Annotated in this window: 85 protein-coding genes and 1 pseudogene; 58 read left to right on the top strand and 28 right to left on the bottom strand. The window is 59.9% G+C overall.

The window, feature by feature from the left end; translation table 11 throughout:
* From OP500_RS09625 to OP500_RS09490, 28 genes and pseudogenes are all read left to right on the top strand, one after another.
* Positions 1 to 135, top strand: a pseudogene (locus OP500_RS09625) (IS1595 family transposase); the annotation flags it as partial.
* A 91-nt stretch (positions 136 to 226) separates the two neighbouring features.
* Complete coding sequence (gene dapD / locus OP500_RS09620) at positions 227 to 1,048, top strand: 2,3,4,5-tetrahydropyridine-2,6-dicarboxylate N-succinyltransferase (protein ID WP_274070807.1); 822 nt, start codon at positions 227 to 229, stop codon at positions 1,046 to 1,048.
* Positions 1,049 to 1,367: 319 nt separating this feature from the next.
* Entirely contained in the window at positions 1,368 to 1,724 is a 357-nt protein-coding gene (locus OP500_RS09615; protein WP_238747560.1) for an NADH-quinone oxidoreductase subunit A, read from the top strand.
* On the top strand, positions 1,715 to 2,194 hold the full coding sequence (locus tag OP500_RS09610; RefSeq protein WP_009427104.1) for a NuoB/complex I 20 kDa subunit family protein: 480 nt from the start codon (positions 1,715 to 1,717) through the stop codon (positions 2,192 to 2,194). The genes OP500_RS09615 and OP500_RS09610 overlap by 10 nt, the downstream gene beginning before the upstream one ends.
* A 9-nt stretch (positions 2,195 to 2,203) precedes the next feature.
* The gene (locus tag OP500_RS09605) at positions 2,204 to 2,794 is read left to right on the top strand and encodes an NADH-quinone oxidoreductase subunit C (protein WP_274070806.1); all 591 of its coding nucleotides are present in this window, start codon (positions 2,204 to 2,206) and stop codon (positions 2,792 to 2,794) included.
* Positions 2,784 to 4,040 carry an NADH dehydrogenase (quinone) subunit D gene (gene nuoD, locus OP500_RS09600; RefSeq protein ID WP_274070805.1) on the top strand — a complete coding sequence of 419 codons (1,257 nt, stop codon included), beginning with the start codon at positions 2,784 to 2,786 and terminating at the stop codon, positions 4,038 to 4,040. Before OP500_RS09605 ends, nuoD begins: the two co-directional genes overlap by 11 nt.
* The gene (gene nuoE, locus OP500_RS09595) at positions 4,040 to 4,513 is read left to right on the top strand and encodes an NADH-quinone oxidoreductase subunit NuoE (RefSeq protein WP_274070804.1); all 474 of its coding nucleotides are present in this window, start codon (positions 4,040 to 4,042) and stop codon (positions 4,511 to 4,513) included. Before nuoD ends, nuoE begins: the two co-directional genes overlap by 1 nt.
* 402 nt (positions 4,514 to 4,915) lie before the next feature.
* Complete coding sequence (nuoF, locus tag OP500_RS09590) at positions 4,916 to 6,211, top strand: NADH-quinone oxidoreductase subunit NuoF (RefSeq protein WP_274070803.1); 1,296 nt, start codon at positions 4,916 to 4,918, stop codon at positions 6,209 to 6,211.
* Between the two features lie 67 nt (positions 6,212 to 6,278).
* Positions 6,279 to 6,749 (top strand): hypothetical protein, encoded by a 471-nt coding sequence (locus tag OP500_RS09585; RefSeq protein ID WP_238747567.1) that lies wholly within the window; start codon positions 6,279 to 6,281, stop codon positions 6,747 to 6,749.
* Between the two features lie 289 nt (positions 6,750 to 7,038).
* The gene (nuoG, locus tag OP500_RS09580) at positions 7,039 to 9,297 is read left to right on the top strand and encodes an NADH-quinone oxidoreductase subunit NuoG (RefSeq protein ID WP_274070802.1); all 2,259 of its coding nucleotides are present in this window, start codon (positions 7,039 to 7,041) and stop codon (positions 9,295 to 9,297) included.
* Between the two features lie 3 nt (positions 9,298 to 9,300).
* On the top strand, positions 9,301 to 10,371 hold the full coding sequence (gene nuoH / locus OP500_RS09575; protein WP_274070801.1) for an NADH-quinone oxidoreductase subunit NuoH: 1,071 nt from the start codon (positions 9,301 to 9,303) through the stop codon (positions 10,369 to 10,371).
* 58 nt (positions 10,372 to 10,429) lie between these two features.
* Positions 10,430 to 10,825: a GNAT family N-acetyltransferase gene (locus OP500_RS09570; protein WP_036496584.1), complete on the top strand. Its 396-nt coding sequence runs from the start codon at positions 10,430 to 10,432 to the stop codon at positions 10,823 to 10,825.
* A 98-nt stretch (positions 10,826 to 10,923) separates the two neighbouring features.
* Positions 10,924 to 11,403, top strand: a complete 480-nt coding sequence (nuoI, locus tag OP500_RS09565; RefSeq protein ID WP_009427116.1) for an NADH-quinone oxidoreductase subunit NuoI — start codon at positions 10,924 to 10,926, stop codon at positions 11,401 to 11,403.
* Between the two features lie 16 nt (positions 11,404 to 11,419).
* Complete coding sequence (locus OP500_RS09560) at positions 11,420 to 12,055, top strand: SMI1/KNR4 family protein (protein WP_274070800.1); 636 nt, start codon at positions 11,420 to 11,422, stop codon at positions 12,053 to 12,055.
* 103 nt (positions 12,056 to 12,158) lie between these two features.
* A complete protein-coding gene (locus OP500_RS09555) occupies positions 12,159 to 12,824 on the top strand; it encodes an NADH-quinone oxidoreductase subunit J (RefSeq protein ID WP_238747575.1) in 666 nt (221 codons plus the stop codon).
* The gene (gene nuoK / locus OP500_RS09550) at positions 12,821 to 13,126 is read left to right on the top strand and encodes an NADH-quinone oxidoreductase subunit NuoK (protein ID WP_009427122.1); all 306 of its coding nucleotides are present in this window, start codon (positions 12,821 to 12,823) and stop codon (positions 13,124 to 13,126) included. Before OP500_RS09555 ends, nuoK begins: the two co-directional genes overlap by 4 nt.
* Before the next feature lie 360 nt (positions 13,127 to 13,486).
* Positions 13,487 to 13,903, top strand: coding sequence for a GFA family protein (locus OP500_RS09545; protein WP_238747577.1), 417 nt, complete (start codon positions 13,487 to 13,489; stop codon positions 13,901 to 13,903).
* A gap of 32 nt (positions 13,904 to 13,935) precedes the next feature.
* The gene (locus OP500_RS09540; protein WP_274070799.1) at positions 13,936 to 14,463 is read left to right on the top strand and encodes a DUF1697 domain-containing protein; all 528 of its coding nucleotides are present in this window, start codon (positions 13,936 to 13,938) and stop codon (positions 14,461 to 14,463) included.
* 285 nt (positions 14,464 to 14,748) lie between these two features.
* Complete coding sequence (gene nuoL / locus OP500_RS09535) at positions 14,749 to 16,779, top strand: NADH-quinone oxidoreductase subunit L (protein WP_274070798.1); 2,031 nt, start codon at positions 14,749 to 14,751, stop codon at positions 16,777 to 16,779.
* A gap of 323 nt (positions 16,780 to 17,102) precedes the next feature.
* Positions 17,103 to 17,414: a GIY-YIG nuclease family protein gene (locus OP500_RS09530; protein ID WP_238747583.1), complete on the top strand. Its 312-nt coding sequence runs from the start codon at positions 17,103 to 17,105 to the stop codon at positions 17,412 to 17,414.
* Between the two features lie 354 nt (positions 17,415 to 17,768).
* Entirely contained in the window at positions 17,769 to 19,268 is a 1,500-nt protein-coding gene (locus OP500_RS09525; protein WP_238747585.1) for an NADH-quinone oxidoreductase subunit M, read from the top strand.
* 10 nt (positions 19,269 to 19,278) lie between these two features.
* Positions 19,279 to 20,730 carry an NADH-quinone oxidoreductase subunit NuoN gene (nuoN, locus tag OP500_RS09520; protein WP_274070797.1) on the top strand — a complete coding sequence of 484 codons (1,452 nt, stop codon included), beginning with the start codon at positions 19,279 to 19,281 and terminating at the stop codon, positions 20,728 to 20,730.
* Positions 20,731 to 20,984: 254 nt separating this feature from the next.
* Complete coding sequence (locus OP500_RS09515; RefSeq protein WP_274070796.1) at positions 20,985 to 21,284, top strand: DUF2818 family protein; 300 nt, start codon at positions 20,985 to 20,987, stop codon at positions 21,282 to 21,284.
* 34 nt (positions 21,285 to 21,318) lie between these two features.
* Positions 21,319 to 21,987: a 7-cyano-7-deazaguanine synthase QueC gene (gene queC, locus OP500_RS09510; protein WP_274070795.1), complete on the top strand. Its 669-nt coding sequence runs from the start codon at positions 21,319 to 21,321 to the stop codon at positions 21,985 to 21,987.
* 81 nt (positions 21,988 to 22,068) lie between these two features.
* A complete protein-coding gene (nth, locus tag OP500_RS09505) occupies positions 22,069 to 22,713 on the top strand; it encodes an endonuclease III (RefSeq protein WP_238747593.1) in 645 nt (214 codons plus the stop codon).
* A gap of 172 nt (positions 22,714 to 22,885) precedes the next feature.
* Complete coding sequence (gene glmM / locus OP500_RS09500) at positions 22,886 to 24,226, top strand: phosphoglucosamine mutase (RefSeq protein WP_274070794.1); 1,341 nt, start codon at positions 22,886 to 22,888, stop codon at positions 24,224 to 24,226.
* 123 nt (positions 24,227 to 24,349) lie between these two features.
* The gene (locus tag OP500_RS09495) at positions 24,350 to 25,021 is read left to right on the top strand and encodes a DedA family protein (RefSeq protein WP_238747597.1); all 672 of its coding nucleotides are present in this window, start codon (positions 24,350 to 24,352) and stop codon (positions 25,019 to 25,021) included.
* Between the two features lie 101 nt (positions 25,022 to 25,122).
* Positions 25,123 to 26,253 carry an anhydro-N-acetylmuramic acid kinase gene (locus OP500_RS09490; RefSeq protein WP_238747599.1) on the top strand — a complete coding sequence of 377 codons (1,131 nt, stop codon included), beginning with the start codon at positions 25,123 to 25,125 and terminating at the stop codon, positions 26,251 to 26,253.
* Between the two features lie 438 nt (positions 26,254 to 26,691).
* On the opposite strand, the gene rpmG is transcribed toward OP500_RS09490, so the two are convergent.
* On the bottom strand, positions 26,692 to 26,847 hold the full coding sequence (gene rpmG, locus OP500_RS09485; protein WP_009117634.1) for a 50S ribosomal protein L33: 156 nt from the start codon (positions 26,845 to 26,847) through the stop codon (positions 26,692 to 26,694).
* Positions 26,848 to 26,870: 23 nt separating this feature from the next.
* On the bottom strand, positions 26,871 to 27,107 hold the full coding sequence (gene rpmB, locus OP500_RS09480; protein ID WP_238747601.1) for a 50S ribosomal protein L28: 237 nt from the start codon (positions 27,105 to 27,107) through the stop codon (positions 26,871 to 26,873).
* Positions 27,108 to 27,370: 263 nt separating this feature from the next.
* On the opposite strand from rpmB, the gene OP500_RS09475 reads away from it, so the two are divergent.
* From OP500_RS09475 to OP500_RS09460, 4 genes are all read left to right on the top strand, one after another.
* Entirely contained in the window at positions 27,371 to 28,150 is a 780-nt protein-coding gene (locus OP500_RS09475; RefSeq protein WP_238747603.1) for a hypothetical protein, read from the top strand.
* A 23-nt stretch (positions 28,151 to 28,173) separates the two neighbouring features.
* Entirely contained in the window at positions 28,174 to 28,827 is a 654-nt protein-coding gene (locus tag OP500_RS09470) for a vWA domain-containing protein (protein WP_238747605.1), read from the top strand.
* A 66-nt stretch (positions 28,828 to 28,893) separates the two neighbouring features.
* A complete protein-coding gene (locus OP500_RS09465; RefSeq protein ID WP_274070793.1) occupies positions 28,894 to 30,069 on the top strand; it encodes a TerD family protein in 1,176 nt (391 codons plus the stop codon).
* A 156-nt stretch (positions 30,070 to 30,225) separates the two neighbouring features.
* Complete coding sequence (locus OP500_RS09460) at positions 30,226 to 30,879, top strand: TetR/AcrR family transcriptional regulator (protein ID WP_238747609.1); 654 nt, start codon at positions 30,226 to 30,228, stop codon at positions 30,877 to 30,879.
* A gap of 290 nt (positions 30,880 to 31,169) precedes the next feature.
* Here the strand turns inward: OP500_RS09460 and OP500_RS09455 are convergent, their stop codons facing one another.
* The 7 genes from OP500_RS09455 to OP500_RS09425 form a co-directional block, all read right to left on the bottom strand.
* A complete protein-coding gene (locus tag OP500_RS09455) occupies positions 31,170 to 31,922 on the bottom strand; it encodes a Nif3-like dinuclear metal center hexameric protein (RefSeq protein ID WP_238747611.1) in 753 nt (250 codons plus the stop codon).
* Positions 31,923 to 31,953: 31 nt separating this feature from the next.
* Positions 31,954 to 32,391 (bottom strand): TIGR01244 family sulfur transferase, encoded by a 438-nt coding sequence (locus tag OP500_RS09450; RefSeq protein ID WP_238747613.1) that lies wholly within the window; start codon positions 32,389 to 32,391, stop codon positions 31,954 to 31,956.
* A 157-nt stretch (positions 32,392 to 32,548) separates the two neighbouring features.
* On the bottom strand, positions 32,549 to 33,160 hold the full coding sequence (locus OP500_RS09445; RefSeq protein WP_238747615.1) for a lytic transglycosylase domain-containing protein: 612 nt from the start codon (positions 33,158 to 33,160) through the stop codon (positions 32,549 to 32,551).
* Entirely contained in the window at positions 33,157 to 34,017 is an 861-nt protein-coding gene (gene tehB / locus OP500_RS09440; RefSeq protein ID WP_274070792.1) for an SAM-dependent methyltransferase TehB, read from the bottom strand. Before tehB ends, OP500_RS09445 begins: the two co-directional genes overlap by 4 nt.
* A gap of 77 nt (positions 34,018 to 34,094) precedes the next feature.
* Positions 34,095 to 35,012: a ribosome small subunit-dependent GTPase A gene (gene rsgA, locus OP500_RS09435; RefSeq protein ID WP_443135147.1), complete on the bottom strand. Its 918-nt coding sequence runs from the start codon at positions 35,010 to 35,012 to the stop codon at positions 34,095 to 34,097.
* Entirely contained in the window at positions 35,013 to 36,188 is a 1,176-nt protein-coding gene (gene lapB / locus OP500_RS09430) for a lipopolysaccharide assembly protein LapB (protein ID WP_238747621.1), read from the bottom strand. It lies immediately after the preceding gene.
* Between the two features lie 12 nt (positions 36,189 to 36,200).
* On the bottom strand, positions 36,201 to 36,512 hold the full coding sequence (locus tag OP500_RS09425) for a LapA family protein (RefSeq protein ID WP_238747623.1): 312 nt from the start codon (positions 36,510 to 36,512) through the stop codon (positions 36,201 to 36,203).
* 265 nt (positions 36,513 to 36,777) lie between these two features.
* Here OP500_RS09425 and OP500_RS09420 point away from each other — a divergent pair, with 265 nt between their 5' ends.
* The 3 genes from OP500_RS09420 (at position 36,778) to OP500_RS09410 (ending at position 40,268) form a co-directional block, all read left to right on the top strand.
* Complete coding sequence (locus OP500_RS09420; RefSeq protein ID WP_274070790.1) at positions 36,778 to 37,707, top strand: branched-chain amino acid transaminase; 930 nt, start codon at positions 36,778 to 36,780, stop codon at positions 37,705 to 37,707.
* Between the two features lie 211 nt (positions 37,708 to 37,918).
* Positions 37,919 to 38,959 carry a type IV pilus twitching motility protein PilT gene (locus tag OP500_RS09415; protein ID WP_238747707.1) on the top strand — a complete coding sequence of 347 codons (1,041 nt, stop codon included), beginning with the start codon at positions 37,919 to 37,921 and terminating at the stop codon, positions 38,957 to 38,959.
* Positions 38,960 to 39,101: 142 nt separating this feature from the next.
* The gene (locus OP500_RS09410) at positions 39,102 to 40,268 is read left to right on the top strand and encodes a PilT/PilU family type 4a pilus ATPase (protein WP_407659228.1); all 1,167 of its coding nucleotides are present in this window, start codon (positions 39,102 to 39,104) and stop codon (positions 40,266 to 40,268) included.
* A 243-nt stretch (positions 40,269 to 40,511) separates the two neighbouring features.
* On the opposite strand, the gene lpdA is transcribed toward OP500_RS09410, so the two are convergent.
* Entirely contained in the window at positions 40,512 to 41,945 is a 1,434-nt protein-coding gene (gene lpdA / locus OP500_RS09405; protein WP_274070789.1) for a dihydrolipoyl dehydrogenase, read from the bottom strand.
* 267 nt (positions 41,946 to 42,212) lie between these two features.
* Here lpdA and rraA point away from each other — a divergent pair, with 267 nt between their 5' ends.
* From rraA to OP500_RS09370, 7 genes are all read left to right on the top strand, one after another.
* Entirely contained in the window at positions 42,213 to 42,698 is a 486-nt protein-coding gene (gene rraA, locus OP500_RS09400) for a ribonuclease E activity regulator RraA (RefSeq protein WP_274070788.1), read from the top strand.
* 48 nt (positions 42,699 to 42,746) lie between these two features.
* The gene (locus OP500_RS09395) at positions 42,747 to 43,175 is read left to right on the top strand and encodes an OsmC family protein (RefSeq protein ID WP_238747709.1); all 429 of its coding nucleotides are present in this window, start codon (positions 42,747 to 42,749) and stop codon (positions 43,173 to 43,175) included.
* 68 nt (positions 43,176 to 43,243) lie between these two features.
* Positions 43,244 to 43,657 carry an NfeD family protein gene (locus OP500_RS09390; protein ID WP_274070787.1) on the top strand — a complete coding sequence of 138 codons (414 nt, stop codon included), beginning with the start codon at positions 43,244 to 43,246 and terminating at the stop codon, positions 43,655 to 43,657.
* Positions 43,658 to 43,733: 76 nt separating this feature from the next.
* The gene (locus OP500_RS09385; RefSeq protein WP_238747633.1) at positions 43,734 to 44,699 is read left to right on the top strand and encodes an SPFH domain-containing protein; all 966 of its coding nucleotides are present in this window, start codon (positions 43,734 to 43,736) and stop codon (positions 44,697 to 44,699) included.
* Positions 44,700 to 44,740: 41 nt separating this feature from the next.
* Positions 44,741 to 45,238, top strand: a complete 498-nt coding sequence (locus OP500_RS09380; RefSeq protein ID WP_274070786.1) for a hypothetical protein — start codon at positions 44,741 to 44,743, stop codon at positions 45,236 to 45,238.
* A 66-nt stretch (positions 45,239 to 45,304) separates the two neighbouring features.
* A complete protein-coding gene (locus OP500_RS09375) occupies positions 45,305 to 45,826 on the top strand; it encodes a hypothetical protein (protein WP_274070785.1) in 522 nt (173 codons plus the stop codon).
* Positions 45,823 to 46,335, top strand: coding sequence for a protein disulfide oxidoreductase (locus OP500_RS09370; RefSeq protein WP_274070784.1), 513 nt, complete (start codon positions 45,823 to 45,825; stop codon positions 46,333 to 46,335). Before OP500_RS09375 ends, OP500_RS09370 begins: the two co-directional genes overlap by 4 nt.
* 168 nt (positions 46,336 to 46,503) lie before the next feature.
* Here OP500_RS09370 and OP500_RS09365 read toward each other — a convergent pair whose 3' ends face one another.
* The 4 genes from OP500_RS09365 to OP500_RS09350 form a co-directional block, all read right to left on the bottom strand.
* Positions 46,504 to 47,649 carry a THUMP domain-containing class I SAM-dependent RNA methyltransferase gene (locus OP500_RS09365; protein WP_274070783.1) on the bottom strand — a complete coding sequence of 382 codons (1,146 nt, stop codon included), beginning with the start codon at positions 47,647 to 47,649 and terminating at the stop codon, positions 46,504 to 46,506.
* Positions 47,650 to 47,728: 79 nt separating this feature from the next.
* On the bottom strand, positions 47,729 to 47,962 hold the full coding sequence (locus tag OP500_RS09360) for a methionine-binding protein (protein ID WP_274070782.1): 234 nt from the start codon (positions 47,960 to 47,962) through the stop codon (positions 47,729 to 47,731).
* Between the two features lie 64 nt (positions 47,963 to 48,026).
* A complete protein-coding gene (locus tag OP500_RS09355; RefSeq protein WP_274070781.1) occupies positions 48,027 to 48,677 on the bottom strand; it encodes a protein-L-isoaspartate O-methyltransferase family protein in 651 nt (216 codons plus the stop codon).
* Between the two features lie 146 nt (positions 48,678 to 48,823).
* Entirely contained in the window at positions 48,824 to 49,399 is a 576-nt protein-coding gene (locus OP500_RS09350; protein WP_238747645.1) for a TerD family protein, read from the bottom strand.
* Positions 49,400 to 49,674: 275 nt separating this feature from the next.
* Between OP500_RS09350 and dinG the strand changes: the two genes are divergently transcribed.
* Entirely contained in the window at positions 49,675 to 51,828 is a 2,154-nt protein-coding gene (dinG, locus tag OP500_RS09345) for an ATP-dependent DNA helicase DinG (protein ID WP_274070780.1), read from the top strand.
* A 350-nt stretch (positions 51,829 to 52,178) separates the two neighbouring features.
* On the opposite strand, the gene rplI is transcribed toward dinG, so the two are convergent.
* From rplI to mutM, 5 genes are all read right to left on the bottom strand, one after another.
* Complete coding sequence (rplI, locus tag OP500_RS09340) at positions 52,179 to 52,631, bottom strand: 50S ribosomal protein L9 (protein ID WP_274070779.1); 453 nt, start codon at positions 52,629 to 52,631, stop codon at positions 52,179 to 52,181.
* 15 nt (positions 52,632 to 52,646) lie between these two features.
* Positions 52,647 to 52,877 carry a 30S ribosomal protein S18 gene (gene rpsR, locus OP500_RS09335; protein ID WP_238747650.1) on the bottom strand — a complete coding sequence of 77 codons (231 nt, stop codon included), beginning with the start codon at positions 52,875 to 52,877 and terminating at the stop codon, positions 52,647 to 52,649.
* Between the two features lie 5 nt (positions 52,878 to 52,882).
* On the bottom strand, positions 52,883 to 53,179 hold the full coding sequence (priB, locus tag OP500_RS09330) for a primosomal replication protein N (protein ID WP_238747652.1): 297 nt from the start codon (positions 53,177 to 53,179) through the stop codon (positions 52,883 to 52,885).
* Position 53,180: 1 nt separating this feature from the next.
* On the bottom strand, positions 53,181 to 53,564 hold the full coding sequence (gene rpsF, locus OP500_RS09325) for a 30S ribosomal protein S6 (protein ID WP_238747654.1): 384 nt from the start codon (positions 53,562 to 53,564) through the stop codon (positions 53,181 to 53,183).
* A 200-nt stretch (positions 53,565 to 53,764) separates the two neighbouring features.
* Positions 53,765 to 54,589, bottom strand: a complete 825-nt coding sequence (mutM, locus tag OP500_RS09320) for a bifunctional DNA-formamidopyrimidine glycosylase/DNA-(apurinic or apyrimidinic site) lyase (RefSeq protein ID WP_274070778.1) — start codon at positions 54,587 to 54,589, stop codon at positions 53,765 to 53,767.
* Positions 54,590 to 54,888: 299 nt separating this feature from the next.
* On the opposite strand from mutM, the gene OP500_RS09315 reads away from it, so the two are divergent.
* Together OP500_RS09315 and OP500_RS09310 are read left to right on the top strand one after the other, a co-directional pair.
* Positions 54,889 to 56,709 carry a tetratricopeptide repeat protein gene (locus OP500_RS09315; protein ID WP_274070777.1) on the top strand — a complete coding sequence of 607 codons (1,821 nt, stop codon included), beginning with the start codon at positions 54,889 to 54,891 and terminating at the stop codon, positions 56,707 to 56,709.
* 169 nt (positions 56,710 to 56,878) lie between these two features.
* A complete protein-coding gene (locus OP500_RS09310) occupies positions 56,879 to 57,328 on the top strand; it encodes a hypothetical protein (RefSeq protein WP_238747660.1) in 450 nt (149 codons plus the stop codon).
* Positions 57,329 to 57,885: 557 nt separating this feature from the next.
* Here OP500_RS09310 and OP500_RS09305 read toward each other — a convergent pair.
* The 3 genes from OP500_RS09305 to OP500_RS09295 all read right to left on the bottom strand — a co-directional run bounded on the left by OP500_RS09305 (position 57,886) and on the right by OP500_RS09295 (position 61,239).
* Entirely contained in the window at positions 57,886 to 59,361 is a 1,476-nt protein-coding gene (locus OP500_RS09305; protein ID WP_238747662.1) for an aldehyde dehydrogenase family protein, read from the bottom strand.
* Between the two features lie 239 nt (positions 59,362 to 59,600).
* Complete coding sequence (locus OP500_RS09300) at positions 59,601 to 60,782, bottom strand: NnrS family protein (protein ID WP_238747664.1); 1,182 nt, start codon at positions 60,780 to 60,782, stop codon at positions 59,601 to 59,603.
* Positions 60,783 to 60,852: 70 nt separating this feature from the next.
* Positions 60,853 to 61,239: a hemerythrin domain-containing protein gene (locus OP500_RS09295; protein ID WP_238747666.1), complete on the bottom strand. Its 387-nt coding sequence runs from the start codon at positions 61,237 to 61,239 to the stop codon at positions 60,853 to 60,855.
* Positions 61,240 to 61,322: 83 nt separating this feature from the next.
* On the opposite strand from OP500_RS09295, the gene OP500_RS09290 reads away from it, so the two are divergent.
* The 6 genes from OP500_RS09290 to OP500_RS09265 all read left to right on the top strand — a co-directional run bounded on the left by OP500_RS09290 (position 61,323) and on the right by OP500_RS09265 (position 66,681).
* Positions 61,323 to 61,775 (top strand): RrF2 family transcriptional regulator, encoded by a 453-nt coding sequence (locus OP500_RS09290; RefSeq protein WP_238747668.1) that lies wholly within the window; start codon positions 61,323 to 61,325, stop codon positions 61,773 to 61,775.
* Positions 61,776 to 61,901: 126 nt separating this feature from the next.
* Positions 61,902 to 62,864: a hydroxymethylbilane synthase gene (hemC, locus tag OP500_RS09285; protein ID WP_238747670.1), complete on the top strand. Its 963-nt coding sequence runs from the start codon at positions 61,902 to 61,904 to the stop codon at positions 62,862 to 62,864.
* Complete coding sequence (locus OP500_RS09280) at positions 62,861 to 63,244, top strand: hypothetical protein (protein ID WP_238747672.1); 384 nt, start codon at positions 62,861 to 62,863, stop codon at positions 63,242 to 63,244. The genes hemC and OP500_RS09280 overlap by 4 nt, the downstream gene beginning before the upstream one ends.
* Positions 63,245 to 63,249: 5 nt before the next feature.
* Positions 63,250 to 64,020, top strand: coding sequence for a uroporphyrinogen-III synthase (locus OP500_RS09275; protein ID WP_238747674.1), 771 nt, complete (start codon positions 63,250 to 63,252; stop codon positions 64,018 to 64,020).
* Between the two features lie 124 nt (positions 64,021 to 64,144).
* Positions 64,145 to 65,491, top strand: a complete 1,347-nt coding sequence (locus OP500_RS09270) for a uroporphyrinogen-III C-methyltransferase (protein WP_274070776.1) — start codon at positions 64,145 to 64,147, stop codon at positions 65,489 to 65,491.
* Positions 65,488 to 66,681, top strand: a complete 1,194-nt coding sequence (locus tag OP500_RS09265; protein ID WP_274070775.1) for a heme biosynthesis HemY N-terminal domain-containing protein — start codon at positions 65,488 to 65,490, stop codon at positions 66,679 to 66,681. The genes OP500_RS09270 and OP500_RS09265 overlap by 4 nt, the downstream gene beginning before the upstream one ends.
* Positions 66,682 to 66,931: 250 nt before the next feature.
* Here OP500_RS09265 and OP500_RS09260 read toward each other — a convergent pair whose 3' ends face one another.
* The 6 genes from OP500_RS09260 to plsY form a co-directional block, all read right to left on the bottom strand.
* Positions 66,932 to 68,158, bottom strand: coding sequence for an aspartate kinase (locus OP500_RS09260; RefSeq protein WP_274070774.1), 1,227 nt, complete (start codon positions 68,156 to 68,158; stop codon positions 66,932 to 66,934).
* A gap of 158 nt (positions 68,159 to 68,316) precedes the next feature.
* Entirely contained in the window at positions 68,317 to 69,849 is a 1,533-nt protein-coding gene (gene purF, locus OP500_RS09255) for an amidophosphoribosyltransferase (protein ID WP_274070773.1), read from the bottom strand.
* Positions 69,850 to 69,856: 7 nt separating this feature from the next.
* Positions 69,857 to 70,420, bottom strand: a complete 564-nt coding sequence (locus OP500_RS09250; protein WP_274070772.1) for a CvpA family protein — start codon at positions 70,418 to 70,420, stop codon at positions 69,857 to 69,859.
* A 78-nt stretch (positions 70,421 to 70,498) separates the two neighbouring features.
* Entirely contained in the window at positions 70,499 to 71,755 is a 1,257-nt protein-coding gene (locus OP500_RS09245; RefSeq protein ID WP_274070771.1) for an SPOR domain-containing protein, read from the bottom strand.
* A 63-nt stretch (positions 71,756 to 71,818) separates the two neighbouring features.
* Positions 71,819 to 73,105: a bifunctional tetrahydrofolate synthase/dihydrofolate synthase gene (gene folC, locus OP500_RS09240; RefSeq protein WP_274070770.1), complete on the bottom strand. Its 1,287-nt coding sequence runs from the start codon at positions 73,103 to 73,105 to the stop codon at positions 71,819 to 71,821.
* Between the two features lie 88 nt (positions 73,106 to 73,193).
* On the bottom strand, positions 73,194 to 73,865 hold the full coding sequence (plsY, locus tag OP500_RS09235; protein WP_274070769.1) for a glycerol-3-phosphate 1-O-acyltransferase PlsY: 672 nt from the start codon (positions 73,863 to 73,865) through the stop codon (positions 73,194 to 73,196).
* Between the two features lie 58 nt (positions 73,866 to 73,923).
* On the opposite strand from plsY, the gene folB reads away from it, so the two are divergent.
* From folB to glnD, 7 genes are all read left to right on the top strand, one after another.
* Entirely contained in the window at positions 73,924 to 74,277 is a 354-nt protein-coding gene (gene folB, locus OP500_RS09230; protein WP_274070768.1) for a dihydroneopterin aldolase, read from the top strand.
* A 137-nt stretch (positions 74,278 to 74,414) separates the two neighbouring features.
* Positions 74,415 to 75,455 carry a histone deacetylase family protein gene (locus OP500_RS09225; RefSeq protein WP_274070767.1) on the top strand — a complete coding sequence of 347 codons (1,041 nt, stop codon included), beginning with the start codon at positions 74,415 to 74,417 and terminating at the stop codon, positions 75,453 to 75,455.
* Between the two features lie 248 nt (positions 75,456 to 75,703).
* Complete coding sequence (locus OP500_RS09220) at positions 75,704 to 77,080, top strand: MFS transporter (RefSeq protein WP_274070766.1); 1,377 nt, start codon at positions 75,704 to 75,706, stop codon at positions 77,078 to 77,080.
* Position 77,081: 1 nt separating this feature from the next.
* On the top strand, positions 77,082 to 77,588 hold the full coding sequence (locus OP500_RS09215; RefSeq protein ID WP_274070765.1) for a single-stranded DNA-binding protein: 507 nt from the start codon (positions 77,082 to 77,084) through the stop codon (positions 77,586 to 77,588).
* 66 nt (positions 77,589 to 77,654) lie between these two features.
* Positions 77,655 to 78,203, top strand: coding sequence for a hypothetical protein (locus OP500_RS09210; RefSeq protein ID WP_238747698.1), 549 nt, complete (start codon positions 77,655 to 77,657; stop codon positions 78,201 to 78,203).
* A gap of 75 nt (positions 78,204 to 78,278) precedes the next feature.
* Positions 78,279 to 78,956, top strand: a complete 678-nt coding sequence (locus OP500_RS09205) for a phosphoribosylanthranilate isomerase (protein ID WP_274070808.1) — start codon at positions 78,279 to 78,281, stop codon at positions 78,954 to 78,956.
* 93 nt (positions 78,957 to 79,049) lie between these two features.
* Positions 79,050 to 81,575: a [protein-PII] uridylyltransferase gene (gene glnD, locus OP500_RS09200; RefSeq protein ID WP_274070764.1), complete on the top strand. Its 2,526-nt coding sequence runs from the start codon at positions 79,050 to 79,052 to the stop codon at positions 81,573 to 81,575.
* The last annotated feature ends 134 nt before the right edge of the window (positions 81,576 to 81,709 follow it).

Here is an 81,709-nt window from a genome sequence, read left to right as displayed (position 1 = left end):
AAACGCGTACTGCGCAAATACAATGGAATCGACCGTAAATCTTTCCCGCTGTTCTTGAAAGAATGCGAGTTCCGTTTTAACTTTGGCGCACCTTCCGAGCAGCTTAAAGTGCTGCGCCGGTGGTGTGGAATTTAGGGCTTATCTAGTACAGCCCCAAAAATAAACGCTCTTTTCATCCCGCAGGCAGCCTGAAAACGCTGCCTGCCTGTTATTACAAGGAAAAACCATGTCTTTGCAAAACATCATCGAAACCGCCTTTGAAAACCGCGCCGACATCAGCCCCGCCAGCGTGTCTTCCGAAGTGAAGCAGGCCGTTGAAGAAACCCTGCGCCTGCTCGATTCGGGCGAGTTGCGCGTTGCCGAGCGCCTGGGTGTGGGCGAGTGGAAAGTGAACGAATGGGCGAAAAAAGCCGTGCTGCTCTCTTTCCGCATTGCCGACAACGAAGTGCTCAACGACGGCGTGAACAAGTATTTCGACAAAGTGCCGACCAAATTCGCCGATTGGAGCGAAGAAGAATTCCGCGCCGCCGGTTTCCGTGCCGTGCCCGGCGCCGTTGCCCGCCGCGGCAGCTTCGTCGGCAAAAACGTGGTGCTGATGCCGTCTTATGTGAATATCGGCGCCTATGTGGACGAAGGCGCGATGGTCGATACCTGGGCGACTGTCGGCTCCTGCGCCCAAATCGGCAAAAACGTGCATTTGAGCGGCGGCGTCGGCATCGGCGGCGTACTCGAACCGCTGCAAGCCAGCCCCACCATTATTGAAGACAACTGCTTTATCGGTGCGCGCTCGGAAATCGTCGAAGGCGTGATTGTCGAAGAAGGCAGCGTGATTTCGATGGGCGTGTTTATCGGCCAGTCCACCAAAATCTACGACCGCACCACCGGCGAAATCCACCAGGGCCGCGTGCCCGCCGGCTCGGTTGTAGTCTCCGGCTCGATGCCCGCCCAAGACGGCAGCCACAGCCTGTATTGCGCGGTGATTGTGAAACGCGTCGATGCGCAAACCTGCGCCAAAACCGGCGTCAACGAACTGCTGCGCGGGGTTTGAAGCAGCCTGAAAAGGCTTCGGTAAGTAAAAACGAAAAGGCAGCCTGAAAAATATTTTTCAGGCTGCCTTTGGCATGCGCCTAGATGGCTGGGACGGCGCCGGCTGCAAATGTTCAAGACCGTAAACTTTTTATCCGCCTGCCAAACGGCGAAACGCAATGCGGCAGGGCAGCTCTATTTTGATAATAGGAGTTATTATCAAAATCTCATTGAAAATATTGGACTTTCTTGGCTTTTTTGCGCATCAAAAACTTTCACGAGGTTATGAAATTGGGTAAAATGCCGCGTTACGAAAATTAACATTCAGTAAAGGTGGCACTATGCTGGCCAATTACTTTCCCGTTTTGGTTTTTATGCTGATCGGCCTGGCCGCCGGCATTCTGTTTCTGGCCTTGGGCACGCTGTTGGGACCCAAGCGCCATTACGCCGAAAAAGACGCGCCGTTTGAGTGCGGCTTCGAGGCTTTTGAAAACGCAAGGATGAAGTTCGACGTGCGCTACTACCTGGTGGCGATACTCTTCATTCTCTTTGATTTGGAAGTGGCTTTTATGATCCCGTGGGCGGTGGTGTTTAAAGACTTGGGCATGGCCGGTTTCTGGCCGATGCTGGTGTTTATCGCCGTTTTGGGCATAGGCTTTGTTTACGAATGGAAAAAAGGTGCGCTGGAATGGGAATAGAAGGCGTTTTGAATAAAGGTTTCATCACCACCAGCGCGGATACCGTGCTCAACTACATGCGCACCGGCTCGCTGTGGCCGGTGACTTTCGGTTTGGCCTGCTGCGCGGTGGAGATGATGCACGCCGGTATGGCGCGCTACGACCTTGACCGCTTCGGTATTATCTTCCGCCCGTCGCCGCGCCAGTCTGATCTGATGATAGTCGCCGGCACGCTGTGCAACAAAATGGCGCCCGCCCTGCGCCGCGTGTACGACCAGATGGCCGAGCCGCGCTGGGTGCTGTCTATGGGTTCCTGCGCCAACGGCGGCGGCTACTACCATTATTCCTATTCCGTGGTGCGCGGCTGCGACCGCATCGTGCCGGTGGACGTGTACGTTCCCGGCTGCCCGCCCACTGCCGAAGCGCTGCTTTACGGCCTGATTCAGCTTCAGGGCAAAATCAAGCGCACTTACACCATTGCCCGCAACTAGGAGCGCGCCATGCATGTAAACGATTTGCACGCCGCCGTGCAGCGGCTGTTGGGCGACAAGGCCAGCGCCGTGCTGCTGGCGTTCGGCGAAGTAACCGTTGAGACCCGCCCCGAGCACTACATCGACATTATGACCACCCTGCGCGACCACGAAGAGCTGCATTTCGAGCTGTTGGTGGATTTGTGCGGCGTCGATTACAGCACTTATAAAAACGAAGCATGGCAGGGTAAGCGCTTTGCCGTGGTCTGCCAGCTTTTGTCGGTGAAAAACAACCAGCGCATCCGCGTGCGCGTGTGGGCGGACAACGACGATTTTCCGGTTGTCCAAACCGTTACCCCGATTTACAACAGCGCCGACTGGTACGAGCGCGAAGCCTTCGATCTCTACGGCATTATTTTCAACGACCACCCCGACCTGCGCCGCATCCTGACCGACTACGGCTTTGTCGGTCATCCTTTCCGCAAGGATTTCCCCATTTCCGGTTATGTGGAAATGCGTTACGACGAAAAAGAAAAACGCGTGATCTACCAGCCGGTTACCATCGAGCCGCGCGAGATTACCCCGCGCGTTGTCCGCGAGGAGAACTACGGTGGCCACTAAACTCAGAAACTACACCATCAACTTCGGCCCGCAGCACCCCGCCGCCCACGGCGTATTGCGCATGATTTTGGAATTGGACGGCGAAACCATCGTCCGCGCCGACCCCCATATCGGCCTGCTGCACCGCGGCACCGAAAAGCTGGCCGAAACCCGTACCTTCCTGCAAACCCTGCCCTATATGGACCGCTTGGACTACGTTTCCATGATGGTCAACGAGCAGGCCTACTGCCTGGCGGTGGAAAAACTGCTTGGCATCGACATCCCCATCCGTGCCAAATACATCCGCACCATGTTTGCCGAGGTAACGCGCATCCTGAACCACCTGATGGGTGTCGGTTCGCACGCGCTCGACATCGGCGCCATGACCGCCATTCTTTACGCCTTCCGCGACCGCGAAGACCTGATGGATCTGTACGAAGCCGTCTCCGGCGCGCGCATGCACGCTGCCTACTTCCGTCCCGGCGGCGTGTATCGCGATTTGCCCGACTTTATGCCCAAATACGAGCCGAGCAAATACCGCAGCGCCAAAGTGTTAAAAGAACTCAACGCCTGGCGCGAAGGCAGCATGCTCGACTTTATCGATGCCTTCTGCGAGCGCTTTCCGTCGCGCATCGACGATTTGGAAACCCTGCTTACTGACAACCGCATCTGGAAGCAGCGTACCGTCGGCATCGGCGTGGTCTCGCCCGAGCGTGCCATGCAAAAAGGCTTTACCGGCGTGATGCTGCGCGGTTCCGGCATCGAATGGGACGTACGCAAAACCCAGCCCTACGAAGTCTATGACCAAATGGACTTCGACATCCCCGTCGGCGTCAACGGCGATTGCTACGACCGCTACCTGTGCCGTATCAACGAAATGCGCCAGTCCACCCGCATCATCAAACAATGCGCCGACTGGCTGCGCGTCAACCCCGGCCCGGTGATTACCGACGACCACAAAGTCGCCCCGCCCAAACGCACCGAAATGAAGCTCGGCATGGAAGATTTGATCCACCATTTCAAACTCTTCACCGAAGGCATGCACGTACCCGAGGGCGAAACCTATACCGCCGTCGAACATCCCAAAGGCGAATTCGGCATCTACCTGATTTCCGACGGCGCCAACAAACCTTACCGCCTGAAAATCCGCGCCCCCGGCTTCGCCCACCTGCAAGGTATGGACGAAATGGCCAAAGGCCACATGCTGGCCGACGTCGTCGCCATCATCGGCACTCAGGACATCGTATTCGGAGAGGTGGACAGATAATGTTATCCGCAGAATCCCTGAAACAAATCGACACCGAGCTGGCCAAATACCCCGCCGACCGCCGCCGATCCGCCATTATGGGCGCGCTGCGCATCGCCCAAACCGAAAAAGGCTGGCTCGCCCCCGAAACCATCGAGTTTGTCGCCGAATACGTCGGCATCAGTCCCGCGCAGGCCTACGAAGTCGCTACTTTTTACAATATGTACGACATCAAACCGGTGGGCAAATACAAACTCACCGTCTGCACCAACCTGCCCTGCGCCCTGCGCGGCGGCGTCGATGCCGGCGAATACCTGAAGAAAAAACTCGGCATCGGCTACGGCGAAACCACCGCCGACGGCAAATTCACCCTGGTCGAAGGCGAATGCATGGGCGCCTGCGGCGACGCCCCGGTGATGCTGCTCAACAACCACAAAATGTGCAGCTTTATGACCGAAGAAGCCATCGAAGAGAAACTGGCCGAACTGCAATAGGCAGCCTGAACAAGCAGCCTGAAAGTCCCAAAGGCTGTCTGAAACCCGTAGGTCGGATACTTGTATCCGACAACCGTCCCAAGGCGGCAGTAAAGCAGCCTGAAAACCCGTAGGGTGCGCACCGCGCACCGGCAAAGCAGCCTGAAACCCTAAACCACCTGACGGACGTTATCAGCTTACGCAAGTCCGTTACGCTCCCCCCGCACAGACGGGAATCTTGGTAGCGCAACAATAACTGCCAAGCCTGCCCGCCGTCGAAACCCAAACAAGATTCCCGCCTACGCAGGAATGATTGAAGTAGGAAAACCTGTTTTCAGACGGCCTTAAAAGCAGCCTGAAAACCAAACAGGCCGTCTGAAAGGCCGCCCGAACCGAACAAACCAAACAAACCGAGCAAGCACCATGGCTATTTACCAAACAGGCGTGATTTTCGACAACGTGGACACCCGCGATCCCGAATGCTGGACGCTGGAAGCTTATCTCAAACGCGGCGGCTATCAGGCGCTGAAAAAAATCCTGTTCGAAAACCTGAGCCAAGACGACGTGATCGCCGAAGTCAAAGCCTCCGGCCTGCGCGGCCGCGGCGGCGCGGGCTTTCCCACCGGTCTCAAATGGAGCTTTATGCCCCGCTCCTTCCCCGGCACCAAATACGTCGTTTGCAATACCGACGAAGGCGAGCCCGGCACCTTCAAAGACCGCGACATCATCTTCTTCAATCCCCACGCCCTGATCGAAGGCATGATTATCGCCGGTTACGCCATGGGCGCGCCCGCCGGCTACAACTACATCCACGGCGAAATCTTCGAAGGCTACCAGCGCTTTGAAGCCGCGCTGGCGCAGGCGCGCGCGGCCGGCTATCTCGGCCAGAACATTCTCGGCAGCGAGTTCTCCTTTGAACTCTATGCCGCCCACGGCTACGGCGCCTATATCTGCGGCGAAGAAACCGCCTTGCTCGAATCGCTGGAAGGCAAAAAAGGCCAACCGCGCTTCAAGCCGCCGTTCCCCGCATCCTTCGGCCTGTACGGCAAGCCCACCACCATCAACAACACCGAAACCTTTTCTTCCGTCCCCTTTATCATCCGCGACGGCGGCCAGACCTTTGCCGACAAAGGCATCGAAAACGCCGGCGGCACCAAGCTGTTTTCCATTTCCGGCCATATCGAGCGCCCGGGCAACTACGAAGTGCCGCTGGGTACGCCGTTCGCCAAAATCCTTGAAATGGCCGGCGGCATGAAAAACGGCAAAAAACTCAAAGCCGTGATTCCCGGCGGCTCGTCCGCGCCGGTGCTGCCCGCCGACATCATGATGGAATTGAACATGGACTACGATTCCATCGCCAAAGCCGGCTCGATGCTCGGTTCGGGCGCGATTATCGTGATGGACGAAGACGTGTGCATGGTCAAAGCGCTCGAGCGCCTGAGCTATTTCTACCACGAAGAATCCTGCGGCCAATGCACCCCCTGCCGCGAAGGCACCGGCTGGCTGTACCGCATCGTCCACCGCATCGCCAACGGCCAGGGTCGCATGGAAGACTTGGATCTGCTCGATTCCGTCGGCAACAACATGGCCGGACGCACCATCTGCGCCCTGGCCGACGCCGCCGTCTTTCCCGTGCGCAGCTTTACCAAACACTTCCGCGACGAGTTTGTGCACTACATCGAGCACGGCGGGCCGATAAAGCCCCATAAATGGTGTTAGCCATATAGTGCAGCCTGAAATTTTTGAGATGGCGCGAGTTATTTTTTGTTATAGCAAGGAAAGGCTGATGAAAAAAACAGCCGCATGGATTCTATTTACCGCATTTGCCGCATGGAACACGCCGCAGGCATTGGCTGGAAATCATGAAGATGCCCAAAAAATTGCAGTGGTCAAAGGATTTTTGGACTGCAACGCCAAAGGTGCGTGCCTTAATGAAAAAACCGCCGATACGGCGACCAAACGCTTCCTCAGCAGGACGGCAGTTGCGGTGCTGAATCAAGAGAAAGGGCGTTTTCAGGCGGATGATGATTGCAGCGCGGTGATTCCCAGATGTTACAGCGGCCTTTGGTCGGAACCCGGCAACGGCGGCTTTACGTGGCATACGCCCAAGTTTACGGTGCAGGGCAACACGGTATCCGCTGATTTCGGCAAGACGGACGGTGTAGCCCGTTTCAAGCTGGTCAGGGAAAACGGACAGTACAAAATAGACAATTCCATCCACGTGTTGCCTGCTTATTCAACACAATGGTGGCGGTAACACTGTGCAGGCTGCCTGAAACAGTAGTCAAGCAAGCGTAGGTTGGGTCTAGACCCAACAGAAACACAAAGGCAGCCTGAAACGTAAAAAAGCCACCCGAAACCCGTAGGTCGGATACCCGTATCCGACAAGCCGCTCCAAGCGGCTGTAAGGTAGCCTGAAAACCGGCAACGCAAGTTTCAGCGAAGTGAAAAAACACCCCGAGGCCGTCTGAACGCCGCAAACCGCGTTTTCAGGCCGCCGCAAACCATTACCCATTCAAATAAAACCCCGTAACTAGGAAACCACCATGTTACAAATCGAAATCGACGGTAAAGAAGTCTCGGTAGAGCAGGGTGCGACGGTGATCGAAGCCGCGCAGAAGCTCGGCACCTACATCCCGCACTTCTGCTACCACAAGAAACTTTCCATTGCTGCCAACTGCCGCATGTGCCTGGTGGAAGTGGAAAAAGCGCCCAAGCCGTTGCCCGCCTGCGCCACGCCGGTAACCGACGGCATGGTGGTGCGCACCCATTCCGAAAAAGCGCGTCAGGCGCAGGAAGGGGTGATGGAGTTTCTGCTGATCAACCACCCGCTCGATTGTCCGGTATGCGACAAGGGCGGCGAGTGCCAGTTGCAGGACTTGGCGATGGGCTACGGCAAAACCACCAGCCGCTACACCGAAGCCAAACGCGCCGTGGTCGGCAAAGACATGGGCCCCTTGATTTCCGCCGCCGAAATGAGCCGCTGCATCCACTGCACCCGCTGCGTGCGCTTTACCGAAGAAATCGCCGGCGAGCAGGAAATCGCCATGGCCTACCGCGGCGAGTTCTCCGAAATCATGCCCTTTGTCGGTAAAGTGGTGGAAACCGAATTGTCGGGCAACGTTATCGACCTGTGCCCCGTCGGCGCACTCACCAGCAAACCCTTCCGCTTCAATGCCCGCACCTGGGAATTGAGCCGGCGCAAATCCGTGTCCGCCCACGACTCTTTGGGCAGCAACCTGATTGTGCAGGTGAAAGAACACACCGTGCGCCGCGTGCTGCCGCTGGAAAACGAAGCCATCAACGAATGCTGGCTGTCCGACCGCGACCGCTTCGCCTACGAAGGCCTGTACCACGACAGCCGCCTGAAAAACCCGAAAATCAAGCAGGGCGGTGAATGGATCGATGTTGATTGGAAAACCGCGCTCGAATATGTGCGCACTTCGCTGGACTGCGTCGGTAAAGACGGACAGCAGGATCAAATCGGCATCTGGGCCAACCCGATGAATACCGTCGAAGAGCTGTATCTGGCGAAAAAACTGGCGCAGGGTCTCGGCATCAAACATTTCGACACCCGCCTGCAAGCGCAGGATGCCCGTCTGCAAGGCAGCCTGAAAGGCGCGCAATGGCTCGGCCAGAGCATTGAAGACTTGGGCAATGCCGGTGCCATTCTGGTGCTCGGCGCCAACCTGCGCAAAGAGCAGCCGCTCCTGACCGCCCGCCTGCGCCGCGCCGCCAACAACGGCAGCCAGATCAGCGTGCTCGCCAGCAGCAAAGAAGCGCTGCATATGCCGCTTGCCGCGCAGCAAATCCTGCATCCGAACCAATGGGCAGGCTGCCTGAAAACCCTGGCGCAGGACTTGGAAAACGGTATCGGCGGCAGCCTGAAAGCCGCCGAGCAGGCCGCCATCGTGCTGGGCGCCGAAGCGCAGAACCATCCCGATTACGCCGCCATCTATGCCGCCGCGCAGGAGCTGGCCGATGCTACCGGCGCCAAGCTCGGCATCCTGCCGCAGGCGGCCAACAGCGTCGGCGCCGATGTGCTGGCGGTCAATAACGGACAGACCATCGCCGAAATGATCGCCCAGCCGAAAAAAGCCGTGCTGCTGTTGAACGTCGAACCCGAAATCGACGTGGCCAACGGCGGCCGTGCCGTGGCCGCGCTGCGCGAAGCGCAAACCGTGATGGCGTTCACCCCCTATGTCAGCGACACTCTGCTAGACGTGTGCGACCTACTGCTGCCGATCGCGCCCTTTACCGAAACTTCCGGCAGCCTGATCAATATGGAAGGCCGCTTGCAGTCCTTCCACGGCGTATCCAAAGGCTACGGCGACAGCCGCCCGCTGTGGAAAATCCTGCGCGTGCTGGGCAATATTTTTGAAGTGGACGGCTTTGAGTTCGACAGCAGCGAAGAAGTGCTGCAAGAAGCAATCGACAAAGACGCGCTGGCCGGCAAACTCGACAACCGCAGCAGCTGGCAGGGCGAAGCCGCGCCGGCCGGCAGCGGGCTGACCCGCGTCGGCGGCACCGGCATCTACCACACCGACGCCATCGTACGCCGCGCCGAATCGCTGCAGCAAACCGGCCACGCCCAAGTGCCCGCCGCCCGCGTCCACCCGCTGACGCTGGCCGCGCTCGGCCTGATCGACGGCGACAGCGTGCGCGCCAAACACGGCGAGCACAGCGTTACCGTCAGCGTCTCGGCCGATAAAACGCTGCCGGAAAACATCGTCCACCTGCCGCTGCACAGCGCCAACGCCGAATTGGGCGGCATGATGAACGCCATCGAACTGGAAAGGGCTTAAGCAATGCAAGAATGGTTCCAAACCCTGTTTTCAGGCTGGCTCGGCCCCATCGGCAGCGACATCGGCCTGATTGTGTCGATTGTCGTCAAAATCGTCATCATCCTGATTCCGCTGATTCTCACCGTTGCCTACCTGACTTACTTCGAGCGCAAAGTTATCGGCTTTATGCAGCTGCGCGTCGGCCCCAACGTAACCGGCCCGTGGGGTCTGATCCAGCCGTTTGCCGACGTGTTCAAGCTGCTATTTAAAGAAGTTACCCGCCCCAAGCTGTCGAACAAGGCGCTGTTCTACATCGGCCCGATTATGTCGCTGGCGCCGTCGTTTGCCGCCTGGGCGGTGATTCCCTTTTCCGAAAAATGGCTCTTGACCAATATCAACGTCGGCCTGCTCTATATTTTGATGATTACTTCGCTGTCGGTGTACGGCGTGATCATCGCCGGCTGGGCGTCCAATTCCAAATACTCATTTCTCGGCGCCATGCGCTCTTCCGCGCAAACCATTTCCTACGAAATCGCCATGGGCGCGGCGCTGCTGTGCGTGGTGATGGTTTCAGGCAGCCTGAATTTTTCCGAAATCGTTGCCGCCCAAGCGCAGGGTATCGCCGGCGGTTCGGTATTCTCGTGGAACTGGCTGCCGCTGTTTCCGGTGTTTATCATTTATCTGATTTCCGCCGTTGCCGAAACCAACCGCGCGCCCTTTGACGTGGCCGAGGGCGAGAGCGAAATCGTCGCCGGTTTCCACGTCGAATACTCCGGTTTCGCCTTTGCCCTGTTCTTTTTGGCCGAATACATTTTCATGATCCTGATTGCCGCGCTGACATCGCTGATGTTTCTCGGCGGCTGGCTCTCGCCCTTCCCGCAAAGCTGGGGCGCTGTCGGCACGCCGTCGGCCTTCTGGATGTTTGTCAAAATGGCGATGGTGCTATACGGCTATCTGTGGATACGCGCCACCTTCCCGCGCTACCGCTACGACCAAATCATGCGCCTGGGCTGGAAAGTGCTGATCCCGATCAGCTTCGTGTTTATTGTCGTGCTGGCGCTGTGGATGGTCTCGCCGCTGAGCTTGTGGAAATAGGCCGTCTGAAAAGCAAAAGCAGCCTGAATAAGGTAGCCTGAAAAAAAAGGACAAACAAATGATCGAATACAGCAACAGCAAAACCATTACCGCCGAACAGTTTGCGGGCGTACTCGAGCGTTCCGGCATCCGCCGTCCCACTACCGACCTGCCGCGCCTGCAAACCATGCTCGATCAGGCCGACATCCTGTGGACGGCATGGGACGGTGCGAACCTTGTCGGCGTTGCCCGCTCTCTTACCGACTTCGCCTACGCTTGCTATCTGTCCGATCTTGCCGTCGATACCGCCTGCCAGCATCAGGGCATCGGCCGCGAACTCGTCCGCCGCACACAGGCGCAAATCGGCGAAAAAGTCGCCCTGATTCTGCTTTCCGCTCCCGCTGCGATGGACTACTACCCGAAAATCGGCTTTGAAAAAGCCGAAAACGCCTTTATCGTCAAACGTACCGCCTGACACGGCAAGGCAGCCTGAAAACGCACAACGCAAGTTTCGGCAAAGTTTAAAACCAAAACCAAACACCAAAATCCCCTAAAACGGAGGATACGAACCCAATGGCAAACCTAGTCAAAACCTTCCTGCTCGGCGAGCTGGTCAAAGGCATGGGGCTGACCCTGAAAAACTTCTTCGCCCGCAAGGAAACCATCTACTTCCCCGAAGAAAAAACCCCGCAGTCCGTGCGCTTTCGCGGCCTGCACGCCCAACGCCGCTACCCCAACGGCGAAGAGCGCTGCATCGCCTGCAAACTGTGCGAGGCCGTCTGCCCCGCAATGGCGATCAACATTGAATCCGAAGAGCGCGAAGACGGCACCCGCCGCACCACCCGCTACGACATCGACCTGACCAAGTGCATCTTCTGCGGCTTCTGCGAAGAAGCCTGCCCCACCGACGCCATCGTCGAAACCCATATTTTCGAGTACCACGGCGAGAAAAAAGGCGATTTGCACTTCACCAAACCCATGCTCTTGGCCATCGGCGACAAATACGAAGAAGAAATCGCCAAACGCAAAGCGGCGGATGCGCCCTACCGTTAAGGCAGCCTGAAAAACCATGAATGCCGAAGCACTGAAAACCAGGTTAAACAACCTGTTTGCCCGCCTCAACCCGCCCTACGGCGTTGTGTCCGAATGGCATGAAGCGGCTGCCGATGCAGCCGAAATCCGCGATACCGAAGCGCGGCTGGGCGTGCGCCTGCCCGAAGACGTGAAAGCCGCTTTCCGCAGCTTTTCCGGCATCAGCCACGAAACGCCCTATCTGATGGGTGAGCGTTTTGAAACACTGCGCCGCAAGCTCACCGCCGCAGGCTGCCTCACCGCAGACGACAGCGAATTCCAAGACAATTTGGTCATTGCCCAAATCAAACGTTTGAGCGAATGGGGCAAGGCAGACGAACTGTACAATCCGAAAGAAGAATACCGCCGCCTGCCGGAAGCCTTGGCGCAAGAGGGCGGACAAGCCTTTTATGACGGCTGCACGCAGGAAATGATCGACAATCCCGCCTTTGTTTACATCGGCGACAGCTACGCCGAAACCTTGTTTGCCAACTTGGCCGAAGGGTCGGAACACTATGGCGCAATCTACAACCTGCGCCCCTACTATCCGCACTTCTTCGCCTACAAAATCGCCGACAGCTACACTGATTTGCTGGAACGAATCGTACAGTCGCTGGAACAGCAGGCAGCCTGAAAAGGCTACCTGAAAACCAAACAGGCCGTCTGAAACCGCAACAGGCCGTCTGAAACCCCAAACAAGCAGCCTGAAAGCATCAACCCCCACCGGAAAGACCTTTATGAGCTTCCAACTGATTATGTTCTACACCCTGGCCGCCATCATCCTGTTTGGCGCGCTCAAAACCGTAACCGCCAAGAACCCCGTGCACGCCGCGCTGTATCTGGTGCTCACCTTCTGCATGAGCGCGATGATGTGGATGCTGATGCAGGCCGAGTTTCTCGGCATCACGCTGGTGGTGGTGTACGTCGGCGCGGTGATGGTGCTGTTCCTGTTCGTGGTGATGATGCTCAACATCGACATCGAAGAAATGCGCAAAGGCTTCTGGCGCAACGCCCCCGCCGCGCTCACCGTCGGCGTGCTGATGGCCGTCGCCCTGATTCTGATACTGGTGTCGCCCAAAACCAACCTTGCCGCCTTCGGCCCGATGAACGACATCCCCGCCGATTACAGCAATGTGCGCGATCTCGGCAGCCAGATTTACACCACCTACCTGCTGCCCTTTGAGCTGGCCGCCGTGCTCTTGGTGCTCGGCATGGTCGCCGCCATCGCCCTAGTACACCGCAAATCTGCCAACCCCAAACGCATCGACCCCGCCGACCAGGTCAAAGTCGATGCCAAACAAGGCCGCCTGCGCATGGTGAAAATGGCCGCCGTGGTGCAGACCCCGTCCGCCCCCGCAAGCGGAGAAACCGACGATACCGCCGATTCGGAGAACAAAGCATGATTACGCTGACACACTATCTGGTACTCGCCGCCCTGCTGTTCGGCATCAGCGCCATGGGCATCTTTATGAACCGCAAAAACGTACTCGTTTTGCTGATGTCGATCGAGCTGATGCTGCTGGCCGTAAACTTCAACTTCATCGCCTTTTCGCAATATTTGGGCGACACCGCCGGCCAGATTTTCGTCTTTTTCGTCCTAACCGTAGCCGCCGCCGAATCCGCGATTGGTTTGGCGATTATGGTTTTGGTGTTCCGCAACCGCCAAAGCATCAACATCAGCGATTTGGACAGTTTGAAAGGGTAGGGTGGCGGTTTCAGGCTGCTTTGCAGGCCGTCTGAAAGCCGTATAGCAGAGTAGGTCGGGGTTGTAACCCCAACAAGCTGTCGAACGGAAAACCATGTTGGATCAAGGCTCAAGCTACAAGGCTGAAAACAGATTTTTCATTAAAGGAGAATGGAATGAGGTTTTTATTGCTGCTAACAATAGTATTTCTATCTGGTTGCAGTTTGTTTATGGATAAATGTTCTTCTTTATCAGGCTGGTGCGTCAGATAAAACTTTGGTCATTCCCTCTCCCGCTCGCGGGGGAAGGAGACAGAAGGAGCACTGTTTTCAGACGGCCTTAAAGGCAGCATGAAAATCGGACACAAAATAAGGAAAAGCCATGAAAGCCCAATGCCAGTGCGGCAGCGTAACGCTCGAAGTCAAGCATAATCACGAAGTTCACGCCTGCCATTGCAGCAAATGCCGCCAACGCACCGGAGGCGCATCGTTTACCCTGACCGCCGAAGGCGCACCGCAAATCAGCGGTGAAGAAAACATCGGCCGCTACCGTTCTTCCGACTGGGGCGAGCGCACTTTCTGCAAACAATGCGGCAACGATCTGTATTTCCACCTGCTGCCAGAAAGCGGCATGGATGAAGCGTGGTATGTCAATGCCGGACTGTTTGCCGACAACGCCGACTTTGCCTTGAAACTGCAAATTTTTACCGACTGCCAAGCACCGTATTACCACCTGTCGGATGACACCCCGAAAATGACCGAACAAGAATTTCTGGCGTGGGTCGGCGCGGCAGAATAGGCAGCCTGAAAACCCGTTTGAAAGACCAAACCATGAGCAGACAAACCCTAATCGCATTTTTACGCGGCGTGATGCCGAGCGGAAAAAACGCCGTCAAAATGGCAGATGTCCGTGCCGTATTGGGCGGTAACGGTTTCGACAATGTGCGGACATGGATACAGAGCGGCAATATTGCGCTGGAAAGCGGATTGGCTGCGGACGAAGCCGCCGTGCGGATACATGATTTGCTGCATACGCATCTGAATGTAGATTTGGCCGTTATTGTCAAAACGCCTGCCCAGTTGCGTGAAATATTGGACGGCAATCCGTTTGCCGATGAGGCATACGACCCCAAGCGCGTATTTTTTACGCTGTGCAACACACCGCTGGCCGATACCGCCGGTTTGGAGGCGCAGGACTTCGGCAGTGAAAAACTGCATATCCGCCCGTGCGCCGCGTATCTCTACATCCCGCAGGACGCTTCTCGCAGCAAGCTGGGCAATGCGTTTTTGGAAAAACAGCTCGGCCTGAGCCTGACCACGCGCAACGGCAATACCTTGCGTAAGATGGCGGATTTTTAAGGCAAGGCAGTAAACGTAGCAGGGTAGGTTGGGTTGCAAACCCAACAAAATGCTGAAAACGCAAACGTCGTTGTTGGGTCTCGACCCAACCTACAAGACTCTTGGCTGAAACCGCCGACAGTCAAAGCCAAAAAAAGATTCCCGCCTGCGCGGGAATGACGAAAATGAAAGAAACCGCCGTTTCAGACGGCCTGCAAAGCAGCCTGAAATCCAAAGGCCGTTTGAAACCCAAGCAAGCCGCGTTTTTTCCGAAAGATTAAAAGTTCAACCCCTAAGGTTCACAACATGACTGATATGACTTTATACCTCACCATCGCCCTTCTGCCGCTGGCGGGCTCGCTGCTGGCGGGGCTGTTCGGCAATAAAATCGGCCGCGCAGGGGCGCATTCGGTAACGATACTCGGCGTGGCGGTGTCGGCCGTGTTGTCAGGCTGGGTGTTGTGGGGCTTTATCGACGGCTCGCGCGCCAAGTTTGACGAAAACGTCTATACCTGGCTGACAATGGGCGGCATTGATTTCTCGGTCGGCTTTCTGGTCGATTCGATGACGGCGATGATGATGGCGGTGGTCACCGGCGTGTCGCTGATGGTGCATATCTACACCATCGGCTATATGCACGACGAAGCAGTCGGCTACCAGCGCTTTTTCAGCTATATCTCCTTGTTTACATTCAGCATGCTGATGCTGATTATGTCCAACAACTTCATCCAGCTTTTCTTCGGCTGGGAAGCGGTGGGCTTGGTGTCGTATCTGTTGATCGGTTTCTATTTCAAAAAACCGTCGGCCACCTTTGCCAATTTGAAAGCGTTTCTGGTCAACCGCGTCGGCGACTTCGGCTTTGTGCTAGGCATCGCGCTGGTGCTGGCCTATTTCGGCGGCAGCCTGCGCTATGCCGACGTGTTCGCCTATCTGCCGCAGGTGCAAAACGCCACCATCGAGCTGATTCCGGGCGTGCAGTGGTCGCTGATTACCGTAACCTGCCTGCTGCTGTTTGTCGGCGCAATGGGTAAATCCGCCCAATTCCCGCTGCACGTCTGGCTGCCCGACTCGATGGAAGGCCCGACGCCGATTTCCGCGCTGATTCACGCGGCAACCATGGTTACCGCCGGTTTGTTTATGGTGTCGCGCATGTCGCCGATTTACGAATTGAGCAGCACCGCCTTGAGCGTCATCATGGTCATCGGCGCGATTACCGCGCTGTTTATGGGCTTTCTCGGCACAATTCAAAACGACATCAAGCGCGTGGTGGCCTATTCCACCCTGTCGCAGCTCGGCTATATGACCGTGGCGCTGGGCGCGTCGGCCTACTCCGTGGCCATGTTCCATGTGATGACCCACGCCTTCTTTAAAGCCCTGCTGTTTCTCGCCGCCGGTAGCGCCATCATCGGCATGCACCACGACCAAGACATGCGCCACATGGGCAACCTGAAAAAATACATGCCGATCACTTGGCTCACCATGCTGCTGGGCAATCTGGCACTTATCGGCACGCCCTTCTTCTCCGGTTTCTATTCCAAAGATTCCATCATCGAAGCGGCCAAACTCAGCAACCTGCCCGGCAGCGGCTTTGCCTACTTCGCCGTACTCGCCAGCGTGTTTGTAACCGCGTTTTACGCGTTCCGCCAATACTTTATGGTGTTCCACGGCAAAGAAAAATGGCGTGAGCTGCCCGAGCACCACGACGACCATCATTCAGACGGCCATCATCACGGCCTGGGCAAACACGACAACCCGCACGAAAGCCCGTGGGTCGTCACCCTGCCGCTGGTATTGCTGGCGATTCCGTCCGTGATTATCGGCTACATCGCCATCGAACCCATGCTCTACGGCGACTTCTTCAAAGGCGTGATTTTCGTCAACCACGAAGCCCACCCCACCATGCACCTGATGAAAGAAGAATTCCACGGCGCACTGGCGATGGTGTCGCACAGCCTGCACTCGCCCGTGCTGTATCTCGCTATCGCAGGCGTGGTAAGCGCATGGTTCTTATACATCAAAGCCCCGAGCCTGCCCGCCAAAATCGCCGCCGCCTTCCGCCCCGTGTACGTATTGTTTGAAAACAAATACTACCTTGACGTGATTTACTACAACGTTTTCGCCAAAGGCAGCCGCGCATTGGGCACATTCTTCTGGAAAGCCATCGACACCGCCATCATCGACAACGGCCTCGTCAACGGCAGCACCAAACTCGTCGGCGCGGTATCCGCCCAAGTGCGCAAAATGCAAACCGGCTTTATCTACACCTACGCCGCCTTTATGGTAACCGGCGTACTGGTGCTGATCGTGGCGTTTTTCTGGGGGCTTTGGTTCGGATAATTGGTGTTTCAGACGGCCTTTGGGTTGCAGGGCAGCCTGAAAGCAAAAAGGCCGTCTGAAAAACAGAACACCGCGTGAAACCCTGCAAGCAGACGCCCACCCACTGACGTCATTCCCGCGCAGGCGGGAATCTTGGCGCAGATGCAGCAACCCCGTGTTTCAACTGCCAATCATTGAAGCCGAAAAAAGATTCCCGCCTGCGCGGGAATGACGAAACAGAAAGAAACAGCCGTTTTTAGACGGCCTTGAAAGCAGCCTGAAAAACGAAAGGCCGTCTGAAAGCGGGTTTGCAGGCTTCTGCAAAACCCAAAATAGGAAGCGATATGCACCGCCATCCCTTAGCCGGACAGCCTGCCGTGTATATTATGGCCAGCGGCAGAAACGGCGTGCTGTATATCGGCGTTACCATGAACCTGCCCGAGCGGGTATGGCAACATAAAAACAGCCTTGATTTCGACAGCTTTACCGCCCGTTACAATGTGCACGATCTGGTGTGGTACGAACTGTTCGAGCATATGCCCGCTGCCATCGCCAAAGAAAAAGCCCTGAAAAAATGGCGGCGAGAATGGAAAATCAGACTGATAGAAGAACAGAATCCCGAGTGGCTGGATTTGTTCGCCGGTCTGATACGTTAGAAGGACAAGGCAGCCTGAAAATAAACAGGCCGTCTGAAAAGCAAAAGGCCGTCTGAAATCCTGCAAACAGCCGCCCCACCACTGCCGTCATTCCCGCGCGGGCGGGAATCTCGGTGGAATTGAACGAATGCAGGTTCAAGCCGCCATTGTTGGAGCGGAAATAAGATTCCCGCCTGCGCGGGAATGACGGCAGTAGAAGCAACACCGTTTTCAGACGGTCTCAAACAGCAGCCTGAAATAACAGAGGCTGTCTGAAAGGCTACCTGAAAACCCGAAAGGCCGTCTGAAACCCCTTTACCCAACCCACCCACGCAACCCAAACCGAATTATTTTTACAAACCACAGGCAAACACTATGTTTTCAAACAACCTACTCAGCTTGGCAATCTGGGTGCCGATAGCAGCCGGTATTCTGGTCTTGGCGACCGGTTCCGACCGGCGGGCGCTGTTGGCGCGCATTCTTGCGCTGATTGGCGCGGCGGCCGGTTTCTTGGTAACGCTGCCGCTGTTTACCCGTTTCGACCGTTTGAGCGGCGGCTTCCAGTTTCAGGAATTCCACCAGTGGATTCCCACGCTCAATATCAACTACGCGCTGGGGGTGGACGGTATTTCGGTGCTGTTTGTCATTCTCAACGCCTTTATCACGCTGATGGTGGTGCTGGCGGGCTGGGAAGTGATACAGAAGCGGCCGGCGCAGTATATGGCGGCGTTCTTAATCATGAGCGGCCTGATCAACGGCGCGTTTGCGGCGCAGGATGCCCTGCTGTTTTACGTGTTCTTCGAGGGCATGCTGATTCCGCTGTATCTGATTATCGGCGTGTGGGGCGGCCCGCGCCGCGTGTATGCGTCGGTAAAACTGTTTCTCTATACGCTGATGGGTTCGCTCCTGATGCTGGTGGCGATGGTGTATCTGTCGTATCAGGCGGGCGGCAGCTTTGCGATTGCCGATTTCCAGAATCTGAAACAGATTCCGCTCGGCATCCAACAGATTTTGTTTGTCGCCTTTTTCCTGTCGTTTGCTGTGAAAGTGCCGATGTGGCCGGTGCACACCTGGCTGCCGGATGCGCACGTTGAAGCGCCGACCGGCGGCTCGATGGTGCTGGCAGCGATTACGCTGAAAGTGGGCGCGTATGGTTTCCTGCGCTTTATCCTGCCGATTCTGCCCGACGCGGCGCGCTATTTCGCGCCGGTGATTGTGGTGTTGAGCCTGATTGCGGTGATTTACATCGGCATGGTGGCGCTGGTGCAGACTGATATGAAAAAACTGGTGGCGTATTCTTCCATCAGCCATATGGGTTTCGTTACGCTGGGGATGTTCCTGTTTCTTGACGGTCGTCTGAACGACTGGGCGCTCAAAGGCGCGATTATGCAGATGATTTCGCACGGTTTTGTCTCCGCCGCCATGTTTATGTGCATCGGCGTGATGTACGACCGCCTGCACACGCGCAACATCGCCGATTACGGCGGCGTGGTGAACGTGATGCCCAAATTTGCCGCCTTTATGATGCTCTTTGGCATGGCCAACGCCGGTTTGCCTGCGACTTCGGGCTTTGTCGGCGAGTTTATGGTGATTATGGGTTCGGTCGAAGTGAATTTCTGGGTGGGTGCGCTGGCCGCGCTGACGCTGATTTACGGCGCGTCTTACACGCTGTGGATGTACAAACGCGTGATTTTCGGCGCGATTACCAATCCGCACGTGGCCGAAATGAAAGACATCAACGCCCGCGAGTTTCTGATTTTGGCGGTGTTGGCGGTAACGGTGCTGGGCATGGGTCTGTATCCGCTGCCCTTTATCGAAGTTGTCCACCAGGCTGCCGACCAACTGATTACCCAAGTGGCACAAAGCAAGATTTGAGGTTGAGAACATGGAGTTACTGAATTTGAATATTGGTCTTGCCGCGCCCGAAATCGTGCTGTTGTGCGGTCTGTTCAGCGTGCTGCTGGTGGATCTGTGGCTGAACGACGAGCAGCGCTACATCTCCCACTTTCTCAGCATCGGCGTGATGGTGGCCGCTGCCGTCGCCCAGTTTCTGACTTGGGGGCATGACTCTGCCGCCGCCTTCCACGGCATGTATCTGGCCGATGGCATCAGCAAGCTCGGCAAAACCGTGGTCTATCTCGGCACCGCGCTACTGTTTGTTTACGCCAAACCCTATAACCAGGCGCGCGGCATCTTTAAAGGCGAGTATTACACGCTGGCGATGTTCGCTGCCGTCGGCATGAGCGTGATGATCGGCGCCGGCCATTTTCTGGCGGCCTATGTCGGTTTGGAGTTGCTGTCGCTGTCTCTGTATGCGCTGATTGCGCTGCGCCGCGATTCCGCCCGCGCCGCCGAAGCCGCGCTGAAATACTTTGTGCTCGGTGCGTTGGCTTCCGGTTTGTTGCTGTACGGCATTTCGATGGTATACGGCGCCACCGGCAAGCTGGAATTTGCCGCCGTCTCCGAAGCGCTGTTAACCCAGTCGGCCAATCTGTGGCTGCTGAAACTCGGCCTGCTGATGATTGTGGCCGGCATTGCTTTCAAATTTGGCGCCGTGCCCTTTCATATGTGGGTGCCCGACGTTTATCAGGGCGCGCCCACTTCCGCCGCCGGCCTGATCGGTACCCTGCCGAAAATCGCCGCTACCGTGTTTGCCTTCCGCATTCTGGTTTACGGCCTGGCCGCGGTTAAGGCCGACTGGCAGCCGATGTTCGCCGGCTTGGCGGTGCTGTCGCTGCTATTGGGCAATCTGGTGGCGATTATGCAGACCAATATCAAGCGCATGCTTGCCTATTCGACTATCTCCCATATGGGCTTTATCCTGCTGTCTTTCGTGGCCGGCCAGATGGGGCTGTCAGCAGCGGTTTATTACGCAATTACCTATGTGCTGACCGGTTTGGCGGGCTTTGGCGTGCTGATGCTGCTGTCGCGTGAAGACGCCGAATGCGAAAACATCGCCGATTTGGCCGGTCTCAACCAGCGCAACGCCTGGTATGCTTTCATTATGCTGCTGGTGATGTTCAGCATGGCCGGCATCCCGCCGCTGATGGGCTTTTACGCCAAATTTGCGGTAATCAAAGCCCTGCTGGCCGCCCAATACGTTTGGGCGCTGCCGGTGGCGGTGTTTGCGGTGATGATGAGCCTGATCGGCGCCTTCTACTACCTGCGCGTGGTGCGGGCGATGTATTTTGAAGAAAAAGCCAGCGACGCGCCGATTACCGGCGATGCCAGCGGCCGCGTGCTGCTGTCGGTAAACGGCCTGATGCTGTTGGTGTGGGGCGTATTCCCCGCGCATCTGATGGCGCTGGTGGCGCAAGCCATCGACACCGCGCTGTAAGCTCCTGCCGTCCGTGCCGCCGCTGCGGCGCGGCTCGGGCAGGGCAGACGCGAAGGCAGCCTGAAAGCCGTTTACGGTTTCAGGCTGCTTTGCCCCGTATAAAGACGCCGCTTACTTGGATGGCGGCAAGCTGCCTGTTTTTTCGTTCCGCTGCCTTGTCGCCGCAAACCCAAACCCTTTCAGGCTGCCTGTGCGCTGTTTACTTTGTCTGCTTTCAGGCAGCCTGAAAACCCGAATCCAGAGAGAAACCCGCTGTGACCGCTGCAATGTACACCCTTTTGGCATTGGCGCTGATACTGGCCAACCTGCCGTTTCTCAGCCGCCGCCTGTTTGGCGTGCTACCGCTCAAGCACAAGCATTTCGGCCACCACCTGATAGAGCTGGCCGCCGGCTTTCTGCTCACCGGCGTGCTGGCCTATGTGCTCGAGCAGCGCTCCGGCCAGGTGCATCCGCAGGATTGGGAGTTTTACGCGGTAACTGTGTGCCTGTATCTGGTATTCGCCTTCCCCGCCTTTGTCTGGCGCTATTTCTGGCACGGGCGCAACAAAGAATAGGCAGCCTGAAAACCCCGCATAAGGAAGCCGCGATATGGCAGAAAACAAAGCCCTGGTGATTTTTTCCGGCGGACAGGATTCCACTACCTGCCTGCTGCTGGCGCTGGAAGAATACGGCGCCGGCAAAGTCGAAGCCCTGAGTTTCCGTTACGGCCAGCGCCACAGCATCGAATTGGAAAAGGCCGCCGCCATCGCCCGCGATTTTGGCGTGAAGCAGACCCTGCTCGATATGCCCCAGCTCTCGGCGGTTACCCACAACGCGCTGATGGACGGCAGCGCCGCCATCGAAGCGCCCGCCGGCGAAGTGCCCAATACCTTTGTCGACGGCCGCAACGCCCTGTTTCTGCTCTACGCCGCCATCCACGCTAAAGCGCAGGGCATCCGCGACATCATCATCGGCGTGTGCGAAACCGACTTCTCCGGCTATCCCGACTGCCGCGACGTTTTCGTCAAATCGATGAACGTCAGCCTGAATCTGGCGATGGACTACAATTTCAACATCCGCACCCCGCTGATGTATCTCACCAAAAAAGAAACCTGGGCGCTGGCCGACAAACTCGGCGCGCTCGATTTCGTTCGCGAACGCACCCACACCTGCTATCTGGGCATCGACGGCGGCTGCGGCGAATGCCCCAGCTGCATCCTGCGCGAGCGCGGTCTGGCCGAATATCTGGCAGAACGCGCAGGCAGCCTGAAAAACTGAATCCCGCCTTTTCAGGCTGCCTGACAAAAGGCAGCCTGAAACGCAAAAACCGCCCAAGCAGCCTGAAAAACACACACCGCCATGAACAAAACCATCCGCACCGAAATCTTCACCCGCCTGCGCGACGCCGATCCCCATCCCACCACCGAGCTCAACTTCTCCAGCCCGTTCGAACTGCTGATTGCCGTGCTGCTCTCGGCACAGGCCACCGACAAAGGCGTCAACAAAGCCACCGCCAAGCTGTTTCCGGTGGCCAACACCCCGCAGGCCATGCTTGATTTGGGCTTGGAAGGCGTGATGGAATACACCCGCACCATCGGCCTGTACCAGACCAAATCGCGCCACATCATCCAAACCTGCCGCCTGCTCTTGGACAAACACGGCGGCCAAGTGCCGCAAACGCGCGAAGAGCTGGAAGCCCTGCCCGGCGTCGGCCGCAAAACCGCCAATGTGGTGCTCAACACCGCCTTTGGCGTGCCGGTGATGGCGGTCGATACCCATATCTTCCGCGTTGCCAACCGCACCAAAATCGCCCCCGGCAAAAACGTGCGCGAAGTCGAAGACAAGCTGATGCGCGTCGTCCCCAAAGAATTTCTGCTCAACGCCCACCACTGGCTGATTCTGCATGGCCGCTACACCTGCAAGGCGCAAAAGCCGCTGTGCCAGAGCTGCATCATCAATGATTTGTGCGAATACGGCGCCAAAACCACCTTTCAGGCAGCCTGAAAATTCGGTTCGCCCGCCGCCGTTTTCAGGCTGCTCGAAAACGGTTGCGGCCGCCCAAGATTAAAGCAGGTAAAAGCGCCGCTGTGTTATGGCATCACATGGCCTTTTTCTTTACAATGCCGGCTTTTGTCCGGCCTGCGCGCCGGATTTACCGCGCTATCACGGGGGAAACATGAAAGAACGCAAATATTTCGGCACCGACGGCATCCGCGGCCGGGTCGGCCGTTATCCGATTACGCCCGATTTTGTGATGCGGCTCGGCTGCGCTTTCGGCAACGCGCTGATCAAGCACGACAGCCAGCACAAACCCACCGTGATTATCGGCAAAGACACGCGCATTTCCGGCTATATGCTCGAAACCGCGCTGGTGGCCGGCTTCACCGCCGCCGGCGTCAATGTTTTCCAAACCGGCCCGCTGCCCACCCCGGGCATCGCCTATCTCACCCGCGCCCTGCGCCTGGCCGGCGGCGTGATGATTTCCGCCTCGCACAACGAGTTTTCCGACAACGGCATCAAGTTTTTCGCCGAAGGCGGCGTCAAACTCGATGATGCCACCGAGCTGGCGATCGAAGCCGAACTGGAAAAAGAGATGCTCACCAAGCCATCCGAGCAGCTCGGCCGCGCCCGCCGCATCGACGGCGCCGACGCCCGCTACATCGAATTTTGTAAATCCACTTTCCCCGGCACGCTCAATCTGCGCAATTTGAAACTGGTGGTCGATACCGCCAACGGCGCCGGCTACAACACCGCGCCCGAAGTCTTTCACGAGCTGGGCGCCGATGTGATCCGCATCGGCAATACCCCCAACGGTTTCAATATCAACGAGCGCATCGGTGCCACCCACGTCAAAACCCTGCAGGCTGCCGTGCTGCAGAACGAAGCCGACTACGGTATCGCGCTCGACGGCGACGGCGACCGCCTGATTATGGTCGATAAAGACGGCACGATTTACGACGGCGACAAGTTGGTTTATGTCATCGCCAAAGCCCGTGCCCGCGCCGGCGCCCCGCTGGGCGGCGTGGTCGGCACCGTGATGAGCAATCTGGCGATGGAAACCGCGCTCAAGCGCGAAGGCATCGAGTTTGCCCGCGCCAAAGTGGGCGACCGCTACGTGCTCGAACAGCTTTACCAGCGCGGCTGGCAGGTGGGCGGCGAAGCCTCCGGCCACATCCTGTGCCTAGACAAACACAATACCGGCGACGGCACCATCGCCGCGCTGCAGGTGCTGGCCGCGCTGCAGGAACTCGGCCAGCCGCTCTCGCGCGCCGTCGATTGGCAGCCTTATCCGCAGACCATGCTCAATGTCGCCCTTGCCGAAGGGCAGGACTGGCAGCAGGCTTCCGCCGCCGCGCTGGCCGAAGTCGAACAACAGCTGGGCGATCGCGGCCGCGTGGTACTGCGCGCGTCCGGCACCGAACCGGTGGTGCGGGTGATGGTGGAATCGGAAGACGCCGCGCAAAGCGAGCGCTGCGCCCGCCACATCGCCGACGCCATCCGCAACGGCAGCCAGTAAACCCCGCGCCGGCTTTTCAGGCAGCCTGAAAGCTTGTTCCGCCAGCGCCGCCACTTCTTTTTCTTTTCCACCGCTTTCAGGCAGCCTGAAAACTGCCACAACCTTAAGATCCGAAGCCCCGTTATGTTGACCCTGTTAGAAGCCTTTTTCGTGCAGTTCGGCTACGCCGCCGTGTTTTTCGTGCTGATGCTGTGCGGTTTCGGCGTGCCGATTCCCGAAGACATCACCCTGGCGGCCGGCGGCGTGATTTCGGGCTTGGGCTATGCCAACGCGCATCTGATGGTGGTGGTGGGCATGATCGGCGTGCTGGCCGGCGACGGCGTAATGTTCGGACTCGGCCGCATCTACGGCGAAAAAATACTGCGCTTCAAGCTGGTGGCGCGGGTGATGAAGCCCAAACGCTACGCCCAGGTGCAGCAGAAATTCGACCAATACGGCAACCGCGTGCTGTTTGTCGCCCGTTTCCTGCCCGGCCTGCGCAGCCCGATTTTCCTAAGCGCCGGCATGAGCGGCAAAGTGTCGGTGTGGCGCTGGCTGCTGATGGACGGCCTGGCGGCGATGATTTCGGTGCCGCTGTGGGTTTATCTCGGCTATTACGGCGCCGAAAACCGCGACTGGCTGATGGCCAAAGTCCACCAGTTCCAACACGGCATTTTCGCGCTGCTGGGCGTGCTGGCGGTATGGCTGGGCTGGTATTTCTGGCGCCGCCGTCGCAGCCTGCTGGCGCGCAAACGCGACCTGCTGGAAAAACGCCGCCTGCGCAACAGCCGCAAGCAGGACGGCGAAACGCACTGATCCCGCCGCCAAATTTTTCAGGCTGCCTGCGCCGCCCCATGTGGGGTGAAGGCAGGCAGCCTGAAAACCTTTTTCTCTCCCTTTTTCCGTTTCCCTTTCCCATGCAACACAGCCAACTCTATATCGGACTGATGTCCGGCACCAGCATGGACGGCATCGATGCCGTGCTGGTGCGCATGGACGGCAGCCGCTGGCAGGGCGCGCTGGCGCACAGCGCCGTCGATTATCCCGACGCGCTCAAGCAGCGCCTGCTCGAACTGCAGGACTGCGGCCACGACGAAATCCACCGCAGCCGCCTGCTGGCGCAGGAACTCAGCCGCCTGTACGCCCAAGCCGTCGCCCAGCTGCTCGCCGCGCAAGGGCTCAAACCGCAGGACATCGCCGCCATCGGCTGCCACGGCCAGACCGTGCGCCACGCCCCGCAGCACGGCTACAGCGTCCAGCTCGCCGATTTGGCGCTGCTGGCCGAATTGAGCGGCATTTTTACCGTCGGCGACTTCCGCAGCCGCGACTTGGCCGCCGGCGGCCAGGGCGCGCCGCTGGTGCCCGCCTTCCATCAGGCGCTGTTTGCCGACGAAACTTCCACCCGCGTGGTGCTCAATATCGGCGGCATCGCCAATATCAGCGTGCTGCCGCCGGCAAAGCAGCCTGAAAACCCGTCTGCCGCCCAAGCCTGGGGTTTCGATACCGGCGCCGGCAATATGCTGATGGACGCCTGGGCACGCCACATCTGGCAGGAACCCTACGACGCCGGCGGCCGCCGCGCCGCTGCCGGCCGCCTGCTGCCCGATTTGCTGGCCAAACTGTCGGCGCATCCCTATTTCAGGCTGCCTTATCCCAAAAGCACCGGCCGCGAACTGTTTTCGCTGTCATGGCTGCAAAGCCATCTCAATGGCGGCGAAGACCCGCACGACGTGCAGCAGACGCTGCTGCAGTTTACCGTCCTCACCATTGCCGATGCCGTGTTTCAGGCTGCCCCGCAGGCGCGCCGGCTTTATGTGTGCGGCGGCGGCACCCGCAACGGCGCGCTGATGGCCGCGCTGACCGAACGCCTGCAGGCCGGCGGCATCAGCGTTGCTGACACCGGCGCGCTGCAGCTTGATCCGCAATGGGTCGAAGCCGCCGCCTTCGCCTGGCTTGCCGCCTGCTGGTGTTTGGGCGTGCCGTCCAACCCCCACCGCGCCACCGGCGCCGGCAAAGCGCTGGTGCTGGGCGCCGGCTACCACGCCTAAGGCGGCAAAAGCCCCGCCATCATGTTTTCAGGCTGCCTGCGTCGCATTCGCGCAGGCAGCCTGAAAACTTATCGGAACCCTAATCCGGCGCAACGGCAGGGCAGGGCGGCAGCCTGAATGCCCGTATCCGGCAGCTTTTGCCGTTGTCGTTTCATATGTTTGCCAAGCGGTGCGGCATCCCGCCGTAGGTCGGATACTTGTATCCGACATTTTTTTCCGAACCGGATGCCGCCCCCCTGCGGCCGGCTGTCGGATTCGAGAATCCGACCTGCGCGGCTTTGGTTTTCAGGCTGCCTTGTCCTGTCCGTCCCGTTCCGCCGCCAAAGCCGCCCCCGCCGTTTTCAGGCTGCCTGTGCTCTCCGTTTTGCCACGTTTTGGTGTTTGCGGCGCGCAAAACAAACCCCTGCACTTTGGCAGGGGTTGGGGAAAGCAAACGGATTATTTCAGTTTGGTTTCTTTGTACATAACGTGTTTGCGGGCAACCGGATCAAATTTTTTGATTTCCAGTTTGCCGGGCATGGTACGTTTGTTTTTGGTGGTGGTGTAGAAGTGGCCGGTGCCGGCGGACGATTCCAGTTTGATTTTATCGCGCATGATGGTTTTCCTTTATCTACGGATTAAACAGTTTCGCCGCGAGCACGCAGTTCGCTGATTACGGCTTCGATGCCGAGTTTGTCGATGGTGCGCAGGGCGGCGTTGGATACGCGCAGGCGAACCCAGCGGTTTTCGCTTTCCACCCAGAAGCGGCGGCTTTGCAGGTTGGGCAGGAAGCGGCGTTTGGTTTTGTTGTTGGCATGCGATACGTTGTTGCCGGACATCGGGCGTTTGCCGGTTACTTTGCAAACTCGAGCCATGATGGTCTCCAATACTGATTGTTTGAAAAATTGTTCGGGTTTCGTCCGCCGACCCGGCTAGTCGGGCGCATCTGCGGCGGCTGATACGGAAAAACGCGCGATTATACGGGTTTTCCCGCCGACGGGCAAAGGTTTTTTATCTGCGCCGCTACGGGCGCCGGCGCTTTGCACGGACGGGGTTTCGGGCGATAATTGCCGCTCCCGCGCCACGGTTTCAGGCTGCCGGCGCCTGTCTTTACATCCGTTTTCAGAAAGGAAAACCCATGCATCTTTCCCGATTTGCCGCTGCTCTGTTGCCCGTTTTGCTGGCCGCGCCGGTTTATGCGCAAAGTTGCGCCCAGGTTGATGGCAAGCTGGCCGCGCATTATCAGGAAATGATCGACAACGGCAGTTACGCCGGTAATGCTGCGGACGATGCTTCCGGGCGGCGCGACAAGGCCGCTGCCGCTTTTCAGGCTGCTTTGGGTGCTTATTTGAAAGATGCGTCGTCGTGGCAGTGCAAGTTTCCGCAAACGGTGGGTAAAAACGGCCTGAGAATCGTGGAGAGCAGCGATAGCAAACTGCGCACTTATTCGTGGGATGAACAGGACGGCGGTTCCATGCACAACCACACCACGCTGGCGCAATGGCGCGCCCCGTCCGGCGCCATCCGCGTAAAAACGCTGAGCACGGGCGAAGCGGCGCCGTTTGTAAGCGATCTGATTGCCGATAACTTCGGCCACTACGGTAAAGGCTATATCGTGATCGGCTACGGCATCGGCAGCAGCCGCGCGCATTCCCAAGATTTGACCATCTACCGCCTGGGCGAGCGCAATTTGCAGCCTTTGAACATTATCCGTACGGCCAAGCTGACCAACACGCTGGGCTATGGCTTTGATGTAAGTACCGTGCAAAAAAGCGGCCTTGCCGACATCGCTTACGATCGAAGCAGCAAAACCATCAGCCTGCCGGTGGTGGTGGACGACGGCGAAGGCTTCGGCACCGTTAAGAAAGCCCGCATCCGCTACCGTTTCAACGGCCGGTATTTCGTTAAAACCAAGTAAACCCGATATTTCAGGAGAACGCTATGTCCCGACGCCTGCTTACCTATATCTGCATCGACACTTCCGGCTCCATGCGCGGCGAGCCGATTGAAGCGGTAAACAACGGCCTGCAGTCGCTGCTCTCGTCGCTGCGGCAAAACCCCTACGCGCTCGAGAGCGTGTATCTGAACGTGGTAACCTTTGACAGCGGCATCAAAGAAGTGCTGCCGCTCACGCCGCTGGAGCAGGTGGTGATGCCTGAAATCGTCTGCCCCGACAGCGGTGCGACGCTGCTGGGCGAAGCGCTGGAGCATATCGCCGCATCGGTTGCACGCGACCGCGTGGTCGGCAGTGCCGAGCAAAAGGGCGACTGGCGGCCGATTCTGATTGTGCTTACCGACGGCAAACCCACCGACCTTCTGGCCTATAGCGAAGTGCTGCCGAAAATCAAGGCGCTGGGTTTCGGCAATATCGTTGCCTGCGCTGCCGGCCCCAAAGCCGATCCGGCTTATCTCAAGCAGCTCACCGATACCGTGGTGTCGCTGGATACCATGGACGCGGCGTCGTTTGCTAAGTTTTTCCAATGGGTGTCCGAAGCGGTTGCCACCAACAGCAGCAATGCCGGCCAGGCCGCGCAGTCTGCCGATCAGGGCGACACCCTGCCGCCCCCGCCGCCCGAAATCAATATCGTGCTGTAAACCGCCGCCGCCGGCTTTTCAGGCTGCCTGAAAAAGCCGGCGGCGAATCTGTATGGGAGAAACCAGATGAGCCAAATCCTTACACCCGGCGCCAATGCCGCTTTGGGTGCCGCCGATATTACCGTCCGCATCCGCTGCGCCCGTGAAATCGACGTTGCCGCCTACCGCCTGGCCGCCAACGGCAAAGTGCGCGGCGACGGCGATATGGTGTTTTACGGCCAAACCGCCAGTGACGACGGCAGCCTGAAATTTGCCGCCGGCAGCGGCGAGAGCAGTTTTCAGGCTGCTTTGGCGCGTCAGCCGGCGGCCATCGAGCGCATTGCCTTTGCCTTTTCCGCCGCCGTGCCCGCTTCGGCGCTGGGCAGTTTGAGCATCGAAGTGCTGGAAAACGGCGCCGTCAGCCTGAATTGTCCGGTCGAACTGGCCGACCGCAGCGAAGCCGCGCTGATTTTGGGCGAATGCTACCGCCGCAACGGCGCGTGGAAATTCCGTTTCGTTGCCCAGGGATTTAACGGCGGGCTTAAGCCTTTGTCGGAGCATTTCGGCGTGGAAATTGCCGACGACGGCGCCGCGCCCGCCGGCGCGCCGAGTGCTCCGCCGGCACCTGAGCCGCCGAAAGTCAATCTGGGCAAAGTTACGCTGGATAAGGCACGGCCGCAGCTGAGTTTGGAAAAACGCGGTGCGGACTTCGGCGAAATCAAAATCAACCTGAACTGGAACCGCGGTGCCGCTCCCGCCCCCGCCGCGCGCGGTTTTCTTGCCGGCCTGTTCAACAAAGGGCAGGGCGGCGTCGATTTGGATTTGGGCGCCTTTGTCCGCCTGAAAAACGGCAGCACCGACGTGGTGCAGGCGCTGGGCGAGCGCTTTGGCAGCCTGAACCGCGCGCCCTATCTGCGTTTGCGCGGCGACGACCGCACCGGCGCCGTCAGCGAGGGCGAATGGCTGGACATCAACGGCTCGCAGTGGGCGCAAATCAGCGAAGTGCTGGTCTATGCCTTTATCTACGAGGGCGTGCCCAACTGGGACGCCACCGACGGCGTGGTTACATTGCACGTGCAGGGCCAGCAGGTCGAAACCCGCCTGACCGAGGGCGGCAGCCGCAACGGCATGTGCGCGGTGGCGCGGCTGATCAACGACAACGGCAGCATCCGCATCGAGCGTATCAACCGCTATTTCCCCGGCCATCAGGAAATGGACCGCGCCTTCGGTTGGGGCTTTTCCTGGACGCGCGGCAGCAAATAATGCCGCTTCAGGCAGCCTGAAAGCAGCGTTTGAGCAGTTTTGGCGGCGAAAACGCAGCATCTGCGCCGGCAGAATGTAATAAAATACGCAGCTTTTCAGCGCGGGCGGACAGGCATCCGCCCGCCTGTGCCAGTTATCGAAAAGGAGACAGCGCCAATGGCCAAAGAACCCAAGCAGCACCACACCTATGTGCGGATAGTCGAAGCCAGCCTGAAACTTTTCAACGAATCGGGCGAGCGCAACATCAGCACCAACCACATCGCCCAGTATCTCGACATCAGTCCCGGCAATCTCTACTACCACTTTGCTAACAAAGACGAAATCATCGTCCAGCTCTTTAAGCGCTACAGCCGCGATCTCTTGGGCTATCTGTCGCAAACGCCGCTGCCGCGCACCGTGGAAGACGCTGTCGGCTATATGCAGGGCGTGTACGACGTGATGTGGCAGTACCGTTTCCTGTTTAGCGACGTCAATACCCTGCTGCTGCGCAGCACCGAGCTTTTGGGCGAGCACAACGAATTTACCCGCGAACGCATCGCCCCGCTGCTGATCCGGCTTTTGGAGCAGATGCAGGACTTGGGCATGGTGAAAATCGACGCCATCGGCATGCGCGATTTGTCGGTCAATATGTGGCTGATTACCAAATACTGGCTCGATTTTGACCGCTCGGTGGAAGGCGTCGACGGCTCCGGCGAATACGGTGCCGCCGCCAAACAACGCGGCGTGCGCCGCACCCTGAGCCTGCTGCGCCCCTATCTGCAGGGCAGCCATCTGGCGCGTTTTGATGAACTGATGGCGCAGGGCGGCTGAATCCGCTGCTTCAGCTGCAGGCAAACCGCAGTAAAGCAGCCTGAAAACCGTATCGGTGGTTTTCAGGCTGTTTTTTGGTGCGCGGTGCGCACCCTACTGTGCGGGTCGGATACCCGTATCCGAGATTTTCATCTCTTGCCTGAATGCCGTCCTTGCGGCCGGCGGATTCAAGAATCCGACCTGCGCCACAGCTTAAAGCAGCCTGAAAACGGGAAATCCGTTTTCAGGCTGCTTTGGAGTTTGTTTACAGTTTGGTGCGCAGGGCGCACCCTACTGGTTTTCAGGCTGCTTTAGGCCGGATTGGCTTCGTCGAAAAAGCTGACTTCGATGCCGAAGGTGTCGGCGATGGCGTTCCCGAGGGCTTGGATGCCGTAGCGTTCGGTGGCGTGGTGGCCGGCGCTGATAAAGACGGTGCCGGTTTCGTTGGCCAGATGGTATTGGGCTTCGGAGATTTCGCCTGTGATGTAGGCGTCGGCGCCGTTGTCGATGGCAGCCTGAAAATAGCCCTGAGCGCCGCCGCTGCACCACACCAGTTTGTCGAGCACGCGCTCGGGGTCGCCGGCGACGGTGGGACGGCGGCCGAGGGCGGCGGCGATGTCGTCGGCAAGGCCGGTGAGGGTTTGGCCGCGTTTGCCGTTGCGCCCGGCGGCCAGCAGGTCTTGGTCGCCGAAGCGGTATTCGGGCAGCCAGCCGCAGCGCGCGGCCAGTTGGGCGTTGTTGCCCAGCTCGGGGTGGGCATCGAGCGGCAGGTGGTAGCCGGCCAGGTTGATGTCGTGGGCGAGCAGGGCGGCGATGCGCTGTTTTTTCCAGCCGGTAATGGTGGCCGGCTCGCTTTTCCAAAACATGCCGTGGTGCACCAGCAGCATATCGGCGCCGATGGCGGCGGCGTGGTCGATGGCGGCGCGGCTGGCGGTTACGGCGGTCAGGATGCGGCGGATGCCGGTGCGCCCTTCGACCTGCAGGCCGTTGGGGGCGTAGTCTTTGAAGCGTGCGGTATCGAGGGTGGCATCGCACCAGTCGAGCAGGGTTTGGCGGTCGGTCATAAGTTTTTCAGGCTGCCTGAGGCGGGGAGAATCAGCCTTTTTTCGGCCGTACGGCTTCGATGCGCTCGCGGGCGCCGGAAAGGTCGATGCCGACCAGTTCGGCGGCCTTGATCAGGCTGTTGGTTTCGACGCCGAGCTTGGCTTGGTTGAGCGCCCACATCAGGGTGGAGCGGGTGCCGCTGCGGCAGTAGGCGAGAATGGGGGCGGGTGATTTGGCGACGGTTTCGCGGAATTCTTCGAGCAGCTGGTCGTTGATGCTGTCCATGGTTACCGGCAGATAGACGACGTTTTCGATACCGGCAGCCTGCAGCCAGCCGCGCACGGTTTCAAAGTCGGGCTGGCCGGGCTCTTCGCCGTCGGGGCGGTTGCAGATGACGGTTTTGATTTCGTATTGGGCGGCCTGCTTGGCCAGACGTTCGTTGAGTTGTTTGCTCACGTAGAGATAGTCGGCAAGTTTTTCCAATGCCATTTTCGGTTTCCTTTCTGCCGCTGGCAGCGGCATATTGTGTGTTGTTTGAAACGGGCGCGATTTTAACGCTTTTTGCCGCAGCGTGTTAATCCGGCGCCGGCGGCGGTTTTTTCAGGCTGCCTGAACGAAAGGCAGCCTGAAAAGAGGTAGGGCGTTTTCAGGCCGCTTCGGACTGCCACTGCCAGCGCCGGCGCCAGGCGCCGAGTACGGCGTCGGGGTATTTGCTGCTGCCGAGGCTGCCGTTGTAGCGGGCAAGCGCGCGGGTGAGGTTGCCGTTTTCCAGATTGCTGTAGTGACGCAGGATGGTGCAGCCGTAGCGCAGATTGGTGCGGATGTCGAACAGATTGTGCTCTTCGGTGCCGATGTAGCGCTGCCAGAAAGGCATCACCTGCATCAGCCCTTTGGCGCCGACGGAACTGATGGCGTACTGGCGAAAGGCGCTTTCGACTTCGATCAGGCCGAGAATCACCTGGGTGTCCAGATCGGCGCGGGAGGATTCGTACTGGATCATCACCAGCAGGCGGCGGCGGGCGGCTTCGCTGTCGACGAAGCGGGCAAGGCGCACCGACATATCGTTGAGCCAGCGCTGGCCTTCGGCGGCGCGGGGAAACACCAGCCGCGGCGGGCTGGCGTTGGCAACCGATTGGCGCATCACGCTGGCGACGTCGTCGGACAGGGTTTCTTCGCGCTGGGCGCCGGCATACGCCCACGGCGCCGCCAGCAGCGAAGCGGCGCCGGCAATCAGGCGGCGGCGGACGGCATCGGTCATGGTTTGCGCGCCAGCATGGTGGCGAATTTGAGTTGGATGGGGTTGCCGTTGGCGTCGGTGGCGTGCATCGAGCCGATTTCTTCGCGGTAATCGATCATTTCCCAGCCGTCGTAATAGCGTGCCAGCTCGCCTTCTTTGAAGGTGAAGTTAAACGGCATCATGCAGGGAAAGTCGGCGGTGTCCATCGCCGAAACGATCAGATTGTAGCCGCCCGATTGGGTGTGCGCCTGCATATCGGCGATGATGGCGGGCACGCGCTGCGGGTCGAGAAACATAAACACCACGGTGGCGACGATAAAGCCGTAGTCTTCGCCGATGTCGGCCTGGTTGATGTCGTAGGCAAACGCCTGCAGCGGCAGGTTTTCCTGCGCCGCCGCTTCGGCCAGGCCGTGCAGGCCGCCGGGGTTGTAGTCGCAGGCATCGACATCAAAGCCGAGCAGGGCGAGCGTGAGCGCGTTGCGCCCCTGGCCGCAGCCTAAATCCAGCGTTTTGCACGGGGAAACGTGCGCGAGCGCTTCTTTGACCGCCGAATGGGTGGCGGTCATGCCGTATTTTTTGCGGAAATAGTCGGTTTTGTCGCACCAGAAGGAAAGCTGCAGCTGCAGATCGTCGCCCTGCGCTTCGATTTTGTGCCATTGCTGCGGCTGGATGACCCATTCGCCGCTCTCGGGTGTGAGCAGGTGTTCGGAAACGGTGCTGCCGTCTTCGTTCAGGCGGTAAAACTTCAGGCTGCCGGCCGAGACCTGCAGCCGCCCCCACGTGCCTTCCTGGGTGTTGTGCTGCGACAGCAGCGCGTTCGGAATATCGGCGGCGTGCCAAACGGGCATTTTTTTGTAGCAAATCAGATTGTCGTTCATGGTGTCGTCCTTTGTGTCGAGAGTGTGAACAGGTTTTCAGGCTGCCTGAAAACGGCAAAGCGCCCAATCTTGGCGTGTCAGTCCAATTCGTTGCTCAGTTTTTGCAAAAAGGCCAGCCGCTCGGCGCGGACGGCGCCGCTGTCGGCGGCGGCTTTGAGCGCGCAGCCGGGTTCGGCGCGGTGGCTGCAGTTGTGGAAGCGGCATTGTCCGGCCAGATGGCGCAGGTCGGGGAAATACTGCAGCAGCTCGGTGCGCTCCAGATGGTGCAGGCCAAATTCCTGCAGGCCGGGCGAGTCGATCAGCTTGCCGCCGTTGTCCAAATCGTAAAGACGGGCGTGGGTGGTGGTGTGGCGGCCGGAATCGAGCGCGGCGGAAATCTCGCCGGTGCGGGCGGCATCGAAACCGAGCAGGGCGTTGGCCAGCGTCGATTTGCCCATGCCGCTTTGGCCGAGCAGGATGGCGGTTTCGCCGGCCAGCAGCGGCTTGAGCGCATCGGCATCTTCCAGCGCGCATAAGGGCAGCAGCGGATAGCCAAAAGTTTGGTAGAAAGCCAGTTTTTCCAGCCAGGCGGCGCTTTGCGGCAGGTCGCTTTTATTGACGGCAATCAGCACGCGGATGTCGGCGGCTTCGGCGGCGAGCAGGGCGCGCTGCAGCAGCATTTCGCTGGGCGCGGGCACGGCGGCGGTTACGATGACCAGCAGGGTAACGTTGGCGGCAATCAGTTTCGAGCGGTAGGCGTCCTGCCGGTAGAGCAGGCTCTGGCGCGGCAGCAGCTCTTCGATAACCGCCTGCTCGCGGTTGAGCGGGGTAATGCGCACCCAATCGCCGCAGGCGAAATCAACCCGTTTGCCGCGCGTATTGGCTTCGTAAAGGCAGCCTGAAAGCGTGCGGACGCTGAAACGGCGGCCGTAGCTGGCGGTGATTTGGGCGGTGTTTTCGGTGTTAGACATGGGGGGGCGGGTTTCAGGCAGCCTGAAAGGGCGGGATGGCCGCATTCACACTTCGGTTTTGTTCGGCGTGAAGGTTTCCCATTTGTTGCAGGCGGGGCAGTGCCAGAAGAAGACCTGCGATTTGAAATTGCAGTTGCGGCAGCGGTACATCAGGCTTTTTTGGATTTGGCGGTCGATCACGTTGCGGATCATTTCGGCGTCTGCTTTCCACGACGGATGCAGCGAGGAGAGGCTCATGCTCAGCAGGCGGTAAACGCCGTTGAGATCAGGGCGGGCGCGCACCAGTTCGAGCACAGTTTGGTTGGCGCGCTCTTCGCCGTAGAGCAGCAGCGATTTTTCGTAGATCAGCTGGGTCAGATCGAGCTGGGGAAAGGTTTTCATGTAGCCGATCAGGATGTCCAGCCCTTCGGCGGCCTTGCCCTGGGCGTCGAAAGCGTCGTACAGGCGCTCGCCGACCATGCTCAGATAGGCGTAGTTTTGTTTTTCGATGGCGCGGTAGGCATCGGCGGCAGCCTGAAAATTGCCTGCTTTGTATTCGATGTCGCCCAAAATCATATTGGCGCGCGTGCATTTGGCATTGTATTCGAGCGCGATGGCAACATGGCGGCGGGCGGTGTCGGCATCGGAGGCAAACAGCGCGGCCTGCGCGGTTTCGCAATGGAACTGGGCGATTTCAAAGCGGTAGGTTTGTTCGTCGTGAGACAGCAAGAGCGCGGTTTCGGCGGCTTTTTCCCAATCGCGGTCCTGCTGGTAGATGTTGAGCAGCACTTCGCGCGCTTCTTTGGCCATGCGGGTGTTTTGCAGCGGCAGCACGGTTTCTTCGGCGCGATCGACCAGGCCGGCGTTTTGGAAGTCGAGCGCCAGCTCGTAGAGCACTCGGCTGCGCTGGTCGGCATCCACGTCGGGCGAATCGAGCAGGGATTTGTGCATCGAAATCGCCTTGTCGTTTTCGCCGCGCTGGCGGTAGAGCTTGCCGAGGGTCAGGTTGAGGCGGTAGGCGTCGGGGTGGCCGCCGGCGGCTTCTTCCAGATGCTGCGCGGCTTGGGCGCTGTTTCTGTCCACCAGCGCGTTCAGGCTGCGGTAGAAGCTGTCGGGCACCGATTTGGCCTGCTTGAGCACCGCTTTCATATCGACGCGGGCGGCAATCCAGCCCATGGTGAAGAAAATCGGCTGCAGCAAAATGGCGGCAACCAGCGCCCATATCCAAATATCGTTTTCCATAGGGCGCGGCGTTTATTTTTTGTCGGCGGGGGCGGAGGCAGCCTGAACGGGTGCGGCGATGTCTTCGCCGGAAAGGCGCGCGCTTTTATGCACTTCGGCGCGCAGGCGGCCGTTTTCCGCGCGCAGGCGCAGCAGGCGGCCGAACATGGCGAAAATGCCGAACAGCGCGCCGATAACGAAGCAAATGAACAGCACCACAATCATCGGCCATTCGATGTGCTCGCCTGGGACGTAATAAAACGGCACGCGCTGGACGTTGTTCAGCGCGATGATCAGGAAAAATACCAGAATAAGGATTTTGAGCAGGTTATAGACCAGTTTCATGTTCGGCTCCGTAGGCAGGGCGTCTTGCAGATGCGGGCGCGGCGGCGTCCGCGGTGTGATTGGCAACGGGCAGGCAGCCTGAAAACCGCTTTCAGGCTGCCTGCGGGCGCGTAAGTGTAAACGATTTGCGCTGTTTTTGATATGGCGCGCCGTTGTCTCTAACGGCGCGGAGTGTATAATCGCAGGCTTTTCCACACCGGCGCGCCGCCCGATTCGGCCGGCCGCGGCCGGATACACGAACCGACCAACAAGAAAGAACACAATCATGGCGCTGACTATGGACGATCGCGACGGCAAAATCTGGTACAACGGCAGCCTGGTGGATTGGCGCGAAGCCAAAACCCACGTGCTGACCCATACCCTGCACTACGGCATGGGCGTATTTGAAGGCGTGCGCGCCTACGAAACGGCGCAGGGGCCGGCAATCTTCCGCCTGCAGGACCATACCGACCGTTTTTTCGATTCGGCCAAAATCGTCGGCATCAAACTGCCCTTCGATAAAGAAGCCATCAACCGCGCCCATCTGGAAGTGGTTAGAGCCAACGGCCTGAAATCCTGCTATTTCCGCCCGATGGCGTTTTACGGCTCGGGCAAGCTCGGCATCGCCCCCAAAGCCGACGACGTGCAGGTTATCGTCGCCGCCTGGGCTTGGGGCGCCTATCTGGGCGAAGACGCCATCAAACACGGCATCCGCTGCAAAATCAGCAGTTTCAGCCGTCATCATCCCAACATCACCATGATTAAGGCCAAAGCCAACGGCAACTACATGAATTCCATCATGGCCAACAGCGAAGCGCAGCAAAGCGGTTTTGACGAAGCGATTTTGCTCGACTCGCAAGGCTATGTCGCCGAAGGCGCCGGCGAAAACATCTTCACCGTCCACCGCGGTCGCCTGTTTACGCCGGCGCTGGATGTGGCGCTGGACGGCATCACCCGCCGCACGGTGATCGAAATCGCCCGCGACATGGGGCTGGAAGTGGTGGAAAAACGCATCACCCGCGACGAACTCTATATTGCCGACGAAGTATTCTTCACCGGCACCGCCGCAGAAATCACGCCGATACGCGAAATTGACAACCGGCCGGTGGGCAGCGGCAGCCGCGGCGAAATCACCGCCCGCCTGCAGCAGCGCTTCTTCGATATCGTTGCCGGACGCGATGCCGAATACGCGCATCTGCTGACTTATGTTGTGTAAATCATACGAACGCGTATTCTGTTACCGCAGCTTTCAGGCAGCCTGAAAGCTGCGGTTTTTATTTGCATATCGGCGGTGCCGGTTTTTCAGGCTGCCTGAAAAGCGGGCGCCTGTTGGGCAAAGACAGCCGTTTTCCCTTATCAAACAGCATGATTTTCTTTACAATGCCCGCTTTATATTCAAGCTCTGTAAAGGTTGTTTTACCATGTCTATGCAAATTACCGACCTCTTGGCGTTCGGAGTCAAAAACAAAGCCTCCGACTTGCACATCTCGGCCGGCCTGCCGCCGATGATCCGTGTGAATGGCGACATCCGCCGCATCAATCTGCCGGAAATGAACGCGGAAGAAGTCGGCAATATGATCGCTTCGGTAATGAACGATTTGCAGCGCAAAAACTACCAGCAAAATCTGGAAACCGACTTTTCGTTCGAACTGCCCAATGTGGCGCGTTTCCGTGTGAACGCCTTTAATACCGAACGCGGTCCGGCTGCGGTATTCCGTACCATTCCGAGCAAAGTGCTGACGCTGGAGGAATTGAAGGCGCCGCGCATTTTCCAAAAAATTTCCGAATATCCGCGCGGTCTGGTACTGGTTACCGGTCCGACCGGTTCGGGTAAGTCCACCACGCTGGCGGCGATGATCGACTACATCAACGACCGCATGCCCGCCCACATCCTGACCATCGAAGACCCGATTGAGTTTGTGCACCAGAGCAAAAAAGCCCTGATCAACCAGCGCGAACTGCACGAACACACCCACAGCTTCGCCAACGCCCTGCGCTCCGCCCTGCGTGAAGACCCGGACGTGATTCTGGTGGGTGAGATGCGTGACCCCGAAACCATCGGCCTGGCGCTGACCGCTGCCGAAACCGGCCACTTGGTATTCGCCACCCTGCACACCACCAGCGCCGCCAAAACCATCGACCGTATCATCGACGTATTCCCTGCCGGCGAAAAAGAGATGGTGCGCTCCATGCTTTCCGAATCGCTGCGTGCGGTAATCGCCCAAACCCTGCTGAAAACCAAAGACGGCAAAGGCCGTGTGGCCGCGCACGAAATCATGGTCGCCACCCCTGCGGTGCGCAACCTGATCCGCGAAAACAAGATCGCCCAGATGAACTCGGTGCTGCAAACCGGTCAGAACCACGGTATGCAGACACTCGACCAGTGCCTGCAGGACTTGGTACGCCGCGGCATGGTATCGCTGGCCGACGCCCGCGCCAAATCCGCCAACCCCGATATGATTTCCTGATTGAACCCGCAGCGAGGAGCAAGCTATGTCAGAAGCCAATCACGGCCAAGTCGCTTCCATGTTGGAAGGCTATGTGAACCAGATGAAAATCACCCCCGAGGCCGCCGGTTTGGGCAATACCTATGTTGCCCAAAAGGCCGCGATGGAAGAGGCGGGCGAAGGCCATTCCGCTTTCCGTCCGATCGAAAAACTGCACCCGCTGCTGGAAAAAATGGCCGCCGAGTGTGAAAAGCGCGGCGCTTCGGATATCTTTATCAGCACCGGTTTCCCGCCTTCTTTCAAAATCAACGGCGAGCTGATTCCGGTGCCGCTCAAAGCGCTCACCCATATCGACACGCAAATTCTGGTGTACTCCACCATGACGCCCGAGCAGCGCGCCCGTTTCGACCAAGAATTGGAGCTGAACTACTCGGCCACTTCCAAAGACGGCGTGCGTTTCCGTGTCAACGCCTACCACGAGCAAGGCCGCATGGGCATGGTATGGCGTCGCATCACCACCAAAATCATGACTGTGGACGATTTGCAGCTGCCGCAAGGTTTGAAAGAACTTGCCATGCAGCCGCGCGGCCTGATTATTCTGGCCGGTGCCACTGGTTCCGGTAAATCCACATCGATGGCCGCCATGCTCGACTGGCGCAACAAACACTCCGCCGGCCACATCGTAACCATCGAAGACCCGGTCGAGTACATCCATTCGCCGATTAAAAGCATTTTCACCCAGCGCGAGCTCGGTATCGATACCAACAGCTGGGACATGGCCGTGCAGTCCGCGATGCGTCAGGCGCCGGACGTTGTCTGCGTGGGTGAGGTGCGTAACGAACACACCATGGAAAAAGCCATGCAGCTGGCGCAAACCGGCCACTTGGTATTCTTCACCATCCACGCCAACAACGCCGTGCAGGCCATCGAACGTATTCTCGGCTTCTACCCCGAAGAGCGCCACCAGCAGGTGCTGATGGACTTGGCGCTGAACGTGGTCAGCATTATTGGTCAGCGTCTTGCCCGCCTTAAAGCCGGCGGCCGTACCGCGATTGTCGATTTGATGATCAACACCCCCGCCATGCAGGACCACATTTTCAAAGGCGAGCTGATGGAATGTATGGCGCTGATGAACCGCGCCGAGACCGACGGCATGCAGACTTTCGACCAAGACCTGTTCAAGCTCTACACCGAAGGCCGCATCACTTTCGACGAAGCCCTGCGCCAAGCCGAATCCGTCAACGACCTGCGCCTGCGCATCACCCTGTGGGAAGAGGGCAACGAAGCCACCCACATCTTCGAGCGCGTCAGCGATCTGGAAGTGCTGTAAACCCGCTTTCAGGCAGCCTGAAAACGCTAAACCTGCAACTTTGTAACGAAGTTGCAGGTTTTTCTTTGGGCACGGCAAAACCGCTGCGATGTTGATCCGGCTACAGGCAGCCTGAAACGGTGGCCGATCGGTTTTCAGGCTGCCTTTGTGCCGGATGGTGCGCAGGTTTGGGCATGCAGGGCAAAAAAAGCAGCCTGAAAACTTTTCAGGCTGCTTTTGTGGGTTGCGAAACGGAATAAGCGTTTAGCCGTGCAGCGCGCGTTTGTCGGCGGCCAGGCAGGCTTCGTGGACGACTTCGGAGAGTGTCGGGTGGGCGTGGATGATACGGGCGATGTCTTCGCTGCTGGCGGAGAATTCGAGTCCGACCACGCCTTCGGCGATCAGTTCGCTCACCATCGGGCCGACCATGTGCACGCCGAGAATGCGGTCGGTTTCGGCGTCGGCCAGCACTTTGACCGTGCCTTTGGCTTTGCCCAGACCGAGCGCGCGACCGTTGGCGCCGAAGCCGGACGTGCCTTTTTTGTATTTGACGCCTTCGGCTTTGAGCTGCTCTTCGGTTTTGCCGACCCAGGCGATTTCGGGGTCGGTATAAATCACGAAAGGCACGTTGTTGAAGTCGATATGCGGTTTCTGGCCGGCGATGCGCTCGGCCACGGCCACGCCTTCGTCGCTGGCTTTGTGCGCCAGCATCGGGCCGCGCACCACGTCGCCGATCGCCCAGACGTTGGGCAGGTTGGTGCGGCAGTCGCCGTCCACTTTGATAAAGCCGCGCTCGTCTTTTTCCAAGCCGACGGCTTCGCCGTTCAGGCCGCTGGTATTGGGGATGCGGCCGATGGAAACGATGAGTTTGTCGAACACTTCGGTTTTCTTCTCGCCGTTTGCCAATTCAAATTCAACGGTAACGCCTTTGGCATCGGATTTGATTTCGCCGATTTTCACGCCCAGCTCGATGGACAGACCCTGCTCTTTGGTGAAGTATTTGAAGGCTTCTTTGGCGATTTGCTGGTCGGCGGCGGCCAGGAAGGTCGGCGCGGCTTCAAGAATGGTTACCTGCGAGCCGACGCGCTTCCACACCGAACCCATTTCCAAACCGATCACGCCAGAACCGATGATGCCGAGTTTTTTCGGCACTTCGGTCAGGTTCAGCGCGCCTTCGTTGTCCAGCACGTTTTTGTTGTCGATGGCAATCTGCGGCAGCGGGCGCGGCACGGAGCCGGTGGCGACAATCACGTTTTTGGCTTCGACGACGGTTTTCTCGCCTTTGTTATCGACTTCGATTTGGTAGAGATCGCCGTTTTTGCCGACAAACGAACCTTTTCCGTGCAGGCTGGTAACTTTGTTTTTCTGGAACAAAAAGGCGATGCCGCCGGTGAGTTTGGTCACAATCGCGTCTTTGCGCTCGATCATTTTGGCGGCATCAAATTTCACGTCGCCGACGGTGATGCCGTGTTCGGCGAAATCGTGCTGCGCGGCGTGGAAGTGCTCGCTCGACTGCAGCAGCGCTTTGGAAGGGATACAGCCGACGTTCAGGCAGGTGCCGCCCAATGCGGGGGCGTCGCCTTTTTTGTTCACGCCCGCGTCGATGCAGGCGGTTTTGAAACCGAGTTGGGCGGCACGGATGGCGGCAACGTATCCGCCGGGGCCGGCGCCGATAACGACAACGTCGAATTGAGACATGGTGTTTTTCCTTTGCTTTGGTTGCTGGGTTGCGGGCAAAACCGCAGCTTTGCCCAAACCGCGTCATTTTAGCAGCCAAAGGCGCAAGCGTTAAGTTTTATCACTTGGGAAAAAGCGCGGCGCCGGCGTGGCGGCATGGCCGCGTTTCAGGCTGGCTTCGCGGCGGGGAAATTGTTAAGATTGGCCGGCCGCGCGGATGCAGGCAGCCTGAAAAACCGGCTGCGCCGCCGGCGCAAAAAACCATCAGAAAAACACGGAGAAACAGACATGAAAAACTTTGCAACCGCCGATCTGATCGACATCGCCCCCGACACCCCGTCCTGCGAAACCGATTTCAAAAGCTACGGCCTGCGCACCCGCTTTTGCGGCCGCATCCGCACCGTGCAATGCCGCAGCGACAACGGCCTGGTCAAACAGCTGGCCAACACCGCTTCCGACGGCGAAGTTTTGGTGGTGGACGGCGGCGGCCTGCGCTACAGCGCGCTGATGGGCGACATGATTGCCGAAGCCGCCGCGCGCAACGGCTGGGCGGGCGCCGTGATTTACGGCGTAATCCGCGACAGCGATGCCATCGGCCGCATGGATTTCGGCGTCAAAGCGCTGGGCACCAACCCGCGCAAAAGCGCCAAAGACGGGCGCGGCGCCACCGATACCGCCGTTGCCTTCGGCGGTGTCGTCTTTACCCCGGGCGCCTGGCTCTATAGCGACGAAGACGGCATCCTGGTGGCCGAACAGCCCTTTCAGACTGCCTGAAACCCCAAAAACCTGTTCTGAAACCACACACGAAAGGAAAACCAAATGATGAAAATCAGCAGTCAATGGCTGGAAGGCCGCTGCTTCGTTGCCAGCAACGGCAGCGGGCACAGCGTAGTTATGGACGGCAGCGGCGGCGAAGCAGGCAGCCTGAAACGCGGCGTCAGCCCGATGGAAATGCTGCTGATGGGCGTGGCCGGCTGCTCGAGCATCGATGTGGTCGAAATCCTGAAAAAGCAGCGCCAGGACGTGCGCGACTGCATTGCCACCGTCGAAGGCGTGCGCGCGCCCACCGTGCCGCGCGTGTTCACCGAAATCCGCATCCATTTCAAAATTGTCGGCGTCGGCGTCAAGCCCGAACAGGCCGAACGCGCGGTGCAGCTGTCCGCCGAAAAATACTGCTCGGCTTCCATCATGCTGGGCAAAGCCGCCAAAGTCAGCCACAGCTTCGAGATAGTCGAAGCCGAAAGCCAATAGCGAAGGCAGCCTGAAAACGCTTTTCAGGCTGCCTTCCGATGCCCAAACTTCCCGATAAGGAGCATACCATGTCCCAATGGTCTTACTGGATGATTGCCGCCGCCGTCGTTTTTGTGCTCGAGCTGTTTGTCGGCACGGTGTATTTGCTGGTGCTGGCCGCCGCCTTGGCGGGCACTTCGCTCTCGGTGCTGCTGTTCGGCATTCCGCTTCCGGTTGCGCTGGTGGTGGCTGCCGCGCTGTCCGGCGCCGGCGTGTATGCGGTGCACCGCAACCGCAGCGCCCACAAGCCCGCCGACAGCAACGATTTGGACATCGGCCAGCCGGTCAGCGTGGAAGCTGTGCTGCCCAACGGCCATTGGCGGGTGTTTTACCGCGGCGCGCCGTGGGAAGCGAAAAACACCGGCACCGCCGAACTGCAAGCCGGCGGCAGCGCCGAAATCTGCGGCAAAGAAGGCATTGTGCTGCTGGTTCGCAAGCGCTGAAATCTGTCTGTCCGGGCGCAAAGCAGCCTGAAAACCGCGTTTTCCTTTTTTTCACACTTTACACAGGAGCATGGATATGGAACTGTTACTCCCTTTGGTTATTTTGGGCGGCATCATCGTTCTCGGCTACAAAACGTTTAAAGTTGTGCCGCAGCAGGAAGCCTACGTTATCGAGCGGCTGGGCAAATTCCGCGCCGTACTCAATCCCGGGCTCAACACCCTGCTGCCCTTTCTCGACCGCGTGGCCTACCGCCACTCGCTCAAAGAAATCCCGCTGGACGTGCCCAGCCAGGTGTGCATCACCCGCGACAACACCCAGCTGACCGTGGACGGCATCATCTATTTCCAAGTAACCGATCCCAAGCTCGCTTCCTACGGCTCGAGCAACTACATCATGGCCATCACCCAGCTGGCGCAGACCACCCTGCGCTCGGTGATCGGCCGCATGGAATTGGACAAAACCTTTGAAGAGCGCGACGAAATCAACCGCATCGTTGTCGCCGCGCTGGACGAAGCCGCCGTATCGTGGGGCGTGAAAGTGCTGCGCTACGAAATCAAAGACCTGGTGCCGCCGCAGGAAATCCTGCGCGCCATGCAGGCGCAGATTACCGCCGAGCGCGAAAAACGCGCCCGCATCGCCGAATCCGAAGGCCGCAAAATCGAGCAGATCAACCTGGCCAGCGGCGAGCGCGAAGCCGCCATCCAGCAGTCCGAAGGCGAAGCGCAGGCCGCCATCAACGCATCCAACGGCGAAAAAGTCGCCCGCATCAACCACGCGCAGGGCGAAGCCGAAGCGCTGCGGCTGGTGGCCGAAGCCAATGCCGACGCCATCCGCAAAATCGCCGAAGCGCTGCAGCAGCCCGGCGGCAGCGAAGCGGTCAATCTGAAAGTGGCCGAACAATACGTCGCCGCCTTCGGCAAGCTCGCCAAAGAAGGCAACACCCTGATTATGCCGGCCAATGTCGCCGAACTGGGCAGCCTGGTCGCCGCCGGCCTGTCCATCGTCAAAAAAGGCGCGCCGCAAAACGGCAGTGGCAGTTAAACCGAATCAAACCGCAAACCATGCGAAAGCAGCCTGAAAACATGAAAAACTACCGCCCTTATCTCGGAACCTTAATCTGCATCGGTCTGGCCGTTTGGTTTTTCACCATGAAGATGTTCGGCTTTATGCTGCTGGTTTTCCTGCCGCTGCTGCTGATTACCCGCGCCGTGAAATGGTGGAAGGCGCGGCGCGACCCGCAGGCGAAAAGGCTTGAGCGCTTCCGGCTGGCGGCGTGGACGGCTGCCGTTGTTTTCATTCTCGGCGTGAACTGGCAGTACCAGCGCGAAGCCCGCAGCGAGATGGCTGCCATTGCCGCCGCTATCGAGCGCTACCACGCCCAGCACGGCAGCTATCCCCAAGCCCTAACCGATGCCGGTTTCCATACAAACAAAAGTTTTGAAATACGCTACGGCTATCAAAAAGATACCCAAAAACATTTTCTGCTGTACAAAGACCCGCTGCTGCCGTTTGAGTTTTACAGCTACGATTTCGAGCACCACCGCTGGCTGCAGGACAACGGCGAGCCGCTGAGTAATTAAGTGCACCACCCTATTGTTGGCAGCCTGAAAAACCTTTTCAGGCTGCTTTAATCAGGAACCGCGAATATGAAGAACAAGCACACCGCTTTGGTCTGCACCCTGCTGCTGGGGCTGTCCGCCTGCACGCAGGAGCACACCGCAACGGCGGCTGCAGCCGCATCTGCCCCCGCGCCGGCCGTGCTGCTGGAAAACCGGTATTTGGAAAGCCGGCTGAGCGGTGAAGCGTCGGAAACGGAATCGGCGCAGTCGGCGGCTTTTGCCGAACTCTTGGCCGGCGGCCGCGCTGATGCTTTCACCGCACTGTTTGCCCAAGCCCGCCATCCGGCCGGCAAAGCCTACGCCCTGATCGGCCTGCACCAAACCGATCCCGCCGCCTATGCGCGGCTGAAAAACGACTGGCCGGCGGCAGAAGAAATTACCGTGCTTACTGGCGATCTTGCCTTGGACTACCGTGCCGCCGAGCTGTTTCCCGCCATTGAAGACGGCCGTCTGCTGCGCTTTATCAACGAACCCCGCCCCCACGGCGATGCAGACGCGCTGCTGCCGCCGTTTGCCGACAGGCAGCCTGAAAACCCAAACACACCATGAACCGCAAAACCCTTGCCATCAAAACCGGCAAAGCCCTGCTGTGGCTTGCCGTTTTCTTTGCCGCCAGCCTGATTGCCGACTGGTGGCGCCGTCCCAACCCGCCCGCCAATGCCGCCGACCTGCCGCTGCATACGCTTTCCGGCCGCGACACCACCCTGCGCCAAAGCAGCAGCGGCCAAACGCTGGTGCTGTATTTCTGGGGCTCGTGGTGCGGCATCTGCCGCCGCACGTCGCCGGCCGTTGAGCAGTTGCGCGCCGACGGCGTGCCGGTTATCGGCGTTGCCATGCAATCGGGCAGCGATGCCGATATCGGCCGCTACCTTGCCGGGCACGGCTGGCATTTCGACACGGTAAACGACAGCGGCACGCTGGCGCGGCAATGGCAGGTGCGCGCGGTGCCGACAGTGGTGCTGGTGCGCAACGGCCGCATCGTCCACAGCACCAGCGGCATCGCCAGCTACTACGGCTTGAAAAGCCGCATCCGGCTGGCAGACTGGAAAGACGGCTGAAACGGCGGATTTAGCGTTTTAGCTTCGCAACTCCGCTACACTACGCAGGCTGCCTGCGGATCAAGGCAGCCTGAAAACTATCCGCACTGTGCCCCCGGCAAAATCTGCATAACAAAAGGCAGCCTGAGACTTTCAGGCTGCCTTTTGCTTGGCTTTCCGGTGCGGACTTTAGGCGCGGCGGTTCGAGCCTTGCACCATATCCAGCAGAAACAGGCGGCAGTCGAGCTTGCCGTTGTAGAGCGGGATTTTGCGCTTGGGCGACAGGCGCATCAGTTTGGGCATATCACGATCGCCGCTGAACATGCCGATCTGCCAGCCGGCGTAATGCTGCTTGAGCCAGCTTCCGAGCTGCGGATAGAGCGCGTGCAGAGCCTGGATTTCCGCCAGCCGCACGCCGTAGGGCGGGTTGGACAGCATCAGGCCGCCTTCGCCGTTGGGGCGCTGGGCAAGGGCGTCGCCGCGGCGCACGGCAATGACGTCGGATAACTGCGCCGCTTCGATATTGGCCAGCGCATGGTGCACCGCCTGCTGGTCGATATCAGAAGCGGCTAGCGGCGCCGGCGCGGGGCGGACGGCATCCTGCGCTTCAGTCCGCAAACGCTGCCACAGCGCGGAATCGAAGCCGCGCAGCCGCTCGAAAGCGAAGCGGCGCAACAGGCCGGGGGCGCGGTTTTGCGCGATCCACGCCGCTTCGATGGCGATGGTGCCGCTGCCGCAAAACGGGTCTTGAAAGGGCTGCGAGCCGTCGTAGCCGGCTAGAAGCAGCAGGCCGGCCGCCAGGTTTTCGCGCAGCGGCGCAGCGCCGGTTTCGCGCCGGTAGCCGCGTTTGAACAGCGCTTCGCCGCTGGTATCGACAAACAGCAGAGCCTGCGCTTCGTCTAAAAACACATGCACGCGCACATCGGGCGCGCCTTTATCGACGCTGGGGCGGCTGCCCGTGGCGTCGCGGAAGCGGTCGCATAGCGCGTCTTTCACTTTCAGCGCGGTAAATTCCAGACTTTTCACCCGCGGCCGCTTGCCTTCGATCTGCACTTTGAAGGTCTGGCCGACGTCGAACCAGGCCGGCCAGTCGGTTTCGCGGGCGAGACGGTACACATCGTGCTCGCTGCGGTAGCCGCCGGCGGCCAGCTGCAGCAGCACGCGGCCGGCGGTGCGGGCGTGCAGGTTGATGCGGTACACGGTTTTCAGGCTGCCTTGGCAGCGCACGCCGCCGTCGAGCGCTGCGGTTTTTTCGGCGCCGAGCGCGGACAATTCCTGCGCCAGCACGGCTTCCAGGCCGCGCGGGCAGCTGATAAATAGGGGATAGCTGCTCATAAGGGTCTTTCAAAAGGCGGAAAAGTTTTCAGGCTGCCCTGATGTTTCAGGCAGCCTGAAAAACTGTTGGTGCGGGCACTCAATCCCAATAGCGGTAACGGCGGTGGCGTCGCGGCGGCGGCGGGTAAACCACCGGCGGCGCTTCCTGATAAATCACCGTGGTGCCCGGCGGGGCGTGGACGTGGACGGTTTTATTAACGGTGGTACGGCTTTCCACCGGCAGATCGAGCACCGCCACGCGGCCGTCGGGCGTTTCGGCGTACATGCAGCCGCCCAAAAGCATCAGGGCGGGCAGAAAAAGGAAGCGGCGCATATCGTTATCCTTTTTTCTGGGGTTTGGCAGCGGCAGACGCTTTTCAGGCTGCCTTTGCCGTGCGTTAGAAAGTAAAGGTGCTTTTTTTCTTCGGCCGTTTTTCGTCGAGATAGGCGGTCATGGTGTCGAACAGCACTTTTTCGCTGAAGCTGTCGCCTTCGCGGCGGATCAGGCGACAGCGTTGGACGGGGGCGTGGCCGGTAACCACCACCATGCGGCCGGTTTTGCTCAGGCGCTCGCGCAGGCCTTCGGGCAGCTCGCGCAGGGCGCCGCCAACGTAGATGGCGTCGTAGCTTTCGCCGTTTTTCATCAGGCCGTCGCCGTGGCGCAGTTCGACGTTTTTATAACCCAGTTTTTCTAGCACGCGGCGGGCGGCATCCAGCTGGGTTTCGTCCATATCGTAGCTGTGGACGCGGCCGCCGAGCGTGGCGAGTAAGGCGGTGGCATAGCCGGAGCCGGTGCCGATTTCGAGCACGCGGTCGTCTTTGCCCAATTCCAGCCCCTGCACCATGCGGGCGACGATTTTCGGCTCCAGCATCATGCTGCCGTTGGGCAGGGTCAGGGCGGTGTCGGCATAGGCGTAGCCGCGCTGGTCGGGCTGGACGAACTCTTCGCGCGGGATGTTGTCCAGCGCGTCCAAAAGGTCGAAATCCAATACGTCCCACGGGCGGATCTGCTGTTCCACCATATTAAAACGGGCTTTGTCGAAATCCATATCCGGCTCACAGTGTGAAAGAAAAAACGGCGCGATTATAGCGGTTTTGCGCCGCCTTTAACAGTAATGAACGCGGCGGCGCACAGCGCGAAACAGGCAGCCTGAAAAGCGTTTCAGGCTGCCTGCGGGTTTGGCCGGCTCAAGGTTTATACGTTGACGCCGTAGTTTTTCGCCAAGGGGCCGAGACCGCCTTTGAAACCCTGGCCGATGGCGCGGAATTTCCATTCGCCGTTGTGGCGGTACACTTCGCCGAAAATCATCGCGGTTTCCACCGAAGCGTCTTCCGATAGGTCGAAACGCGCCACTTCGACATTGGTGTCGGCGTTCACACAGCGGATAAAGGCGCTGGATACCTGGCCGAAGTTCTGGTTGCGCTGCTCGGCTTCGTGGATGGTTACGGTTACGGCGATTTTTTCCACGTCGGCAGGAACCTGGTCGAGATTGATGATGATGCTTTCGTCGTCGCCGTCGCCTTCGCCGGTGCGGTTGTCGCCGGTGTGTTCCACCGAGCCGTCGGCCGATTTGGTCTGGTTGTAGAAGATGAAGTCGGCATCGGAGCGGACTTTGCCCGAAGCGTTGAGCAGGAAGGCGCTGCCGTCCAAGTCAAACGCTGCGCCGTCGGTGGCGCGCACGTCCCAACCCAAGCCGATCAGCATTTTTTTCATGCCCGGTGCTTCTTTGCTCAAGCTGACGTTGCCGCCTTTTTGCAAACTGATTGCCATAGATGTCTCCTGTCGGTTGTGAAAAAGCGCGAAGCCGCGCGCTGCGGATTATAAGGCCGAACGGCGCTTTTGCAACGGGAAAAACACGCCGGACGGCGTTTTTGCCACAGCAAAAGGCAGCCTGAAAGTTTTAGGCTGCCTGCGGGGCTTTCAGGCTGCCGGCAGGGCGGCCAAAAATCCCAGCATGCGGCGGGCGCTTGCACTAAAATACGCGCCCTGCCGCCGGGGCGCGCGATGTCCGTGCCGCCGTTGCAGGCAGCCTGAAAAACTTTGCCATGCTCACCGAACTCGAAAAAAACGCCATCCGCGACCACTACCGCACGCTGGCCGACAACCTGCCCAATTTCCGCCCGCGCGCCGCCCAGCGCGAGATGATTGCGGCGGTAGCCAACGCTTTTTCGCGCACCCTGTCTGCCGAAAATGCGCAGGGGCAGCCTGAAAACGGCGAAGCGCCCCGTCGCGAGGGCGAGAGCATTGTGGTGGTGGAGGGGCCGACCGGCGTCGGCAAGTCGCTGGCCTATCTGTTGGCCGGCGGCATTATGGCGCAGACACGCGGCAAGCGGCTGGTGGTGTCCAGCGCCACCGTCGCCCTGCAGGAACAGCTGGTCGGCCGTGATTTGCCCTTTGTGGTGGCCAACAGCGGGCTGGAATTGAGCTTCGCGCTGGCCAAGGGGCGCGGCCGCTATCTCTGCCCCTACCGGCTCTACCAGCTGACGCAGAACAACGCCCAGCAGAGCCTGGCCGGCTTTGAAGCACCAGCGGTGCTGTGGGACAAAAAACCGAAGCCCGAAGATTTGGCGCTGCTGCACGACATCGCCGAGCGTTTTGCCCGCCGCGAATTTAACGGCGACCGCGACGAGTGGCCGGACAAAATCGACGATGCGTTGTGGCAGAAAGTGAGCAACGACAACCACGGCTGCCTGAAATCCGCCTGCCCAAACCGCGCCGAATGCCCGTTTTATCTGGCGCGCGACACGCTGGACAAGGCCGATGTGGTGGTGACCAACCACGATTTGCTGATGGTGGACATCAATATGGGCGGCGGCGTGATTCTGCCGGCGCCGGAAAACAGTTTTTACTGCATCGACGAAGCCCACCACCTGCCGAAAAAGGCGCTCAACCAGTTTGCCGCCGAGCATTCGTGGCTGCAGGCGGTGTGGCTGGCGGAAAAACTGCCGCAGCAGAGCAGCAAAATCGCCGCGCTGTGCGACAAGGACGAATTGGCGATGCTGGCCGACGAAGCGGCGGAAGGGCTGCTCGAAGCGCTCAACGAATGGCAGTTCCACCTGACAGACGAGCCGGATTTGCAGGACAAGGGCGACGGCCGTGAAAGCGTGTGGCTGTGGGAAGACGGCGAAATCCCCGAGCATCTGCAGACGCTGGTGTCCAACAGCCACATCTGTGCGCAGGCGTTGCTCAAGCACGTTTGCAGCCTGCGCGACGCTCTGGCCGCCGCCCGCCGCGACAAGGAACAAAACGCCGCCCAAATCGACCGTACCGCCAGCGAGTTCGGCGTTTTCGTCGCCCGCGCCGAGCAGGTGGCGGCGGTGTGGGAGTTGCTGGCCGCCACCCGCAGCGACGACAAAGAAGCGCCGCTGGCCAAGTGGATCGCCTGCCGCCGCGACGACAAGGCCGACTGGGTATTCCACGCCAGCCCCATCAGCAGCGCGTCGGCGCTGGCCAACGGCCTGTGGCGGCGGGCGGCAGGCGCGCTGCTGACATCAGCCACTTTGCAGTCGCTGGGCAGCTTCGATCTGCTGCTGCGCCAAACCGGCTTAAGCTGGCTGCCGCAAACCACCACGCTGGCGCTGCAAAGCCCCTTTGATTTTGCCAAGCAGGGCGAACTGTATCTGCCGCCGCTGGCGGCCAGCCCGAAAAACCCCGCCGCCCATACCGACGAAATCGTCGCCTGGCTGCCCAAGCTCGTCAGCGACAGCGAAGCGGTGGGCACGCTGGTGCTGTTTTCCTCGCGCAAGCAGATGCAGGAAGTGGCTTTCAGGCTGCCTGAAAGCTATCTGCCGCTGCTGTTGGTGCAGGGCGAGCAGTCGAAAGCCTCGCTGCTGGCGCAGCACCGCGAAGCGCTCTCTGCCGGCCGGCCGAGCATTATTTTCGGGCTCGACAGCTTTGCCGAAGGCCTGGATCTGCCGGGCGAAGCCTGCGTGCACGTGATTATCGCCAAGCTGCCCTTCGCCATGCCCGACAATCCCATCGAGAAAACCCAAAGCCGCTGGATCGAGCAGCGCGGTGGCCGGCCGTTTATCGAAATCACCGTGCCCGAAGCCAGCATCAAGCTGATTCAGGCCGTCGGCCGGCTGATCCGCACCGAGCAGGACTACGGCCGCATCACCATACTCGACTCGCGCATCAAAACCCAGCAGTACGGCCGCCAGATGCTCGCCTGCCTGCCGCCGTTTAAGCGCATAGGCTAGGGCGGTGTTCTGCTTGTGCTAGGGCAGCCTGAAAAGCAGAATCTGCGAAAGGCAGCCTGAAAAAACGCTGTCATTAGCTTATGCAAGTCCGCTACGCCACCCCCCGCGCAGGCGGGAATCTTGCTTGGCTTGGCGTTTAATAATATCTGGAGAAACAAACCATTGCCGAAGTTCCGACAAGATTCCCGCCTGCGCGGGAATGACGTTATTTGGAGTAATTGGGTTTGGAGCCATTTGGGCTTCTGCCCAACTTTCAGGCTGCCTTGCCCGTGCCGGTTTCGCCCCATACAAAAGCAGCCTGAAAACCCTTTGACAGGTTTTCAGGCTGCTTTTTGAGTTTGCGCTGCAGATTAGGCGGCGGCAGGTACCACGGCAACGGTGATGTTGGCAACGGCATCGGCGTGCAGCGCCACTTCCACTTCGTATTCGCCGACTGCTTTGAGCGGGCCGTTCGGCAGGCGGACGTTGGCTTTAACGGCTTCTACGCCGGCGGCAACGATGGCGGCGGCGATGTCGGCATTGGTTACGGAACCGAACAGACGGCCGTCCACGCCGGCTTTCTGGGCGATGGTAATGGTTTGGCCGTCGAGTTTCTGCTGGCGTGCCTGGGCATCGGCCAGAGCCGCTGCCTGTTTGGCTTCCAGTTCGGCGCGGCGCGCTTCAAACTCTTTCAGGTTGGCTTCGGTCGCGCGTTTGGCTTTGCCTTGCGGGATCAGAAAGTTGCGGGCATAACCGTTTTTCACGGTTACTACGTCGCCAAGGCTGCCCAAAGCTGCGATTCTTTCCAGAAGGATAATTTGCATGGTTCGGACTCCTGATTATTTGTGTTGGTCGGTGTAGGGCAGCAAGGCCAAGAAACGGGCGCGTTTCACGGCTACGGCCAGCTGGCGCTGGTAGTGGGCTTTGGTGCCGGTGATGCGGGCGGGGATGATTTTGCCGTTTTCGGTGATGAAGTCTTTCAGCAATTCAACCTGTTTGTAATCCACTTCTTGGATTTTTTCTGCCGTAAAGCGGCAGTATTTTCTGCGTTTGAATGTTTGACGAGCCATTGTCGTTAACCTTTATGTGTTTGAATATGTTGGATGCGCAACACGGGATAATGGGTTTTCAGGCTGCGTTGGGCGAGAAATCCCGCCACGTCCACCTGTTCGCCCTCGCGGTGCTGCCATGCTTGGGCGTCCGAGCCGATGATTTTGCCGGCCAGTTCGAATTTGGCCAGATAGGGCGAGCCGTTGTCCTGCTGCCAAGATTCGTGGCTGAGCACCACATCCAGCACCGGCACGCCGGCGGGGGTGTAGCGCAGGGCGCCGACTTTGTGCAAAACCGCGCTCAGACGGAAAGTATTTTCCAAATCAGGATTCTGCGCTTTCAGCAGAAGCGGGAGCTGTGGTTTCGCCGCTCAGCAGGTTTTTGGATTTTTCTTCTTTCATCATCGGAGAAGCCTCGGTAACGGCGGCTTTCTTCTGGATGGTCAGATGGCGCAGTACCGCGTCGTTGAAGCGGAAGGCGGTTTCCAGCTCTTCCAAAACGGCGGGGGTGGTTTCGATGTTCATCAGAACATAGTGCGCTTTGTGGATTTTGTTGATGGGGTAGGCCAGCTGGCGGCGGCCCCAGTCTTCCAAGCGGTGGATGTTGCCCTGGTTTTCGCTGATCAGGGTTTTGTAGCGTTCGATCATCGCAGGCACTTGCTCGCTCTGGTCAGGATGAACGATAAACACGATCTCATAATGACGCATGTTGTCTCCTTACGGTTTAAAAACAGCCTTCAGCCATGCGGGCGCGTGAAGGCAAGGTTGGCAAAGCCGCGCATTATAGTCCGTGCGTTTGCGGCGGGCAAGTTTTGCGTGGTTTTTCAGGCAGCCTAAAAGGGTTTCAGGCTGCTTTTGACGTTTGGAAGACGGCTGAGTGCTTTGCCGCTGCGTTTCAGGCTGCCCGTTTAATGCTGGCAGCCGGCGCAGAAAAAAGTGCCGCGCTGGCCGAGTACGGTTTTTTCGATATGGCCGCCGCAGCGCGGGCAGACCTGCCCCTGGCGGCCGTAAACGGCGTATTCCTGCTGGAAATAGCCGCTGTGGCCGCTGCTGTCGGTGAAGTCGCGCAGGGTGCTGCCGCCGGCGGCGATGGCGCGCTCGAGCACGGTTTTGATGCAGCTGGCCAGCGTCGCGCATTCTTCGGCGCTTAAGGAATGGGCGGCGCGGTCGGGGCGGATGCCGGCGGCAAACAGGCTTTCGTTGGCGTAGATGTTGCCGACGCCGACGACCACGGCGTTGTCCATCAGCGCGGTTTTGACCGGCCGTTTCAGGCTGCTTAGGCGCCGGTGCAGATAGCTGCCGTCAAAGTCGTCCGTCAGCGGCTCCGGCCCCAGCGCGGCGAGCAACGGGTGGTGTTCGGCGGCGCCGGCAAACCACAGCACCAGGCCGAAACGGCGCGGGTCGCGGTAGCGCAGCACGGTGCCGTCGCTAAAGGCGATGTCCAGATGGTCGTGCTTTTGCGGCTCGGGGTGCGGCGCATCGGGCAGCAGGATTTTCAGGCTGCCCGACATGCCCAGATGGATCAGCAGCACGCCGGTGGCAAAACGGATCAGCAGGTATTTGGCGCGGCGACTGCATTCGAGCACCGTTTCGCCGGCCAGCGTGGCGCCGAGTGTTTCAGGAACAGGCTGGCGCAGCTTGGCCTGGCGCACGGTAACGGCGGCGACGGTGCGTCCTTCGATATGCGGCGCAACGCCGCGCAGCACGGTTTCGACTTCCGGCAGTTCGGGCATGGTTTTCTTTCTGAATAAATGGCGCGGGCAAAAGCAAAAACGGTTTTCAGGCTGCTTTCGGATTTGCATCGATACGGACGGTACAGGCAGCCTGAAAGCCAAAAAACGCGCGAAACAAAGTTTCAGGCTGCCTGCCGTGCTCTTATTGTAACAAGCGCGGCGGGCGGGGAAGAAACCGCGGTGCGCTTGGCGGCGGGGTGGAAAGACTTTTCAGGCTGCTTTTGCCGGCGATGGTGGCGACGGCTGCGGCTTATGTTAAAGTAGCGCCTTTTTCGCCGAGCCCTTGTGAGGATATGCCCATGCCTGCTTCCCGCCGATATTTGAAACCTGCCTGCCTGATGCTGCTGCTGGCGTTTTCAGGCAGCCTGAAAGCCCAAACTGCCGATAGCGGCGAGAAGGTTTACCGGCCGTCGGTAAAAATCCGCTATTCCGAAGAGGAAAAGGAGGCGGAAGTGGCGCGGCGCGGTGCGATTGTCGATCACACCCAATATCTGTTTGCGCTGCTGTCGGCCGAAATCGCGCTGAACAAAGGCGACATCACCAGCGCCATCGGCACCTATCTGCACGTGCTGCGCGAAACCCACGACCCGCAAGTGGCCGAGCGGGCGATGGAATTGTCGATTTCCGTGCGCGCCTATCCGGTGGCCGACGCGGTGTACAAAAAATGGCTGGAAACCAAACCGGAAGCCACGCCGGAGCACCGCCGTCTGACTTGGATCCACGCGCTCTCGCAAGGCGAGTGGGGCACCGTGCTGGCCGGTATGCCGCAGGTGATGGAAGAGGCCGGTGAAGAGCGGCGGCCGAAACTTTTTGTGCTGCTGACGCAGATGGGTGCCGCCAATCCCGACCTGCTGGCCAAAGGCGGCGATGCCGTTGCCAAAACCGTCAGCCGTTACGACACCCTGCCCGAGGCGCTGATTGCCGATCTGCTGTTTCACAGCGATGCCAAAGGCAAAGAGCAGGCGGCGGCGGATTTGAAAAAGCTGTCCGCGCTTGACGTGCCGCCGGCGCTGTTTGCCGTGATCGATGCCGTGGCGCGCATCAACGGCGAGCCGTTCAAAAAGTTTTTCGACGGCGCGGAAAAGCAGGAACTGAAACGCGAATGGCGTCTGCTGGAAGTGGACGTGCTGACCCGCAGCGGCGATTACGCCAAAGCCAACCGCCGCCTGCAAAAGCTGCTGGGCGACGCGCCCAGCGCCCAGCTTTATCTTCAGGCTGCCGGTTTGGCCAAAGAGCGCAAAAGCCCGATGAACACCGTGCTGGGCTATATCGAAAAAGCCTACCAGAGCGGCACCGACGAAGAAAAATCCCGTGCTGCGCTGCTGGCTTCGACCATGCTGTGGGGCGAAGACCGCTATGTTGAGGCGGAAAAATGGGCGAAAAAAATCACCAACCGCGAATACCGTTTCGACCGCGCCGTGCTGCTGGCCAATCTGGCCGGCTCGCAAAAACAGTGGCCGCGCGTCAAACTGCTGGTGCAGCAGGCCAAGAAAATGCCCGAAAAGAGCGGCCGTTTCTTTGAAGCCAAAGACTTGGACGGTGCCTATATCTCCGCCGTCAGCGAATCGCAGCCGCCGGCGCAGGCCGTGCAGACGCTGGGCGCCCTGATTGCCCAGGCCGAGCGCAGCCGCCCAGGCACCGAGCGCAACCGCTATCTGGGCATGCTGCTGCTGCAGCGCGGCCTGATTTACAGCGACAAGCTCAAGCAAAACGCCAAAGCCATCGCCGATTTCCGCCGCAATCTCGAACTCAACCCCGGCAGCGCCGAAGCGCAAAACTCGCTCGGTTACACCCTGCTCGAAAGTGGCACGGGCAATGTGGACGAAGCCTTCAAGCTGATCCAGAGCGCCTACCGCCAGCGTCCCGACAGCGTGGAAATCAACGACAGTATGGGCTGGGCTTACTTCAAAAAAGGCGATGCCGAAAACGCGCTGCCCTATCTGGAATACGCCTACCGCAACAAAAAAGACCCCGAAGTTGCCGCCCATTTGGGCGAGGCTTATTGGGCGCTGGAGCAAAAAGAGCGCGCCCGCGAAGTATGGCGCGAAGGCTGGCAGAAAGACCCCAAACACGCCGTGTTGGCCGCCGTGCTGAAAAAATACGGCATCGTTTTCAAATAAACCGTCCCCGCCCGCGCCCGTCGTCTGCCGAGCCGGCGGGCGTTTTCCCGCCTTCTTTGGCGGCTGATTAACCGTTTTCCCGCATTTTGTTTTTTCCAAACCTGTTTGCCGTCTCGCGTGCAAGGTTCGCCGTGCCAAAGACGGCAGACAGGTTTTCAGGCTGCCTGAAATGTCCTTTATCCTTTCCAAACAAGCCATTGCGGTGGCCGTGCTGCTGCTGGCCTTTGCCGGCGTGAAAACCGCCGCCGTGCTGTGGTGGCAGAACAGCCGCAGCGCCGAAGCTGCCGCCCAGCCGGTGGCCGCCTGCCGCGTCGAAGCCGGCGGCTGCCCCTTTCTCGGCAGCGCCCGTTTTCGTCTTGAAGGCGTGGGCGACGGCAAAGCGCCGTTTGCCATCCGCGCCGAGGGCGTGCCCGACAACATCGGCAGCGTCAGCGCGTCTTTCCGCATGGACGGCATGGACATGGGGTTCAACCGCTTTGATTTGGTGCGCAACGGCAGCGGCCGCTGGCAGCTCGACAACGCCCGCCTGCCCTTCTGCGTTGCCGGCCGCCATGACTGGATCGTCGAATGGGATGCCGACGGCCGCCGTTTTCAGGCTGCTTTTAGTACCCAGCCTTAGGGTGTGTTGACACTCAGCGTTGCGGTGGTGTTTTGGGCAAAAAATACTCGCCTGCCGCGTCAAAAATGCTCGCAAGGTGCCCAACCTTGCTGTGCTTTTTTCCTTGCATTCGGGCATTTTTTACTCAAAAAACCACTTCGCAAGCCGAATGTCAACACACCCTAGCGTCGCATATGTTTTTTAAAACTGCCCAAAAGCAGCCTGAAAACCGCCAACATGGTTTTCAGGCTGCTTTTTTGGATTTGCCCGAAGTTGCGTTTCAGGCTGCCTGTGATGCCGTCTGAAAAGCAGCCTGAAAACGGCAGGGCAGCCTTGTTCCCGCTTGTGGGGAAAGGCTAGGGCAGGGGCTTGTGCCGCTAAAGCAGTTCTGCGAACTGCCACCCCTACCCCGGCTCCCCCCGCGCTTGAGGCGCAGGGAAGGGGAGAAACGCTGTTTCAGACAACCTTACAGGCAGCCTGAAAGCCGGATAGTGCGGCAAAACGGCAAAAAAGCAGCCTGAAAATGGTTTTCAGGCTGCTTTGGTGTCGGCAACGGCGCTTAAATCGCGCTCAGGCGGTCAATACATGCCTTCGCGCTCTTCGCGGGTGCTGATGTAGATGTTTTTCACCTGGGTGTAGGCGCCGAGCATCATTTTGTGGGTTTCGCGGCCGATGCCGGAAGTTTTGTAGCCGCCAAAGGGCGCGCCGGCGGGCAGACGGTTGTAGCAATTGATCCACACGCGGCCGGTTTCCAGCGCGCGGGAAACGCGCAGGCAGCGGTTGATGTCGCGGCTCCACACCGCACCGCCCAGGCCGTAGTCGCTGTCGTTGGCCATGGCGATAACTTCTTCTTCGGTTTTGAATTTGATTACGGTGGCCACCGGGCCGAAGATTTCTTCCTGCGCCACGCGGGCGGTGTTGTCTTTGGCTTCGATTAGGGTGGGTTCGATAAATTCGCCTTTACCCAATTCGCCTTCAACCTTTTTGCCGCCGGTGATGATGCGGCAGCCTTCCTGTTCGCCGATTTTGATGTATTTCAAAATGGTGTCGAGCTGGCCGGCACTCACTTGGGCGCCCATCTGGGTGTCGTCTTCCCACGGCAGGCCGACTTTGACTTTTTTGAACTCTTCGGCCAGCGCGGCAACGAATTTATCGTAAATGCCTTCCTGCACGAAGATGCGCGAGCCGGCGCAGCACACCTGGCCTTGGTTGAACAGAATGCCTTTTTGCGCGCCTTCGAGGGCTTTGTCAAAGGGCATGTCGTCAAAGAAGATATTGGCCGATTTGCCGCCCAGTTCCAGCGTGGCGGGAATCAGCATCTCGGCGGCGGCGATGCCGATGTGGCGGCCGACTTCGGTGGAGCCGGTAAAGGCGAGCTTGCTGAAGCCTTTGTGGCGCAGCATGTATTCGCCGGACTTGCTGCCGCGGCCGGTGATGATGTTGAGTACGCCTTTGGGCAGCAGGTGGTTCACTTTCTGGGCGAAAGAGAGCAGGCTCAGCGAGGTGCTGGACGAGGGGTGGATGACGATGGTGCAGCCGGCGGCCAGCGCGGGGGCGATTTTCCAGGCGGCCATCAGGAAGGGGAAGTTCCACGGAATGATTTGGCCGACCACGCCGATGGGTTCGCGCAGCACGATGGACAGGTCTTCCTGGTCAAGCTGGTTGGCGGTGCCTTCTTCGCCGCGGATGACGCCGGCGAAATAGCGGAAATGGTCGGCAGACAGGGCGATGTCGGCGGCGCGGGTTTCGCGGATGGGTTTGCCGTTGTCCAGCGTTTCCTGCAGGGCGAAGAGTTCGAGGTTTTCTTCGATGACTTCGGCGATTTTAATCAGCAGCGCGGCGCGCTCGGCGGCGGTGCTGTTTTTCCAGCTTTTAAAGGCTTCCTGCGCGGCTTTGACGGCGGCATCGACGTCGGCTTCGCTGGCATCGGTAAATTTGGCCAGCACTTCGCCGGTGGCGGGGTTGTAGGATTCCAGCAGATTGGCCGGTTTGGTCCATTCGCCGTTGATCAGCAAGCCGTATTCTTTGTCGAACACATTCAGATTTTTAGCCATGATGTTTCTCCTGTGGGTTGGGCGGCTGCCGCCGCAAACTGCCGGCAGAGAAATTCTGCCTGCCGCTTCAGGGTATTGCGTTTTGCTGCGCGTTGCAAGTACTTCCGCGTTTGCGTTTTGCATTGCTGATGGCGGCGATTATTGCGGCAGGCAGCCTGAAAGGCCGATTGGCACGGAAAAAACGGCAAAAAGGCAGCCTGAAAAGTTTTCAGGCTGCCTTGGGGATGGCGAAAAGGGGCTTAGCCGGGTTTGCCGTCCAAACGCGGACGCAGCAGCCAGGGCAGGTAGCGGAAGAAGAAAATCAGCATGGACGCCGCAAACAGCACCGCCGAGCAGCGGTAGCTGTGCAGGTAGGCGGTGGGATGCACATACAGCATCACCGCCGCCAGCGCGCGCATCAGGCTGGCGGCCACCATCAGCCAGAACGCCAGCCCCAGCCCTTTGGGCACCGGATAGAGCGGGCGGGCGGTGTGGCCGAGCGCGGTGCGGGTCATCATGCCGATGGTCAGCAGGCCGATGCCGCCCACCGCCAGCAGGTGCACGCCGAGGCTCTGTGTTTGGCTGTAGAAGCGGCCGATGCCCATAAACAGCAGCCCCAGCGCGGTAAAGGCGTAGCCGATATGCAGCACCCACAGCATCGGTTCGCGCAGCACGCCTTTGTCGAACCAGCGCACCGACTGGATGATATTGATGATGCCCAGCGCGATGGCGAGCACGCCGACCACCGGTTTCAAAAACGGCCAGGCAGCCTGAAGAAACAGCAGCGGGGCGATCAGCATCGGCAGCACCAGCGTCGAGAGCATCAGCCACATCGGGCTTTGCACCTGCTCTACGTTCAGGCGGCGCGAAGTGAAGAACGAAATGATGCGGTTGCCGACCAGGCCGATAAAGCCGGCCACCATAATCAGGCCGGAAATCAGCCCGTTGTGCAGCACGGCGCCGTCGATCGGGTGAAGGAACAGGTGGAACAGGCCGTGGGTGGCGCCGAGCATAAACAGCGCGGCCACGGCGATGTAGTTGCGGGTGCTGCGGCTTTTCCATACCGCATCGCCCATGCCGTAGGCCGAGAGCCAGTAAAACAGCGTGCCGCACACGCCGGAAGCGGCCAGCGCCCAATGGCGCGGCACAAAGGCCAGCACCCGCGCCGCCAGCCACAGCGCGGTCAGCACAATCAGAAAACGCCCGTGCACCGGCGGCTGCTTGGTCCAGGTGGCGACGGCGGTCAGCAAAAAGGCGACCACCACCGCACCGGCATAACCCCAGATCATTTCATGGGCGTGCCAGTAAAAACTCGGTAAAACGGAAGTGCCCTGGTAGCCGAAGCCCCACAGCAAAACGGAAACCGCGGCATAAAGCGCGGAAAGCAGATAAAACGGCCGAAAGGCCATCGCCCACACCGGGCGTTCGGAAAAAGCGGTCATTGTTGTCGTGTCCTTGGCAGGGTAGTGTTGTTTTTCGGTTTGTTTTTTTTCAGGCAGCCTGAAAGGGTTTTTACGCCGGATCGGGCGGCGGCAGCGCGTGTTTGGTTACCGCTTCAAACAGCTCGCGCTCTTCAAAACGAGCATGGCTGCGCAGCAGGGTGGCGAAGGCCTTGTTCCATTCGGCATCGTCAAAACGCGGCTCGCGGATCATCTGCCGCAGCTGGGCGTGTTCGGCTTCGAAACGCTCGCGCAGCGCGGCATCGGGCAGCTTGTGCCATAAGGGGCCAAACAGGGTTTCTTCTTCGAGAAAATGGTGTTCGAGATCGACGAAATGTTCGGTGATGTCGGCGCGGTGGTTTTTTTCCGGCTCGCGCATAATCCGCAGGCACAGCGCCAGCGTATGGTGGTGCTCCATCGACAGTTGGGTGAGCGCCGGATGGCGTTTGAGCGGTTTCATGATGTGGTGTTCCTTGTTATTTGTTATTTGAGCGTATAAGATGCCCATATTATGAAACTTTAACTTTTTTGCCGCAACAAACAATGTATCTGACGCAACAAACCGACTACGCCATGCGCGTATTGATCTACGCCGCTGTAAACGATGGGGTTCTGGTCAATATCGGCACCATCGCCGAGGCCTACAAAATCTCCAAAAGCCATTTGATGAAAGTTGTTACCGCCTTGGTCAAAGGCGGCTTTTTGATTAGCGTGCGCGGCAAGGGCGGCGGTTTGCGGCTGGCCAAAAGCGCCGAAGAAATCCGCGTCGGCGACGTGGTGCGGCTGATCGAGCCGATGCAGATTGCCGAATGCTTCGGCAGCAACAACCAATGCGTCATCACCCCGCACTGCCGCCTGGCCGACGTGCTGCACGGCGGCCTGCGGATTTTCCTGCAACACCTGGACGGCTTTACGCTGGCCGATTTAATCAACCGCCCCACCAGCCAGATGCTGCAGGAAACCCACATCGCCATCAACGCCGCTGGCAAACACTAAACCCCGCTTTCAGGCTGCCTGTATGCAACAGGCAGCCTGAAAACCCTTTTTAAGCCTTGAATAAAGGCAGCCTGAAAAGCGGCCTGTGTTAGAATTGCCGCCTTTTTCCCACCCCCGTTTTGCGCCATGAATATTCCCCAAACGCTTGTGATTGCCAGCCGCGAGAGCCGTCTGGCGATGTGGCAGGCCGAATACGTCCGCGACCGCCTGCAGGCGCTTTATCCGCAATGCCGCGTCAGCATTCTGGGCATGACCACCCAGGGCGACCAGATTCTCGACAAAACCCTGTCCAAAATCGGCGGCAAGGGTCTGTTTATCAAAGAGCTGGAGCAGGCGCTGCAGGACGGGCGCGCCGATTTGGCCGTCCATTCGATTAAAGACGTGCCGATGGATCTGCCCGCCGGTTTCGCGCTGGCCGCCATCAGCGAGCGCGCCAATCCTTTCGACGCTTTCGTTTCCAACCGTTACGACAGCCTGCAGGCGCTGCCCGCCGGCGCAGTGGTCGGCACTTCCAGCCTGCGCCGCGAAGCCCAGCTGCGCGCCCGTTTCCCGCAGTTGGAAGTGCGTCCGCTGCGCGGCAACGTCCAAACCCGGCTCGCCAAACTCGACCAGGGCGATTACGACGCGATTATTCTCGCCGCCGCCGGACTGGAGCGGCTGGGGCTGCACGAGCGTATCCGCGCCATCCTGCCGCCGCAGGAAAGCCTGCCCGCCGCAGGGCAGGGCGCTTTAGGCATCGAAATCGCCGCCGAGCGCCAAGACCTGCTCGAAGTGCTTGCCCCGCTCAACCACGCGCAAACCGCCGCCTGCGTAACCGCCGAACGGGCGCTGGCGCGGGCTTTGGGCGGCAGCTGCCAAGTGCCGCTGGCCGCCTACTGCACCGAAGATCAGGGTTTGCTGAGCCTGTACGGACTGGTCGGCCATCCCGACGGCTCGCACACGCTGCACGCATCCGCACAGGCGCCCGCCGCCTATGCCGACGCACTCGGCCGCGCCGTTGCTAAAAAACTGGCCGACGACGGCGCAGCCGAACTGATCGCCGCCATTCTCAACGAAACTTCCGCCGCTGCGGAAAAGGAAATCCGATGATTGCACAAGCTATACTCGCCGCTGCCTTAGGCATGGACTTCAACAGCGCGTTGGCGCAGGCGCAGCAGCAGCAGGCCGCGCTGCCCGCCGCCCAGGCCGAACTGCTCGACCAGCAGCGCGGTGAAGCCGTCAGCCTGGCGTTTGATGCCTGCGGCTACGGCGAAGAAACGCCCGAAGGCGAAGTGGTTGCCGACGAAAACGAAGCCGCGCCGCCCTTTACCGTAGTGGCCGCCATCGACCGCTCCGGCCGCGTGATGCAGACCTGGCGCCAGGGCGGCGACGAGCGTTTCGCTTCCTGCGCCGAAGCGCAAATCCGCCAGAATATGCGGTTTGCCGCGCCGCAAGAGCCTTTCTTTGCTTCTTTTGAATTCCGCTTTTAAGCATTATGGCCGCCGCCGAAAGGCAGCCTGAAAACGCCGCTCCGCGGATGCTGTTGCTGCGCCCGCGCCAGCGGCTGGCCGCCGATGTGGAGAGCTGCCGTGCCGCCGGCTGGCAGGGCGTGCCGTTTGCGCCTTTGGAAGCGCAGCCGCTGCCTGATGCGCTGGCGGCGCTGCCGCAGCAGCTGGCGCAGTCGGCCGCTGCGTTTTGGGTCAGCCCCACTGCGGTGGAAATTGCCGCGCCGGCGGCGTTTTCAGGCAGCCTGAAAGCCCTGCCGCATGTGGCGGTGGGTGCGGCAACGGCGGCGGCGCTGCACGCGGCCGGCGCGCAAAACGTGGTGTTCGACCCCGCCGGCAAAGACAGCGAAAGCGCGGCGCGGCTGCCGATATGGCGCACGCTGCCCGCCGGTGCGCAGGTGCTGGTGGTGCGCGGCGAAAGCGGCCGCGGCCATCTGGCTGCCGAGCTGGCCGCTGTCGGTCTGCGCCCGCATTTTGCGCCGGTGTACCGCTTGGCGCCGCTGGCGCTCGACTGGCAGCTTTTTCGCAACCCGCCGCCGCAGGCGGTATGGCTGACCGCGCTGCAGTGCGCCGATGCCATGCTCGCGCAGCTGCCCGCCGAATTGGCGCAGAGCGCGCAATCCTTGTTATACTTTACCCACCACGAGCGCATCCGCCGCGGCCTGTTAGAGCGCGGAATGGCGCGCGTTTTTTGTGTCGCAGACCTGCCGGCGGCGTTTGCCGCTTATGGCAGCCTGAAAGCCCGGTTCGGGGCAGCCTGAAACGGTTTTCAGGCTGCTTCGGGCAGTTTGGCAGGCTTCAGGCAGCCTGAAAAGTTTGGCGGCCGTTTTAACCGTTTTATCCTTATTTTCCCGCCGCGTCGCGGCATCAGACGGAGTGTCCATTATGAGCGAATCCACCCAACAACCCGTTCCGGAGCAGAAGCAGACCCAGCCCGAACCGGCTGCGGCACCGGCCGCAACGGCTGACGGCGGCGCGGCGGCACAGCCGATCGTGATCCAGCAGAAGGGCGGCGGCAAAGGTTTGGCCGCCGGCGCGCTGGTGTTGTCGCTGATTGCGCTGGGTGTGGGCGGCTTTTTGTTTGTCGAAGGACAGAACGTGCTGCGCAACCAGGAAACGCGCGTCAGCCACGAGCTGGACAAGGCGGCGCTGGGCGAGAGCCAAAACGGCGTGCTGCTGCAGGAATCGCTGCGCGAACAGCAGGCGCTGAAAGCGAAAATCCAAGAGCTCGAAGCGCAGCAGGCGCAGGGCGGCCGGCAGCTGGCCAATGTCGATCGCGCCTATACCGAGCTGCTCAAAGGCCGCGTCAACTGGCTGGTGGACGAAGTGGAAGTTACCCTGAATCTGGCGTCGCAGCAGCTGGTGCTCTCGGGCAACGTGCCGGTGGCGGTGAACGTGCTGGAGAGTTTGGAGCAGCGTTTGAGCCGTTTCGAGCAGCCTGAATTGCTGCCGATCAAGCAGGCGATCAGCCAGGATTTGGCGGCGCTGAAAAACCGCCCTTATCTGAACGTGGCCGGCACCGCGCTGCGGCTTGACCGCTTGGAAAACGGCGCCGCCGGCCTGCCGCTGCTGTTGGACAGCACGCTGAAAACGCAAAACGCGCCCGCCGCGCAGGTGCATTCCGGCGGTTTCTGGTCGCGCACTTGGGAAAACAGCGTCAATATGCTCAAAGGCATGGTCGAAGTGCGCCATCTCGACAGCAACGATGCCATGCTGCTGGCGCCCGAGCAGGTGTATTTCGTGCGCGAAAACCTGCGCCTAAACCTGCTGGATGCGCGTTTGGCGCTGCTGCAGCACAACGGCGAGGTTTACCAGAACGATTTGAACAAAGTCGAAACCACCGTCAAACAGTATTTCGACGTGCAGTCGCCCACCACCCAGGCGTGGCTGAAGGAATTGGACGAACTCAAGGCGCTGGAAGTGCGGATGGTGTCGGACGACGCGCTTAAGGCCAGCCAGGCCGCGGTGCGCAATTACCAAAACAGCGTGCGTACCGCCATGCCGGTGGTGCTGCCTGAAAATGTGCCGCTGCCGCCGGCTTCCGCGCCCGCGTCTGCCGACAGCGTTCAGGCTGCTTCCGCCGCGCCGGCCGCTTCCGCAGTGAAGGCTTCCGAGCCGGCCGCCGCATCGAAGCCGGCCGCGAAAGACGAAAGCAAAGGCGGGCAGCCTGAAAAACCGCAGGCTAAGCCCGAAACCAAACCCGACGCCAAAACCAAAGGAGCGCAGGCATGAAACAGCTGATTTGGATTATCGTCCTGTTTGCCGTCGGCATCGGGCTGGCGCTGTTGTCCAATATTTATACCGGCAACGTATTCATTCAGGTGAACACCCTGCTGGTGCGGGTTAATCTCAACCTGTTTATCGTCGGCCTGCTGCTGGGCGTGCTGCTGCTTTATATTCTGGTGGGCGTGTTCGCCGCGCTGCTCGGTGCCCCCGGCCGTTTGAGCCGTTTCGGCACCAGCCGCAAGAGCCGCAAGGCCGCGCAGGCGCTTAATGCCGCTGGTTTGGCGTATTTTGAAGGCAAATACCGTCAGGCCGAACAGCAGGCCGCCAAAGTGCTGGCCAACAAAGAAGCCGGCGACAACCGTGTGCTGGCGCTGCTCTTGGCCGCCCACGCTGCCGATCAGAGCGGCGACCGCGAAGCCAGCCTGCACTATCTGGCCGACATCGCCAAGCTGCCGGAAAAACAGCAGCTCTCCCGCCATTTGCTGCTGGCCGAAAGCGCGCTCAGCTCGCAAGACTATGTGTCTGCCGACAACCATCTTAAAGCCGCCGCCCAAACCAACCCGCGCCTGACCCGTCTGGTGCGCCTGCAGCTGCGTTTGGCGCAGGATCAGGGCGATGCGCTGGAGATTTTGGACAAAACCGACAAACTGGTGCGCGCCGGCGCCGTCAGCGACACCGCCGCCCGCCAATACAGCCTGCAGGCCTACCGCAAGCTGCTGCAGAGCGCCGACGATGCCACCGGCATGAAAGCCTGTCTCAAGCGCATTCCCGATGCGTTGAAAGAAGACGAGTTGTGCCAGCCGGTTGCCGAGCGCTATGCCGAGCTGGGGTTGTACCGCCAGGCCGTTTCCTGGGTAGGCAAATACTATCCGCTCAACCATCAGGCCGGCCTGCTGCCGCCGCTGATCGAGAGCGTACGCTATCTGAGCGACAAAGAGCAGCGCAAAATCATCGACACCGCCGATGCCTGGCTGCCGCACAACCCCAACGATGCCCGTCTGCTGATGTATCTGGGCGAGCTGGCCTACAACAAGCAGCTGTGGGGCAAGGCGCAGGGTTATCTCGAAGCCAGCATCGGCATCGCCCCCAGCCCGTCCGCCCGCCTGATTCTGGCCAAAGTGCTCGACGAATCCGGCCAGAGCGTCGAAGCCGAGAACCAGCGCCGTCTGGCATTGGAACAGATGGGCGACGAATAAAGCCCGTTGCGCGGTGTACCGTATTTTTCAGGCTGCCTTTGCCCAAAGGCAGCCTGAAAAGCATTCAAGCGGCTTTCAGGCTGCCTGATGTCATGCCGCATTTTGGCTTGATGGGATGTTCGGGGCAGCCTGAAAAAACAGCTGCAAAAAAACGGGGCGGGAAGACTGTTCTTCCTGCCCCGTTTTCAGGCTGCCCGATTCTGCAAGGCAGCCTGAAAGCATTGCCGGCGGTTTTCAGGCTGCCTGCCGTTTATTTGGCGGCGTCCAAACCGAATTCTTTGTGCAGCACGCGAGTGGCCAGTTCCATATATTTCTCGTCGATCAGCACCGACACTTTGATTTCGGAAGTGGAAATCATCTGAATGTTGATGCTGTCGGCGGCCAGCGCGCGGAACATTTTGGAGGCGACGCCGACGTGCGAGCGCATGCCCAGGCCGACGATCGACACTTTACATACGGTGTCGTCGCCGCTGACTTCCTGCGCGCCGATGGTGTGCTGCAGCGCCTGCAGCACTTCCAGCGCTTTTTTGTAGTCGTTGCGCGGCACGGTGAAGGAGAAGTCGGTGGTGCCTTCGGTGCCGACGTTCTGGATGATCATATCGACTTCGATGTTGGCATCGGCAACGGTGCCGAGAATTTGATAGGCGATGCCCGGTTTGTCGGGCACGCCGCGCACGTTGATGCGCGCCTGGTTTTTGTCGAATGCGATGCCGGATACGATGGCTCTTTCCATGTTGGGGTCTTCCTCAAAAGTAATTAACGTTCCGTCTCCGCCTTCGGTGAGACTGCTGAGTACGCGCAGGCGGACTTTGTATTTGCCGGCGAATTCCACCGAGCGGATTTGCAGTACTTTCGAACCGAGGCTGGCCAGTTCGAGCATCTCGTCGAAAGTAACGGTTTCCATGCGGCGGGCTTCGGGTACCACGCGCGGGTCGGTGGTGTAAACGCCGTCCACATCGGTGTAGATTTGGCATTCGTCGGCTTTGAGCGCGGCGGCAAGCGCCACGGCCGAGGTGTCCGAACCACCGCGGCCAAGGGTGGTGATGTCTCCGTTGCCGCTCACGCCTTGGAAGCCGGCAACGATAACCACTTTGCCGTCTTGCAAGTCGGCGCGCATTTTGGCGTCGTCGATGTCTTCGATGCGGGCTTTGGTGTGGGCGTTGTCGGTTTTCAGCGCCACCTGCCAGCCGGTGTAGCTTTTGGATTCGACGCCGATGCTTTTGAGCGCCATCGCCAACAGGCCGATGGTTACCTGCTCGCCGGTGGAGAGGATGACGTCGAATTCGCGCGGATCGGGAATTTCCTGAATTTCCTGCGCCAGGGCGACCAGGCGGTTGGTTTCGCCGCTCATCGCGGACACCACCACCACCACGTCGTGCCCTTCGGCGCGGGCTTTGGCCACCCGTTTGGCAACGTTTTTAATCCGTTCGACGGAACCGACCGAGGTGCCGCCGTATTTTTGAACAATCAAAGCCATAATGCTGCTTTCTGTGAATCCGGTTGGGGTTTGGGAACCTTGCCGCCGCTGCGTTGCAGCCGGCATGCAGTGGAATAAAAGGGCGCGATTATACACGCTTCTTTTGCCGTTTGAGGCAGCCTGAAAAGGTTTTCAGGCTGCCTCAAATCCGGTTTGGTTTAATCGTCGCCGCCGCCGACGCGCAGGCCGGCATCGGCGGTCATCGGCGCGCTGGAGCCGGTGCTTTGGGCGGGCTGGGCGAGTTTGGCCAGATAGGCTTCGTCCACATCGCCGGTGATGTAGCGGCCGCTGAAGCAGGAGTCGTCAAAACCTTCGATGGCCGGATTTAAGCGCAGGATAAGGGCTTTGAGTTCGTCCAAATCTTGGAAGATGCAGGCGTCGGCGCCGATTTCGCGGGCGATTTCTGCGGCATTGCGGCCGTGGGCGATCAGTTCGCTGCTGGTGGGCATGTCGATGCCGTACACATTGGGGTAGCGCACTTCGGGGGCGGCGGAGGCGAAAAAGATTTTTTTGGCGCCGGCTTCGCGCACCATTTCGACGATTTCGCGGCTGGTGGTGCCGCGCACGATGGAGTCGTCCACCAGCAGCACGTTTTTGCCGGCAAATTCGCTGGCGATGGCGCTGAGTTTCTGGCGCACCGATTTTTTGCGCGTCGCCTGGCCGGGCATGATGAAGGTGCGGCCGATGTAGCGGTTTTTGATCAGCCCTTCGCGGTAGGGTTTGCCCAGATGCTGCGCCAGGGTCATCGCGCTGGGGCGGCTGGTGTCGGGAATCGGCATCACCACGTCGATTTCGTCGGGATTCAGGCTGCGTTTGACCGTTTCGGCCAGCGCCACGCCCATGTCGCAGCGCGCCTGATACACCGAAACGCCGTCGATTACCGAATCGGGGCGGGCGAAATAAACGTATTCAAACAGGCAGGGGGACAGTTTGGCGGCGCTGTGGCAGAGGCGGCTGGAGAGGGTGCCGTCAAAGCCGACGAATACCGCCTCGCCGGGCCGGACATCGCGCTCCAGACGGTAGCCGAGACTGCCGAACACCACGTTTTCCGAGGCCAGCGCGTAGTCGGTGCGGCCGGTATCGTCGGTGCGGCTGCCCAGTACCAGCGGGCGGATGCCGTAGGGGTCGCGGAAAGCGAGCAGGCCGTAGCCGGCAATCAGGGCGACAACGGCGTAGGCGCCGCGGATCTGGCGCTGGACTTCGGCAACGGCGTTGAAAATCTGTCCGACTTCGAGCCGCTGCGGATTGTCGCTGCGGCCGACCTGCACCCGCAGCTCGTGGGCGAGTACGTTGAGCAGCACTTCGGAATCGGACTGGGTGTTGATGTGGCGCAGGTGGCGACGGCAGACGCTTTCGCCCAGTTCGGCGGTATTGGTCAGGTTGCCGTTGTGCGCCAGCACGATGCCGAAAGGCGAGCTGACGTAAAACGGCTGCGCTTCGGCGCTGCTGCCGGCATTGCCGGCGGTGGGATAGCGCACGTGGGCGATGCCGGCGTGGCCGGTGAGATCGCGCATGTGGCGGGTGCGGAATACGTCGCGCACCATGCCGATGTTTTTGTGCATGTGGAAAGAATCGTGCTCGACAGTAACGATGCCGGCGGCGTCCTGGCCGCGGTGCTGCAGCATCTGCAGGCCGTCATAAAGCAGCTGGTTGACCGGTTCGTGTGCCACTAATCCTAAAATGCCGCACATGTGGGGTTTACTCCAAGGGGATGGGTTGGTCGGGTTTGTTGTTCGGGGCGCGCTGGGGCGCGTTCGGATCGCGGTTGGGAAACTCCGAATATTGGGCGAGAAAATCGGGCAGGTAGGGCAGCGCCATCTGCGCCAGGTCTTCGAAAACGGGGGCGGTGGGCGCGTCGCGCCATTCGGGCATGCGGGGGGCGGAAGTGAAGGACAGCAGCATCACGCCCAGGGTAACGACGATGGTGCCTTTAACCGCGCCCACTGCCGCGCCCAGCAGGCGGTTGGTGGCGTTGAGCGGGCTTTTTTCGATGGCGCCAGTCAGCAGTTTGCCCAGCAAGGCGTGGCCGAAGCGACAGGCAACGAACACGCCGATAAAGCCGACCACCACCGCCATCGCATGCGGGCGCATCGACGAGAGCAGGGTTTCGGCCACGCTCACCGCCAGCAGCCGCGCCAGCACCAGCGAAACCACCCAGCCGGCGAGGTTCAGAACTTCAACGGCAAAGCCGCGCCATGCCGAAAACAGCACAAATGCGGCGATGGTGGCGAGTACCGACCAGTCAAAAACCGTCATTTCCATAATGTCAGCCTGTATTGCGGGCAGCCTGAAAACGGCAGCCTGAAAAGCGTTCGGCAGCCTTTTCAGGCTGCCTGAAACTTATTTTTTGTGTTCGAGCACGCGGCCGGCAATGCCGCGGCTCTGGATTTTGTCCAGCGCTTTGCCGGCGGCTTCCTTATTGGGGAAAGTGCCGGTTTTGACGCGGTAAACCGTGCCTTTGTCGGTTTTGACTTCTTCCAGATGGGCGTCGTAGTTCATGCCTCTGAGCTGCTGCTGGACTTTGCGGGCCTGCTCTTTGTCGCGGTAGGCGCCGGCCTGTACCACGGCGCGGACGGGCGCGTCTTTTTTCGCTTCGGGTTTTGCTTCGGCGCGTTTTTCAGGCTGCCGTTTGGCGGCTTCTCGCTCCTGCTGGCGTTTGCGTTCGGCTTCGCGCTCGGTGATGCGTTTTTTCTCGGCATCGAGCTCGCGTTCGGCAGCACGTTTTTTCGCATCGGCATCGCGTTCGGCGGCGCGCTTGCGTTCCGCTTCGCGGTTGCGTTCGGCGGCCTGCTCTTTGGCGCGGCGTTCTTTTTCGATATGTTCTTTTTCGGCGCGGCGCTCCTGCTCTTCGCGGCGCTTGGCCAGTCTTTCACGCTCGGTGCGGCGGTTTTGCTCGGCTTCGCTCTGCGCCTGGCGGGCTTTCTCGGCAATCGCACGCTGTTTGGCGGCGCGCTCGGCTTCCTGCTGGTCGATGATGGCCTGCGCTTTGCGGCGGCGGGCGGCATCGGCGATTTCCTGTTCGCGCTGTTTTTCAGCCTGCCGTCTGGCTTCTTCCTCTCTGGCCAGACGTTCTTCGGCTTTTTTGCGCTCGGCCTCTTCGCGGCGTTTTTTGCGCTCTTCGGCTTTGATGCGCTGCTGCTCGCGCTCGCGTGCCAGCATCAGGTCGCGCTCTTCGGCTTGCTCGGCGCGTGCTTTTTCGCGCGCTTCATGGCGCTGCCGATCGTCGATGCTCGGTTTTTCGGCGGGCAGTTCGTTGCCCTGTGCCAAGGTCGGTACCGGTTTGACGGCGCCGTTTTCGTCCGGGAAAGCGGCTGCGGTGCGGCTGCGGCTGTTGGCGTTTTCAGGCTGCTCTGCCGAGGCGGTTTGGGTATTGGCGGGCTGCGGGCTGCCGGGCGGGGTGAGGACGTCGGGCTTTTTGGCTTTGGCAGGGGCTTCGGCCATCACCGGCGCTTTTTCTTCCTGCGAAGAGTTGCTGATGGCGGAGGCGATCAGGGCGCCGGCCACCAAAGCCAGCGCGCCGCCGCCGATCAGCCGGCGGCGGTTTTGCGATTTGACTTCTTCGTATTCGTTGATGGGGTCTTGTTCTTGCTGGCTCATGGCAGAATCCTTGCTTGGGGATGGGGGCTGCGGGGCGTTTTCGGGTTTTCAGGCTGCCTGCGTTCAGCGGCAGACGGTGCCGGCTTCGGCTACGGTGTGGAATGAGCCGAAGACGGTGATTCTATCATTTTCGCTGGCGCGGGATAAGGCGCTGCGGCAGGCGGCTTCAACGCTGTCGTATTCCTGCACCGCGCTGATGCCGTGCGCGCGCAGTTTGGCGGCAACGGCGGTGGCGCTCATGCCGCGCGGCACGTTCAGCGGCGCGGCGAACCATTCGTCAAACTGGTCTTTGACGGTTTCGATAACGGTGTCGATGTCCTTATCGGCCAGCATGCTGAACACGGCGGTGCGGTTTTGGGCGAAGGGCAGCGCCATCAGGCTTTGGCGCAGGGCGCGGGCGGCGTGCGGATTGTGGCCGACGTCCAGCACCACCAGCGGCCGGCCGGGCAGTACTTGGAAACGGCCGGGGTTTTCCACCAGGAGCAGGCCGCGTTTGATGGCGCCGATGTCGGCGGGCAGCCTCTCAAACAGGCATTCGACTACCGCCAGCGCACAGGCGGCGTTGCCGAGCTGGTAGCCGCCGCGCAGGGCGGGAATCGGCAGCGAATTGCGGTTGCGCGGCGCGGCTTTCAGGCTGCCTTCGGCCGGATGGAAGCGGAAAGACCATTGCTGCTGTTCGAGTTTGGCAAAATCGAAATCGCGCTTGGGCAGCAGCAGCGGTGCGCCGATATTCTCGGCGCAGGAAACCAGTGCCGGCGGCGGGGTTTGGCCGCAAACGGCGGGCACCTTCGGGCGCAGGATGCCGGCTTTTTCGCGGGCGATGCTGTCGATGCTGTCGCCCAGATAGGCCTGGTGGTCGAGATCGACGGAAGTGATGACGGTGCAGTCGCCGTCGAACACGTTTACCGCGTCCAAGCGCCCGCCCAGGCCGACTTCCAGAATCATCACATCGACGTTTTCGCGCAGAAAGATATCGACGGCGGCCAGGGTGTTGAATTCAAAATAGGTGAGCGAAGTTTCGCCGCGCGCGCTTTCGATACGCTCGAAAGCGGCGGTGATGGCATCGTCGGCCACCGGTTCGCAGTTGACGGTAATCCGTTCGTTGAAGAGGTGCAGGTGTGGGCTGGTCAGGGTGCCGGTTTTGAAGCCGGCTTCGGTGTAGATGCGCGACAAAAAGGCGCACACCGAACCTTTGCCGTTGGTGCCGCCGACAATAATCACCGGACAGCGCGGCTGAAGCCGCATGGCGTCTTTCACGCGGCCGACGCGCTCGAGCCCCATGTCGATGGTGCCGGCGGCATGGGCGGTTTCCAGATGTTGCAGCCACTGCTGCAGGGTGCGTGTGCTCATGGTTTGCGAAACTTGGTTTTCAGGCTGCCTTTAAGGCGGGAAAGACAGTTCAGGCAGCCTGAAAAAGGCTGCCTGAACGGGAAGCGGTTTAACGGCCGCTTTCGGAGTTTTCAGGCTGCTTTGCGGTTTGGACTTGGCCGTTTTGCAGCGGCTGCGCTTTTTCGCCGATGGCCGGCTCTTTGCCGCTGCTTAAGCGGGAGATGTTGCTGCGGTGGCGGTAGAGCACCAGCGCCGCAATCAGGCAGGTTGCCCAGCCCCAAGAGGGGTGGTCCATCAAGATAAAGCCGGCAAACGGCGAGATGGCGGCGGCGACCAGCGCGGCCAGCGAGGATTTTTTAAACTTAAAGGCAATCACCGCCCACACCAGCAGGCACCAGAAAGCGACCCAAGGCTCCAGCGCCAGCAGCACGCCCAATGCGGTGGCCACGCCCTTGCCGCCTTTGAAGCCGAAGAACACCGGCCACATATGGCCGACCACCACCGCGATTGCCGCCCAGGCAACGGTGCCCGGATCCCAGTCCAGCCAGCCGGCAAAAGCGCGGGCGATGATTACCGCCGCAAATCCTTTGAACGCGTCGCCCAGCAGGGTAAGGGCGGCGGCGTCTTTGCGGCCGCTGCGCAGCATATTGCTGGCGCCGGGGTTGCCCGAGCCGTAGGTGCGCGGGTCTGACATATTGAGTTTGCCGGACACAATAATGGCCGCCGACAGCGAGCCGATCAGGTAGGCGGCCAGGACAATTAGAAGTTGCAGCAGGAACATATCGGGCGCTTCCGTTTTTCGTTTACAATGGCCGCGCATTTTAACGGAACTTAATCAGATGGACAAAATTTTCCTGCACGGAATGAGGGTGGAAACGCTGATCGGCGTTTACGCCTGGGAGCGCCAGCAGACGCAGGCGCTGACGATGGATTTGGACATCGGCATGCCCGAGCGGGCAACGCTGGCCGACGACATCGCCGATACCGTCCATTACGGCGAAGTGTGCGAGACCGTGCGCCGCGAATTGGCGGGGCGCGACTTTCTGCTTTTGGAAACGCTGGCCGAGTATCTGGCACAGCTGGTGCTGGACGATTTTGGCGCGCAATGGGTGCGGGTGCGCATCGTCAAGCCCGGCATCTTGCCGGCGGTGCGCGAAACCGGCGTTGAAATCGAACGCCGCCGCAGCGCTTGAGTGTTGGCGCCGCAAGATTCGTTTTCAGGCTGCCTGCCGCGGCGGGCAGCCGTTTTTCTTTTTGTTTTGTTTCCAACTGTTTTTTTAGTGTAAACGCCGTTTTCAGGCAGCCTGAAAACGGCAGGCGAACGACTGGCATGTCTTCCAAATCTGTCAAAACCCCGCTGTTTGTCAGCCGCATGCTGCGCTATCTGCGTTTCTGGCGCGCGCGGCTGTGGCGGCTGTTGGGATTCAAGGGGCGCACCGCCTGGGTGTACGCCCCCGAGTGCGGCGCCTATTTTGCCGCCGCCGGCCATCCCGAAAGCCCCGACCGTATCCGCGTAATTGAGCAGGCGCTGAAAAAGGCGCGGCTGTGGCCGCTGCTGCAAAAGGTGCGCGCGCCGGAAGTGGCCGACGTGCAGCTGGCGCGGGTGCACAGCCGCAACTATCTGTTTTTCCTTGAGAGTAAGGTGCCGACTTCCGGCAGCGTCAAAATCAGCGAAGACACCTATCTGTGCGCCGATACCCTGCCTGCCGCCCGTTTTGCCGCCGGCGCCGCGGTCAAGGCGGTCGATATGGTGATGCGCAAGCAGGCGAAAAACGCGTTTTGCGCGGTGCGCCCGCCCGGCCATCACGCCCATGCCGACAAGGCCAGCGGTTTTTGCTTTCTCAACAACGCCGCGATTGCCGCGATGCACGCCATCGCCGCTTACCGCCTGCAGCGGGTGGCGATTCTTGATTTCGACCTGCACCACGGCGACGGCACCGAAGACATTTTCCGCGACGACCCGCGGGTGATGCTGCTGTCGTCTTTCGAATCGCCGCTGTACCCTTTCAGCGGCACCGATTTTCAGGGCAGCAATCCCAATGTGGTCAATACCCCGCTGAAAGCGGGCGACGGCAGCAATGAGTTCCGCGACGCCGTGCGCGCCCACTGGCTGCCGCGGCTGGCCAACTTCCAGCCGCAGTTTATCCTGCTCTCTGCCGGTTTCGACGCCCACCGCGACGATGCGCTCGGCCATCTGAATCTGGTGGAAGAAGACTACGAGTGGCTGACCAAAAAAATCATGCTGATTGCCAACCGCCACGCCAAAGGCCGCATCGTGTCGCTGCTGGAAGGCGGATATAACCTGCCCTCGCTCGCCGCCTGCGCCAAAACCCATATCGCCTGCCTGGTCAAAGCCAGCCCGTTTTTCTAAAAATCTTTAATCGGCGTTTTGGGGTGCGTTCAGGCGGCCTGAAAACGTCCAATCCGCTTTTCAGGCTGCTTTTTCGGACGGCAAGGCAGCCTGAAAGACCGGCCGGCGCCGGTTTTGCCGGATGTTCTCAGGCTACCCGCCACCGCCTTGCGGTTTGCTATATAATCCGCCGCGTCTGCCGGTTTGCCGTTTCAGGCTGCCTGAAAGGCGGCGGCTGTCCGAACACACCAACCATCAAGCAAAAAACCATGTCGAAAAGAAAGCACAACAAAATCCCCCTGCTGGCGCACGAATGGCGCGCCAGCATTTCGCTGGCCGGCGTTTACGCATTGCGGATGCTGGGCATGTTTCTGGTTCTGCCGGTGCTCTCGCCCCATGCGGCGGGGCTGGGCGGCACCGCGGCGGCCGGCGGGTTGGCTATCGGCGTTTACGGTTTTACCCAGGCGCTGCTGCAGCTGCCGCTGGGCATCGCTTCCGACCGCTTCGGCCGCAAAAAAGTGATTTATCTCGGGTTGGCGGTGTTTGCGCTGGGCAGTTTCCTGTCGGCGATGGCCGACAACGTTACCCTGCTGATTATCGGCCGCGCGGTGCAGGGTGCGGGGGCGGTAAGCGCTGCGGTTACCGCGCTGCTGGCGGATCTGACCCGCGAAGAAGTTCGCACCCGCGCTATGGCGTCGGTGGGGCTGACCATTGGCCTGACCTTTGCCGCCAGCATGGTGCTGGGGCCGGTGCTGACCCGTTTTGTCGGCGTGCCCGGCCTGTTTGCGCTGACCGGTTTTCTGTGCCTGGCGGCGGTGGCGGTGGTGGCGCTGGTTACACCCAATCCGACCGTGAGCAAGCTGCGCCAAGACGCCGATACCCAGCCTTCGCGCATCAGCGAAGTGCTGAAAAACCGCCTGCTGATGCAGCTGAACTTCGGCATTTTCGCCCTGCAGGCGGTGATGATGGCGATTTTCGCCAGCCTGCCGACGGTGACCGAAGGGCTGGGTCTGGCGCGCACGTCGCACGGCATGCTGTATCTGCCGGCGGTGCTGCTGGGGCTGGTGCTGATGGTGCCGGCCATCATCCTTGCCGAAACGCGCAATAAAATGAAAGCGGTGTTTGTGGCGGGCATCCTGCTGATTGCCGTCGGACTGGCGGGCATGTATTTTGGCATCGCTTCGCTGTTGGCCATCGGCGCGGCGCTGGCGGTGTATTTCGTCGGCTTCAATATTCTTGAAGCCAGCCTGCCGTCGATTGTGTCGAAAGTGGCGCCGGTCGATCTGAAAGGCACGGCGATGGGCGTGTACAACACCGCCCAGTCGGTCGGCGTGTTTGTCGGCGGCTCGGTGGGCGGGGTGCTGTTCCGCCATTTCGGCTTTGGCGGCGTGTTTCTCTTTTCGCTGGCGCTGACTCTGCTGTGGCTGGCCGTCGCCCTTGCCGCGCCGGCGCCCAAGCCGGTACGCAACCTGATGCTGGTGCTGCCGCCCGAGCACCGCGGCGACTTGGGCAGCCTGAAAAGCCGTGTCGCCGCTTTGGCCGGCGTGGAAGCAGTCAGCTTCAGCGAAGACGGCGAAACCCTGTTTGTCAAAGTGCTACAGCATTTTGACGAAGAACCCCTGCAAAAAATCTTAACCGGAGCTTGATATGTCTTTAAACAAAGTCATCCTGATCGGCAATCTCGGCCGTGATCCCGAAGTGCGCTACATGCCCAACGGCGAAGCGGTGTGCAATTTTTCCATCGCCACTTCCGAAACCTGGAACGACCGCCAGAGCGGCCAGCGCCAGGAGCGCACCGAGTGGCACAACATCACCATGTACCGCCGTCTGGCCGAAATCGCCGGCCAGTATCTGAAAAAGGGCAGCCAGGTTTATATCGAAGGCCGCATCCAAAGCCGCAAATACACCGGCAAAGACGGCATCGAGCGTACCGCCTACGACATCGTTGCCAACGAAATGAAAATGCTCGGCAGCCGCAACGCTTCCGGTGGTGGCGGCAATTACGACGACCAGGGCGGCTACCAGCAGCCTGCCCAGCAGTACGCCCCGCCGCAGCAAAACCACAGCAGCGAACCGCCGCCCGCACCGCGCCGCCAGGCCGCGCCCGCGCCTGCCGCGCCGGTGGAAGATATCGACGACGACATTCCCTTCTGATGCCGCGTTTCGCACCTTCAGGCAGCCTGAAAGCACGCAAGCCGGTATTCGCAACAGGAAACCGCCATGCCTAGCCCGCAACTTCACGATCATCCCCACCTGCCGCCGCAGGACTGCGAGCCGCCGCTCAAGGCCGGCTACCACCGTCTCGGCCGCAGCGGCAAGCTGAGCCTGTGGTTCGGCATTGCGCAAACGGTAATGATTTTCGCTGTGATGCTGCTGGCGCTGTGGCAGCCGGTGCCGCTGCCGGTGCTGGCGCAAAATCTGGCGGCCGGCGTGGTGTTTGCCGTTGTGCTGTGGCACTGCGCCCATGCCCGCAGCAAGGCCTTTTTGCTGCTGGCGCTGCTGTATCTGCTCTTTGCCTTCGGTTTTTCCGTTACGACAAACAGCGGCTGGAAGCTGAGTTTTGATCTGAACCTGCCGCTGCGGCTGTCTGTCGCTTTCGGCGGCCAGTTTGACGGTTTTGCGCTGAGCCTTGCCTTTGACCTGCTGGCGCTGCTGGCATGCGGTTTGAGTGTGAACGTGTGGCGGCGGTTGCGCCGTCTGCCGCCGCTGCCGAAGCAGCCTTGCTCTGAAGAGCGCGGCTACGACAGCGAATTCGACGAAGAACTGTAATTCCGGCTGCCGCCGCTGGGCGGGCGGTTGCTCCCAAGCCAAGCGGCGGTGCGTGTACGGCACCGCCGCTGTTTTATTGGCGACAATTTTTTCAGGCAGCCTGAAAGCCGCTGCCGCAAGGAATCGAATATGAATCGGGTAAGAATCAAAATCTGCGGCATCACGCGGGTGGAAGACGCGCTTGCCGCCGCGGCCGCCGGCGCCGACGCGGTGGGGCTGGTGTTTTTTGCCGGCAGCAAGCGTTGCGTCGATGCCGCGCGGGCACGGGAAATCGTGGCCGCGCTGCCGCCGTTTGTGTCGGCGGTGGGCTTGTTTGTCAATGCCGGCGCCGACGAAGTCCGCCGCGTGCTCGACAGCGTGCCGCTCGATCTGCTGCAGTTTCACGGCGATGAAGACGCTGCTTACTGTCGCCGTTTCGGCCGTCCTTATCTGAAAGCGGTGCGCGTGCGCTCGGCCGACGACATCTGCCGCGCCCAAGCCGCCTATCCCGATGCCCGCGCGCTGTTGCTCGATGCTTATGTTGAAGGCGAGTACGGCGGCACCGGCCGCAGTTTCGACTGGTCGCTGCTGCCGCAAGATTTGGGACAAAACTGGGTGTTGGCCGGCGGGCTGACGCCGCAAAACGTTGCCGCCGCGCTTGCCGCCAGCCGTGCGCCGGCGGTGGACGTTTCCGGCGGGGTGGAAGCGGCGGCGGGCATTAAAGACGCGGCAAAAATCGCCGCATTCGCCGCGGCCGTCCGCAAAGCAGCCTGAAAGCGGCAGGCAGCCTGAAAACGCCCAAACCGCTTTTCAGGCTGCCTTGAATGACCGGCAGCGTAAAAAACAAGAAACGATAGGGAGCACAAGATGCGGCAGGAACTGATGCGCGAAAAAGAAGCGGCGCTGGCGCAATACCGCGGCAACGGCGACCCGCAGGCGTTTTTCCGCCGTTACGGCGCGGCTTTGGAAGCGCTGCTGGCCAAGCTGTGGCAGCAGTATTTTTCAGGCTGTCCTTACTGCCTGCTGGCGGTGGGCGGTTTCGGCCGCGGCGAAGTCTATCCGCATTCCGATTTGGATTTGGCGCTGGTGGCGCCCGCAGAATTGTCGGCAGAAGACGAAAACCGGATTGCCGGCTTCGTGCAGGCTTTGTGGGATATGGGTTTGGCGCCGGCTTTGAAGTCAGGCAGCCTGAAACAGCTGTGCGCCGCCGCCGCGCAGGATGTTTCGGCCGACACCGCTTTTCTCGAAGCACGACTGCTGTGCGGCGAAGAAGCGCTGGCGCAGCGTTTGCGCCAACAGCTGGACGCGCAGCGCGACACCGCGGCTTTTGTCGAAGCCAAGCTGGTAGAAATGCAGCGCCGCCACGCCCGCCGGCCGGCGCTGGTTTTGGAGCCGGACGTGAAAAACGGCAGCGGCGGTCTGCGCGATTTACACACCATGATGTGGCTGGCGCAGGTGCAGGGGCTGCAAACCGGTTTTTACGCGCTGATGCACCGGCGCATCATCACCCGCATCGAAGCCGGCCTGCTGCGCAGCTGCCACCGCGAGTTGGCGCGGCTGCGTATTGATCTACATCTGGCTGCCGGCCGTGCCGAAGAGCGGCTGGTATTCGATTTGCAGGCTGAAATCGGCTGCCGCCGTTATCCCGATTTGGAACGGCAGGCGGCGGTGGAAAAGCTGATGCACGGCTTTTACCGCACGGTGAAAACCGTTATCCAGCTCAACGGCATTCTGATTCCGATGCTGCGCGGTCGGGTGTATTCGGCGCTGCCGCGGGTGGTGGGCGAAATCGACGCCGACTATTATTTGCTGGGTAAGCAGATTGCCGTGCGCGATTTGAAGTTGTTTGAGAAACGGCCGCAGGAGATTTTCGGCGTGGTGTCGCGCTGGCAGCGCAACGGCGCGGTGGAAGGCATGGCGCCGAAAACACTGCGGGCGTGGTGGGCGGCGGTGCAGTCGCTGGACGAGGGTTTTTACGCCGATCCCGCCAACCGCGCCCGTTTTTTGGATTTTTTCCAAACCGGCGCCAATCTGAGCAAAATCATGCGCTTTCTCAATCTATACGGCGTGCTGGCGCGCTATCTACCGGGTTGGAAAGCGATTGTCGGGCTGCTGCAGCACGATTTGTTTCATGTTTATCCGGTTGACGACCATATTCTGACGGTGCTGGCCAAGCTGCGGCGGCTGGCATTGGAGGAATACAGCCACGAGATGCCGTTTGCCAGCGCCCTGATGCACGCGTTTGAACCCAAATGGCTGCTGTATCTGGCGGCGCTGTTTCACGATATCGCCAAAGGCCGCAACGGCGATCACGCAAAACTGGGCATGGAAGATGCCCGACGTTTCGCCGCCGACCATGGCTTGAGCGCTGATGAGTGCGAACTGCTGGTGTGGCTGGTGGAGGATCATCTGCTGATGTCGTCGGTGGCGCAAAAAGAGGACATCCAAGATCCGGAAACAGTCGAGCGCTTCTGCCGCCGCGTGCGTACGCCACAGCGTTTGCGCGCGCTGTATCTGCTGACGGTGGCGGATATTTGCGGAACCAACCCGAAAATCTGGAATTCGTGGAAAGACCAACTGCTCAAACAGCTTTTTCAGGCTGCTTTGCGCCGGTTGTCCGGCGAGTCCGGCAGCCGCGAAAGCATGGGCAGCCGCCGTCGCGCAATGGCATTGGCGGCATTGGCCGAGCAGGGGAAAAGCGAGCGCGAAATCCGTTCCGTCTGCCGCACGCTGGGCGATGCTTATTTTGTGCGCCATGAGCCGGAAGAAATTTTGTGGCATCTGCAAGTGCTGCCGCAAAAGGGCATGGACAATGCGGTAGCGGGCATCCGCAGTCTGGATGCGGCAACGCTGCAGATTGTGGTGTTTATGCCCAATGCTGATGGTTTGTTTGCTCGTCTGTGTCGTCTGTTCAGCCGCAACGATTTGGACATCGCCGCCGCGCGGGCGTTTGTTACCGAGCACGATTTTATTCTCGATACTTTCGTTGTTAGGCTGCCTGAATATCTGGCCGGTAGCGACAGCAGCAGTTTTCAGGCTGCTTTGCAGCGACAGTTGGACGATTTTCTCGCCGGCCGTTTTGCCGAAAAGAAAGACAAACGCCAAGCAAGCCGCCGCGCCCGCAGTCTGCCAATCGCCCCGCATATCGAGCTGAATGCCGACCCGAGCCAGGCCGATTGGTATGTGCTGGAGCTGGTAGCAGTCAACCGCCCCTATCTGCTGGCCGATATCAGCGAAGTGTTCGCCCGCCGTCGCATCAGCGTGCGCCACGCCAAAATCAGCACGCTTGCCGATAGGGCCGAAGACAGCTTCCTGCTGTACAGCGCAGCATTGGCCGATCCTGCCGAAGAAGTGGCTTTGAAACGCGACTTGCTGGCGGTGTTAAGCACGTAGGCCTGGCAGTTTTTCAGGCTGCCTTATAAAAACATTTCCTTTTTCGATATGGATTTGTGCTTTGGCGGGTAGTTTTATTGTTGAGTAGTAGTTGACCGGATTGGTTTGGGTGGGTATGATTGCGGTCTTTCGCT

Origin of the sequence: Kingella sp. SNUBH-2017 (assembly GCF_028680565.1) — a bacterium.
Taxonomy (GTDB): domain Bacteria; phylum Pseudomonadota; class Gammaproteobacteria; order Burkholderiales; family Neisseriaceae; genus Kingella_D; species Kingella_D pumchi.
Note: the sequence above shows the minus strand (reverse complement) of the source record. Positions and strands in the feature narration are given on the sequence as shown.

What these genes read in the sequence shown, in the direction of transcription:
- dapD (WP_274070807.1), top strand. Translation starts at nt 227, where the DNA reads ATGTCTTTGCAAAACATCATCGAAACCGCCTTTGAAAACCGCGCCGAC.
- OP500_RS09615 (WP_238747560.1), top strand. Translation starts at nt 1,368, where the DNA reads ATGCTGGCCAATTACTTTCCCGTTTTGGTTTTTATGCTGATCGGCCTG.
- OP500_RS09610 (WP_009427104.1), top strand. Translation starts at nt 1,715, where the DNA reads ATGGGAATAGAAGGCGTTTTGAATAAAGGTTTCATCACCACCAGCGCG.
- OP500_RS09605 (WP_274070806.1), top strand. Translation starts at nt 2,204, where the DNA reads ATGCATGTAAACGATTTGCACGCCGCCGTGCAGCGGCTGTTGGGCGAC.
- nuoE (WP_274070804.1), top strand. Translation starts at nt 4,040, where the DNA reads ATGTTATCCGCAGAATCCCTGAAACAAATCGACACCGAGCTGGCCAAA.
- nuoF (WP_274070803.1), top strand. Translation starts at nt 4,916, where the DNA reads ATGGCTATTTACCAAACAGGCGTGATTTTCGACAACGTGGACACCCGC.
- OP500_RS09585 (WP_238747567.1), top strand. Translation starts at nt 6,279, where the DNA reads ATGAAAAAAACAGCCGCATGGATTCTATTTACCGCATTTGCCGCATGG.
- nuoG (WP_274070802.1), top strand. Translation starts at nt 7,039, where the DNA reads ATGTTACAAATCGAAATCGACGGTAAAGAAGTCTCGGTAGAGCAGGGT.
- nuoH (WP_274070801.1), top strand. Translation starts at nt 9,301, where the DNA reads ATGCAAGAATGGTTCCAAACCCTGTTTTCAGGCTGGCTCGGCCCCATC.
- OP500_RS09570 (WP_036496584.1), top strand. Translation starts at nt 10,430, where the DNA reads ATGATCGAATACAGCAACAGCAAAACCATTACCGCCGAACAGTTTGCG.
- nuoI (WP_009427116.1), top strand. Translation starts at nt 10,924, where the DNA reads ATGGCAAACCTAGTCAAAACCTTCCTGCTCGGCGAGCTGGTCAAAGGC.
- OP500_RS09560 (WP_274070800.1), top strand. Translation starts at nt 11,420, where the DNA reads ATGAATGCCGAAGCACTGAAAACCAGGTTAAACAACCTGTTTGCCCGC.
- OP500_RS09555 (WP_238747575.1), top strand. Translation starts at nt 12,159, where the DNA reads ATGAGCTTCCAACTGATTATGTTCTACACCCTGGCCGCCATCATCCTG.
- nuoK (WP_009427122.1), top strand. Translation starts at nt 12,821, where the DNA reads ATGATTACGCTGACACACTATCTGGTACTCGCCGCCCTGCTGTTCGGC.
- OP500_RS09545 (WP_238747577.1), top strand. Translation starts at nt 13,487, where the DNA reads ATGAAAGCCCAATGCCAGTGCGGCAGCGTAACGCTCGAAGTCAAGCAT.
- OP500_RS09540 (WP_274070799.1), top strand. Translation starts at nt 13,936, where the DNA reads ATGAGCAGACAAACCCTAATCGCATTTTTACGCGGCGTGATGCCGAGC.
- nuoL (WP_274070798.1), top strand. Translation starts at nt 14,749, where the DNA reads ATGACTGATATGACTTTATACCTCACCATCGCCCTTCTGCCGCTGGCG.
- OP500_RS09530 (WP_238747583.1), top strand. Translation starts at nt 17,103, where the DNA reads ATGCACCGCCATCCCTTAGCCGGACAGCCTGCCGTGTATATTATGGCC.
- OP500_RS09525 (WP_238747585.1), top strand. Translation starts at nt 17,769, where the DNA reads ATGTTTTCAAACAACCTACTCAGCTTGGCAATCTGGGTGCCGATAGCA.
- nuoN (WP_274070797.1), top strand. Translation starts at nt 19,279, where the DNA reads ATGGAGTTACTGAATTTGAATATTGGTCTTGCCGCGCCCGAAATCGTG.
- queC (WP_274070795.1), top strand. Translation starts at nt 21,319, where the DNA reads ATGGCAGAAAACAAAGCCCTGGTGATTTTTTCCGGCGGACAGGATTCC.
- nth (WP_238747593.1), top strand. Translation starts at nt 22,069, where the DNA reads ATGAACAAAACCATCCGCACCGAAATCTTCACCCGCCTGCGCGACGCC.
- glmM (WP_274070794.1), top strand. Translation starts at nt 22,886, where the DNA reads ATGAAAGAACGCAAATATTTCGGCACCGACGGCATCCGCGGCCGGGTC.
- OP500_RS09495 (WP_238747597.1), top strand. Translation starts at nt 24,350, where the DNA reads ATGTTGACCCTGTTAGAAGCCTTTTTCGTGCAGTTCGGCTACGCCGCC.
- OP500_RS09490 (WP_238747599.1), top strand. Translation starts at nt 25,123, where the DNA reads ATGCAACACAGCCAACTCTATATCGGACTGATGTCCGGCACCAGCATG.
- rpmG (WP_009117634.1), bottom strand. Translation starts at nt 26,847, where the DNA reads ATGCGCGATAAAATCAAACTGGAATCGTCCGCCGGCACCGGCCACTTC.
- rpmB (WP_238747601.1), bottom strand. Translation starts at nt 27,107, where the DNA reads ATGGCTCGAGTTTGCAAAGTAACCGGCAAACGCCCGATGTCCGGCAAC.
- OP500_RS09475 (WP_238747603.1), top strand. Translation starts at nt 27,371, where the DNA reads ATGCATCTTTCCCGATTTGCCGCTGCTCTGTTGCCCGTTTTGCTGGCC.
- OP500_RS09470 (WP_238747605.1), top strand. Translation starts at nt 28,174, where the DNA reads ATGTCCCGACGCCTGCTTACCTATATCTGCATCGACACTTCCGGCTCC.
- OP500_RS09465 (WP_274070793.1), top strand. Translation starts at nt 28,894, where the DNA reads ATGAGCCAAATCCTTACACCCGGCGCCAATGCCGCTTTGGGTGCCGCC.
- OP500_RS09460 (WP_238747609.1), top strand. Translation starts at nt 30,226, where the DNA reads ATGGCCAAAGAACCCAAGCAGCACCACACCTATGTGCGGATAGTCGAA.
- OP500_RS09455 (WP_238747611.1), bottom strand. Translation starts at nt 31,922, where the DNA reads ATGACCGACCGCCAAACCCTGCTCGACTGGTGCGATGCCACCCTCGAT.
- OP500_RS09450 (WP_238747613.1), bottom strand. Translation starts at nt 32,391, where the DNA reads ATGGCATTGGAAAAACTTGCCGACTATCTCTACGTGAGCAAACAACTC.
- OP500_RS09445 (WP_238747615.1), bottom strand. Translation starts at nt 33,160, where the DNA reads ATGACCGATGCCGTCCGCCGCCGCCTGATTGCCGGCGCCGCTTCGCTG.
- tehB (WP_274070792.1), bottom strand. Translation starts at nt 34,017, where the DNA reads ATGAACGACAATCTGATTTGCTACAAAAAAATGCCCGTTTGGCACGCC.
- rsgA (WP_443135147.1), bottom strand. Translation starts at nt 35,012, where the DNA reads ATGCGGCCATCCCGCCCTTTCAGGCTGCCTGAAACCCGCCCCCCCATG.
- lapB (WP_238747621.1), bottom strand. Translation starts at nt 36,188, where the DNA reads ATGGAAAACGATATTTGGATATGGGCGCTGGTTGCCGCCATTTTGCTG.
- OP500_RS09425 (WP_238747623.1), bottom strand. Translation starts at nt 36,512, where the DNA reads ATGAAACTGGTCTATAACCTGCTCAAAATCCTTATTCTGGTATTTTTC.
- OP500_RS09420 (WP_274070790.1), top strand. Translation starts at nt 36,778, where the DNA reads ATGGCGCTGACTATGGACGATCGCGACGGCAAAATCTGGTACAACGGC.
- OP500_RS09415 (WP_238747707.1), top strand. Translation starts at nt 37,919, where the DNA reads ATGCAAATTACCGACCTCTTGGCGTTCGGAGTCAAAAACAAAGCCTCC.
- OP500_RS09410 (WP_407659228.1), top strand. Translation starts at nt 39,102, where the DNA reads ATGGAAGAGGCGGGCGAAGGCCATTCCGCTTTCCGTCCGATCGAAAAA.
- lpdA (WP_274070789.1), bottom strand. Translation starts at nt 41,945, where the DNA reads ATGTCTCAATTCGACGTTGTCGTTATCGGCGCCGGCCCCGGCGGATAC.
- rraA (WP_274070788.1), top strand. Translation starts at nt 42,213, where the DNA reads ATGAAAAACTTTGCAACCGCCGATCTGATCGACATCGCCCCCGACACC.
- OP500_RS09395 (WP_238747709.1), top strand. Translation starts at nt 42,747, where the DNA reads ATGAAAATCAGCAGTCAATGGCTGGAAGGCCGCTGCTTCGTTGCCAGC.
- OP500_RS09390 (WP_274070787.1), top strand. Translation starts at nt 43,244, where the DNA reads ATGTCCCAATGGTCTTACTGGATGATTGCCGCCGCCGTCGTTTTTGTG.
- OP500_RS09385 (WP_238747633.1), top strand. Translation starts at nt 43,734, where the DNA reads ATGGAACTGTTACTCCCTTTGGTTATTTTGGGCGGCATCATCGTTCTC.
- OP500_RS09380 (WP_274070786.1), top strand. Translation starts at nt 44,741, where the DNA reads ATGAAAAACTACCGCCCTTATCTCGGAACCTTAATCTGCATCGGTCTG.
- OP500_RS09375 (WP_274070785.1), top strand. Translation starts at nt 45,305, where the DNA reads ATGAAGAACAAGCACACCGCTTTGGTCTGCACCCTGCTGCTGGGGCTG.
- OP500_RS09370 (WP_274070784.1), top strand. Translation starts at nt 45,823, where the DNA reads ATGAACCGCAAAACCCTTGCCATCAAAACCGGCAAAGCCCTGCTGTGG.
- OP500_RS09365 (WP_274070783.1), bottom strand. Translation starts at nt 47,649, where the DNA reads ATGAGCAGCTATCCCCTATTTATCAGCTGCCCGCGCGGCCTGGAAGCC.
- OP500_RS09360 (WP_274070782.1), bottom strand. Translation starts at nt 47,962, where the DNA reads ATGCGCCGCTTCCTTTTTCTGCCCGCCCTGATGCTTTTGGGCGGCTGC.
- OP500_RS09355 (WP_274070781.1), bottom strand. Translation starts at nt 48,677, where the DNA reads ATGGATTTCGACAAAGCCCGTTTTAATATGGTGGAACAGCAGATCCGC.
- OP500_RS09350 (WP_238747645.1), bottom strand. Translation starts at nt 49,399, where the DNA reads ATGGCAATCAGTTTGCAAAAAGGCGGCAACGTCAGCTTGAGCAAAGAA.
- dinG (WP_274070780.1), top strand. Translation starts at nt 49,675, where the DNA reads ATGCTCACCGAACTCGAAAAAAACGCCATCCGCGACCACTACCGCACG.
- rplI (WP_274070779.1), bottom strand. Translation starts at nt 52,631, where the DNA reads ATGCAAATTATCCTTCTGGAAAGAATCGCAGCTTTGGGCAGCCTTGGC.
- rpsR (WP_238747650.1), bottom strand. Translation starts at nt 52,877, where the DNA reads ATGGCTCGTCAAACATTCAAACGCAGAAAATACTGCCGCTTTACGGCA.
- rpsF (WP_238747654.1), bottom strand. Translation starts at nt 53,564, where the DNA reads ATGCGTCATTATGAGATCGTGTTTATCGTTCATCCTGACCAGAGCGAG.
- mutM (WP_274070778.1), bottom strand. Translation starts at nt 54,589, where the DNA reads ATGCCCGAACTGCCGGAAGTCGAAACCGTGCTGCGCGGCGTTGCGCCG.
- OP500_RS09315 (WP_274070777.1), top strand. Translation starts at nt 54,889, where the DNA reads ATGCCTGCTTCCCGCCGATATTTGAAACCTGCCTGCCTGATGCTGCTG.
- OP500_RS09310 (WP_238747660.1), top strand. Translation starts at nt 56,879, where the DNA reads ATGTCCTTTATCCTTTCCAAACAAGCCATTGCGGTGGCCGTGCTGCTG.
- OP500_RS09305 (WP_238747662.1), bottom strand. Translation starts at nt 59,361, where the DNA reads ATGGCTAAAAATCTGAATGTGTTCGACAAAGAATACGGCTTGCTGATC.
- OP500_RS09300 (WP_238747664.1), bottom strand. Translation starts at nt 60,782, where the DNA reads ATGACCGCTTTTTCCGAACGCCCGGTGTGGGCGATGGCCTTTCGGCCG.
- OP500_RS09295 (WP_238747666.1), bottom strand. Translation starts at nt 61,239, where the DNA reads ATGAAACCGCTCAAACGCCATCCGGCGCTCACCCAACTGTCGATGGAG.
- OP500_RS09290 (WP_238747668.1), top strand. Translation starts at nt 61,323, where the DNA reads ATGTATCTGACGCAACAAACCGACTACGCCATGCGCGTATTGATCTAC.
- hemC (WP_238747670.1), top strand. Translation starts at nt 61,902, where the DNA reads ATGAATATTCCCCAAACGCTTGTGATTGCCAGCCGCGAGAGCCGTCTG.
- OP500_RS09280 (WP_238747672.1), top strand. Translation starts at nt 62,861, where the DNA reads ATGATTGCACAAGCTATACTCGCCGCTGCCTTAGGCATGGACTTCAAC.
- OP500_RS09275 (WP_238747674.1), top strand. Translation starts at nt 63,250, where the DNA reads ATGGCCGCCGCCGAAAGGCAGCCTGAAAACGCCGCTCCGCGGATGCTG.
- OP500_RS09270 (WP_274070776.1), top strand. Translation starts at nt 64,145, where the DNA reads ATGAGCGAATCCACCCAACAACCCGTTCCGGAGCAGAAGCAGACCCAG.
- OP500_RS09265 (WP_274070775.1), top strand. Translation starts at nt 65,488, where the DNA reads ATGAAACAGCTGATTTGGATTATCGTCCTGTTTGCCGTCGGCATCGGG.
- OP500_RS09260 (WP_274070774.1), bottom strand. Translation starts at nt 68,158, where the DNA reads ATGGCTTTGATTGTTCAAAAATACGGCGGCACCTCGGTCGGTTCCGTC.
- purF (WP_274070773.1), bottom strand. Translation starts at nt 69,849, where the DNA reads ATGTGCGGCATTTTAGGATTAGTGGCACACGAACCGGTCAACCAGCTG.
- OP500_RS09250 (WP_274070772.1), bottom strand. Translation starts at nt 70,420, where the DNA reads ATGGAAATGACGGTTTTTGACTGGTCGGTACTCGCCACCATCGCCGCA.
- OP500_RS09245 (WP_274070771.1), bottom strand. Translation starts at nt 71,755, where the DNA reads ATGAGCCAGCAAGAACAAGACCCCATCAACGAATACGAAGAAGTCAAA.
- folC (WP_274070770.1), bottom strand. Translation starts at nt 73,105, where the DNA reads ATGAGCACACGCACCCTGCAGCAGTGGCTGCAACATCTGGAAACCGCC.
- plsY (WP_274070769.1), bottom strand. Translation starts at nt 73,865, where the DNA reads ATGTTCCTGCTGCAACTTCTAATTGTCCTGGCCGCCTACCTGATCGGC.
- folB (WP_274070768.1), top strand. Translation starts at nt 73,924, where the DNA reads ATGGACAAAATTTTCCTGCACGGAATGAGGGTGGAAACGCTGATCGGC.
- OP500_RS09225 (WP_274070767.1), top strand. Translation starts at nt 74,415, where the DNA reads ATGTCTTCCAAATCTGTCAAAACCCCGCTGTTTGTCAGCCGCATGCTG.
- OP500_RS09220 (WP_274070766.1), top strand. Translation starts at nt 75,704, where the DNA reads ATGTCGAAAAGAAAGCACAACAAAATCCCCCTGCTGGCGCACGAATGG.
- OP500_RS09215 (WP_274070765.1), top strand. Translation starts at nt 77,082, where the DNA reads ATGTCTTTAAACAAAGTCATCCTGATCGGCAATCTCGGCCGTGATCCC.
- OP500_RS09210 (WP_238747698.1), top strand. Translation starts at nt 77,655, where the DNA reads ATGCCTAGCCCGCAACTTCACGATCATCCCCACCTGCCGCCGCAGGAC.
- glnD (WP_274070764.1), top strand. Translation starts at nt 79,050, where the DNA reads ATGCGGCAGGAACTGATGCGCGAAAAAGAAGCGGCGCTGGCGCAATAC.